Source organism: Hymenobacter ruricola, assembly GCF_015694525.1.
GTDB classification, from domain to species: Bacteria; Bacteroidota; Bacteroidia; order Cytophagales; family Hymenobacteraceae; genus Hymenobacter; species Hymenobacter ruricola.
Map to the genome: position 1 here is coordinate 401,948 of NZ_JADQDM010000003.1, position 106,952 is coordinate 508,899.

At 61.3% G+C, this 106,952-nt stretch carries 90 protein-coding genes and 2 tRNA genes (1 of these 92 cut by a window edge); 59 read left to right on the forward strand and 33 right to left on the reverse strand.

What is annotated here, in order from left to right:
• The 11 genes from I2H31_RS25130 to I2H31_RS09650 form a co-directional block, all read left to right on the forward strand.
• On the forward strand, positions 1-320 hold the 3' end of the coding sequence (locus I2H31_RS25130) for an oxidoreductase (RefSeq protein WP_230687620.1). It extends 379 nt beyond the left edge of the window; the window shows 320 of its 699 coding nt (coding positions 380-699); its start codon lies beyond the left edge, outside the window; the stop codon is at positions 318-320.
• A 48-nt stretch (positions 321-368) separates the two neighbouring features.
• Positions 369-767, forward strand: a complete 399-nt coding sequence (locus tag I2H31_RS25135; protein ID WP_230687622.1) for a beta/alpha barrel domain-containing protein — start codon at positions 369-371, stop codon at positions 765-767.
• 125 nt (positions 768-892) lie between these two features.
• Positions 893-2,047: an aldo/keto reductase gene (locus tag I2H31_RS09610; RefSeq protein ID WP_317192207.1), complete on the forward strand. Its 1,155-nt coding sequence runs from the start codon at positions 893-895 to the stop codon at positions 2,045-2,047.
• 111 nt (positions 2,048-2,158) lie between these two features.
• Positions 2,159-3,049, forward strand: coding sequence for a helix-turn-helix domain-containing protein (locus I2H31_RS09615; protein WP_196292806.1), 891 nt, complete (start codon positions 2,159-2,161; stop codon positions 3,047-3,049).
• Positions 3,050-3,553: 504 nt separating this feature from the next.
• The gene (locus I2H31_RS09620) at positions 3,554-4,864 is read left to right on the forward strand and encodes a site-specific integrase (protein WP_196292807.1); all 1,311 of its coding nucleotides are present in this window, start codon (positions 3,554-3,556) and stop codon (positions 4,862-4,864) included.
• Positions 4,865-4,980: 116 nt separating this feature from the next.
• Positions 4,981-5,379: a helix-turn-helix domain-containing protein gene (locus I2H31_RS09625; protein ID WP_196292808.1), complete on the forward strand. Its 399-nt coding sequence runs from the start codon at positions 4,981-4,983 to the stop codon at positions 5,377-5,379.
• Between the two features lie 357 nt (positions 5,380-5,736).
• Complete coding sequence (locus I2H31_RS09630) at positions 5,737-6,102, forward strand: SLOG family protein (protein ID WP_196292809.1); 366 nt, start codon at positions 5,737-5,739, stop codon at positions 6,100-6,102.
• Between the two features lie 1,636 nt (positions 6,103-7,738).
• The gene (locus I2H31_RS09635; RefSeq protein ID WP_196292810.1) at positions 7,739-8,323 is read left to right on the forward strand and encodes a hypothetical protein; all 585 of its coding nucleotides are present in this window, start codon (positions 7,739-7,741) and stop codon (positions 8,321-8,323) included.
• A 325-nt stretch (positions 8,324-8,648) separates the two neighbouring features.
• Positions 8,649-9,428: a hypothetical protein gene (locus I2H31_RS09640; RefSeq protein WP_196292811.1), complete on the forward strand. Its 780-nt coding sequence runs from the start codon at positions 8,649-8,651 to the stop codon at positions 9,426-9,428.
• Positions 9,429-9,713: 285 nt separating this feature from the next.
• Positions 9,714-10,055 carry a hypothetical protein gene (locus I2H31_RS09645; protein WP_196292812.1) on the forward strand — a complete coding sequence of 114 codons (342 nt, stop codon included), beginning with the start codon at positions 9,714-9,716 and terminating at the stop codon, positions 10,053-10,055.
• A 31-nt stretch (positions 10,056-10,086) separates the two neighbouring features.
• Positions 10,087-11,928 (forward strand): hypothetical protein, encoded by a 1,842-nt coding sequence (locus tag I2H31_RS09650; protein ID WP_196292813.1) that lies wholly within the window; start codon positions 10,087-10,089, stop codon positions 11,926-11,928.
• A gap of 998 nt (positions 11,929-12,926) precedes the next feature.
• On the opposite strand, the gene I2H31_RS09655 is transcribed toward I2H31_RS09650, so the two are convergent.
• The 3 genes from I2H31_RS09655 to I2H31_RS09665 all read right to left on the reverse strand — a co-directional run bounded on the left by I2H31_RS09655 (position 12,927) and on the right by I2H31_RS09665 (position 14,730).
• Positions 12,927-13,067: a hypothetical protein gene (locus tag I2H31_RS09655; protein WP_196292814.1), complete on the reverse strand. Its 141-nt coding sequence runs from the start codon at positions 13,065-13,067 to the stop codon at positions 12,927-12,929.
• Positions 13,068-13,152: 85 nt separating this feature from the next.
• Positions 13,153-14,079, reverse strand: a complete 927-nt coding sequence (locus I2H31_RS09660; protein WP_196292815.1) for a hypothetical protein — start codon at positions 14,077-14,079, stop codon at positions 13,153-13,155.
• A 120-nt stretch (positions 14,080-14,199) separates the two neighbouring features.
• Positions 14,200-14,730: a hypothetical protein gene (locus tag I2H31_RS09665; protein ID WP_196292816.1), complete on the reverse strand. Its 531-nt coding sequence runs from the start codon at positions 14,728-14,730 to the stop codon at positions 14,200-14,202.
• A 587-nt stretch (positions 14,731-15,317) separates the two neighbouring features.
• On the opposite strand from I2H31_RS09665, the gene I2H31_RS09670 reads away from it, so the two are divergent.
• On the forward strand, positions 15,318-15,911 hold the full coding sequence (locus tag I2H31_RS09670) for a hypothetical protein (protein WP_196292817.1): 594 nt from the start codon (positions 15,318-15,320) through the stop codon (positions 15,909-15,911).
• A gap of 708 nt (positions 15,912-16,619) precedes the next feature.
• Here the strand turns inward: I2H31_RS09670 and I2H31_RS09675 are convergent.
• The gene (locus I2H31_RS09675; protein WP_196292818.1) at positions 16,620-17,594 is read right to left on the reverse strand and encodes a WG repeat-containing protein; all 975 of its coding nucleotides are present in this window, start codon (positions 17,592-17,594) and stop codon (positions 16,620-16,622) included.
• A gap of 111 nt (positions 17,595-17,705) precedes the next feature.
• Here I2H31_RS09675 and I2H31_RS09680 point away from each other — a divergent pair, with 111 nt between their 5' ends.
• The 4 genes from I2H31_RS09680 (at position 17,706) to I2H31_RS09695 (ending at position 23,780) form a co-directional block, all read left to right on the forward strand.
• Positions 17,706-17,936, forward strand: coding sequence for a helix-turn-helix domain-containing protein (locus I2H31_RS09680; RefSeq protein ID WP_196292819.1), 231 nt, complete (start codon positions 17,706-17,708; stop codon positions 17,934-17,936).
• Positions 17,937-18,781: 845 nt separating this feature from the next.
• Complete coding sequence (locus I2H31_RS09685; protein WP_196292820.1) at positions 18,782-20,326, forward strand: tellurite resistance TerB C-terminal domain-containing protein; 1,545 nt, start codon at positions 18,782-18,784, stop codon at positions 20,324-20,326.
• The gene (locus I2H31_RS09690) at positions 20,320-21,645 is read left to right on the forward strand and encodes an ATP-binding protein (protein WP_196292821.1); all 1,326 of its coding nucleotides are present in this window, start codon (positions 20,320-20,322) and stop codon (positions 21,643-21,645) included. The genes I2H31_RS09685 and I2H31_RS09690 overlap by 7 nt, the downstream gene beginning before the upstream one ends.
• Complete coding sequence (locus tag I2H31_RS09695) at positions 21,645-23,780, forward strand: DEAD/DEAH box helicase (RefSeq protein ID WP_196292822.1); 2,136 nt, start codon at positions 21,645-21,647, stop codon at positions 23,778-23,780. The genes I2H31_RS09690 and I2H31_RS09695 overlap by 1 nt, the downstream gene beginning before the upstream one ends.
• Positions 23,781-23,966: 186 nt before the next feature.
• Here the strand turns inward: I2H31_RS09695 and I2H31_RS09700 are convergent, their stop codons facing one another.
• The 5 genes from I2H31_RS09700 to I2H31_RS09720 all read right to left on the reverse strand — a co-directional run bounded on the left by I2H31_RS09700 (position 23,967) and on the right by I2H31_RS09720 (position 33,855).
• Positions 23,967-24,221, reverse strand: a complete 255-nt coding sequence (locus I2H31_RS09700; protein WP_196292823.1) for a hypothetical protein — start codon at positions 24,219-24,221, stop codon at positions 23,967-23,969.
• 265 nt (positions 24,222-24,486) lie between these two features.
• Positions 24,487-29,658, reverse strand: coding sequence for a serine protease (locus I2H31_RS09705; RefSeq protein ID WP_196292824.1), 5,172 nt, complete (start codon positions 29,656-29,658; stop codon positions 24,487-24,489).
• A complete protein-coding gene (locus tag I2H31_RS09710) occupies positions 29,659-30,888 on the reverse strand; it encodes an MBL fold metallo-hydrolase (protein ID WP_196292825.1) in 1,230 nt (409 codons plus the stop codon).
• Between the two features lie 365 nt (positions 30,889-31,253).
• Positions 31,254-33,206 (reverse strand): DUF4365 domain-containing protein, encoded by a 1,953-nt coding sequence (locus I2H31_RS09715; RefSeq protein WP_196292826.1) that lies wholly within the window; start codon positions 33,204-33,206, stop codon positions 31,254-31,256.
• Positions 33,207-33,450: 244 nt separating this feature from the next.
• On the reverse strand, positions 33,451-33,855 hold the full coding sequence (locus I2H31_RS09720; RefSeq protein ID WP_196292827.1) for a hypothetical protein: 405 nt from the start codon (positions 33,853-33,855) through the stop codon (positions 33,451-33,453).
• 811 nt (positions 33,856-34,666) lie between these two features.
• On the opposite strand from I2H31_RS09720, the gene I2H31_RS09725 reads away from it, so the two are divergent.
• Both I2H31_RS09725 and I2H31_RS09730 read left to right on the forward strand, forming a co-directional pair.
• Positions 34,667-36,247: a hypothetical protein gene (locus tag I2H31_RS09725; protein ID WP_196292828.1), complete on the forward strand. Its 1,581-nt coding sequence runs from the start codon at positions 34,667-34,669 to the stop codon at positions 36,245-36,247.
• 258 nt (positions 36,248-36,505) lie between these two features.
• On the forward strand, positions 36,506-37,399 hold the full coding sequence (locus I2H31_RS09730; protein ID WP_196292829.1) for a DUF4238 domain-containing protein: 894 nt from the start codon (positions 36,506-36,508) through the stop codon (positions 37,397-37,399).
• 155 nt (positions 37,400-37,554) lie between these two features.
• Here the strand turns inward: I2H31_RS09730 and I2H31_RS09735 are convergent.
• Both I2H31_RS09735 and I2H31_RS09740 read right to left on the reverse strand, forming a co-directional pair.
• Positions 37,555-37,625 (reverse strand) — tRNA-Ser (locus I2H31_RS09735).
• A gap of 492 nt (positions 37,626-38,117) precedes the next feature.
• A tRNA-Glu gene (locus tag I2H31_RS09740) sits at positions 38,118-38,189 on the reverse strand.
• A gap of 300 nt (positions 38,190-38,489) precedes the next feature.
• On the opposite strand from I2H31_RS09740, the gene gap reads away from it, so the two are divergent.
• The 4 genes from gap (at position 38,490) to I2H31_RS09760 (ending at position 41,425) form a co-directional block, all read left to right on the forward strand.
• The gene (gene gap / locus I2H31_RS09745) at positions 38,490-39,497 is read left to right on the forward strand and encodes a type I glyceraldehyde-3-phosphate dehydrogenase (protein ID WP_196292830.1); all 1,008 of its coding nucleotides are present in this window, start codon (positions 38,490-38,492) and stop codon (positions 39,495-39,497) included.
• Between the two features lie 220 nt (positions 39,498-39,717).
• Positions 39,718-40,587: a diacylglycerol/lipid kinase family protein gene (locus I2H31_RS09750; protein ID WP_230687626.1), complete on the forward strand. Its 870-nt coding sequence runs from the start codon at positions 39,718-39,720 to the stop codon at positions 40,585-40,587.
• 11 nt (positions 40,588-40,598) lie between these two features.
• Positions 40,599-40,937 (forward strand): translation initiation factor, encoded by a 339-nt coding sequence (locus I2H31_RS09755; RefSeq protein WP_196292831.1) that lies wholly within the window; start codon positions 40,599-40,601, stop codon positions 40,935-40,937.
• A gap of 53 nt (positions 40,938-40,990) precedes the next feature.
• Complete coding sequence (locus tag I2H31_RS09760; protein ID WP_196292832.1) at positions 40,991-41,425, forward strand: DUF1622 domain-containing protein; 435 nt, start codon at positions 40,991-40,993, stop codon at positions 41,423-41,425.
• On the opposite strand, the gene kdsB is transcribed toward I2H31_RS09760, so the two are convergent.
• Positions 41,422-42,171, reverse strand: a complete 750-nt coding sequence (gene kdsB, locus I2H31_RS09765) for a 3-deoxy-manno-octulosonate cytidylyltransferase (RefSeq protein WP_196292833.1) — start codon at positions 42,169-42,171, stop codon at positions 41,422-41,424. The two genes, I2H31_RS09760 and kdsB, sit on opposite strands and share 4 nt — an antisense overlap.
• 180 nt (positions 42,172-42,351) lie before the next feature.
• Between kdsB and I2H31_RS09770 the strand changes: the two genes are divergently transcribed.
• From I2H31_RS09770 to I2H31_RS09785, 4 genes are all read left to right on the forward strand, one after another.
• Positions 42,352-43,314 carry a DPBB and LysM peptidoglycan-binding domain-containing protein gene (locus tag I2H31_RS09770; protein WP_196292834.1) on the forward strand — a complete coding sequence of 321 codons (963 nt, stop codon included), beginning with the start codon at positions 42,352-42,354 and terminating at the stop codon, positions 43,312-43,314.
• 171 nt (positions 43,315-43,485) lie between these two features.
• Entirely contained in the window at positions 43,486-44,238 is a 753-nt protein-coding gene (locus tag I2H31_RS09775) for a TIGR02757 family protein (protein WP_196292835.1), read from the forward strand.
• 261 nt (positions 44,239-44,499) lie between these two features.
• Positions 44,500-45,072, forward strand: coding sequence for a hypothetical protein (locus I2H31_RS09780; RefSeq protein ID WP_196292836.1), 573 nt, complete (start codon positions 44,500-44,502; stop codon positions 45,070-45,072).
• 311 nt (positions 45,073-45,383) lie between these two features.
• Positions 45,384-46,058, forward strand: a complete 675-nt coding sequence (locus I2H31_RS09785) for a hypothetical protein (RefSeq protein WP_196292837.1) — start codon at positions 45,384-45,386, stop codon at positions 46,056-46,058.
• 5 nt (positions 46,059-46,063) lie between these two features.
• Here the strand turns inward: I2H31_RS09785 and I2H31_RS09790 are convergent, their stop codons facing one another.
• Positions 46,064-46,471 carry a hypothetical protein gene (locus I2H31_RS09790; RefSeq protein WP_196292838.1) on the reverse strand — a complete coding sequence of 136 codons (408 nt, stop codon included), beginning with the start codon at positions 46,469-46,471 and terminating at the stop codon, positions 46,064-46,066.
• Positions 46,472-46,927: 456 nt separating this feature from the next.
• On the opposite strand from I2H31_RS09790, the gene I2H31_RS09795 reads away from it, so the two are divergent.
• The 6 genes from I2H31_RS09795 (at position 46,928) to I2H31_RS09820 (ending at position 55,339) form a co-directional block, all read left to right on the forward strand.
• The gene (locus I2H31_RS09795; protein WP_196292839.1) at positions 46,928-49,372 is read left to right on the forward strand and encodes an endonuclease MutS2; all 2,445 of its coding nucleotides are present in this window, start codon (positions 46,928-46,930) and stop codon (positions 49,370-49,372) included.
• Between the two features lie 139 nt (positions 49,373-49,511).
• Entirely contained in the window at positions 49,512-50,120 is a 609-nt protein-coding gene (locus I2H31_RS09800; RefSeq protein WP_196292840.1) for a hypothetical protein, read from the forward strand.
• Between the two features lie 252 nt (positions 50,121-50,372).
• Positions 50,373-50,813 carry an inner membrane protein YiaA gene (gene yiaA, locus I2H31_RS09805; RefSeq protein WP_196292841.1) on the forward strand — a complete coding sequence of 147 codons (441 nt, stop codon included), beginning with the start codon at positions 50,373-50,375 and terminating at the stop codon, positions 50,811-50,813.
• 36 nt (positions 50,814-50,849) lie between these two features.
• Positions 50,850-51,452, forward strand: coding sequence for a CDP-alcohol phosphatidyltransferase family protein (locus tag I2H31_RS09810; RefSeq protein ID WP_196292842.1), 603 nt, complete (start codon positions 50,850-50,852; stop codon positions 51,450-51,452).
• 205 nt (positions 51,453-51,657) lie between these two features.
• Positions 51,658-54,543, forward strand: a complete 2,886-nt coding sequence (locus I2H31_RS09815) for an MSEP-CTERM sorting domain-containing protein (RefSeq protein ID WP_196292843.1) — start codon at positions 51,658-51,660, stop codon at positions 54,541-54,543.
• 145 nt (positions 54,544-54,688) lie between these two features.
• Complete coding sequence (locus tag I2H31_RS09820) at positions 54,689-55,339, forward strand: nuclear transport factor 2 family protein (RefSeq protein WP_196292844.1); 651 nt, start codon at positions 54,689-54,691, stop codon at positions 55,337-55,339.
• A 72-nt stretch (positions 55,340-55,411) separates the two neighbouring features.
• On the opposite strand, the gene I2H31_RS09825 is transcribed toward I2H31_RS09820, so the two are convergent.
• The 3 genes from I2H31_RS09825 to murB form a co-directional block, all read right to left on the reverse strand.
• On the reverse strand, positions 55,412-57,784 hold the full coding sequence (locus I2H31_RS09825; RefSeq protein ID WP_196292845.1) for a phospholipase D-like domain-containing protein: 2,373 nt from the start codon (positions 57,782-57,784) through the stop codon (positions 55,412-55,414).
• 119 nt (positions 57,785-57,903) lie between these two features.
• Positions 57,904-58,920 carry a fibronectin type III domain-containing protein gene (locus tag I2H31_RS09830; RefSeq protein ID WP_196292846.1) on the reverse strand — a complete coding sequence of 339 codons (1,017 nt, stop codon included), beginning with the start codon at positions 58,918-58,920 and terminating at the stop codon, positions 57,904-57,906.
• A gap of 121 nt (positions 58,921-59,041) precedes the next feature.
• Positions 59,042-60,076 carry a UDP-N-acetylmuramate dehydrogenase gene (murB, locus tag I2H31_RS09835; RefSeq protein WP_196292847.1) on the reverse strand — a complete coding sequence of 345 codons (1,035 nt, stop codon included), beginning with the start codon at positions 60,074-60,076 and terminating at the stop codon, positions 59,042-59,044.
• 312 nt (positions 60,077-60,388) lie between these two features.
• Here murB and I2H31_RS09840 point away from each other — a divergent pair, with 312 nt between their 5' ends.
• On the forward strand, positions 60,389-60,934 hold the full coding sequence (locus tag I2H31_RS09840) for an RNA 2'-phosphotransferase (protein WP_196292848.1): 546 nt from the start codon (positions 60,389-60,391) through the stop codon (positions 60,932-60,934).
• 94 nt (positions 60,935-61,028) lie between these two features.
• On the opposite strand, the gene I2H31_RS09845 is transcribed toward I2H31_RS09840, so the two are convergent.
• The 3 genes from I2H31_RS09845 to I2H31_RS09855 form a co-directional block, all read right to left on the reverse strand.
• Complete coding sequence (locus I2H31_RS09845; RefSeq protein WP_196292849.1) at positions 61,029-61,628, reverse strand: hypothetical protein; 600 nt, start codon at positions 61,626-61,628, stop codon at positions 61,029-61,031.
• Positions 61,629-61,677: 49 nt separating this feature from the next.
• Positions 61,678-63,081 (reverse strand): sugar MFS transporter, encoded by a 1,404-nt coding sequence (locus tag I2H31_RS09850; protein ID WP_196292850.1) that lies wholly within the window; start codon positions 63,079-63,081, stop codon positions 61,678-61,680.
• 676 nt (positions 63,082-63,757) lie between these two features.
• Entirely contained in the window at positions 63,758-64,654 is an 897-nt protein-coding gene (locus I2H31_RS09855; RefSeq protein WP_196292851.1) for a retropepsin-like aspartic protease, read from the reverse strand.
• A gap of 127 nt (positions 64,655-64,781) precedes the next feature.
• Here I2H31_RS09855 and I2H31_RS09860 point away from each other — a divergent pair, with 127 nt between their 5' ends.
• The 5 genes from I2H31_RS09860 to I2H31_RS09880 are packed head-to-tail and all read left to right on the forward strand — an operon-like array spanning position 64,782 to position 69,589.
• The gene (locus I2H31_RS09860; RefSeq protein WP_196292852.1) at positions 64,782-65,960 is read left to right on the forward strand and encodes a THUMP domain-containing class I SAM-dependent RNA methyltransferase; all 1,179 of its coding nucleotides are present in this window, start codon (positions 64,782-64,784) and stop codon (positions 65,958-65,960) included.
• A gap of 57 nt (positions 65,961-66,017) precedes the next feature.
• Entirely contained in the window at positions 66,018-68,264 is a 2,247-nt protein-coding gene (recQ, locus tag I2H31_RS09865; RefSeq protein ID WP_196292853.1) for a DNA helicase RecQ, read from the forward strand.
• 32 nt (positions 68,265-68,296) lie between these two features.
• Positions 68,297-68,530 (forward strand): DUF433 domain-containing protein, encoded by a 234-nt coding sequence (locus I2H31_RS09870; RefSeq protein WP_196292854.1) that lies wholly within the window; start codon positions 68,297-68,299, stop codon positions 68,528-68,530.
• Entirely contained in the window at positions 68,527-68,874 is a 348-nt protein-coding gene (locus I2H31_RS09875; protein WP_196292855.1) for a DUF5615 family PIN-like protein, read from the forward strand. Before I2H31_RS09870 ends, I2H31_RS09875 begins: the two co-directional genes overlap by 4 nt.
• A gap of 4 nt (positions 68,875-68,878) precedes the next feature.
• Entirely contained in the window at positions 68,879-69,589 is a 711-nt protein-coding gene (locus I2H31_RS09880; protein ID WP_196292856.1) for a DUF2306 domain-containing protein, read from the forward strand.
• An 81-nt stretch (positions 69,590-69,670) separates the two neighbouring features.
• Here I2H31_RS09880 and I2H31_RS09885 read toward each other — a convergent pair whose 3' ends face one another.
• The 3 genes from I2H31_RS09885 to I2H31_RS09895 all read right to left on the reverse strand — a co-directional run bounded on the left by I2H31_RS09885 (position 69,671) and on the right by I2H31_RS09895 (position 74,945).
• The gene (locus I2H31_RS09885) at positions 69,671-71,698 is read right to left on the reverse strand and encodes a T9SS type B sorting domain-containing protein (protein ID WP_196292857.1); all 2,028 of its coding nucleotides are present in this window, start codon (positions 71,696-71,698) and stop codon (positions 69,671-69,673) included.
• 323 nt (positions 71,699-72,021) lie between these two features.
• A complete protein-coding gene (locus I2H31_RS09890; protein WP_196292858.1) occupies positions 72,022-72,465 on the reverse strand; it encodes a hypothetical protein in 444 nt (147 codons plus the stop codon).
• 164 nt (positions 72,466-72,629) lie between these two features.
• Positions 72,630-74,945 (reverse strand): M4 family metallopeptidase, encoded by a 2,316-nt coding sequence (locus tag I2H31_RS09895; protein ID WP_196292859.1) that lies wholly within the window; start codon positions 74,943-74,945, stop codon positions 72,630-72,632.
• Positions 74,946-75,603: 658 nt separating this feature from the next.
• On the opposite strand from I2H31_RS09895, the gene I2H31_RS09900 reads away from it, so the two are divergent.
• From I2H31_RS09900 to I2H31_RS09935, 8 genes are all read left to right on the forward strand, one after another.
• Positions 75,604-75,900, forward strand: a complete 297-nt coding sequence (locus I2H31_RS09900; protein ID WP_230687630.1) for a DUF2306 domain-containing protein — start codon at positions 75,604-75,606, stop codon at positions 75,898-75,900.
• A complete protein-coding gene (locus I2H31_RS09905) occupies positions 75,897-76,727 on the forward strand; it encodes a hypothetical protein (protein WP_196292860.1) in 831 nt (276 codons plus the stop codon). The genes I2H31_RS09900 and I2H31_RS09905 overlap by 4 nt, the downstream gene beginning before the upstream one ends.
• A gap of 19 nt (positions 76,728-76,746) precedes the next feature.
• Complete coding sequence (locus I2H31_RS09910; protein ID WP_196292861.1) at positions 76,747-77,673, forward strand: hypothetical protein; 927 nt, start codon at positions 76,747-76,749, stop codon at positions 77,671-77,673.
• 126 nt (positions 77,674-77,799) lie between these two features.
• A complete protein-coding gene (locus tag I2H31_RS09915; protein ID WP_196292862.1) occupies positions 77,800-78,597 on the forward strand; it encodes a hypothetical protein in 798 nt (265 codons plus the stop codon).
• A gap of 147 nt (positions 78,598-78,744) precedes the next feature.
• Positions 78,745-79,512 (forward strand): hypothetical protein, encoded by a 768-nt coding sequence (locus tag I2H31_RS09920; protein ID WP_196292863.1) that lies wholly within the window; start codon positions 78,745-78,747, stop codon positions 79,510-79,512.
• Positions 79,513-79,599: 87 nt separating this feature from the next.
• Positions 79,600-80,412 carry a hypothetical protein gene (locus I2H31_RS09925; RefSeq protein ID WP_196292864.1) on the forward strand — a complete coding sequence of 271 codons (813 nt, stop codon included), beginning with the start codon at positions 79,600-79,602 and terminating at the stop codon, positions 80,410-80,412.
• 114 nt (positions 80,413-80,526) lie between these two features.
• Positions 80,527-81,348 (forward strand): helix-turn-helix domain-containing protein, encoded by an 822-nt coding sequence (locus tag I2H31_RS09930; protein WP_196292865.1) that lies wholly within the window; start codon positions 80,527-80,529, stop codon positions 81,346-81,348.
• 131 nt (positions 81,349-81,479) lie between these two features.
• The gene (locus tag I2H31_RS09935) at positions 81,480-82,202 is read left to right on the forward strand and encodes a pirin family protein (protein ID WP_196292866.1); all 723 of its coding nucleotides are present in this window, start codon (positions 81,480-81,482) and stop codon (positions 82,200-82,202) included.
• Positions 82,203-82,277: 75 nt separating this feature from the next.
• Here the strand turns inward: I2H31_RS09935 and I2H31_RS09940 are convergent, their stop codons facing one another.
• Positions 82,278-83,183: a hypothetical protein gene (locus tag I2H31_RS09940; protein ID WP_196292867.1), complete on the reverse strand. Its 906-nt coding sequence runs from the start codon at positions 83,181-83,183 to the stop codon at positions 82,278-82,280.
• 200 nt (positions 83,184-83,383) lie between these two features.
• On the opposite strand from I2H31_RS09940, the gene I2H31_RS09945 reads away from it, so the two are divergent.
• A complete protein-coding gene (locus tag I2H31_RS09945) occupies positions 83,384-84,373 on the forward strand; it encodes a fasciclin domain-containing protein (protein WP_196292868.1) in 990 nt (329 codons plus the stop codon).
• Positions 84,374-84,416: 43 nt separating this feature from the next.
• On the forward strand, positions 84,417-86,006 hold the full coding sequence (locus tag I2H31_RS09950; RefSeq protein ID WP_196292869.1) for an alpha/beta hydrolase: 1,590 nt from the start codon (positions 84,417-84,419) through the stop codon (positions 86,004-86,006).
• 171 nt (positions 86,007-86,177) lie between these two features.
• On the opposite strand, the gene I2H31_RS09955 is transcribed toward I2H31_RS09950, so the two are convergent.
• The 4 genes from I2H31_RS09955 to I2H31_RS25140 all read right to left on the reverse strand — a co-directional run bounded on the left by I2H31_RS09955 (position 86,178) and on the right by I2H31_RS25140 (position 90,672).
• Entirely contained in the window at positions 86,178-88,028 is a 1,851-nt protein-coding gene (locus I2H31_RS09955) for a M2 family metallopeptidase (protein ID WP_196292870.1), read from the reverse strand.
• A gap of 136 nt (positions 88,029-88,164) precedes the next feature.
• Positions 88,165-89,106, reverse strand: a complete 942-nt coding sequence (locus tag I2H31_RS09960) for a M90 family metallopeptidase (RefSeq protein ID WP_196292871.1) — start codon at positions 89,104-89,106, stop codon at positions 88,165-88,167.
• Between the two features lie 69 nt (positions 89,107-89,175).
• Complete coding sequence (locus I2H31_RS09965) at positions 89,176-90,360, reverse strand: hypothetical protein (protein WP_196292872.1); 1,185 nt, start codon at positions 90,358-90,360, stop codon at positions 89,176-89,178.
• 102 nt (positions 90,361-90,462) lie between these two features.
• Positions 90,463-90,672, reverse strand: a complete 210-nt coding sequence (locus tag I2H31_RS25140; protein ID WP_230687632.1) for a hypothetical protein — start codon at positions 90,670-90,672, stop codon at positions 90,463-90,465.
• A 183-nt stretch (positions 90,673-90,855) separates the two neighbouring features.
• Here I2H31_RS25140 and I2H31_RS09975 point away from each other — a divergent pair, with 183 nt between their 5' ends.
• Positions 90,856-91,341, forward strand: coding sequence for a GNAT family N-acetyltransferase (locus I2H31_RS09975; protein ID WP_196292873.1), 486 nt, complete (start codon positions 90,856-90,858; stop codon positions 91,339-91,341).
• A gap of 55 nt (positions 91,342-91,396) precedes the next feature.
• On the opposite strand, the gene I2H31_RS09980 is transcribed toward I2H31_RS09975, so the two are convergent.
• On the reverse strand, positions 91,397-92,845 hold the full coding sequence (locus tag I2H31_RS09980; RefSeq protein ID WP_196292874.1) for a DEAD/DEAH box helicase: 1,449 nt from the start codon (positions 92,843-92,845) through the stop codon (positions 91,397-91,399).
• A gap of 234 nt (positions 92,846-93,079) precedes the next feature.
• Positions 93,080-94,021 carry a YihY/virulence factor BrkB family protein gene (locus I2H31_RS09985; RefSeq protein ID WP_196292875.1) on the reverse strand — a complete coding sequence of 314 codons (942 nt, stop codon included), beginning with the start codon at positions 94,019-94,021 and terminating at the stop codon, positions 93,080-93,082.
• 106 nt (positions 94,022-94,127) lie between these two features.
• Here I2H31_RS09985 and I2H31_RS09990 point away from each other — a divergent pair, with 106 nt between their 5' ends.
• The gene (locus I2H31_RS09990) at positions 94,128-94,664 is read left to right on the forward strand and encodes a DUF2062 domain-containing protein (RefSeq protein WP_196292876.1); all 537 of its coding nucleotides are present in this window, start codon (positions 94,128-94,130) and stop codon (positions 94,662-94,664) included.
• A gap of 192 nt (positions 94,665-94,856) precedes the next feature.
• Here I2H31_RS09990 and I2H31_RS09995 read toward each other — a convergent pair whose 3' ends face one another.
• Positions 94,857-95,384, reverse strand: a complete 528-nt coding sequence (locus tag I2H31_RS09995) for an NADPH-dependent FMN reductase (protein ID WP_196292877.1) — start codon at positions 95,382-95,384, stop codon at positions 94,857-94,859.
• Positions 95,385-95,975: 591 nt separating this feature from the next.
• On the opposite strand from I2H31_RS09995, the gene I2H31_RS10000 reads away from it, so the two are divergent.
• The 4 genes from I2H31_RS10000 (at position 95,976) to I2H31_RS10015 (ending at position 98,515) form a co-directional block, all read left to right on the forward strand.
• Positions 95,976-96,674 carry a carboxypeptidase-like regulatory domain-containing protein gene (locus I2H31_RS10000; RefSeq protein ID WP_196292878.1) on the forward strand — a complete coding sequence of 233 codons (699 nt, stop codon included), beginning with the start codon at positions 95,976-95,978 and terminating at the stop codon, positions 96,672-96,674.
• A gap of 338 nt (positions 96,675-97,012) precedes the next feature.
• Positions 97,013-97,435 carry a roadblock/LC7 domain-containing protein gene (locus I2H31_RS10005; protein ID WP_196292879.1) on the forward strand — a complete coding sequence of 141 codons (423 nt, stop codon included), beginning with the start codon at positions 97,013-97,015 and terminating at the stop codon, positions 97,433-97,435.
• Between the two features lie 52 nt (positions 97,436-97,487).
• On the forward strand, positions 97,488-97,862 hold the full coding sequence (locus I2H31_RS10010) for a hypothetical protein (RefSeq protein WP_230687634.1): 375 nt from the start codon (positions 97,488-97,490) through the stop codon (positions 97,860-97,862).
• Between the two features lie 149 nt (positions 97,863-98,011).
• Positions 98,012-98,515, forward strand: a complete 504-nt coding sequence (locus tag I2H31_RS10015) for a hypothetical protein (RefSeq protein ID WP_196292880.1) — start codon at positions 98,012-98,014, stop codon at positions 98,513-98,515.
• Positions 98,516-98,710: 195 nt separating this feature from the next.
• On the opposite strand, the gene I2H31_RS10020 is transcribed toward I2H31_RS10015, so the two are convergent.
• Together I2H31_RS10020 and I2H31_RS10025 are read right to left on the reverse strand one after the other, a co-directional pair.
• Positions 98,711-99,193: a carboxypeptidase-like regulatory domain-containing protein gene (locus I2H31_RS10020; protein WP_196292881.1), complete on the reverse strand. Its 483-nt coding sequence runs from the start codon at positions 99,191-99,193 to the stop codon at positions 98,711-98,713.
• Between the two features lie 407 nt (positions 99,194-99,600).
• Positions 99,601-100,860: an MFS transporter gene (locus I2H31_RS10025; RefSeq protein WP_317192209.1), complete on the reverse strand. Its 1,260-nt coding sequence runs from the start codon at positions 100,858-100,860 to the stop codon at positions 99,601-99,603.
• A gap of 353 nt (positions 100,861-101,213) precedes the next feature.
• On the opposite strand from I2H31_RS10025, the gene I2H31_RS10030 reads away from it, so the two are divergent.
• The 5 genes from I2H31_RS10030 (at position 101,214) to I2H31_RS10050 (ending at position 105,983) form a co-directional block, all read left to right on the forward strand.
• Complete coding sequence (locus I2H31_RS10030; RefSeq protein WP_196292883.1) at positions 101,214-102,773, forward strand: hypothetical protein; 1,560 nt, start codon at positions 101,214-101,216, stop codon at positions 102,771-102,773.
• 221 nt (positions 102,774-102,994) lie between these two features.
• Positions 102,995-103,456: a hypothetical protein gene (locus I2H31_RS10035; RefSeq protein ID WP_196292884.1), complete on the forward strand. Its 462-nt coding sequence runs from the start codon at positions 102,995-102,997 to the stop codon at positions 103,454-103,456.
• Between the two features lie 116 nt (positions 103,457-103,572).
• Complete coding sequence (locus tag I2H31_RS10040) at positions 103,573-104,013, forward strand: SRPBCC family protein (protein WP_196292885.1); 441 nt, start codon at positions 103,573-103,575, stop codon at positions 104,011-104,013.
• Between the two features lie 99 nt (positions 104,014-104,112).
• Positions 104,113-104,667, forward strand: coding sequence for a hypothetical protein (locus tag I2H31_RS10045; RefSeq protein WP_196292886.1), 555 nt, complete (start codon positions 104,113-104,115; stop codon positions 104,665-104,667).
• 134 nt (positions 104,668-104,801) lie between these two features.
• Positions 104,802-105,983, forward strand: coding sequence for an MFS transporter (locus I2H31_RS10050; protein WP_196292887.1), 1,182 nt, complete (start codon positions 104,802-104,804; stop codon positions 105,981-105,983).
• A 342-nt stretch (positions 105,984-106,325) separates the two neighbouring features.
• On the opposite strand, the gene I2H31_RS10055 is transcribed toward I2H31_RS10050, so the two are convergent.
• Positions 106,326-106,838: a hypothetical protein gene (locus I2H31_RS10055; protein ID WP_196292888.1), complete on the reverse strand. Its 513-nt coding sequence runs from the start codon at positions 106,836-106,838 to the stop codon at positions 106,326-106,328.
• Positions 106,839-106,952: the final 114 nt, after the last annotated feature.

The window sequence follows — 106,952 nt, forward strand, 5'->3', positions numbered from 1 at the left end:
GCGCCAGCACGATGGACATCGAAGCCACCGCTTTCACGCCTCCCGCCGCTTCGCGTGCCCTCACCGAAGAAGAAATACAGGGTATCATTCAGGACTTTGGCCAGGCCACCCGCCGGGCCATCGAGGCCGGCTTTGACGGCGTGGAACTGCACGGCGCGCATGGCTTTTTGCTCCAGAATTTCCTCTCGCCCTTTTTCAACCAGCGCACCGACCAGTGGGGTGGTTCGCTCGAAAACCGCCTGCGCTTCCCACTGGCCGTGGTAGCCGAAGTCCGGCGCATTATCCAAGAGCACGCCACCGGGCCTTTTCTGCTGGGCTAACGCATCTCGCCCGACGAGCCCCAGGTAGGCGGCCTGCGCATCGCCGACGTGTACGAGCTGCTCGACCGCCTCATTGCGCTCGACGTCGACTACGCCCACATCTCGCTGCCGAGCGTGCTGACCGCTAAAGCCGTCGATAGCCACGACGACCAGTTGGTAATTGAGGGCATCCTGGCGCGGGCCAATGGCCGTCTGCCCATCATTTCCGCCGGCAACATCCGCACACCCGCCGAGGCGCGCCAGGCCCTGGACCTCGGACTATCGGTGGTAGCCGTGGGCCAGGCCCTGGTGGTGAACCCCAACTGGCTGGAGCTGGCCGCCAGCGGCCGCGAAGACGAAATCACGGGGACCTTGCAGCCCTCCACCGTGGCGGAGAAACACATTCCCGGCAAGCTGTGGGGCATCATTCAGGTGGCCACCGGCTGGTTCACCGTGGCGGCCGCGTAGCCCCGTTCGGTTTAGCTGAAGCGTTTTCTCCCTTTCGATACCACCCGCCCGGCCAACGCCGAGGCCACCGGCGCGGGCCACGCCATCTACCTCCGGTTGCCTACCACCACTCAACCTCCCCGCTTATGGAAAAGAACCTGCCGCCCACCGCCGGACCCGCCGGCACAAGTCGTGTCCTGAGTCGCCGCGACTTCGTGACCAAGTCCGTCCTGCTAGGGGCCAGCTTAGCTGTCGCCCCCGCCTTGCTGGCCGCCCGCTCCACCGGGCACGGCCAAACATCTCCCACCACAAAAGCTCCGATGAAAACCCGGAAATTGGGCACGCTCACCGTTTCAGAAATTGGCGCCGGCTGCATGAGCATCAGCGCCAACTACGGCCCGCCCGCCGACAAAGCCCAGGGCATCCAGCTTATTCGCACCGCTTACGAGCAAGGCATCCGCTTCTTCGACACGGCCGAAGTGTACGGCCCCTACACCAGCGAAACGCTGGTGGGCGAAGCCCTGGCCCCGTTCCGCGACCAGGTCGTCATCGCCAGCAAGTTTGGCTTTAAGATTGACGGCACCACCGCCCTCGACAGCCGCCCGGCGCACATCCGCAAAGTGGTGGAGGAGTCATTGAAACGCCTGCGCACGGACCGCCTGGACCTCTACTACCAGCACCGCGTCGACCCCACCGTGCCCATCGAAGACGTGGCCGGGACCATCAAAGACCTGATTCAGGAAGGCAAGGTGTTGCATTTCGGCCTCTCGGAGGCTGGTGCCCGCACCATTCGCCGGGCGCACGCCGTGCAGCCGGTGAGCGCCGTGCAAAGCGAATACTCGTTCATGGAACGCAGCCCCGAGCACAACGGCGTGCTGGCCACCTGCGAAGAACTCGGCATCGGCTTCGTGCCGTGGGGCCCGGTGGGCATGGGCTACCTCACCGGCACCCTCGACGCCCGCACGCAGCTCGACCCCAAAACGGACCTGCGCGCCGGCTTCGACCGTTTCACCCCGGCCGCCCTGGCGGCAAATCGGCCCATTGTAGACTTCCTGACCGGGTTTGCGAAAACAAGGAACGCCACGCCCGCCCAGGTTTCGCTGGCCTGGCTGCTGGCCCAGAAGCCCTTTATCGTGCCCATCCCCGGCACCCGCAACCAGGCCCACCTGCACGAAAACCTCGGCGCTATCCAGCTGACGCTAACCCCGGCCGACCTGCAGGAACTAGCCACCGGTTTCGCTCACCTGCGGGTACAGGGCAGCCGCATGAACGCCGCGCAAATGCAACAGGTGGAAGCGTAAGCGCGCCGCCACCGCCCTTGTGCGGCCTACGTGCCCACGTCTCCGTATCATTCTCCAAACCCCCGCCTTTCGTTCGGGGTAGTATCCACTGCTTTTTTACCGACCGCCACCATGTCCCAACCCCTGCCCGAACCGCGGACCATTTATCCGCGCACGTCGCCCACCGGGGGCGAAGTCACCGTGCTCACCATGGCGGAGGCGAACTGCGGCTTGGGTAAGTACGACCGGCGCGACGTGTTCAAGTGCATGCTGGTGTTGCAGGGCGTCAATGAGCTGCACTACGCCACCCGCAGCTATGCCATCGACCGGCCCGCGCTGGTGTTCACCAACCGCCTGGTGCCCTTTTCGTGGGAACCGGTCGAAGGGTCCCCCGAGCAAGTGGGCTACGTCATTGCCTTCACCGAGCCGTTTCTGCACGCGGCCATGCGGGGCGTCAGCCTCAAAGAGTCGGTGCTCTACCGCGTCGACGGCAACCCAGTCTATTACCTCGACGACGCGCAGCAGCGCTACTTGGGCGAAGTGTTTGGCCGGATGCGGAAGGATTTTGACACCGACTACGAGCACAAGGACGAGCTGCTGCGCAGCCAGCTCTCGCTCATCGTCCACGAGGCCGCCCGCCTGGAGCCGGCCAGTCCGTTTCTGGCCGTGGCCACCAACGCCGCCGAGCGCGTCACCAACTTGTTTATGACCCTGCTGGAAATTCAATTTCTAGTGACCAAGGAGTACCACGAGCCCATCCCGAAAAATGCCCAGGACTACGCTGACCGCCTGGCCCTGCACGTCAACAGCCTGAACCGGTACGTGAAGGAAGTGACCGGCAAGCCCACCTCGGCCCACATTGCCGAGCGCTTCACCAGCGAAGCCAAGGTCCTCCTGCATCACACCGACTGGAGCGTGGGCGACATCGCCGACTGCCTCGGCTTCGAGTACGCCACTTACTTCCACCGCTTTTTCAAGCAACACACCGGTACCACCCCGCTAGCCTTCCGGCAAGCAGCCTAACAAGCGACACTGTCCTAGTGCCAAACCAAAACGAGCGGACCATCTGGCCCGCTCGTTTCGTTTCCACCCTACACCTCAACATACGGCCGGTCCTTAAAGTCCCCCGGAAAGTCGCCGCCCTAATGCACTCGGGCATCAGCCGCCTTCATCAGCCGCGCAAACTTGCCCAAGCGGCACTAAAGCAAAGGGTTGCGATACTTGTCCGTGGAACACGCAGTAATAATTTATGTGAAGTCACATGACTACACATTTATGTGAAGTCACATGACTACACAATAGAAGCCGACATTATTTTTCATTCGAAAAATCGAGCGGCAACCCCGGGTCTTAAGGTTCAACGCACGGCCATCGGCTATGCTCCTCCGGCCCCCTTAATGCGTTGCAGCGGGCAACAATAAGAGTCAAACAGACAGCGGGTTAGATACTTGTCCGTGGAACGCGCAATAATTTATTTTGTGATTTAAGTCACTGATAATCAGTGATAAATTATTGCATAAATTGTTCATGGCCAGCATTACGTTCTTCCTGAAAGAGCCCAATCAGGCGCAGCCCACGCCCATCATCGCCCGGGTATCGGTGGCCGGCACCAAGATTAAGGTATACACGGGCCAGCGGGTAGCACCTGGGAAGTGGCTACAGGCTGCTCAACTGGTGCAGACCCGCGGCAACGCCCAGGGCGGGGTACTCAACGCGGCCCTCGCAGCCCAGCGCACCCGCCTGGAAACCTATTTGATTGAAGCCTTGGCCGCCGGGCGGGTGCCCACGCCCGAGCAACTCCGCCAGGTGCTCGAGCCAGTGCCCATCGCGGGCCCGCACGAGCCCAACCCCACCGAACCCGAGCCGGTATCCGCTGATTTGGAGCCCGCTGCGTCGGAGTCCGGCGAAGACCCCGACGCGGAGCCGGCCGCCCCGAACCTGTTCACCGCCTATGAGGCCTGGGACCGGGCCCAGGCCGATCGACTGAGCCCGCGCACGCGCCAAAGCAACGCCACCACCTTAGGGCACCTGCGGGCGTACGGGCGGGCCACCGGCGAGCAAGTCGACTTCGGGACATTGACGCCGGCCTTCGCCGCGCGCTTCACCGCCTACCTGCTGGCCACAGCCAAATTGACCGATAACTCCGTGGCCAAGGTGCTCACCCGCCTGAAGGCCTTTCTGCGCGACGCCCAGGTGCAGGGCCTGGTGCCGCCCCAGGAGTTGAAGTATCTCAACTGGCGCCGCAGAGAGCCGGGCATCATGACCCTGACCACCGAAGAAGTCGGGCGGCTGGAGGCCGTGCCGCTGGTCGAGGAGCCCGGGCAGCGCAACGCCCGCGACCTGTTCCTGCTGGCCTGCTACACCGGCCTGCGCTACTCCGACCTGGTGGCCCTGCGCCCCGAGCACTGGCAGGGCAACCTGCTGCGCCTGCGCACGCAGAAAACGCGCGAGACGGTGACCGTGCCGCTGCGGCCCGGGGCGCAAGCCCTGCTCGAGCGCCTGTTCGCCGGCGAACTCGAATTCATCAGCAACCAGAAGCTGAACGAGCACCTCAAACGCATTGGCCGCAAGGCCGGCTTGTACGGGTGGGTGGAGCGCGTGCGCTACGCCGGCGGGCAGCGGCGGGCCGAGCGTCTGAGGAAGTACGAACTGCTGACCTGTCACACGGCCCGCCGCACCTTCGTCACGCTGGCCCTGGAGGCCGGACTGCGGCCCGAAACGGTCATGAAGTGCACCGGCCACAAGAGCTGGGAGACATTTAAACGCTACGTGCACATCGCCGACCGCACGGTGGAGCGGGAGTTCGCCGCCGTCTACGGCAGCGGGCCGGGGCGTTAGTAGGGGAGGGCCGCAGCAGGGAAGCAGGGAATGACTGGTAAAAACTACCGGCATCAACGGAAACCGACGAGCGTGGAGCATAATACTGGGGGCATCACCCTTGCTCATTTCGCCTCATGCCTCCTAGCTCCCCCCTCGCGGCCGCGGCGCCGTTTTTGCTGCTGTTTTCCCAGGACGAGTACCGCACCGACCTGCGGGCCATCCTTCGCGAGGAACTGCGCCAGGTTCTGCGCGAAGAACTGGCGGCCCAGGCAGTCACCCCCACCGCGGCCGCCCGCCCGGAGAGCCCAGCAGTTCAAGCGCTGCTCAGCGTCAAGGAAGCGGCGGCCTTTCTGGACGTGTGCGTGGCCAGCATTCACGCGTGGAAGCGCCGCGGCCTGCTCCCGTACCGAAAACTCGGCAGTCGGACACTCTTTTCGCCAGAAGACCTACAGGCAGCCCTGCAACAGCCCCCGCGCCTGGACGGCAGGCGCACAACACCCCGGCGGGGCCGGGGGATTGAGAAATCGGAGTAGCGCCAGGGTAGCGGGTGTTGCAAACCCTCGAAACCTGCAGGCCCCCGGGGACACGCTGGGTTCTGAGCTGAACGCGACAAAGTTGGCGACCACCCCCTGTTCGAGCCGGTGGTCTCATGTGTCCCCAGGGTTGGACACTAGTTTTCGAAGGTGCTGTCTCTGAAGCGGCGAAAATCACCAGCTAGTTTATTGAATTAATGTGTTGTAATAGAAGTGGTTATAATAATAGGCTTGGAACTGGAAATAATTTGTCAAATGTTGATTTGCTGCCTAATGGTTTAGCTTATTCCAACGCCTTATTGCGGGCGCCGGCTTTCCATTTAGGGGACCTTTTCACTCATCTTTTAAGCCCAACCCGTGAAGCTTGCAGTAATCGGCAGCCGCCATGCCACCACCGAGGCCCACTATGAACAACTCAGCCGCGAACTAGACGCCCTGGCCGCGGCCCAGCCCATCAAGCTGATTATTTCCGGGGGCGCCTTAACAGGCGCCGACGCCCACGTTGAGCGCTACGCTCAGTCCAGAGGAATTGCCATCCAAATACACCGCCCGGATTACAAGGCACACGGCCGGGCTGCTCCGTTAGTGCGCAACCAACTGATTATAGATGCAGCCGAGGCCTGTTTCGCGCTGTGGGACGGGGTCAGCAAAGGTACCGGCCATGCTCTGCGCCACGCGCGCAAGCGCGGCCTGAAGCTAATCATTGTGGCACCGCTGCCCTAAGCCGCCTCAGTTCTGGTCGTTACCGTCGGCCGGCTTCTTCGCCTATGCCTGCGGATGTAGATAAGGAACCGGGGCGAGGTGGCGATAAAGCCCTTTCCTGCGTTGACAGAGTCACCTTTTTCGCCGGGACGGTAACAACGCGGCGCAACCGGCTGGGCGTGGGTTTCAGCTTGAAAGCCAGGGGGTGGGTCACCCCTGACAGAGGGATGGGCTGACACGGAGTGGGAGCGGGCGTATGCACCGCGTAAGGGCGTTTTGTGAGGCTTCCCGGGCTCCTATAATGGTGCGAACGACCCGTTACTGGCGGACGCTACGAGCAGCTGGGCCTGTTAAGGCGCGGTTATCGATTTGTTAAAGCCTAAGGACCAAATGATTACCTGACAAGGGGCTTCGCCTTTAAAAGAACTAGGTGTAGACTTCGCGTAAGGCGGGGCCTATGCCCGAAGGCCCCAGCGCTTTTACCAGCAGAACGCGCGGTTGTCTCGACAACCCACGAGTGCCGAAGGCGGGCCCGTGCCGGAATGGCGACGGGGCGACAGGGAAAAAAACAGGGCGGAGGCGGGAAAGGCCCGGTTGACGATGTCGAAGGGGCCCTAAGCACAACCACAAAACGGATTAAAAACCTGAGCGCAAGCGCTGTCACTTTTGGGCCTGAGGGGGGCTATACACTAGTAGACACCGGCTCCCTGCTTTTTGCTCAACCCATGACCGTCCCGCTAATCTACGCCTTGTTGCTGGAATTGCAACAAACAAGTCGCGAAGAAACCGTCCGGGACGTTCGCCAAGCCTTGGTTCAACACCGCGGCTCACTGCCCGTGAAGATGCTCGCTGGAGCGACCACGCGCGAGGCGGCGGGGCTGCCGCTCGTGAGCGTCTCGACGGTCCTTATTGGGGAGAAACGGCCCCGGCCGGCTTATCGCAACGCCGGGCCGTCGTGCCTGGCCGCGGCGCGCTGCCGGGCTCGATGCGACCCCGCCGCCGCATGCCGTCGACGACCACTCTGCCCCGCGTCGGAAACGGGCGGCCCCTGTCCCGCGCGGCCACAGCAACCCGCGGGGGCGAATGCTGCCTCCCGCGGCCCGCCGCCAGCGCCCTTGGAGCGGGTCGCGGGTCACGCAAGTGCGCCAGCGTCTTCACCAGCTCCAACGCCTTTACCACCTCACCACGGTCCGGATTACCGGCCATCAACTTTCACCCCGTTATGAACAATCCCTCCAACCCACACGGCTCGCCCGGCCAGACGGACGCAAAGCCACTCCCATCCGTTTCGCAACCCCTCACGTCGTCCTACCCGCCGCTGTCCACCTCGGCGCCTGGCGGCTGCCGGCATAACCGGTGCGAGCGAGCTCGGGGAGCCACGTTGCGGAGTCAGTACCCCGAGGTGCGCCGGCATTTGCTGGCTGTTCAGGAAGGTGCCCGGATTTGCGGCTGGGGCTCGCCCTGGGCGGACCGCGAGCTGGCTAGCATGGACCGGCTGTTCGCCGACACGCCCGCTGCGCAACGCCCGGAATCGCCTTCCGCGGAAGGCGACGTACCCACCGCCCGGTGCTCGCCCGGCCAGTCCGACGCGTGCCGCTACTCCACGCCGAGCTTAGCGAACCATCCGGCGATGCCCGTGCTCCCACCACCGGCGCGAATGACCTTTGACCGCTACGAGGACCGGCAGTACTACCCCAACCTGGACGACTGCCCGCCGCCCGCCGCCATCACCTTCCGGGAGCTGGACGTGTGGCTCACCGACCCCTACAGCTCGCTGCTTGCCGAGACCAAAGCCATCGCCCGGGAACTGCCCACCCTGATGCAGGGCGGTTACGAACCCTTCATGCTGCCAAGTTCGTGCTTCGTCAACTTTAGCGCCCGCGGCACGGCCGAAAGCGGCGCAGCAGTGGCCACCGGCCTCGGCGTTCTCCACTTCGAGGTGGACCCCGCGCGGTTTACCGGTCAGGTCCGTCGCGCCTTCCTCGGCGAGGCCTTCGGCGGCATCCACCCGCCGCTGCTGCTGAACCGGTGGCCTTCCCAGCTCGGCCTGACGGCGGTCGTCGCCTTGCCTTCGGGGCCGGAAAGCTATGCTCAAAAGATTGAGGACCTCGTGGTGCATTTCACCCTCCAAGACCGGTACCGGGTCCTGCGCTGCCACCCGTGGCAGAACCAGGACCCAAACCGCCCGACAACCTTGTACTACGACCCAAAAACCGCTTTTCGTTCGGACCTACTGGGCTAGCACCAAGCCCGTGAGCCGCCCCGGCGCGACAAGGCGCCGGGGTACTTCGCTGGCGGCAAGTACCATCCCCCTCGATACGAAGGAGCGGCCCGGGCCGCGTGGGAAACTCGGCACTGAAACCGCCCCGAGGTTCACGCCTATATCCGGTGCAAATCCTTTACCGGCCACCAGTAGGGGCGGCGTCACGCCAGGGCCCCGGTGGCCCGATACCGTGCCCTCCGCCGCCGATAGCCAGCCGGGGAGGATGCACGACCTCATTTTTTACTAACGGGCTTCGAAGCCCATTTGCTCTCCCATGAATTCTCACCAATCACGCCCTTCCGGCATGCAATTTCACGCGGACTCTTCCGTGCTCGAAACCCTAACGGCCTTCAACCAGGAGGAAGCCTTTCGAAAGCCGCTGCAGTTCCTCGCTGGCGCTCCTGCCCCCCAACCCAACGGTGAGTTAAAGCTGCCGGCAATTGCTTACGACAGCCTTACCTCGCCGTTTCCGCACGACCGAAAATTCGACCGCAATTTCAGTGTGTGGTTCTTGGAGGACGACCAGCGGGAGCTGTTTTTCCGGGCCGTGTTCATGCTCAAAGCCACGGACATCACCGTTTTCGTACAAAACGGGGTGCCGCAGGGGCTGCGCATCACCGCGTGCCGTGGCACGGAAACCGCTCAGGTCGTTCTCTACCACAACAAGTCCGGGGCGTTTCGCAAAGCCGTGGCGGAAAGCCCACAGACAGCCCTTGGCCAGGAAGTCATGCGCCTGCTTAATCGGCCCCTGCCGCTGTTTGCCAACGAAGTAGACGGCCTTTTCGCCGACGGGCTGCCGCTGCAACTCGTGTCGGCTTACTATCAACTCCACGACGGGGCCCACAAGCGCCAGTGGACGCTGCCGTGGATGGAGCTTGGTCCCAACGCGTTAGAGTTGTGGTTTCAAGCCCCACAACACGGCCTGGCGCAAGTGCTGCTGCATTACGGGCCCGGCGATGCACCGATTCAGGCCCGGGTGGCCCAGGTGCAATCCAACACCGTCCTCGCGCCCTTGCAAAAACTGTTGCTCAGCCTCAGCAGCGCGGCGAGCGGAGCCGAAGGCGTAGCAACCCAATCCGCTTAGAGGCCCATAATTGGTCGAAGCGGCCGTCGATTGAATTATCGACGTCCGCTTCGACCGCGGCCTTGGCCACGGCCGCCGGTCGGGCGCTGGCCGAGGCGCGCAGCCCGGCTCGTTCGAGCCAGTGCCAAGGCGAAGCCGCTCTTGGAGGCCTGCAAGGCGGGCGGCGCGGCGCCGTGGCCCCAGTGGCCGGTACCGTACCCTCCTTCGGTTCTCCAACGCTGAAGGAGGGTGCACTACCTCTTTTTCACCGACGGGCCTAGCAGGCCCTGTTCACTACTTCCCCTCATGAAAAACCTTACTCAAACCTCCCAGCCAAACCCGGCACCCTCTGCTTTTCACTTCGACCCCGTGTTGGGCCGGCAACGCGAGGTGCAGGCATTGCCCGAAGGCCTGCGACAGGTATTGGCCGAAGTCATTGCTCGGCTCGAACCCGCCAACATCACCGTGCGCTGCATCGAACGGATGCCTCTCGCGCTCCGTGTGGCCATCAGCCGCCCAGATATCTTCGAGGACGAAGTCGGCATCGTCCTGCAGTACTTCAACAAGGCGCTGGTGAGGGGACGGGCTGTGCGGCAAGGCGGCGACTCGCAGCTGATACAGGACGCCCTGCGGTCCCTCAATGCTTAGACCCTCTGGCCAAATTCAGCACCCGCTTCCCATGCCCATCCTCCGCCTCGAACCTGCCTTTCTCGAAGCCCACCTGGCCGCCCATCCGCCGACTTTCGCCGGCTTTCGCCGCGACTGCTTAGTTGAGCTGCTGCACCAGTTGGCCCTGGTGCCGACCAAAAACCGCCGCCTGGCCGCCTACCTGGCCGAGGAGCCGCTCGGGTTCGTTCCCCTTAACTCGGCGGCGCTCCAGCAATGGCTGCGCGATTACCGATTTTACTTGGATTACGCCCTGGCCTCGGGCCTGCTGGAGTGCGACAACCACTACATCCCCGCCGCCCCGGGCCAGGCGCCCAAATCTCGCGGCTACAGGTATGGGGCCGCCAACAGACCTGGCGGGGCCGCGGCGGTACCGGGCTTCCGCGAGGTGCGCCTGAGCGATCCGGCCCTGTGCCGCCACTTGGAACGGCGGCGCCGGGCCCACGTGCCGGCTGACCTGCCGGCGGACGAGCGCCGGGCCTATGCGTCGCTGCTCGAAAGCCTCGACCCGCGCACCTGTGCCTTGCGCATCCACGGGGCACCTGCCCGGGCCTTCATCGCGCAGGAGCTGGAGCGAGCCCTGCGTGACCCGGCCGCGCGCGAGGCCAAGAAAAAGCGGCCCCGCCGCGGCTCGCCCGCCGGCCTGGGGGAGCCTCCTTGCCCCCCAGGGGAAGAAGCGACCCCGCCGGGCGACCACGAGACGAAGGACCCCTATGAGCAGTATAGGCAGCGCCACGCCAGCATCGCCCAAATCGAGGAGCGCGACTTTCGGGCCGTCATCGACGACTACGGCCGCGTTCACACCGTGCTCACGCGGCTTGGAAAACAACTTCGCAGGTTCTGCTACGCTGAGGGATGGGCACCGTTGTCTGGAATCGACCTGAAAAACTCACAGCCCTACCTTATCAACGCCCTTTTGACCCTGTCCTGGTACTCCAAACCCTACAAGAAGGGGAGGCGCGGGGCCCATCCGCCCATCACCCTGCAAGGGGAAGGAGCGGGGCGGGCAGAGAGGGCCGAGCAGGCGGCCGGGCCAGAAACCCAGCGGCCGGCGCGCGCGGGTCTGCGCCCCGCACGCCGGCCCACCCCGCCAACGCAACCCACGACCACCACACCGCCGAGCCAGGCCAGCTGGCAACACGCCCGAAGCGCCCACCGGGCTTACATTATCCTAACGCAAGCCTATGGAGCTCCTGATGACAACGGCGTTGTGTCGTTCCCCGAAGACGTGGTCCGGTTTCGCGAGCTGACCGCGTCGGGGCAGTTCTACCCCTACCTGCGGCGGGAACTGGGCCTCGCGCTGGGCCAGGAAGAAGCGAGCGAGGGAGCGGTAAAATGCATGTTGTTCGCAGCACTTTTTTCTCACAACGCCTCCACCTCCGTGGCGAAGGAGACCTTCACCCGGCTCTTTCCCACGGTGGACGCCGTACTGCGGGCCTACAAGTCGTATGATTACAAATATTTGGCGTGCCTGCTTCAGACCCTCGAATCGAACTTGTTTCTTCAGAAGCTCGTGCCGCTCATCCGCAAACGGTTCGACTGTCCGGTGTACTCGATCCACGACAGCCTCATTGTGCCCAGCGACGTCACCGACCAAGTCGAGGAGCTGATGCGAAAGTACCTCACCCGCTGGGTGGGCCTTACGCCCCAGTTCAGCCGCAGCACCTGGGGCAGCGAGGCGCAACCAGGCGAAGCACCGGCCCAGCTTTTGGCCCCGACGGCCGCGGCAGCGCGGTCGACGGCACCGGTTAAGCGGCAGGGGCCGGTCCGGCGAGGCCGGAGGCGCCAGTTGGTAATACCGCCGCGCCCGCTGAGCGCCGAAAACTGGTACGAGGAATTGTTCGCCGCCGCGTGAGGTGGCGAACAACGGCTAACTACCCAAGCGCGGTTAGAGACCGGGGCTGACGCTGGTCCTGCGCGGTTGAGCGCGCAGGACCAGCGTTTGGCAAGGCGGGCCTCTTTTCCGGGTCAGGAAGTGCTTAGACCCCGACTGCGGCTGCTCCGCGCGGGCGGTAAAGCAAAGGGACCGGCGGCGGTCGTGGGCGGCGTAGCCAGGGCAGAACAGCGCCACCGGCGGGCCCGTTTGGCCGGCGTAGCGCCAGGGCACGTCAAACCCCGCTGAACAAGGCCAAATCCAGCGGGCCCGCGGCAAGTGCAGAATTCGGGACCGCGACGACATGCTTCCGTTGGCAATGGGAAGCAAATCTTGGCGAACACCAGAGCACGAGCGGACAATCAGCCGCAGCATGGACCGACAGCAAAGCCTCGACAGGCAACACCCACCAATTCGCAAATCACACCCAAAATCGCGCGCCAAACCGCCAACCGGGCGGCAACCCAGAGACAGGCAGACAAGCAAGAGCGGACAACCGTTTTATGTTATCCTAGCAGAGAATAGCGAAGGCCTTAGACGCTAGACTCTTCGCGGGTTCCGGGCCTGACGATGCTCGCCGTCGTGGCCCCAGGCGGGCGCGCTTCGGCGCACCTAATGAACAAGCCCGAACTCGGCCATCGTAAGCCCAGTCGACCTAGTCGCCCAATCCGGCTCACCGCCCGTCACCCGCACGCCGGAGCGTAAAGGGGACCGGACTTCGGTGCCACTCCGCCCGGCTCACCGGATGTTCCCGCCTCGCGGGCGGGTGCAACCCCGTCGAGGCCGCTCACACCGGAAAGGCCCGCCAAAGCAGGGAACCACCCGCTCGGAAGGCCGCGACCGACCAGGCCACGAAAGCCTACCCGGCGACCAGGATTTTATGTTATCCTAATTACCGGGTGTCAAAGTCCTTGGTCCTAGGGTTTTCAGGGGTTCCGGATGGTCTTGCATCCGGGTCGGTAGGTCGAAGTGCCTTCTTGCTACCAGATGGCCGCCGCCAAAAACGTTTCGCCCGAAGCCCGGGGCTGGCGCTTCGCCACGGGCTTCGGGTGCCAAAAAGGCTTGGGCCACTCGGAAAAGTGCACCGGCTGGTGGCCACCACCGCCTGCGTCGTGGTCCACGCGGCGTCGGCTTCGAAGCCGGCGTTACCAGGGACGGCCAGCCCGCTCAGACTGGTCGTCCCTGGCAACGCCGGCTTGCCGTTGGCTACGCCAGGCACCGCAGCAGGTCGGGGAGCCAGTCGCTGTCCGGGTCGTGCCACACCTTCACGCGCTGCACGGGCTGGCCGTCCACCTGCGGCAGGTAGCAGGTCAGGCCCGCGGCCCGGTAGCGCCGGTGGAAATAACCGAGCCACTCGGCCAGGGCCTCGCCGGTGGTTTTCCACAGGGGCGCCAACTCGACGAACAGCGTCAACTGCCCGTCTTGCGGTTCACCGAAGATGCCCAGCATTCCGTCGCGCAAGTACTCGTCCTGGCGCAGCAGGGCCTGCACGTCGTGCCGCATTTGCGCGACCGGGTCGAAATCCAGGTGCAACAGGCCCAGGCCGGCCGCGGTGGGCCGGCCTTCGGCGGGTGTTTCGAGCCCGCGCACGCCGATGGTGTATTGCAGCCGGGTGATGGCGGCTTCGAAGGGCGTGTTGCGCACGCTCGCCACGGCCGCGGTCAGGGCCTGCACGGTGGTCCCGCCCCGCTTGATTCGGTCGATTAGTACCGGCAGGGTGACGGTGCCGCAGGGCTCCTCCTCGTCCCCGCAGTAGTAGTCGAGGAGCGCGGCGGCCTGGGGATGCGGCGGCGGACTATCCTCCCAAGCCGGCGGGACGACGGCGTTGTTGCGGCGCGCGGCCGCGTGCTTCGCTTTTTCGGCCCGCTCGAATTCGCGCCGCTGGTAGCGCGTCGGGCGGGCGGCGCGGCGGCAGAAGTATTCGTAGAACAGGGGTGCCGGGCAGCTTTCGGGCGTGTTCAAGAGCAAGACCAGCGTGGATTCTTCGGCATCTTGGCGTTCCAGCGGGGGATGCACCCGGCGCAGCAGCTTGTGCTGGATGGCGGCCTGAATGAGGTCGCGCGGGTCCTGCACGCCGACCTTTCGAAGGAGGCCGCGCAGGGCGCTTTCGGGAATGCCCTCGGTGGGGCACACGGCGCAGAGGAGCGCAAAATAAACGTCGGATCGGATAGTCGGCTGAAAAGGCATGGGTCCAAGGAATCGGAGTGAAAAAATGAGCTTGCGGTCGCTGATAAGGGCTGCGCGCCAAGTGCCCTACCGGGCAATGGAGCAGAGGTCCAGGAGCATGGCCTGCGCCCGCGCGGCCGCCTCCGCGTCGTGAGCACGGGTGACTTCGGCGTAGAGCGGGGCGCCGGCCGAGTGGTGCAGCGTGAGGTCGACGAGGCCCGTGCCAGCGGCCAGGGTGAGCTCCAGGGCCTGCGGGCGGGCGAACGCGGCGGGAATTGACCAGCCGGCCTGCGCGACGGCGGCCGTGAGTTGCACGAGGGTTTCGAGCAGGTCGAGGCGGGTGGTGCGGGGGAAGGCGAATCGTTCCGGCAAGTCGACCGGCCGCTTCGCCTGCTTCGACTTTCTGCGCGGCTTCGGCGGGGCTGTCACAATCCACTGCATCCGGGTGGTGGCGGCCGCGGGCGCGGGCGCGGGCGCGGCGGGCGGCAGCACGGGCAGGTGCACGCTGGCCGGGAGAAGGTAGGGGGCGCGGCTCCCGACCTGGGTTAGGGGAAAGCGCAGGTGGTCGCGAAACGTGGCCAGGTGGGCCAGCGCTTCGTTGGAGATGAATTCGAGCATAAGAGGGAAGTGCCTAATGCGGCGTGAATGATGTGGATGAACCGGGCTTTTCGCCCGTAAGCGGATTGTGGGATGGCCGTGAGAAGGGCACGCCGGCGCTCTTAGGGCCGGGCTGCTGTGGCCAAGGCCGCGGGGAACCGGCGCCTTTCCAAGGCCGCCGGGGAAGGCCGACTTGCCACGGCGAAGGACCCGGTCAGCAAACCTCAGCGACCAGGTTCCTGGGGTCGAGGGGCCCAACTCGTCTGCGTGGCCTCGCCTGCCGGTTGCGGTGCCGCGGTGGGGGACGGATGAACCGGCCGCGTGGAGCCCCAGGGCTCCGGGTCAGCGGGTACAGGCTGACCCGGAGCGGCGGGAATCGACGGGGAAAGTGATAACTTTGGACGCGGCGCACGGGGCTAGGAGAGGGCGTGTTGGCCTTTTGGCCCCCTCTCACTTATACATAGGCCTACCACCGAGCCTTTGGTACGGCTCTGTCACGAACTGCCTCTGCTACTGTTGGTAAATACTTTATGAAGAGGTGTCTGATTTTCCCCCTTTTCGTGAATGTGTATAATGATTTATATAAAGTGCATTACTTTTGAGGAGCCATGGAGTCTGACGTAACGGCCCGTATTCGAGCAAAAGCTTCGGCCAAACGGAAGGCCTCCCGTCGGCGTGCCGAGCAGCGGTTGATTGACCAGGGACGTCAGGCCGGCCGGGACCTCACCCTCTACGCGGGCCGCGCCCGCCGCTGGTTGGGGCTGACCGCCGCCGAGTTTCGGGCCCTCGGCGACGAATTTGCCCGCATCGTGGGCGCGCCGGGGGTCAGCAGCGGTCGCGCGCCGCGCGCCGCGCCGGCCCGTGAACCGGCGGCAACCCCGCGGGCCGTCGCCCCCACGCTGGAAGGAGAACCGAAAATAAAGTGGTCGAAAAATGCGGTTTTCCCTACCCCGGACCACCTGCTCTTGTTCGGGTTGCTGCAGGCGCAGTCCTACCGAAAGCGGACGCAGGCGGAGCTCGTCGCCGTCTGCATACTGTTTGGGGCGTGCAGGAGCAACTTTCGGCAGCCCCACGCCAGCCGGTGGTTAAACCGGTGCGAGCCGTGGATGCGGCAGGCCGCGCAACAGTGCTACCCGGAAGACCCGGCCAAGCAGGCCGCGTTGTTCAAAAAGTTGGCGGCGTTTACGTGGCCGTTGGCTTAGCGCTGGCCAAGCAGATGGGCTTGAACCAGTGGCGTCGGAAGAGGCCAGGTTTGGCGGCACGGGCGGCCTCGCAGCGCGGAGGAAACCAAAACCAGGAGAAGTAGCTTTCTACCGCTCGCTTACCTTTTCCGCGCACGGCCCGCCGTTCGACTCCTGGCAACCCGTACCTACGCCGGCTTCGGAGCCGCCCGGGGAAGCCCGTCGCCACCCTCACGAGCAGGGCAGGGAAAGTTCGCCAGTAGAAGGCTGGCCACACCCCGAAAAAGAGTGGGAAAAGCGCAGAACCGGGGCTTGCAGGCCCGTTCCGCACGGTATTGCACCGGTGCAGGATCCGAAGCCTCTTGTTGAGCTGGGGAACGTGTCGGTCGTGATGGCCCCGACGAGCCGGCGGTGCTGATACCTGCCCTAGCGTTCCTGGTTGCACTTGCGGAAGGAAGGGGCTAAAACGCTGAGCCTCCAGGCCGGCCGGGCAAAGCCGCTGGCGGTCTGAGCCCTGCGTGTTGCGCCGACAACGGCCAATACCGAATCGCCGTCCGGAAAGCGCATGAGCAAGCTTGCGATGGCCTTTCCTCGTCGCAGTAGCGAAAGAGGTTAACCGCGGACGCAGGTCATTGAGCGGCAATAAATCGCTGCCATTGTTTTAAAAACGACGGCTAGCGGAAGTTCATCCGCTAGCCGTTGTGTATTAGAGTACCGGTATGTCTTGTTCTAGTATTCGGGGCACTTTACCCGGTCGTATTCCTCGCACCGGTATTCGCGGTTGACGTAGAAAAAGTCCCGTTCCGACGTGAAGGCTTTCGCCAACGATTTGCCGTCCTTGCCATACACGAAGTCGGTGATCTGCCAGAAGTTGGGCGCCAACACGACCTTGCCGGTGTAGTCCACCACCCCGTGCGGGAAGCCTTTCTGTACTTGGAGATACTTGGCCGTCCAGGAATCGAAGTTGTACCCCGCCGAGAAAGGAATCACGACGCGGCCGGTTTTGTCCAACAGGGCCGAAGCGTAATCCGTGTACTGCGTACGCTGCGCCTCAGGCAATTTAACGCAGGCGATGGCGAAGCCGTTGCCGATGTTTTTCGAATCGTGACCGTAGCAATTAAGCTTTGAGATTTCGCGGCCGTTAGCGTCGATAAAGCCCCAGAAGTTGCTATGCTCTACCCCATCGGGGCTGTCGTTTCGGAGGCAGACGCGGGCAATGCCGCCCTGCATGGGTTCGATGCCCTGATATTTGTAGGGCGTAAGTAGGGTTCCTTTCTTATTGATGAGCGCGCACTTGCGGCCTAAGATGGCGGTAGCCCGGCCTTCGCTGAATCCTCCAACGCCGTCAAAAGAGAAGGGTATTACGACGGTGCCGGCTGTATTGACAAACCCAAACTTCTTGCCATCCATACTGGCCCCGGCCAAGCCTTCGGCGAAGTAGTCCAGGTCGCGGTACTTCAAGGGCAGAATTTCGCGGCCGGTCGAGTCAATTATGCCCCAGCGGCCGCCGATGCTCACAGTGGCGTAGCCGTTGAGGAATACGTTGGCCTCCTCAAACCGGGGCTTGATGACGACTTGGCCGGCGGGGTTTTTGTAGCCGATTTTTTCCCCGCCCATCGTCTGGATGAGGGCGGGTTCCAGTTTTTGGGCGCTTGCGTTGGCCGACAGGGCGAACGCAAGCGAGAGGAGTAGCAATGATTTCATTGGGGTTGGGAAAAATTGAGGTGAATTCTTGAACCCACAAAGAAAATCATTCGGATACTTCTGTACCAAATACGTTACAAACGGCAATTTTTCCTGGCTCAGCTTGCCGCCGTGAAAAACGAGGCTGGCATCCGGGCGTTTGGGGCCCACTTGCAGCGGCTCAGAGAAGCTCGCGGTTGGAGCCGGGAGGTGCTGGCGCAGTCGGCTGACGTGTCCCGTATGACTGTCTACCGCATCGAAAAGGCCCAGCTCGCCGCCTCGCTCGACGTGTTTCTGTCCTTAGCCCACGCGCTGGAAATTTCTCCCCGGGAATTAATGGACTTCACGCAGCCGCTTAAATAGCATGGTCTAACAGACGGCTGCTTTCAACCGGATTAAGTATTCTCCAACAGTACCCATCGCTGATTACGCGAGCTAGATTCACCAGTCGGGCCCAGTTGATGAAAAATTCCGGGGCAAGCGACATGACGGCCGCGGCCTAATACCCCGAAGTCTACTTGAAAGCCCAAAACGTGGGGCAGCGGCTTCAGGCAGCAGCGAACCTAGTCACGCTGCAACAGACCGCCTAGTTTCTCAAGATACAGATTTGACTCATGCAGGAAATTGCCCAAGTGCAGAAGTAACCACCTCTCACTAAATGCGTTCAGACTTCCTGACTGGCTGCCGAATAGCATTGCGCTGTTCGGCAGCCTTTTGTCTTTATAACGGGCTATGTTCATCCGGGTTCGGCCCTTATAGCGCGACCTTAACTGCCGCCAGCAGCTTGTGGGCCAATAGTGAAGAGCGACATGGAAAGCGATTCTCGAAATAACCGCCGGGAAATGGCGGGAATAATTTTGCCAATCATCAGCTATTTATGCTAATGAATACTGCTGTCAGGCGTAGCTTGGGACTCCTTTTGCACTACCCTTCCGCTGATGTCTTCCGATGCGCTTGTCGTTGCCTTTTTCGGCACCATAATTATTTGTCTTGTGCGAGCCCACCAGCGCGGGCGCTCGATGCTGGGGTGGGGGCTTTTTGCCCTCTTTCTGTGGCCGGTGGCCCTTCTCACGACGTGGTTTGTCGGCCCGAAAAAGCGCGCAGGAGGTATTGCGCCCGCTCCCGCGCCGCCGGCTACCGCCGTCCGACCAGCCGTAACCGCTACTAAAACGCCGACCGCTCCTTCTAGACCTTCCCCTCCAGCGGCTATGTCCACTTCTGCACGGGCTGCCCACACGTCCGATTCAACCATTATTGACGTTACGGGCCAGGAAGTGCCCTTGCGCTTTCAGGTGTCGGTTTCCGTGACGAAGCCGGTGCGCTCAACCACGCCCGCGACCAGCTACATACCACCCGACTACGGCTACGACATGCCGAAGCTGGGCAAGCAGTACCGCAAAAAACTGGGGTTGACCACGCAGCAGGTGGAGTGGCTGGATAAGTTCTGGCCGCCGCATAACGTCTTCATTGCCCTGAAGGGCTGCTGCGTTGCGACCATTCAACTCTATCTCCAAGCGATGCCAGCCCTGGAAGCAGAGTTGAAGCGCAACGGGGCATCGCTCGCGCAACTTGTGGCGCAGAGCCAGCAAGAAAGCAGCCAGCTGCGCCGAGCGGCACCTAACCCCTACGGCTGGAGCGAGTACGACGACCGGTGCCTGCGCGAACAAACCGAAGCCACGATTTACTCTATGATTTTCCGGCGCTGCGAAAACGTGGTGCGCGAGGTCTACGGGAACAAGCGCAAACTCGCGGCCGAGTTCTCGGGCCTCGACGAAACCGTGGCGTTGACGTTAGAACAGCAGGTTGGTGCGCCCTTGGCGGCCATCCTGTCCGGCCTGGTCGCAACCATTGCCGCACCCGATGAGGCCACTGACCGAGAGTTGAACTTGCAGAACATCGCCCGGTGGAAGCAGCAACTCGACCACTTGGCGGTACAGCTCACTGCGACTACCACGCGGGAATTTGTGGAGGGAGTGAACCGGCTGGGGGAGCGGAACGCCCGCAACCCGGCCATCGAGCACATCTTCTTCGAGGCTTCCAAATTCATGGCTAAGTACGACCGGGAAGAAGCTTTACGCTTCTACCTCCAGTACGTGTACCACGACCTGCGCTCGGTCACCGTCAACAACAAGGCCCTGGCCAAGACCATCCAGAAAAGCCTGTTCCCGCAGCCCGAGCACCTGCAGCGCTTTGAAGCATTGGTGAGCCAACTGGTCAGCGACAAAGACCTGCCGCAGGCCCTGAGCCAAGTGCCGACGGTGTATGCCCGTCAGCGACGAAAAATTGAGCTCGACCTGGGGGCTATTCAGGCTGTGCAGCACCAGCACGCCGGTACCGTGGAGTTGCTCAACGAATACTTGCAAGACGAACCGGAGCTACCCGAAATGCCGGTTCCGTCTGCCTCCCAAACCCAAACGCTTGCGGCCAGCGAGCCGGAAGAAGAAATTCAACTGGCAGTGGCGACAGCGGCGCCCGCCGTCTCCGTGTTCACTTCGACCAGCAGCGCGTTGGCGGCCTGGGGCCTGACTGCCACGCAGGAAGCACTCCTGGCCCGCTTTGCAGAGCAGGCATTAACGCTACCGCAGGCGGAAGTGGAAGCCTTCGCCCGGCAGCATGGGGCCTTGCGTAACCAGCTAATCGACAGCATTAACGAGCAATGCTACGAGCGCCTGGATGACGTGCTGATTGAAGAAGACGGCGACACTTACACCATTTACGAATCCTACTACCAGCAACTGGCTACCCCATGTTAGAGAACATCAAGCCCAAAGAAGCCACGGCCATCGTCAATTCCCTGCTCGGCGGGGTCGTGCCCAAGGTGGGCGTGCAGCACATCACGGTGGGCCGTTCGCCCGAGATTGAAGCTTTCGTCAAGGCCCTCGACGACGTGAAGAACGGCCACAGCATGGTCAAGTTCTGGATTGGCGACTTCGGCTCGGGCAAGTCCTTCATGCTGCACCTGCTCAACACCGTGGCCCTGAAGCAGAAGTTCGTGGTGGCCAACGCCGACTTTACCCCCGACAATCGCCTCTACGCCAACGACGGCAAGGGCGTGGCCCTGTATTCGTCCATTATGGACAACATCGCCATCCAGACCAAGCCCGAGGGCGGGGCCTTGGCCACGCTGCTGGAGAAATGGATTGAGCAGGTCATCACCAAGACGGCCCAGGAGCAGGGCATTGCGTTGGGTGACATCCGCGAGCCGCAGCACCTGCCCCGGATTCAGGCCAGCATCATGCAGACCATTCAGGAGTTGACCGACGTGGGCGGTTTCGACTTTGGCATGGTGGTGCTCAAGTACTACGAGGGCTACGTGACGGACAACGACTTGCTGCGGCGCAACGCCCTGAAGTGGCTGAAAGGGGAGTACCGCACCAAGACCGAGGCCCGCCAGGACCTGGGCGTGCGGGAAATCATCAACGACCTGAACTACTACGACATGCTCAAGAACTTCTGCCGGTTGTTCGTGAGCATGGGCTACAGCGGGTTCATGATTAACCTCGACGAGGCCATCAACCTTTACAAAATCTCCACCGCCGTGATGCGGGAGAAGAACTACGAGAAGATACTAACCATTTACAACGACTGTTTCCAGGGCAAGGTCAGCAACTTCTTCCTCAACTTCGCCGGTACCCGCGAGGTGCTCGAAAACGAGCGCCGGGGCCTGTTCAGCTACCAAGCGCTGAAGTCCCGCCTTGAAACCAACAAGTTCGAAACGGCCGGCCGGCGCGACTTCGCCCAACCGGTCATCCGCCTGCTGCCGCTGACCCACAACGAAGTGTTCGTGCTGCTGCAGAAGCTGAAGGAAATCTTCGACTTCAACTACAAGACCCTGCTCGACGTGACTGCAGCCGACATCCAGGCTTTCATGGAGGAGATGTTCAACAAGCCTGGCGCGAGCGAATTTCTCACGCCTCGCGAAGTCATCCGCGACTTTCTCAATATCTTGAGCCTGCTTCGCCAGAACCCGAGCCTGGACAAGCAAAAGCTCTTCGGCGACATCGAAATCCGCGACGAGCGCCCCAACGAGTCGGCGGTCGATAGCTTGGTGGACAGCATCGAAGTGCTCTAATGTCCTTCGACCTGCTCGCCGAGCCCATCCGCCGGTACGTGCGTGACCAGCGCTGGGACGCGCTACGCCCCATCCAAGCGGCAGCCATTCAGCACATCCTGGCCTCGGATGATCACTTCATCCTGGCCTCGCGCACCGCGTCCGGTAAAACCGAGGCGGCCTTCCTGCCCATTCTCTCAAAGGTCGACTTCCGGCAGCCTGGCGTGCGGGTACTCTACGTCTCCCCACTCATCGCCCTCATCAACGACCAATTCCAGCGGATCGAGCAGCTCTGCCAGTACTTGGACGTGCAGGTGACCAAGTGGCACGGGGAGGCCAGTCGCGCCGAAAAGAAAAAGTTGGTGCAGGTGCCCCAGGGCATCGTGCTCATCACGCCCGAGTCGCTGGAGGCCATGTTCACGAATGCTCCTTACAGCATAAAGGCCCTGTTCGATAACCTGCAGTACGTCGTCATCGACGAAATCCACTCCTTCCTGGGCACCGACCGCGGCATCCACCTGAAGTCCTTGCTCTCGCGCCTGGCCGACGTGAACCCGCCCGGTTTTAGCGTGGTGGGGCTCTCGGCCACCATCGGCGACTACGCCGAGGCCAAGCGCTTCACCGGCGACGAGGCCCGCACCAAGGTGCTGCTCGACCGCACGGGCAAGGAAATGCACACCGCGTTTCACTACTTCTCGGACGAAGACGAAACGGGCTTGCCACTGGCCCTGCTCAAGGACCTGTACAAGCAAACGAGCACGAGCAAGGTCCTCGTCTTCCCTAACAGCCGGGGGCGGGCCGAGGAAATCGCCGTCAAGCTCCGCAAAATCTCCGACCGGGTCGGGGGGCACGCCTACTACTTCTCCCACCATTCCTCGGTCGACAAGGAAGTGCGCGAGTACGTGGAAGCGTTTGCCAAGGGCACGGACCGGCACCCGTTCTGCATCGCTTGCACTTCCACCCTGGAGCTGGGCATCGACATCGGCTCGGTGGACAAGGTGGTGCAGGTCGACGCCGCCCATTCCATCGCCTCGCTCATCCAGCGGGTGGGGCGCAGCGGCCGGCGCGGAGGTGAGGCTAGCCAACTGCTACTCTACGCCACCTCGCCCTGGAGCCTGCTGCAGTCGCTGGCATGCTGGCTCTTGTACCAGGAAGGGTTCATCGAGCCCGTACGCACCGCCCGCCGTCCCTACGACCTCGTGCTGCACCAGGCCTTGTCCATCACCAAAGAGCTTTCCGGGTGCACCTCCGAACAGCTGGTGGAACGCCTGCACCGCAACACGGCCTTCGCGGCGGTCGAGCCCGCCGAAATCCGCGCCATCCTGGCCGAGCTGGTCCGGGTCGATTGGCTGGAGGAAGTGCAGCGGGAATTGATTATCGGGGTGGAGGGCGAGTATGTGGTAAACTCCCACAATTTCTACAGCGTGTTCAAAACCGAGCCGGCCTTCAAGGTCGCGCATGCTGGCAAGACCATCGGCGAAATTCCGCTGACACCACAGGTGCGCGAGGACGAGAATCTGTTGCTCGCCGCCCGCATTTGGAAAATCAAGTACGTAGACTTAGCTGCGAAAAAAATAGAGGTAATACCCGCCCAGGACGGCAAGCCGCCGTTGTTCTTCGGGGGTGGGGGAGTGGTCGACCCGGCCATTCGGGCGAAGATGCTGCAGCTGCTCTTTGAGGACAGCCATTTCCCCGAATTGGATGCGGCTAGTGAAGAGGCGCTTCGGGAGCTGCGCAGGGAATTCGCAATCTATCCCCTAACGGAGGTGGGGCGTCAACGTCCCGTGCTTCAAAAAGAGCAGAAATTGGTGCTGTACACCTTTACTGGTACCAGGGTCAGCCGGAGCTTGGAATTTTTGTTGGGTGCCCTAGAAGTGCCGTTTGAGCACAATGAAGGGCAAAGCAGCTTCACCCTTTCTACTTCTCCTGATTTGCTGCCCGCTTTGTTTGAGCAATTACGCCTCTACCTGGATGATGTGGAGCTACTGCTCACCCAGGCGTTGGACACGGACGATAGCCTGCTCGACTTCACCAAATGGGGTAGGCACCTGCCGAGGCCCTTTCAATGCGCCATTTTGCAGGAGCGCTATTACGACTTTGACGGAGCGAAGCAATTCTTAGAAACGATGCAAGTGGTCCTCGCCTGTGCCGAATAACTATTTAGCAAGAATTAGGCATTCGAAAAACTTTGTTGAATAGTACCCCGACAACATATGTTTCCGGGGCCTTTTTATGGATAGCTGAGCCGTTCATAAAACGGTTGTTTTTGCTTGCCTTGTGAAAGGACGGCTGTGTAGTTGGTATTCTTGTTTTAAAGCTGATAGATGACAACATGCTCATTATTACAGCTGCATCTCATCTGCCCCATCGGCTCCCGAGTGGAAGGTGGCCTCCATATTGGCCATTAAGCGCAACGAGTCATTGACCGTCTCCACGTTCAGACGTCGGTTGGGTAAATGCCTTAACTTTTGAAGATGAGGATAAACTAGTGCAAGCGCGTATTCTGTCTTTCGCTCTATGTGGCCATAAGCATGCTCTAGCATATAGCCCACGTGGCGTTCCATTTCCTGGCGGTTCTTAGGGGTTAGCAAGCTCATAAAGTGGACGGTTCAGTCGAATCCTCTTCACCGCGCTCCGCGAAGGCCATCATCGCTAGAGACAGGGCGCGCGTACTACTGCCAACAGTGTTTAAGTTAATACGTCGGTTTGGCACCAATCTAATGGCTCGAATACTGTTCAGCATGGAATGTTGACTGAATTTTAGACGCCCCTGCTGCAATTGCTCTGCTATTAGGTGAAGCTCTCGCTCAAAATTTGCGCGAGTGATACGGCCCTGCGGGAGTTTAGACTGCATAAACGCGGTTAGAAGTGATAAGCTATGATTTCCTGCAACTCGCTCCATCCCTCCTGGTCGGCCCGGCTCATGATAGCTTGATTCAGGGCGTATCTCACTTTTGCGGCAAAGGGTGGCAGGTATGTCGATGTATTTTCGAAACTACGCGTTACGTAGCTATCAGCACGTATCTGCTCGGCGGTTGACAAGGGCTGGCTGTAAATAGCAACCAAACGGGCTAACTCCTGACAAAAGGCACCATTTAGTCGACTCACGTAATTGAGTTCTTCTAATTCTACTTGAATGCCCTCGAGGTGGGCCTCTTCTACCAGCGCGATTTCACTCAACTTTCCGACAGTAAGAGGTATCGTTGCCCAGATGGCACGATGCAACTCACTTGCCGCCGGCACATCGGCTTCAACCTGTTGCAGGGCTTCGAGCATGTAATGCTGAATCATAAAATGCCGGAGCTGCTGCACCTGCTCAAGCAAATCCGGGTACACCATCACTATTTCGCCAAACCGTTGCGGATACGTCTGGGCGATGACGGGCAGCAAGGCCGCCGCGGCCTCATGCCAGGCTCCAGTACAAACCGGGCGAAGCGCGACTCCCAGCAAACCAGGAATGACTATTTCCGGTAAGTAAGCTGCCAGGTCGACCAGCGCGGCCCCGGCCTGTTGCCGCCAATTATCGTCTGGGTGCTGTAAGTGCCACGCCAGCAATTCAACTGCTTGCGCGTCTGCGCTAGCAGTAACGGGTTCTTCGAGGAGAAAATCGTACTTGTGCAGAGCCTGTGGGGCCGGCTGGGTGAGATAGCGGAAATGCTCCTTTACTAGGCCGGCCAGTGCCTCCTGTTCTGCTGCGGTCACTTTCTTAGCAGTCCACTCAATGAGTTGATCGGCTACTTCCCACTCGGTGCTGCCTGCGATGGGTTGCCGAAGCTCTTGTACCAGGGTAGCTGCTGTGTCGGAATAGGCCACTAATTGGTGCATGACCTGCCCGAGAAGCAGGCTGAACCGCTCGGCCATCCAGATGGTCCCTCCCTGCGTCTGCCAGACCCCGGTTGCGTAAGTGCCCAAGAGACTTGCTGCCCGACGCTCGTTCCCCATTTCGGCTTCATTAGCGGCTTTCTGCAGCACCTCCTCATGGGGAATATCGGAGCCCGAACGCACAGCGGCATTAGCCAGCTGCGGCTGTATCCGGTTCAGCAATTCTGGTTGGTCACTCAACAAAGGTTGTAGAAGCGCGTGTGCTTCAGCCGTAAGCGCCTTGCCAAATTGAGATACATAATCCCGGAGTTCGTCCTGCTTAATCTGCCGGGTAATGTTGCTATGCCAAGCAGGAAGGAGTAGGGGGATACTGGCGGGCTGCTCTTTAACTAGCCGGTTGAAGGTGTGGCCCAGCAGCGCACCGTAGTCATAAGCATTACGCTCGATGTCTTGGTTGCGGCTAAACACTTGCCCAGCTATCCAACTCAGGCGCGGGTCCAGCAGGGGGCTGGCCAGTATTTCTACTAAGGCGGCCGGCTCCGACAGCCCACGAGCTCCTGATGCATAACCATCTCCCGGTCTTATCTGGTCCAGTGGCAGGGCGTTGGCATTGGCAAGCACTACCTCCGATGTGGGAACTGTTTCGAACTGGTAATAGTGGATAGCTAGGTCGATTCGGTTTGCTTGTACCAGCGAGCCCACCAGCGCTGCCTTTTCACTGCGCACATACCGCTGAAACGTCATTTCAGCCGATGCCAAGTCAATCATCGCGGCCAACTCCGGTATATGGGCTGTGCCTGCTGGTAGGTGGCGCACCACGGTGTTGGCCAGCGCGAACTGAGCTTCCTTGTACCAGGAAGGGCCCATGGAAGTGGCCAGCATCTCGCAGTAAATGGCCTGGCTACGCTCTTCGTTGTGGTTGGTGGCATAAGCCGCCATCAACCGTAGCAGTGCTCCAGTACGCTCCCAGCGGTTTTGCACACCGGCCAGTACGTGGGTGCGCAGGCATTCTAGCACTCGAAACGTAGGCATGCGCAAGGATTCGTAGCGGCGCCAAGCGTGGGCTATTTTGAAGCCGGCTTCCCGGAATCCTTCCGAATACAGTCCCAATTGCTCCGACGTCCGCTGCTGCAGGGTAACCACCCAAGCATCTATTTCAGCAGGAAAGAAATCCGCATAGATGATGGCTAATGTCTCCCAAGCAAATGGCCACACTGCCTCGGGCAGGGCATAGCTACGCTGCCATTGGCTGCGCATTAGCAAGGTAAAGCGTAAGGACTTGTCCAGGCTACGCAGGCGGGGCAATAGCATGGAATACTCGGCAGCTCGGTTGTCGGTCCGCAAGCGCAGCAACTGGCCATGGAAGTAGCCCAGGTATGCTAATACAGAATCCAGGTACACGTTCCACTCGCTGGTCCAGGGAGATTGAATGACAGGGTATGCCTCATCAATGGGACCAACGTATCCCTGACACCGGCTCCGCAACAGCGAAACCTGAACATAATCAGGTTCCACATCAACTCTGTTCTTTGCGCGCAAGGACGTCGCGGGAAGCTGGATGACGCATTTGTTGGCCAGTGGCTCCACGAGAGTCGAGTCAGGAGAATACAGAAGCAATAGAGACGTTAGTAGAACTAGGTCTTCATCCAGATAGCCATACTTTTCTACCAGCACCAGTATTTCCTGGACTAAACCGATAAAAGCAGGTGGGACGGGCCCCGTTGGTTTTACTTCCCGGAATTGCAGCGCTGTGCGCGCCAGAGCAGCCCAGTTGCCTGCAGCAGTGGGCGACAGTCGACCAGCCTCCGATTGGTTTTCCATTTCTTGCACCCGTGGCATGGGCTTGTCGAGATGCCAGAGGCGGAAAGCAAGCTGATACCTACTTATTTCTTGCTGCAGGAACTGGGCGACCTCTTTTTCTGGGTCGTCGTCCTCCCGCTGTTGTTGCAACTTGGCAAGAAAGCTTGTGCATTGACGAATTACGCGGTGGGCAGCGTCTGCATCCTCGTACCCAGAAAGGGTGTTGCTGTGCCCTATAAGCGGAAAGCCCTGCTCCACGTCCCCTTCTCTTACAAGGCGGTTACCCAGGCGCTCCAGATAATCCCGCAGTTGCCGGCCTTCCTCTACTGCTCCGCGTTCGTAGAATTGCTGGACAAAGAACAACGCTTCTTCCACGTCCACCTGTAGAATGTCACCGCGTAGGATGTAGCGCAAGGCGGCCTCGAACTGTCCGAGGGCCAAGACAGCAGTCGCTAGCGCAGCTGCGTGTGAGCCTATTAATTCGTTGTAACGATACGCAATGCGCATGTGCAACAGATGCAGCCGAACGACTTCTCCAATTCCGCCGGTGTCGACGGCTAATTTCTTAGCCAACTCAATGTCTCCTAGTACGGTATCTGCTGCGGCATGCAACTGGGCACACGCGTCGGCCCAGTGCTGGGTACAGGCATGAACGGCGCGCTCGGGCGTGGAAGACGCTGCCCAGTGGTAAACCCGGTGCACAATGGAAAACGGCTGAGTGAGCTGTTGTGGTAACGACAAGCGAGCACTGATAAGGTCTTGTACACTACATAGCTGCTCAGCCGCGCGCTCCCGCAGGAACTGCCCGAAGGAGGCATGGTACAGTTCTACCCGTATGGGACTCTTGAACAGATGGGCTACCCGGGGAAAAGCCGAAGCAAACTCCACTTGTGCCTGAGTGGATACCAGTTCGTAAAATTCGCCCCGTGGGATAGCTGCGCGCAGGGCCGCAGCCGTCAATACTAAATGCAGCCGTGCTGGGTGCGCGGCCAGTTCAGGCCACAGCCGTTCATAATAACGCTGAATTTTGCCGCCGATACGGGGAATGGCTGACAACCATTCGGTTGTTTCCTCTGTCGGTGTTCCTTGTGTTTCAACTTCCCCGATAAGGTACTGTAGGTACAGCGGGTGGCCTTCGGAACGGTCCGCCAGCAGGTGCAGTTGCGCAGCAGACAAGGCGGGCAGTCGGCGTTGCAGGTAGGCCTCGCACTGCCCCAGGTCCAACGGAGGAACGTTGATTGTCCGGGCTTGGTCAATCTGCTCCCGAATGGTTGCTGGCAGTACTTCTAGGCTGGTGGCCGCTAGCAGAAATGCCAGACCGGGCATTGGCTCGGTGGGCAGCACCGCCAGGAATTCTTGCCTGAGTGGTTCTGGTATGGTTTCGTCCAAACCGTCCAGCACCAACACCCCAGTTTGGCGCAGCTGCTGAAAGTGCCCGGCTAATGCCTGCAGGCGCGCCCAACATTGCTGGAGCCGAACCTCGAATGATACCGTTGCGTCGGGAGCAGGGGCTGGCTCGCCTTGTAAACGGATACTGGCTTGGTCGTTCAGCCATGCCAGCAGCGGTTCCCGCGAAGCAGCCATGCCCTGCACACCTGCCCCCGTGGACCTGCTTAGGTAGTAGCGGCCACACACGTCGAATGATTCTCCCTGGGCCGGCTTCAGGGCCGCTACCAGCGTGGATTTGCCCGAGCCGGGGGAGCCCACCAGTGCATACCACCCCGCCCCGCCAGCTTCAAATGTTTCAGCCAGGGCCTGTAAAGCCATCTCGTTGGGCACGACTTCTACGGTTGCGACTTCGGACTGTTCAGCTACTGCGGGTTGCAGTATTAGTCCAAGACCGGTTAAATCGCCGACCAGCGAAGCCAAGAGCATGGCCCCCACATCTTCCCCTTGCTGAAGCCGCAGAATACCGCAAACTTGCCCCTCTACTACTAAAGGGCTGCCCGAAAGGCCCATCAGGGCGTCTTGGGGAGTCGCCCCATCAACCTTCAATGTCAGTGGCCACGCTATTATATCGTTTCGCTGCAACACGATTCCCTGGTAGGGACGGCCAGTGAGGACATGGGTCTGGGGAAAGCCTTGGGTTTCCCACTGGGCCCGGATTCGAGGCACCGCTGTGCTCAGCGGGAGGGGTTCTAAGCCCGTGGGTGGGTCCAGCAGGTGTAATACTGCAATGTCGTCGGTGGGGCTTCCCAGCTTTTGCACGGTGGCCCGAGTTTCGTGGGGGCCCGATGGTCGCAAAAAAGTAACGAGTACCTCTGCAGCATTCTGCACGACGTGCTGGGCCGTCAGCAGTAGGGTAGGAGCAACCAAAAAGCCTGTACCCTGCTCCATGCTGCCGTCATCGGTGGTAGCCACGACTTGTGCAATGGCTTGTTGCAATTGGCCGGGAAAGAGAATAGCGTTCATTTATAGGGAAACTACTAGCGGCTGCCCATCAGGAGCAATCGATAAGGTGTAATGATAGTGCGTCTGCCAGTCGACACGGTCAAACAGTTGAACGGTGGGCGTTGGATAGTTGCAGCAAATTTTCCGCAGCTGACCAGGCCGGGTCAAGGGCCGGGTCACTATCCAGGCGAGGGTGGCGGGGTTAGGGTGATGGTGCTTCCCGCCGTTGGTAGAAAACAAGTAACAGTCGGAGTCAGTAGCTTGCAGTAGCTCCGGGCTGTTATTGGCAAAGCTGCCGTGGTGGGACAGCTTGATACAATCAAACCACCAAGGAGAAGCTTCAGCAGCTAACAGGCGCCGAAGCTCCTGCAGGATGACGGAGGGGTGCGCATCCCCAAGCAGGAGTATTCGCCGGCCGTCCGCTTCCAGCAGCATAGCAATGGAGCTGCCGTTCGTTGGCGAGGTGTCCTCTTTGAAAGGCGTTTGCCGATATAGAATCGGCGAGGCATGAGTAGAAGCGGCAATGGGCTGAGTTATGGTAGCTGAATTGGTTTTCTCAGCAAGCTGCCAAAATTCATAGGCATCATCAAATAGCGACCCACTGCGGAGCTGGCTGGTAAATCCCAGTTTAGTGAGCTCCCTTTCCCAACTGCCGGCTAGGCGGCGCAGGCCAGCCGCCACCGGCGATAATACCTGACACCGCACCTCGGGGGCTAATTGGACCGTCAACGGAGCCACAATAGCCCCCCGGTCTGCGTCCGTGTTCCAAGCGTAGTGGTACTTTAGCAATAGCCCTCCCAGCACCGACCCCTGGCTACCACTGATGGGTCTAAGGGACCGTGGTTGCCCGCTAGCCAGAACCGCAGCTCCCCGACTTACCAAGCTTCGCAGGATGGCCCGGTCCGCAGGCGGCAGATTTTCCGCCACCGGCCCGGTTTGCAATGCCAGATGCCGGTAGCTGTTGTGCCAAACCTGGTTGATGGGAATGACTTGGGGCTGGTCTGCATCTTGATTGTCCGGGAACAGGCCTTCCACGGCACCGGCAATGTGGTCCTCGTCAATATGCGTGATGATACAGTGACTCAATTGCTGGCCGTCCGCCGCCAAGGACTGCAGTAGTGGTTTCAGGAATTCTGTATAAGTGGATTTGAAACCGGTATCCAAGAGGAGGTGTAGGGCCGGCCCAGCGCTTATTAGCAAGCAGTCGCCATTTCGCGCGGGTAGCAAATGCACTTGAATAGGTAGAGCCATAGCCTAAAAGTAGAATGGTTAGTTTGAGCAGCACCATCTTCCGCTCATTTCCCTCATTGTGGCTACAGCCGTTATGCGCATAAACCAGCAGGTCTGCTTGCCGAGCCCAGTGCTGTTCGACGAAGCACCGACCCTGTTCACTCCCAAGTTCGCCCAGTTGCCAGCCACGCTCATAGAATCCTTGTCACTGACAAAATCTACCGACCGGAAAATAGATAGGGATAAACTTTCCTCCCGTCCTTAAGAGCTAAGCTCGTAACTAGCACCAAAAAGTCAACTTATTCTACAACTGTTTTTAGTTGTAGAATAAGTTGACTTTTTGGTGCTAGTTACGAGGCGTAAATCACCCCCAACTAGCTGTTCAACTACAGAATATCAGGTATTGAGTCCTTAGATAACCAAAAGCCGCCATTTTCCTCTGGCTGTTGCAAATCAGGAATGCGGAAGAAGGTTGCACTAGGCTCGGGATAAAGTGCCTCACACTTACGGGCCAATTCCACCAATGCTTTAGCACCTTCCTTGGCTTTAGAAGAAGATATACCGGAGTTGGTAGCGGACTTCATGAGTTCCGTTCCTAGAGCTGGCCCGTGCACAACATAGGCTCGCGCAAAAACGGCTGTCTCCAAACTTAACACACTTTCCTCTTCATCTTGACCAATAAAAAGCGTACAGGAGTTGAGCCACGCTGCAATGTCGTTCGGGTTTAGAAAAGCGGCGAGCAGGAAGTGCCACGCCGCCTCTCGCTTCTCACCACGTTGCGCCGCCTGCACGCCGAGGGTGAAATAAGCGGGTTCAAAAAGAGGGTCGAGTTGTAACGCTTGCTCGGCCCGCTCCGGTGGCAAATCAGCGACGGAGGTGGCTGGTCCCCACGGAGCAAAATAGAGCTGTCTAGCTCCATTGGCGTCGCGCGGTTGCTCGCCAAACCGGGCAGCTAAGGCGGTACTGACGTGATAAAGGATAACCGCAAAAGCCGTAGGAGGGTGCTGGTTCATATAATCCTCCAGTTGCTGAGCAGCTTGTCGGAAGCACCCTTGGTGGAAGAGCGTATCAGCTAGCAGTACCTGGTTGAAGACGTTCTCTTGCCCGGGAAGCGTGAGCGCTTTTCGATAAAAACGTTCAGCAAGCCGGTATTTCCCTAACTTAAACAGGCAGCCAGCCCCCTCGGCCCACCAATAGTTTTTGCTGTGGTACCCTTCAGACGCCCGCCCCGCTTGAAAATAGTAGCTGAGCGCTTCCCGAAACTCACCCCGGCTACGGCAGTTGTTAGCCAGCGAGTATAGCATTGTCGCGCGTTGGCTGTCTTCAGGAGTTAAGGCAAGCGCATGTTTTAGGAGCCGGCTAGCTTTAAGCACGTGCTGAGGAGTGTGCCGGTCATCGAATACGTAGGACGAACCAAGTATGAGGCCGAAGTCTATGTTACCCATTTCCAGGAGCGTTTCGGCCAGCAGCTGGGCCTCGCTGGTACGATGGCCACTGCCGTAAGCAATCGACAGCAAGGGAGTGCTACTCAAAACATACTCAATTGATTCGGGCAAGGTCGCGTGGGTAGCAACCAGTTGTTGTAAACAGTCAAGACTCAGCCGTGCCCGACTCACCCAAGCTAATCCTATCGCTAGTAGGGCCAAAGCCGCCGATGTCCATTCGTTTTCCTCTGGTGATGGAAACTCAATTTTAGAGTCTTCATGTAACAGGGCCAGGCCTGCTTTAGAAAAAATTAGGGTTAGGTTTGCTTGCGAGCGGGTAACGCTACGCAGGGAATAGCCTATTGCTCCCAAACTGGCTATGAATTGCTGGTAAGCGGCTTCACTATCCGTATCGTACTCAAAAGCAATTGGAACCGGAAGGGCTTGCCCGTCGCTGCGTAACTGAGCGTAAAAACTGCTTACTTCCGCCACGACAGCAGGAATGGCTTGGACGTCGAGCGGAGCATCTAATGGAATCGCAATGCTGTCTTGAACAAGCCAGGCTGCGGCCGTGCGACGATTGAGGCGTTGTCGCAGATGATGTGCCCAGGTATAGTAAAAGCAGTCCTTCGCCGCGTCGTATACCGCAATCATCACGGGGAAGCTCAGCGCAGCGTAGTCACGTAGACGCTCCGTAGAAAACTTAAACGTCTTTTTCTTAATCGTTTTCTCGGTGGCCTTCAGTTGAACGGCAAACAGCAGTGGGGTGACCAGCTCGTCCTCCACAATCTGCACTTGCTCATCCAAACCATAGTCAGGCGTTTGAGTACGCAGTATCCATGCGTCGGGCAGGATGTCTTTAAATCTTCCTCTCGACTTGTCCTCCAATTGATGAGAAATGGGCCGCTTCGCCATGGCACTGGTTGTATAGGTGGGGCCAGAAAGGTACACCATCCCGTCCGTGGAGCGACCGTCGGGGCGTTCATTTCCAGACCCTAAACCTGGGCATCAATTCGCGTGCGTCGGCGGCCGACGTGGCACTTTTGCGGAAAGATGTTAGCCTCGGGGTTGGAGCACGTCTTCCAAGACCAGATTGGCCCTGCTCAGAACCTCGCGCTCCTCGTTGAGTGAGCCGACGCGCTTGATGCCGTGGAAGAGATTATTGCGTAACCGGAATACAATAAGCAACACGGCAATCGTGCGGTACGGCAATCGTGCGGTCTGCGTCCGTGGGTGTGGGCTCGGTTAGCAGTTGCTCCAAGCGAGCCCTGTCCTTGGCGCTCTGCTGGGAAATAGTGAGCTGGTCGAACTGGGCACTGAATATGCGCGGGCTGCTCAGGTACCGCTGCTGGAAATAGTCCCAGTGAGAGTTCAGGTCATGCAGGCTCAATTCTCCTCGCTCCACCAGTTCCTTCATCTTCTCACTCTCATAGTGAGTTCCGAATACACTCCCCTCGTAGAACATCCAGAGCAGCGTAAAGTCGCGGACTACCTGAAGTGACTCGGTACTTAGAGAGTCCCCCGTCCGCTGGCTGATTAAGCTTATGATGCTTGTTGATTCCATTCAGTAAGAGTAAAGGTGCAGGAAAGATAGGCCCACTGGGAGTAGCTTAGCATCATTCTATTTCAATACTACTTTAGGGGTTTCACAAAACAATGCTTCCCCTCAGAGCACGTAGAGGTAGCGCTTGGGTACCATTTATTACGTTGTCGTACTACCTGAAAGCTGGCACCACGGCCCTGAAAACATGCGTTTTTACCGGAAATGTTAGCATAATCAAACCATGCAAAAACCGGTAGATTTGTAAACAACCATTTGCGATACTATGGACGCATCATTCGATACTTTTCAAGGAAGGCATCCTGATGCCTATGAATCATTTCTCGCGTCAGGTTGGACCAATATCCGTTTTGCAGATGATAGCAAAAGCCCGTCTGTTCTTAAAGCTGTAAATCCAGATGGACAAGAGATCGAAACACACAGCCCGGCCCACATTTGTCACGCTGAACCTGGGCAAAGGCATGTGTGCCGAGGTTATGCTGCTGCTCACCGGCCATACCTCTTTCAAGTCGTTTCAGTGCTAAGTCAACCTGACGCTCCAGTGCGTGGCCGAGGAATTTGCGCGGTTTCACGAGATGCCCGAACGGGCCAAGTCGTTGACGTTAACTTTTACAGAGAATAAGTGATGGAATCAGAGCCCTCACCTAACCCCGGGGAAGCAGAAATATATTCGCACTGTACCAGAAAAGGAGACGCGCTAACACTGCGGGACCTTTGTGATAAGTGCCTAATACCGTCTCGTATAAGGGACGGATTACCTCGAATAAAAGCAGAAATTGAAGTACATCGGCAAGGAAATACGCGGGCCGGATTCATGCGCTATTGTGAAAAAGCACTCGCGAACCATGTAGAAAAGGCAGCGCGGTTCGCCAACGATTTAGCGAATCCTGCCAAGGCGGCAGGTCTCCCTATTGGCAATTTGCTTGAAATCAAATTTTGGAATTTGGCTCTGTGTGAGCTGTACAAAGTAGAGTTAGAACCTCTGCAGCCAGTTACTCATCTCACTACTATAGCTTCTGTCGACGATAAGGCCGAAGAGTATCATCTTTACCCGCCTCATATCAAGAAACTTATGGATTTGATGCACGAGCAGCGTTTGCACAGTGCACAACTATCCGCCTTAGCCGCTCAGACAGATGCTGCTAATGCCCATAAGGCAATGGTAGAACGAACCGGCCAGCCGATTGGAGAAGCAGAACCAGACGTCTCCCTATTACCTTCCAAGATTGCTGAAAGCCACAATTACTTTACTGCACTGTTGAAGACTTGTGCGCAGCTTCCTCGGTACGATGTGGCCCAGACGCTACGGGCTGCGTTCGAGCAGCACCGCGCAAAAGGTTTTTACGCCTGGAGTGACTTTGTTCAGCGGTTGCCCACCTACATCGCTCAGTACCTGACTACTGATGTACAGCAGATGCTAAATGCCCACGGTGGGTTGCTGACGTCGTTTCGGGCAACGCTGCGTGTAGCGGAGCTTCGGCCTGAAAACTGGCCTTTTTGGGGCGTTAATGAGCGCCCTCGCCTCCTCATGAGGCAGAAAGACCTAATTGAGCGGCTAGAGATGGCCCAACAGCAAGAACGGCCTGCAAACGTAGCGGAGCATACAGAAACCCTGGCCCGTATTGCTTCCATCTTGGCGGCGCTCGATGCTACCGAGGCCGCCAGCAATTTTGTGGTAAATGCAAGCGAAATCAATGCTCCATCGGTTGCCACGTTAGTGAGGTCGCACGCACCTTCCCGAACAAGCCCCTTGCTGCCCCTTACTGATTTGCGGGATTTCTATTTGAAACTGTTGCAACACCCTTCCTTTGCAGACGAGCTTTCAGCTTACCAAAAGTCAGAGTTGAAGGCCTATGCGGAACAGGAAAAAATGGATGGCGTTCGATTGGCTGTCGAATTGATGGACAGCAACCCAAGCTATGCATACCCCAGCGAACACAAAAACGGGCGGGAAGCGGAGTATTGGATGGAGAAAAGCGCAAACTATCGGGACAGCGTACGAGCGTTGCAGTTGCTGGACCCATCGACTACGCCGGCTTCGTTCAGCAATCTTGCTGCCGTTGCACCGGTGCTATCTCATTCATTCACGCCGCTACTGCTGAACTATACATTGCCCCAACTGCGCGAGCTGCTGCAGGAACTGGGCTTGGTGGCCAACGATGGTCGCGCCGTGCCGGCGGCCAGCCCCGGTGCCTGGGTAGGAGTCATTCACGCGCTGCTCGAGGCCCAACCGCCCCGTGTGCGTGGCAGTAAAGCAGCCATCCGGCGGGCGTTCTGCGAGGTGTGGGGTGCCAATGTCAGCGAGCGGGCGGTGCAGGCCGGTTTGGGCACCAACGGTAGCGAAGCTGAGCAATTCCGGGACCGGGCGCTGGCATCCCTGGACAGGGCACCGTAGTGCGGAGTTTTGCGGACTGCTGCGGCCGCAAGGTCCCGCAAGGTCTGAGCCCGCCCTTTGTGTCGTCGACCGGCGCATTTCCCCGGCGGCCCTTGCCTTATGCACGCTGTAACAACTGCGCAACAACTTCTGTCTTCGTTAACCATCGAGCAGGCGACAGCCCTACTCAGCGCAGTATGCGCTGTGGGCAACCTGATACTGCAGGTGGTAACCACGTGGCGAGAAAAGCCGGAGCGCTAGCTAAAAAACGTTCAGATTATGAATAGCAAGAAGAATGAGCAGCATACCATACCACGGACCTATCTGAAGCACTGGCGCATTGCTGAAGGCCAAAACCTTGTTTGCATAGTTGACTTTCACAACAAATACAGAACCGAGGTACAGACCGTTGGGCTGAACGACAAAGTATTCAAATCAAGAAAGTACTATAATGACAACTCGCTTAAGAATCCCTATTTGATTGAAGAAATGTTGGGTGAGGACTTTGAACCCAACTACGAGATTATAATGAATGAAGTAAAGAAGGAGCAATCCCTTTCCGAATCCGTTCGCGTGAAGTTGATGGGTTGGCTTTATGTCTCTAAAATGCGCAGTCCCGTTATGCGCGCCAACCCTGAGAGAATAGCGAATTTTATGTACAAAGCCCAAGAATGCTGGAACGGCAGCGTACTCACGGAAGAGAGAGAAAGAGAGCTAAAGGAGAAGGCTAAGAAACTGGCTAAAAAGGTGCAATTGAGTGCGTTATCGGATGAGGTACAAGTGCAAAATCTATTAAAGCTGTTTGTGGATACTCTGGTTAGCAAGCATTGGCGAATTTTAAAATCCACTCCAGCCTATGAGTTTTGGACAAATGACAACCCTGGCTTTTCCCCAAATATGATTGAGCGTTTAGCAAGAGACAGGCCTTACCACCACGTTATGGAGATGAACGGTGGGTCATATATCTACTACCCTCTATCCCCGAAATACTGCTTAGAAATTACACCTTTTGAGGAAGGGACGCCATTGCATATTTCCGCAATGACCATGGATATAAAATTTGAACAAGCGCCCTTAGATTATATTGATTTCATTAATAGAGGTGTTTTTCATACTTGCTACAAGCTCCTGATTTCTAATAATAAGAAATTGTTGGAACGCTGCATCAAATAGAATCCTATCCGTTGGCCAAGCAAGCTAGCGCTCATGCCCGGCAAAATGAAGCGACACGAACTGATGCACCATGGCCCGCGTGGTTAGATGCAAAAAGGCCACCCGTTAGGGTGGCCTTTTCTATATGTATGGGCCCACAGTGGGGCGATGTATCAGGCCGAGCCGGAATTGAACCGACGACCTTTCCCTTAGCAGGGGAACGCTCTATCCGCTGAGCTATCGATGCATCCCTTGTACTCCCGAGTCGAGGCGATTGTTACGTGGTTTGTTCCAAAAAATCCAGCGCAGCAAAGTAGAATTACATACCAATGCTAACGAGACGGCCAGCAAGGGAGTCATTTTACATATTGTAAACGAGAGCTTAATTAGATGTTATCATGTGTTAACTCCCACCAGAAGAAAGCCTGATGCGAAAAGCTTCTCGGTCCTGAAATGAACGAGGGCTGTAGGGGAGGAGGGGAGATTTAGCAATAAGAAATACCGTTTGAACCCGGAGGACCGAGCCGTTCTCGCCAAACCCTGTCCGTCGCCAGTTAAACCCCGCGGGTTCCATCCCGGGTCCCCCGGAAAAGCAAAAGGCCCTTCCTGATATCAGGTAGAGCCTCTTCTGTGGTCGTGTAAGAACCTGCTTTACGAGCTAAATCAAACCTTAGGGTCCCCTCCAGGGTCCCCCGGAAAACGAAAATGCCCTTCCTGGTATCAGGAAGGGCATCGTTTGTAGTCCGTAGGGGAATCGAACCCCTGTTGGTAGAATGAAAATCTACTGTCCTAACCCCTAGACGAACGGACCGTTTTTGTTTTGGTGGTGCAAAGATACAGGGCGCGGCATTCAATGCAAGCCACAGAATGAAAAAAAGTGTACCAGCAACGAAAATGCGCTGTTTTTCAACCCGAAAAGATTTGCACGGCTAACCAGGGCCCGACAAATGGCAATCAACCTGCATCCGCTGGGCGAAGGAGTCCGTAGGGGAATCGAACTTTTCCAAACCGACGCCAGGACTGGCGAACCCGAACCCGCCTGCTATCTTCGCCCCGCGTTTCAACCGACCGCTACAGTAGCGGCCACCCACCCACATTTCTTGTTTGCACAATGGCAAAAATCAAAGTCGCCATCAACGGCTTCGGCCGCATCGGCCGCCTCACCTTCAAGTCGCTGCTGGGCCGCGACAACGTGGAAATCGTTGCCATCAACGACCTGACCGACAACAAAACGTTGGCTCACCTGCTGAAGTACGACTCCGTGCACGGCCGCTTCGACGGCACCGTGAGCTACGACGAGGAAAGCCTCACCGTGAACGGGGTAAAAATTGCCGCCCTCGCCGAGCGCGACCCCAAGCTGCTGCCCTGGGGCACGATGGGCGTCGACGTGGTATTGGAATCCACCGGCCGCTTCGTGGACGAAGCCGGCGCCGGCCAGCACCTCACCGCCGGAGCCAAGAAAGTCGTGATTTCGGCCCCCGCCACCGGCAACATCCCCACGGTGGTGCTCGGCGTGAACGAAGACATCCTCACCGGCTCCGAAACCATCCTGAGCAACGCCAGCTGCACCACCAACTGCCTGGCCCCCATGGCCAAGGTGCTGGACGACGCGTTCGGCATTGAGAAAGGCTACATCACCACGGTGCACGCCTACACTTCGGACCAAAACCTGCAGGACGCCCCCCACAAGGACCTACGCCGCGCCCGTGCCGCCGCCTATAGCATCATCCCCACCAGCACCGGCGCCGCCAAAGCCGTGGGCCTGGTGCTGCCCAAGCTGAAGGGCAAGCTCGACGGCCTGGCCATGCGCGTGCCCGTGCCGGACGGCTCGATGACCGACCTGACCGTGATTCTGAAGCGCGAGGTGACCAAGGAAGAAATCAACCAGGCCCTGAAAGCCGCCGCCGAAGGCCCCCTGAAAGGCATCATCGAGTACGCCACCGACCCGCTGGTGAGCATCGACATCGTGGGCAACCCCCACAGCTGCATCTTCGACTCGGAGCTGACCTCGGCCAATGGCACGCTGGCCAAGGTCATTGGCTGGTACGACAACGAGTTCGGCTACTCCACCCGCACCGCCGACCTCATTCAGAAGCTCGGCGAGCAGATGAACGGGTAATTTGCTGAGTATTTGATGCGCTGATGTGCTGATTTCGGCAAGGAAGCAACTGAAAAGGCCTGCCCTGTGGCGGGCCTTTTCTATACGTAGCCACGATGGCATTTTTTGCCCCGGCGCATTTGCCCGGCAACGACTGCCGGCCCGTTCCGTTACCACATCCATCAGCCGGATTACCAGCTAATCAGCAGTTCCGCCTATTAACTAACCAGCACCTCCCGTTTTGCCCAAAACCTGCTTCATCCTGAACCCCATGGCCGGCCCCAGCCGCCGCCTCGACATGCCCGCTCTCATCGAACGGTATTTTGGGGCGCGGGAAAAGGACTACCAGATTCGGCTGACCGAGTACGCCGGCCACGCGGTGGAAATAGCCCGGGCCGCTGCTGGCGAAGGCTACGAAGTGGTGGTGGCCGTGGGCGGCGACGGCACCGTGAACGAAGTGGGCCGTGGGCTGCTGGGCACCGCTGCCGCCATGGGCATCGTGCCCCAGGGCTCCGGCAACGGGCTGGCCCGCCACCTCAAAGTGCCGCTGGGCCTGCCCGCCGCCCTGCGCCGGCTGGCCGCGCCCACCTTCAGCCGCATGGACGTGGGGGTGATGAACGGGCACCCGTTCTTCTGCACGGCCGGACTGGGGTTTGACGCGCACGTGAGCCAGGTGTTTGCCCAGGCCGGCTCGCGCGGGCTGGCCACTTACCTGCGCGTGACCCTGAGCGAGTACCGCCGCTACAGGCCCACGTCGGTGCACTTGGTGCTCAACGGTGAGGAAAGAGCCACCGACTGCTACGTGCTGGCCTTTGCCAACGCTTCCCAATACGGCAACAACGCCTACATCGCCCCGCGCGCCGACCTGCGCGATGGCCTGCTCGACGTGTGCCTGATTGACGCCCTGCCCGTGGGCCGCGCCTTTCGGGTGAGCCTGGCCATGGCCCTCGGCAACCTGCCCCAAAGCAAGGCCGCCGAGTATTTTCGGGTCGCGGAAGGCCGCGTGACGGCCGACGCGCCGATTGGCTTCCACGTGGACGGCGACTACCTCGGCCACGCCACCGAATTCACGGTAGAAATGATGCCACTGGCTTTGGCGGTGGCCGTTTGATTAATAAGAAGATGAAAAAGCCCAGCCGCACCGGTGTGGTGTATTCCACCAATCCTGATTTTACTTACCAGTCCGACGAGCCGGCCGCTGCCACCACGCTGCCGCCCCAGCAGCAACAGCTGCGCGTGCAGCTCGACAAAAAGCAGCGCGGCGGCAAGCAAGTCACGCTGGTGACTGGCTTTGTGGGTACGGATGCGGACCTGCAAGCCTTGGGCAAGCTGCTCAAAACCAAGTGCGGCGTGGGCGGCAGCGCCAAAGACGGGGAAGTGGTGGTGCAGGGCGACTTCCGCGACAAAGTGCTGGAAGTGCTGCTGAAGGAAGGCTACAAAGCCAAGAAGGCCGGCGGCTAATCAGTCCCGACTGCATTTTCGGCTTCGCCCACCATTGCCATTTTTTATAACCTATGCTGCTCCAATTCTCCGCCCTGCCCGAAGCGGCCCGCGACGTAACTTCCATTCACGGGCAGGCCGAAAGCGGCGTTATCAGCGCCGTGCTCTGGCTGAAGCTGGGCGTGGAAACCGTGGGCGCGGCCATCATTGCGCTGGGCATCCTGAGTGCGGGCTGGCTGCTGGTGAAAGCCTTGCTGAAGCGCGAAACGGCCGACTTTACGGCCATTCGGCTGACGTTGGCGCGCTACCTGGCGTTGGCGCTGGAATTTCAGCTGGGCGCCGATATCCTCTCCACCGCCATTGCGCCGAGCTGGGAACAGATTGGCAAGCTGGGCGCCATTGCCGTGATTCGGACGGCGCTGAACTACTTCCTTTCCCGCGAAATGCGCGAGGAGCGCCACGAAGCCACGCCCGAAGACCACGTGGTGCAGCGCGCCGACGCCGACTAGCGCCCCAGGCGCACCCGGGCCCGCTCGGCGTCCTCGGGCGTGTCGATGCCGAAGGCTTCCAGCTCCGTTTCGGCGCACTGAATGCGGAAACCGGCTTCGAGCCAGCGCAGCTGCTCCAGGCTCTCGGCCGCTTCGAGCGGCGACACGGGCAGGCGGGTGAGCTGTTCGAGCACGGCGGGCTTGTAGGCGTAGAGGCCCAGGTGGCGCAGGTAGTGGTGGTGGGCCAGCCATTCGGCGCGCTCGCGGCCGCGCTGGTAGGGCAGGGGGTGGCGGCTGAAATACAGGGCGTGGCCGCGCTGATTCAGCACCACTTTGGGCAGGTGCGGACTGAACAGCTCTTCTTCCGTGAGCACGGGTTTCACCAGCGTGGCGATGTCGGGCGCGGTGGCCGCGTCGGCAAATAAATCGGCCAGGGCGTTGATTTGGGCGGGGTTGATGAACGGCTCGTCGCCCTGGATGTTGACGATGCAGTGCACGTCCGGCGGGCTGCCCAGCAGCTGGAAGGCTTCCCAGAGGCGGTCGGTGCCGCTGGGGTGGTGGGGGTGGGTGAGCACGGCCTCGCCCCCGAACTCCCGCACGTGTTGGAGGATGCGCTCGTCGTCGGTGGCCACCACCACGCGGGCCAGGTTGGCCTGTTGGGCCTGGGCCACCACCCGCTGAATCATGCTGATGCCGCCGAGGTCGACCAGCGGCTTGCCAGGGAGGCGGGTAGAGGCAAAACGGGCGGGAATCAGGCCAAGAACCATGCGGAAAGGAGTAAGAAATTCAAGAGAAAGCACCAAAAATAGCTGGCAAATACCGGGCTTTGGGCGGCCGGCGGCCGGGGCGCGGCCAATTCCCCGCGCGTTTTTGCGTTATTTTGCCTCCGCTGCCTGCCCGGTTGGTTTTTGGGGCAGAAGTGGTGTTGATTTTGCCAGGTTGATTTTATGACGATACTTCTTTCCTTGTTTACGGTGCTGGCCCTCGGCGGGCCCGGTCCGGGCAAAGGTGCGGCGGCCAAAGGCACGCCCTCGGACTCCATTGGCGTGGAAATGCGCGGCGGCCAGCGCTTTGTGAAGCACCGCGTGGCCGCCGGCGAAACCCTCACGGCCCTCACGCGCCGCTACCACGTCACCCTCGAACAGCTCACGGCCGCCAATCCGCAGATAAAAAACGGCCTGGGCATCGGCCAGATTGTGTTTGTGCCCCGCCCGCCGGCCGGGAAAACGGCGGCCGCTGCTCCCGCTAAAACCTCCGCCGCCGCGGGCGCCCTGCCCGGCAAGCACACCGTGGCCAAGGGCGAAACGCTGTTTGCCATTGCCCGCAAGTACCAGGTGTCGCCCGATGAACTCATTCGGCTCAACAAGCTGCCGGCCAATGGCTCGGTGCGCGTGGGCCAGCAGCTCATCGTGGCCGGCGCCGCGGCCGAAGCCAGCGCGCCGGCCCCGGCGGCAACGCCCGCGGCCCCCGCGCCGGTGCGCCCGGTGGAGGTAGAAGCCGTGCCCACCACCACGGTGGCCAAAACGCCACCGCCCGCCCCCGACAAGCCCGCGCAAATTGCGACCGTGACGCCCGCGCCGGCCGAAAAGGAGAAAGAAAAGGAAGAGGAGCGCACCCCCACCCGCGCCGGTGAGCTGCTCTCCCGCGTGGTGGAGTCGGGCCTGGGTGCCCCCATCGAAAAGAGCGTGACGGACAAGTACCTCGCCCTGCACAAAACCGCCCCCGTGGGCACCATCATGCAGGTGCGCAACAGCATGAACGGCCTGTCGGTGTACGTGCGCGTCATCGGCAAGCTGCCCGACACGGGCGAAAACAACAACATCCTGGTGCGCCTCTCGCCCCGCGCGGTACAGAAACTGGGCACCGCCGATTCGCGCTTCCGGGTCGAGACGAACTACATTCCGCAGTAGGGCTGGAGTTGAGCAGGCAATAATTATTTAGCATTCAAAACGCCTGTCATCCTGAGCGCAGCGAAGGACCTTCTCACGCCTGAACAGCTTGCAGTGCTTATCTACTGCTGCTGGCGTGAGAAGGTCCTTCGCTGCGCTCAGGATGACAGGCGTTTTTCTTCCCACCTCCCCTTGAACATCGCCCAGCTCCGCCGCCAGCTCGACGCCCAGTACGAGCGCTACAACCGGCCCGAATTCATCAAAAACGACCCCATCCAAATCCCGCACCGCTTCACCCAGCAGCAGGATATTGAGATTTCGGCGCTGTTTGCGGCGCTGCTGGCCTGGGGGCAGCGGCCCACCATCGTCAACAAGTGCAACGAGCTGCTGCGCCGCATGGACGACGCGCCCCACCAGTTCATCACCCAGCACCACGACGAGGACCTCAAGCGCCTGCTGGGCTTCTGCCACCGCACCTTCTGCGACACCGACTTGCTGTACTTCGTGTACTTCCTGCGCGACTGGTACCGGCAGCACGACACCCTGGAAACCGCGTTTCTGGTGGGCCACTCGCAGCGCGAGCGGCTCATCAATTTCCACCACCGCTTTTTCAGCCTGCCCGATGCGCCCCAGCGTACCCGCAAGCACGTGGCCACGCCGGCCCGCAAATCGGCCTGCAAACGCGTGAACATGTACCTGCGCTGGCTGGTGCGCCGCGACGACCGCGGCGTGGACTTCGGCCTCTGGACTCGCCTTTCCATGGCCGACCTCATCATGCCCATCGACCTGCACGTGGAGCGCCAAGCCCGCCCCCTGGGCCTGCTCACCCGCAAGCTCGTGGACTGGCAAGCCGCCGAAGAACTCACCGCCAACCTGCGCCTGCTCGACCCCACGGACCCGGTGAAGTACGACTTTGCGCTGTTCGGGGCGGGCGTGGATAAATAGAGCGCCGGCGCGCGTCTGCGACGCGCTGCCCATTGGCCTCGAGTCTCCGACTCGCTCCGTGAACGATATGCCGTAGGCCGTGCGCCTCCGAGCCACAGGCTCGAACCCAGTGGGCAGCGCGTCAGAGACGCGCGCCAGCGGGGAGTGGATAAATAGCCCCGAACCTTGTCGGGAGGAGGGCTGTGGCCGTGTACTGGTGTGTAAGAACACCAGGCGACGCATCAGCAGGTAACTTCCATCAGCATTCTCACCCTCCCCTGTATGGTCCGATTCTATTTTCCTGTGTTCGCGTTGCTGGTTGCCTTGCTGCTCGTGGCCGGGCGCGGGAGGGCGCAAGCCGTGCCCGAAGCCTTGGCCCAGCTGCTGCACCAGTATCAGCCGCCGCGGCTGGTGCCGGCCGGAACCAGCGTAGCCTTGGGCACCCGGGGCACGGTGCAGCTGCCGCCGCAGGCCACCCACCGGCGCACGGGAACCAAGGATTCTGACCGGGGCGAAATATGCCTGCCCGGGCTGCTCATTACCTACGACCTTGGCCACTCGGCCGGCACGCACGTGAGCGCCTTTAACCGGGGCGGCGACCCGTTCCCGTGGGGCAACCCAACGCCCTTTGGCACCTACGAAGAGCGCGCCGGGGACGCCTGGCGGGCCACGCTCGGCCTCCGGCCCCGGCCCGATGGCACCGAAGTCGTGGTCACCCTGCTGGCCCCGGCTGCTCCGGCAGCTCTTCCCGACGTTTCGTTTCCCGCTAATTTTTGGGCCGACGTGCGCACGGAAGCAGAATTGCGGCAGTTCCTGGCCGTGGTGTCCAGCTACCGCCCCGCCACCAAGCCCTGAACTGCCGCCGCACTGGTTTAGCAAAAGGGCCGGAAGGCCGTGCCAGCAGTCCTTCCCCCAGCCCCGCCACCCCCGCCGCCGGGCCGCCTGGGCTACTCGCGAGCGGCGGGGGAGGAGCACCGCCAACCAGCGCCTGCTGTAACTTAGCAACACAGGGAAGTACAACTTTGCGCTGTATGAGACGGGGGATAATAATGAGACGGGGGATAATAAGTAGTTGCGAGACGGTGCGCCAGCGGGGATGCGTAATGCAACTAAGTCATTATCGATAAATAGCAAGTAGTTGTGCCTGCCTGTAATCCTGCGTCACCATGAATAGACAATTTGAATTGCTACAAGTAAGCCGGACAAAAACATGGGCACTCGTGCTAGGTGGTATGGTTCTCGGCGTAGGTATTGGCGTTGCCGGGCTTGCTTACATAAGGGGTGGAGCGGGGTTAGTATGGTTCGGCATTGCAGTAATAGCGGGGCTGTTTGCCGGCATCCTCTCGATACAAAAAATAGCTGCAGAACCCATTTTCCTTAACATTTCTGATAGCGAATTATCGGTGATAAATCGAAAATCGGGCGAAAAGCGGAAGGTGCTGTTTCAAGCCGTCACTTCATACCGTGTTTTCGCTCACAATGGGGCTGAGGAGCTCCGGTTGAGAATCCACAATGAACCAAAGCTGATAATAGATGCTAATACTTGGCTTCGTAAAAGCGACAATGCTGAGGGCATTGTGAGCACGTTTGAAACGGCCTTGAGGGCATACCAAACGCAGCACAACTTGCCCATTCTGCCACGAGAAAATAGCTTCTTTGATAAACCGGCTGCAACAATACTGTTGGTGATTGCCACGGGTTGGATTGTCTATTCAGTCTGGATAGTATCGCAAAGCCGTAACCCCAACTTCGCCGCCCTGACGAACGGTTTGTTGGGCTACCTCACATATTTGGGGTTCTGGCTTTCCGCTGCTAAACGACGCAAGCAGCAGCCGGAGTAGCGCCATCACGCCGTCCCCGCCACCACGGGCAGCAGCGCATCCTCCCCAGCCCGCGTGAGGCGGTGGAAGCGTGTACGGCTGCGGTAAAACCACTCCGTCAGCCCCAGCGCCTCCAGGCGGCGGGTGGCGCGGGCCGCCATGCGCGGGCCCAGGCCGCTGGCCGCTTGCAGGGCCGCCGTGGCCGCCTCGGGTTGCTGCACCAGCACCAGCAGCATCGCGCTCAGGCTGGCCCGGCCCCGGCGGTTGCCCACGTCGTGGTGCGCCCCCAGCCACGCCGCCACCCGGGCCGCAATGGCTTCCGGCGCCTGGCTGGGCGGCGGGGGCGGCCCCGGGTTGTCGCGCAAGGCCAGGCGGGCCGCAAACTGGTCGGCCAGGCCCGGCGCCTCTTCCGGCAACATCGTAGTATCAGACATAAAAAAAGAAAGGAATAGCCGGCCGGCCCCATCAGCCCCAGCCCCCGCAATATAGCTATTACAAGTCTTTTACACACCCGCCCCAGTCACAAACACCAGCTCCTCAGTCCTAAACACCCTCGCACTAGTCTGAAATACCCCCAAACAAGTACCTTATAGCCTAAACTAAGTCAATAATATCATACTTCACGCACTAAATACCACAATAGTAGTCACAATAGCTAATTAACCAGTCCATAATATGACCTAATAAGTCTACAACACGGCAATCGAAGTCACAATACGGCACTTCGCAGCCATACTATACCCCACGCCGAAGATTCACCGCCCGCGTCCGGCGCGCCATCCCCAGCCCCCGCCAGCCCGCCCCATTTCTTCCTGAATTCCCGCGAATCTTCCCGCCCCGCCCGCTGTTTACCTTCGTACCCTATTCCCGAATACCAAAAGACTACTTTCTTGCTCTTACCCCAACACTTCGAACAAAAAATCGGCTTCAGCACCCTGCGCGAGCAGCTCGAAGCCAACTGCCTCTCCGCCCTGGGCCGGCAGTACGTGGCCCGCATGGAGTTCCAGCCCAAGCACGAGCCCCTGCTCAAACTCCTCCAGCAAACCGCCGAATTCGCCTACCTGCTCCGCTCCGGCGCCGATTTCCCCGCCTCGCACTACTACGACGCCAAGGTCCACTTCCAGCGCGCCGCCCTCCCCGGCGCCTACCTCGACGTCACCGCCTTTTTTGAAGTCAAGATGAGCCTGCGCACCATCCGGCAGGCCCTCACCTTCTTCTCGCAGGCCGACGAAGACCAGTACCCCACCCTGCGCCTGCTGGGCATCGGCGTGCAGGTCGACCGCAACCTGCTCGCCGCTCTGGACAAAGTAGTGGACGACGACGGCGCCGTGCGCGACGACGCCAGCCCCCTGCTCCGCCAGATTCGCCAGGAGCTGATAGCGCGCCAAGGGCAATTGCGCCGGCAGATTGCCGGCATCCTGCGCCACGCCAAAACCGAAGGCTGGATTCCCTCCGACGCCGAGCCCACCATTCGCGGCGGCCGCCTCGTGCTGCCCGTCATCGCCGAGCACAAGCGCAAAGTCAAGGGCCTGATTCACGACGAATCCGCCTCCGGCCAAACCGTCTACATCGAGCCCGAAGCCGTTTTCGAGCTCAACAACGACATCAAGGACCTCGACAACGCCTACCACCGCGAGCTCATTCGCATCCTCACCGCCCTCACCGACCAGCTGCGCCCCCACATCCCCGACCTGCGCAAAGCCTACGGCTACCTCGGCCTCATCGACTTCATCCGCGCCAAAGCCCGCCTCGCCGTCACCCTCGATTGCCAGTTGCCGCAGCTGCACAACAAGCCCCTGCTGAAGTGGCACGGCGTGCGCCACCCGCTGCTCCAGCTCGCCTTCGCCCAGCACAAGCGCGACTCCGGCGACCCCCGCGAAGTGGTGCCCCTCGACCTGGAGCTGAACCACGAGCAGCGCATCCTCGTCATCTCCGGCCCCAACGCCGGCGGCAAATCCGTCAGCCTCAAAACCGTGGGCCTCGTGCAGTTCATGCTGCAAATGGGCCTGCTCATCCCCTGCGCCGACAACTCCGAAGCCGGCGTCTTCGAAGACATTTTCCTCGACATCGGCGACGAACAAAGCCTCGAAAACGACCTCTCGACCTACTCCTCGCACCTGCTGGCCATGAAGCAGTTCCTGCTGCTGGCCGGCAAGAAAAGCCTGGTCCTGATTGACGAATTTGGCACCGGCACCGAGCCCAGCCTGGGCGGCGCCATCGCCGAAGCCGTGCTCGACCAGCTCAATAAAGCGCGGGTGTTCGGCGTCATCACCACCCACTACACCAACCTCAAGAACTTCGCCGAGCGCACCCCGCACCTCGTCAACGGCGCCATGCGCTACGACCCCGAGAAGCTCCAGCCGCTCTACCGCCTCGAAGTAGGCAAGCCCGGCTCCTCGTTCGCCATCGAAATCGCCCGCAAAATCGGCCTGCCCAAAGAGGTAGTAGAACGCGCCACCCAGCTCGTGGGCAAAGACAAAATCCGCTACGACCGCCTGCTCGAAGGCCTCGAAAAGGAGAAAACCGAGCTCGAACAGCGCACCGCCGAAGCCGCCAAAGCCGAGCGCCGCCTCAAAAGCGCCGCCAAAGAATACCAGGACCTCAAGCAGCACCTCGAAGACACCAAGCTCGAAACCCTGCGCACCGCCAAGCAGCAGGCCAAGGCCCTTCTGGTGAACACCAACCAGCAAATCGAAGCCACCATCGGCGAAATCCGCCGCGGCAACGCCGAGAAGGAAGTCAACAAAGCGGCCCGCGAAAAGCTGGAAACCTTCGTGAAAAAGGAGCTGCAAATCGAGCCGCCCAAGCCCAAAGCCACCCGCGAGCGCGCCGTGGCCGGCGCCGTGCAGCCCGGCGACAAAGTGGCCCTCTTCGGCCAGGACGGCTACGGCGAAGTGGTAAGCGTGAAAGGCCAAACCGCCGAAGTCATGTTCGGCGGCCTGAAAACCCTCACCAAGCTCAACCAGCTCGAAAAGCTGGGCCGGGCCGAAATCCGCGAGCGCGAACAGGCCGCCAAGGCCAAAGCCGGCAAGCTCGGCGGCGGGGGCAGCACCGGCGGCAACAGCGTGAACATCACCGACCGCATGGCCGGCTTCAGCCCCACGCTCGACCTGCGCGGCGAGCGCGCCGAAGACGCCCTCACCAAAACCATGAGCTTCGTCGACGACGCCGTGATGCTGGGCATGCCCGAAATCAAGTTCGTGCACGGCCGCGGCAACGGCGTGCTCCGCCAGGTAGTGCGCGACTACCTGCGCTCCCAGCGCGCCGTAGCCAGCGTAGCCGACGAGCACCCCGATAGGGGCGGCGACGGCGTGACCATTGCCGTGCTGAAGTAGCGGGAGTGAAGCACATGGCCCGGTCCGTTTCCCGTGGTTTCTTCGGCTCCCTGAGCAACGGCATCTCCTATTCCAGCGACGGCAAAGCATGACCAGTTTCAACACGCACATTTCGCATTCCGCCACCGGGTTTTGGTCTTTGGTGTTGCTGCTGGGTGCTTTGCTTGCCTCGCGGGCGGCCAACGGCCAGGACTGGCGGGCTGCTTACCAGCGCCTGCCCGCCATCCGAAACATTCCTTGCTGCCTGGTGGAGGCCGACACCACAACGAGCCTGGCTCAGGCGCTGAAGCAACGGGTGTACCCCGGGGTAAAGCGCATCATCACGGCGCGCCGGGGCTGGTTTGCCGACGAGGATTCTGTGAGCCTGCGTCACTACCGGCTCTACCGGGTCGATTGGCCGCCTTGTGGGCACGAACTCTTGGTGCTTGAGGGCATCATGGACGGCTTTCTGTTGACCGTAACCCCCGATTTTCAGGTGGTGGATGCGTGGCAGGTGCACAATTGGGAGCCGGTGGGCTGGGTTGTCAGTCGGCAGCAGTACCAGCAAGGGCCGAAAGCATTTGCGAAGGTCAAAGGCCACGCCAGCGCGCTAACGGGGTACATTATGGGCTGCGCCAGCTTCTATACCACGTTGACGTCCAGAGAATTTTACTACAACAACCGAAACCCCACGGTTCTCAGCCAGCAGCGCACGCAATACAGCATCAGCCCCGCAGGGCGGATAAAGGCAATAGCAGCAAAAAAGTAAGCATATTCGGCAGAACCAATTCTTTCTGAAATATCCGCTGATAACAACAAAGCTCAGGCCTAGATATGGCCTGGGCTTTTCTTTTAAGGGCCTTTCGGGTTCTGGTGAGCAAGCTGCGCGTTGGGTTGAAAAGTCCCTTGAAAGCACATTTTACCTGGCGGTCGGCGCCGGCCATCCGTACGTTTGCTCAGCATTCCCCAAAGCTGCTGAGTAGCTTTCGGCCCGCAGTCATCACTTTCACCCGCCACCGCCATGCAACCCCAAACCACCGCCCAGCCCGCTTCACAAACTTCCTCGGCCTTCATTGGCGCTTCCTGGGCCGCTTTGCTCGTGGGCTTCGTCGCCTTCAACATCGGCCTCTGGAACGCCCAGATGGCCCTCAACGAGAAGGGCTACTACTTCACCGTGCTCATGTACGGCCTCTTCGCCGCCATTTCCGTCCAGAAAAGCGTGCGCGACCGCCTCGAAGGCATCCCGGTCACCAACCTGTACTACGGCATCAGCTGGGTGTCGGTGCTCCTGACCGTCGTGCTGCTGGCCGTGGGCCTCTGGAACGCCACGCTCACGCTGAGCGAAAAAGGCTTCTACGCCATGTCGTTTGTGCTGAGCTTGTTCGCGGCCATTGCGGTGCAGAAAAACACCCGCGACAGCCTGCGCAACGCCCAGCCCGAACGCCCCGACCTCGGCCAGTAGCCGAACCCGCGCCCGCCACTTCGCCGGAAATCCGCCGTGAAGCTCCTGCCGATTGCGCTCATTTATTCCCGGCTGCTCATCGGCGGGGCGCTGCTGGCGCTTAGTTGCCTGGGCGTGGCCCACTTTGCGGCCTGGGCCGTGGACCTGCTCGCCCTGGGCGTGCTCACCGACGTGTTCGACGGCATTATTGCCCGCCACCTGGGCATTTCCACCGAAAAGCTGCGCCGCCTGGACTCGGCCGTGGACCAGGCGTTCTGGGCCCTCGTGCTGGTGGCCACCTACGTGGCCCGCCCCACTTTCTTTGCGCAGCACGCCGCGCAACTTTGGACGCTGCTGGGGCTGGAGGGCCTCACGTATGCGGCGTCTTTCCTTAAGTTTCGCAAGGAAGTGGCCACGCACTCGTGGGGCGCCAAGGTCTGGGTGCTGGTTTCGTTTGCTGCCCTGGTGCAGGTGCTGAGCACTGGCGAATCGGGGCTGCTGTTCGACGCCTGCTTCGGGCTGGGCGTGCTGAGCCGGCTGGAAATCGTGGCCATCGTCCTGCTCCTGCGCCGCTGGACCAACGACGTGCCCACCTGCTACCACGCGCTGCAGCTGCGGCAGCACAAGCCCATCAGGCGCCACCGCCTCTTCAACGGCTAAATCAAAAAGCCCGCTTCCGGCCTGGAGGCGGGCTTTTTATTAAATTATTAAAGCCTCGGCACAATAAACTTTGAAATACAAAGTTCTTCGAAATAATTTGTCCCGTTGACCCTAGCCGGTTCGGCAGGGGTGGAGGGCCGGGCGCGCGGCAGCGCGCCGCCACTCGATTTTCTCACTTGCTGCCGGGGTTGGCCCGGTTCTGTTCATGCCCAGCTTACGCAGCCCCCAATGGATTTTTCTGGTAAACACCGCGCCCGTGGCGGCGGCGCTGCTGCTCTGCTACGGCGAGTATTCGGTGGTGCACACGCTGCTGCCGCCCGTCAGCGTGGCCCTGTGGCAGAAGTTTGGGCTGGCGGCGCTGCTGCTGGGCGTGGGCATGGCGGGCTACGCCGGCCGGCAGTGGGTGCGCCAGCGGCCGGTGGGCGGTTGGTTTTGCGCGGTGGCGGCGCTGGCCACCAGCGTGCTGCTCTGCCTGCTCACCTGGCACGGCGATGGGCTGCTGCCCTTCGGCGTGGTGCCCCGCTGGATGGTGCCCACCGAGCCCCTGCTCATCGGCTGGACTTTCCTGATGCCCACGCTGGTGCATGCGCTGCTGGCCCTCGTGGCCAAATTTACTCCCGATGACCGGCCCCAGAGCGCCCTCCCCAACATCGCGTTTGCGGTGCTGACCCCGTTGGGCTGGATTGTTGCTTATCAGATACTGAGCGAGATAGGTCACCTGGCGGGTAGCAGCGGCGCCTACGACGGCCCTTCCCGGTGGGAAACCCTGACGACGGTGCTCTTCGTGGGAACGGCGGTGCTCAGCACGCTCAGCTTTTTCTTTTTCCTGGTGCGGGCGCTGTTCATCATGACCGGGCGCCGCGAAGGCTTTTGGGTCGACACCAGCCTGGTCTGGAAACTCGTCATCACCGTGGGGCTGCCGCTGCTGGGCCTGGCCGTGAACAACGGCCTGCTGTTCGGGCACAATTCGCTGCTGGGAGAGGGCCTTTTTGGGGATTTCAGCAGCCCGTGGTTTTACGCGCTGGCGATGCTGAATGGGGCGTTGCTGTGCCTGCCCGACAGCTCCCGCCCGCCACTGCGGCTGGCGCAACTGCTGGGGCGTAGCGCCTTGTTTGGCTACACGTTCTACTTTTTCATCGTTTTCCTGCCGTTTCTGCCGCTGTCCATCCCGGCCATTATTCTGATTGGAACCGGATTTTTGCTGCTGGCGCCCACGCTCCTGTTTGTGGTGCACGTGCGCCAGCTGGGCGCCGACCTGGCCGCGCTGCGCGGGATTTACTCGCAAAAAGTAGTCGTGGGCACGCTGGCCGCGGGGCTGGCAGCGCTGCCCGTGGCCGTCACCGCCGATTATTGGCACGACCGGCGGGTGCTGCACGCGGCCCTGGCGCAGGTGTACACCCCGGATTATGCCCGGCCGATGCGCATCGACGCGGCGGGGCTGGCCGGCACCCTGGCCGTGATTCGGCAAAACCAGAACCAGTACCGCCACTCGCTGCTCGGCACCCACCTGCCGTATTTGTCCTCGTATTTCAACTGGCTGGTGCTGGATAATCTGATGCTGTCGGAAGACAAGCTCAGCAACCTGGAGCGCATTTTCGTGGGCTCGCGTCGGCCCATCCGCGAAACCTGGGCCGAAACGCCCGGCCGGCCGGCCGAGCTGCGCGACGTGCACGCCGAAAGCCGCTACGACGCCCGCCAGCAAGCCTGGGTGAGCTGGGTGAAACTCGACGTGGGCAACAGCGAGCTGGCGGGCTGGAACGCGGAATACCGCACCACCATCCAGCTGCCGCCGGGCTGCTGGGTGAGCGACTATTACCTGACCATCGGCCAGCGGCAGGAGCGGGGCATTCTGGCCGAAAAGCGCGCCGCCGACTGGGTGTTTGCCCAAATCGTGAGCGAAAACCGCGACCCCGGTCTGCTCACCTACAGCGGCCCGAATGCCATCGACCTGCGCGTGTTCCCCGTCACCACCACCGAGCTGCGCCACACCGGCATCCAACTGCTGCACAAGGAGCCCTGCACCCTCATCATCGACGGCCGCACCGTGGCGCTGGGCGACAGTACCGACGTCGGCCCGCTCGTAGCGCCCGTGGCCACCGCCGGCAACGGTGTGGTGTACCTCAGCGCGCTGGCCAAGCAGGCCCTGCCGCTGGTGCAGCGCCGGCCCTACTACCATTTCCTGCTCGATGCCTCGGCGCAGTCGGCCGGGCAGCAGCAAGCCCTGCAGCAGCGGGTGCAGGCCCAGCTGGCCCAGCCGCTGCCCCACGGCGGCCCGGCCCGCTTCAGCCTGGTGAATGCTTACACCACGCCCGTGCCCGCCGGCACCGACTGGGCCGCGCAGCTCAACCAAGCGCGCTGGGAAGGCGGTTTTTACCTCGGCGGCGCCATCCGGCAGGTGTTGTTTGAGGCGCAGGAGCACCCCGCGCCCACCTACCCGGTGCTGGTGGCGGTGACCGACCAAATCGAAAACGCCGTGCTGGACGCCGATTTCGCCGATTTCAGCAGCGCGTATCCCGAAAGCGACGCCTTCTACGTCCTGGGCCCCGACGGGCAGCTCGTGCCGCACTCCTTGCGCCGGCAGTCGCGGCAGGTGATGGGGGCGGCCCCGGCGGCGGGCGTGCCGGTGGCCGTGCGGGCCTGGCCCTCGGCCGCGCGGCCCCGGGCCTACCTGCCCGACACCAACGCGGCCGAGGTGGTGCTGGGCCAGCCTCAGGCCGTGCCCACGCCCACTGCCGCGCCGAACAACCCCTGGCTGACGGGCCTGCTGCTGCGCGGCTACAGCCAATGGCAAACCTTCCACCCCGAAACCACCGAGCGCGAGCGGGTGCCCTTCATCCAGGCCAGTTTCCGGGCGGGCATTCTCACGCCCTTCACCTCCTTCCTGGCCCTGGAAAACGAGGCTCAGAAAGCGGCCCTGCGCCGCAAGCAGAATGAAACCATGAACGCCAACGCCGCGCTCGACACCCAGGAAAAAGGCGACCTGCGCCCCACCGAAACACCGCTTGATGGCGGCGCGGCGCTGCTGCTGGGGGCTGGCGTGCTGCTGGCGGTCTGGCAATTAAGACGACTCAAAACAGCGAATGCGCTGTAATCTTATTGCTCGGTATAGTCATTTCTGGTCTTGCTATTTAACTAATAGTATTTGTGATATATATTTGCTGGAAGATTGCTGAGTAGAAAAGCGTAGCCGAATGCCACTGCTCATCAATTGGCATTCATTTAACCCGCTTACGCTTATGAAAACGCTATTTACCCTCTTCCTGCTGGCTTTGCTGGCCACTACGGCGCCGGCCTGGGCGCAGCACCGCTCGGCGAAGTCACGCGCGGCCAAACTGGCGGCAACCCGCGCGGCCCAGGAAAAAGCCGAACGCGCCCGCCGCGCCGAGGCGGCCGCCAAGCTGGCGGCGGCCATGCCCGTGAGCAGCGGCCCCGATGCCGACGAACTGCTGCGCATCGAAGAAAGCTGGGCGCAGGCCACCATCCGCAACGACGCTGAAACCATTACCCACCTGCTGGCCGACGAATACGTGTCGGTGAATTCGCTGGGGCTCGTGACCGGCAAATCGGATGTGCTGGCCGCCATCGCCAACGACGAAGCCAAGTGCGACATCAACAAGCCCTTTGAATACATCGTGCGCGTGTATGGCAACGCGGGCCTGGTGGTGCACAACACCAGTTTCCGGGGCCGCATGAACGGCAACATTACCAGCGGCGAATACCGCACCACGCACATGTTCATCAAGCGCAACGGCAAATGGCTGGTGGTGGCCAACCAAACCACTTTCGTGGTGCCGGAGCGCATGACGCTGGTGTCCAAAAACGCCCCCAAAGGCGATTCGCACGAGCGGAAGCGCAAGCGGAACAAAGACGACGTAGCCGGGCAATAAGCAGCTTTGCTGAAAACGAAAAAAGCGGCCCCCATACGGGAGCCGCTTTTTTGTTGGCCAAGGGGCACGGGGTTATTCCACCACCACGCGGCTCACTTGCGTGGCCTCGGGCGTGGTCACCTGCACCAGGTACAGGCCCGATTTCAGCGACGTGGCGTCGATGGTCAGGTCGTTGCCGGTGAGAGGCTGGGTCTGGGTGAGCACCACGCGGCCGGTGGCGTCGCGCAGCACGATGGTGGCCGTGCGGGCCGTGGTGCTGGCCAGGTGCAGGTTGAAACTGCCCGCAGTGGGGTTCGGGTAGGCCTGCAAGGTGCTGGCTTGCACGGTGCCGTTTTTGGTGGCCAGGGCCAGGCGGCACACGGCCACGCCGGTGGCGTTTTGCTCCGAGATGCGGGTGGCGAATTCCTGGTAGTACTGGTTCACGATGCGGGCGTCGTGGATAACGAGCGTGTTTTCGTCGTTTTCGTTATCGGCCGAGTTGGTCCAGTTGTGCGAGCCCAGGAAAATGGTGGGGTCCGACTGGGCGTTGCCGGCGTCCACAATCAGGTATTTGTGGTGCATGATGCCCGAAGGGCGCTTCAGCAGCATGCGGTTGCCGATGGCCGAGCGAATCACGCGGAAGTTGTTGCCCGAGCCGTCGGTGTTGGCCGTGTCGTTGGTCAGGCCCTCGGTGCAGGCGGCGATGCCGCGCAGCTGCACCCGGTCGCGGATGGCGCGGCCGATGTCGGCGCGGGTGATGAGCATCGAAGCGAAGTGCATGTCGTTATCGGCCGTTTGCACCGTCTCGATGAGGTGGCCGTTCACGTTGTCGGTGGGCGAGAACCACGACTCCACCTGGCGGCCGCCAATGTTGAAGTAGTGCGGGGTGTTGTCGGTTTTGCGGTTGCCGAAGAGCAAGGTGCCGGGCGTGAGCGTGCTGCTGCCCCACATCTCGTTGAATTCCATGGTGTAGACGCGGGCCAGGCTTTGGTCCTGCACGGCGATGGCCGAGTTGCGGTCGGTGGCCAGCTGCGCGGAGGTCCAGTTGGTCGAGCCCGTCCACACCCAGGGGCAGTTGGCCACGCTGGTGTCGGCGTCAATCACCACGAATTTGTTGTGCATGATGGCGCTGCCGCTGCTGCCGGTCTGGGCCGGGCGGCCCCGGCGCGGAATGGCGGTGGCGAGGCTGTTGATGCTCACGTTGGCGTTGTCGTCTTCGTAAATCACGCGCACTTTCACGCCGCGGGCGCGGGCCGCGTTCACCGCGGTCAGGATGACGGGGCTGTTCCAGTTATAGATGGCCAGGTCCAGGGTTTTGCGGGCCTTGTTGATGTAGCTGGCCAGCGTGTCGGCGATGTGGCCGTTGGGCAGGTACACGGCGTTGTTGCCGGGCATGGCCAGGGTGTTGTCCACGGCGTTGTTGAAGTACACGCGCATCTTGCCGGTCGAGAGCGAAGCCGTAATCATGGGCACCACGCGCGACTGCGACTGGCCCACGCTGTTCACCGAAATGGCTTGCACGTAGTACACCGTGGCGGGCTGCAGGCCGGTCAGGGCCAGGCTGTGGCTGGTCACGCTGGCGGCGTTGCTCACCGTCTGAAAACCCGTGGTGGGCGAGGTGCTGTAGCTCAGCTGCGTGTTGCCGGCGTTTTGGGTGAGGAAGTTCACCGTGAAGCCGGTCGTCGTGATGTTGGTGGTGGTGGGCGAGCCGATGAGGTTCGGCGTCAGGCCCTGAATGAAGTCGGCGTAGAGGCGGGGCAGCAGCTGGTAGCCGGCGGTGGTGTTCACGGTGCCGGTGTTGCTGGTCATGTGCTGGCTAATTAGGCCAATGGCGTCGTACAAACCGGTCGGGGCGGGCTTGCCGATGAGGCCGTAGGGCCCGTTGCTGGCCGCGTTCACGTACAGCGGGGTAGCCGGGTCGTTGTTGATGCGGTAGCCGGCCGAGATGGACGCAAACGAGGTCACGGCCGTGCCGTTGGTGTTGTTGATGGACGTGATGCCGTTGATGCGCACCAGCTGGCCTTCGTACTGCTCGGCGAAAGCGGGCGTGATGCTGCCGGCCGGAAACGACCGGGGCACCACCGGCCGGTTGCCGGCCACAATGGTCACGCTCGTGAGCGGGTCAATTTCCAGAAAGCCGTAAAACTGCTTCAGCTGGCCCGTTACTACGATGCTGTCGCCGGGCTGCACCGAGTTCAGCACCGCCGCTACTGCGGCCGGGGTGCCGTTGGTACCCGTGGTGCCGCCGTAGGCCGCAATGCCGGCCGTGCCGTCCTGGAAGTAGCGGATGGCGCCGAGCTCGGGGCCGTTGGTGGCAATGCCGGTGACGGTGACGGTGGCACCCGCCACGGCGTTGGTGGTGGGCTGCTGGGCCCGCGCCGCCGAGATGGTAATGGGGGTCTGGGCCGTAGCGGCGTGCCACGACGTGACACAAGCCAGCAGCGCCAGCAGGGTAAATTTCTTCATAAAGAAGGGAATGTGATGAAACGGTGAAGACTAAAAATCAAGAAAAGCCGGACTACAAAGATGCTGAATTTCAACCAAAGCAGCAGCCGGTAGCACGTTGGCCGGCCCAACATTCGTCTTTAATTTTTAGTGCCCGGCCGGCTGCGCTTTCCGTTGCTGGTGATGAAGGGCACGGGGGCGGCCGTCTCGGTGCCGGCGGCGTTGCGCGAGCTCACTTCCACGTAGTAGGTGGTGCCGGGTATCAGGTCGCTGAGCGTGAGGCTGTGGTGGGTGGTGAGGGCGGCATCGGTGCGCACTTCTTTCAGGGTCTGGGCGTTGAGGCCGTAGCGCACGCGGGTGTCGCCGGGGTTCAGCGTCGAATACACCACCGTGAAGCCGGTGGTGCTCACGTCCACCGGCACGGGCTCCTCGGTGAGGCGCGGCCGGCCGCCGCCGAGCACCAAGTCGGTGGCCAGGCGGGGCAGTAGCTGGTAGCCGCCGGTGCCGCTGGGCGAGTACTGGCTGAGCACGCCGCGCAGGTCAAACGTTTCGGTGGGCGGCACGGCGTCCACCAGCCCGCCGGGGCCGGTGCTGGCGGCGCCCACCCGCACCAGCGTGCCGGGCTGCCCGTTGATGAGGTAGTTGGCGTTGCCGGCCAGGGCCGTGACGGCCGTGCCCGCGGGCGTGAGCAGGCGCGGCACCCCCGTGATTTCGAGCAGGCGGCCTTCGTTGGCTTCCACAAAAGCAGTGCTGGCCTGGGCCACGGGCACCTGCAGCGCGCGCAGGGCTACCCCGCCGGCCAGCTTGTGCACCGAGGCCACGGGGTCCATTTCGAGCAGCCCGTTGTAGAGCTTCAGCTGGCCGGTTACCTGCACGCTGTCGCCGGCGTGCAGCTCGCCGTAGCCGGGCAGCTTGGCGGGCTGGGCGTAGAGGGCGAGGCCGGCTTCGGCGTCCTGCACGAAGCGGATGTTGCCCATTTCGGGCCCGTTGAGCACCACGGCGCGCACCGTAACGGTGCTGCCGGGGCCCAGCGCGCGGGCCGCCTTCACGGTGAGCACCGGCGGCACGGCGGGCGCGTCGGGAGTGGCAGCGGGAGTGATAGCAAAGGCCGGTGAGCCGGTAAGCAAAAAGCCGAGGAGCAGCAGATTGTTCATCATCGTTAAAATAGGAAAATAAGCAGACCGATGGTGGAAGTGCCGTTGGCAAAGTTCAGCATAAATCCCCCATAGTTGGCCTATTAAACCCGTAAAAATCGAATGCTGCTTCGATGCTATTTCATCACAAAATATTAACTTCCGGGTGAAGCTCGACGGCAAACTGCTGGCGCACCGAGGCAATAATTTCCTCGGCCAGCTGGCGCACTTCGCTGCCCGTGGCGCCGCCGTGGTTCACCAGCACCAGGGCCTGGCGGGCGTGCACGCCGTGGGTGCCGGCGCCCGCGCCGCGCCGCAGGCCTTTCCAGCCGGCCCGCTCGATGAGCCAGCCGGCGGGCACCTTCACGCCGCCGGGCACGGGGTAGCCCGGCAGGTCGGGGTACTGGCTTTTGAGCTGGTCGAACTTGGCTTGCGACACCTCGGGGTTTTTGAAAAAAGAGCCCGCGTTGCCGATTTCGGCCGGGTCGGGCAGCTTGGAGCGGCGGATGTGCACCACGGCCCGGCTCACGTCCTGCGGCGTGGGCTCGCCCTCGATGCCCAACTCGGCCAGCGTCTCCGCAATGGCGCCGTAGCGCACGTTGGGCCGGGTTTGGCGGTGCAGGCGTAGCACCACGGCCGTCACCACAAACTGGTTTTTGAGGGTGTTCTTGAACACGCTTTCGCGGTAGCCAAAGCCGCACTCGCCGGCCGTGAAGACGCGCAAATGGCCGGTGCTGATTTCGAGGGCTTCGAGGTGGTCGAAGGTGTCGCGCAGCTCGGCCCCGTAGGCCCCGATGTTCTGGAGCGGGGCCGCGCCCACCGTGCCGGGAATGAGCGAAAGGTTTTCGATGCCGCTCAGTTGCTGGTCCAGGGCGTACTCGACTAGCCCGTGCCAGCTTTCGCCGGCCCCGGCTCGGACGAGAGCCGTTTGGCTTTCGCCGTCTTCGCCGGCGATTTCCAGGCCGCGAATCTCGTTTTTGAGCACCACGCCGGGGAAATCCTGGGTGAAAAGCAGGTTGGAGCCGCCGCCGAGGATGAGCTTGTCGGCTGCCTGCACTTCGGGCCGTTTCAGCAGTTCGCGCAACTCGTCAGCCGAGGCGAAGCGGGCAAAATAGCGGGCCCGCACGTCGAGGCCAAAAGTATTGTAGGGGCGGAGGGAGACATTTTCTTCGAGTACCATGCCGCAAAGGTATCGGCGGCGGTGTGAGGCTTGCCCGGCAAGTCGTGCAGGCAGTCAAGTCACTCTTTTGATTTGTGCCGCACGAATAGCGGTTGTGCCGCACGAGGATGCGTTGTGCTATTTCAGCGGGTTTTTGTGCTAGCGTGAATGCTTTTGTGCGCTGAGCGCAGGCTTTGTGCTACGCAGAGCAGCTTGGCGAGTGGCTTTATGGTTGCGATTCTTCTTGGTCTCGGTTTGACTGTGGAAAGGATGACTAATGACTATCTGGTTCTTTGCAGCAAAGGATTAAAAACCAGTGCCAACTTTGCGGCCATGGATACCAAGCAAGCCACCCGCCTCAGCAAGTTTCTCAGCCTGCACCTGCGCCACAAACCCGACGCCATTGGCCTGCAATTGCAGGAAGGCGGCTGGGTGAGCGTGGCAGATTTGCTGGCCGCCTGCGCTACCCACGGCACGCCCATCAGCCGGGAGGAGCTGGCCGAAATTGTGGCCGGCAGCGACAAGCAGCGCTTTGCCTTCGATGAAACCGGCACCCGCATCCGGGCGCAGCAGGGGCACAGCGTGGCGGTTGATTTGCAGCTTAAGCCCGCCACGCCGCCCGCCGTGCTCTACCACGGGACGGCACCGGCCGCGCTGCCCGCCATCCGGCGCGAGGGCTTGCAGAAGATGAGCCGCCACCACGTGCACCTTTCGCCCGATGAGGAAACGGCCCGGCGTGTGGGCGCCCGGCGGGGCCAGCCCCTTATTCTGACGGTTGACGCGGCCGGGCTGCACGCCGCCGGTGGCGTTTTCTACGAATCGGGCAACGGCGTGTGGCTGGTAGAGGCCGTGCCGCCGGAGTACTTGGGTGGGCTGTAGCGCGGACTCTGTAGTCCGCGTCCCCGCGGCGGTCGGGTGTCGTTCGTCCATCGCATGGGGGCACGGACTCACAGAGTCCGCGCTACAGTCCGCCTTACCGCAGGTAGTGCGCGGCCATGATGATGCTGTAAATCCAGCAGGTGTAAAGCGAGGCGTACCAGAAGCCTTCCCAGACGCTGGCGCCCAGGCGGCCCCGGCAGCGGTTGGAGTTTTTGAACACCAGCCGCAGCGCCCGGAAAAACACCCAGTAGAGCATGGCCGCGAAAATGAGGATGCCCGACCACAGCAGTGCGCCCACCAGCCAGATAACGAATACGGCCAGAATGGCCACCACCGCCGCCAGCACAATGGCCGCCAGAATGCCGAGGATGCCGTGGCCGTCGGAAAAATCGAAATCGGGCAAAGATTCGAGGCCGCCGGTGCCGGGAAAGTTCTTGCGGCTGATGCGGTCGGTGAGGCGGCCCACGTCGTCGCGCAGCTTCACGCCGTGGTAGAGGCCCACGGTGGTGAAGATGAAAAAGGCCGCAAATAAAATGGTGGTTGAAATCAGCGAATTGGCAAACAGCGTGCGGTGCTGCCCCAGCCCAAACAACCAGACCGCCACCGTAGTGAGCACCACCACCACGCCCGATACCAGGGCCAGGTTGCCCGCGCTGAGCAAGCGGTAAGGACGCGAAGCAGAGGGCGTTTCCATGCCAATTACTACGGGCCCGCCCCGCGCAAGTTCAACCGTAGGGCTGGCCTTACCGCACGCGGTAGCCGCTCATGGCGTAAAACAGCAGGTACAAATAGCACAGCGCCGGCACCACAAACGCCACCCGCAGCCCGCCGCCTTCCGTGGCAAGGAAGCCCATGAGCGGCGGAATGAGCGCCCCGCCCACAATGGCCATAATCAGATAGGAAGAACCCTGCTTGGTGAAGGGCCCGAGCCCGGTGATGGCCAGCGGGAAAATGACGGGCCACATGATGGAGTTCATCAGCCCGCAGAGCACGATGAGCCACAGCGCCGTTTCGCCGGTGCTCAGGATGCTGGCGCCCACCAGGGCCACGCCGGCCGCGCACACCGCAATCAACAGGGCGCGGTTGTGGAACTTGAGCAGCAGCGGAATGCCCACCACCCGGCCCACCAGCGAGCCAAACCAGTACGACGACACCAGCACCGCGCCCACGGCCTTGGTGAAGCCAGCGGCAGTATCAATCGGAGCGGGGGCCTGACCAAACAGCACGCCCACGTAGTTGGTAGCCACGTTCAGGCCGCGCACCAGGCTTTGGGTGAAGGCCGAAAGCTGCGCGATGCCCTGCGACTCGCCGTAGCGAATGAGGAAAGAGCCCAGGCCAACTTCGACGCCCACGTAAACGAAAATGGCTCCAACGCCCAGCACCAGGTGCGGAAACGCCAGCGCCGATGTGCGGCCGGCCGCCATGGGCCGGGCTTCCTCGGCGGCTTCTTCGGGAATGCCTTCGATGTCGGGCAGCTTCACCAGGAAGAAAAACAGCGCCGCCAGCAGCACCAGAAACACCGCCAGGCCGATGTAGGGGCCTTTCACCAGTTGCGATTCCTGCGCCAAACGCTCATTCAGGGGCAGGGCTGCCAGCCGCGCCTTCAGCGCCACCGAGCCCCCGAACAACACGAGGCCACCCACCAGCGGCGAGAGGCTACCGCCGAAGTTGTTGGCCACGCCCACCACGCTCACCCGCGCCGCCGCGCCGCGCGCCGGCCCCAGGATGCTCACGTAAGGATTGGCAGCCACTTGCAGCAGCGTGACGCCCGCGCCCAGCGTGGCCAGCGCCGTGAGAAAGAGCGCGAAAGCCCGCGAATCAGCGGCCGGAATGAAAAGCAGCGCGCCCGCAGCCATCACCAGCAGGCCTACCACGATGCCGCGCTGGTAGCCCAGCTTTTTCAAGACCCAGCCCGCGGGCAGCGACATGAGAAAATAGGCCCCGAAAAAAGCCGACTGCACCGCCGAAGACTGCAAATCGGTGAGCTGGCACACGTCCTTGAGGTAGGGCATGAGCACGTCGTTGAAGTTGGTGACGGCGCCGAACAGGAAGAACAGCGTGGTCATCAGCACCATGGGGCCGGCGTAGGAGCGAGCGGGTGCGGCAGCAGTGGAGGCCGCTGCAGCAGCAGAAACAGGAGTAGCCATATAAGGGCGGAAGGTACAAAAAAAGCCGGCCACTGCGGGGCCGGCTTTGGAGAACATACGATTTAATAACTATTTGTTCGCTTCCATTCTATCGTATCAATTTCTATTATTTCATAATCTGGGAACGTCTTATAATAAGTCTCAACTTTAATGTTTTGCAAAAGAGTGAGTTGTTTATAAAGAATTAAATCTCCCGTAGTACCATAACACGAAAAATCGCGTCCAATAATTTTAACGCGACTGTTTGTTTTGCTTACGTACTCCTCCTTTGCAGGGCCGTTGCCACACATGATAAACCGCAACAAGAGAACCAAACTTGCGAGTAGGTAAAGGGAGCCTAATACTATTTTTCAGTGAAACGGCAAGCCACTTTTTTAGCCTATAAAAGAAAGAAAGGGCTAAGAATGGCAAATAAATCCAAAGCAATGGATATGTAAAACTACTAAGCCGAATAGGCCCGATAACGAGCACAGAAAGTATGAGAAGTGACCCAAGGAGAGTAAATCGTAGGGTTGGCTTATTCAAGATTATTCTGAGCACCAGTAAGGGAAAGGGAACGTTAAGCTTTTATCAGCGAAATACCACAAATCAACGAATTGCCCACAAAGTAGCTCCTGCCTTTTAAAGGAGGTTAACTGGTTTAAGCTTCCGCGCTACCAGACTGAGCAACCCCTTCCTACAACTCGGTATATAGGTTCTTATTCGGCTTGAGATAGAGGTAGTTTCGGTCGAAGTCCCACACGGCATTGAAGCGCTTCAGAAAGCCGTTGCCCCAGAAGCCGGCCTTGTCCTCGGTCGCGTCGGCGCCGCTGGTTGATTGCGACAGGGTGGCCGGCACGCGGTAAAAGCACTTTCGGCCGAAGCGGATTTCGGGGGCCAGGGCCACGGCGCTTTCATAGGTAGAGCCGTCGGAGCCCTGCGATACGGCCGTGCCAATCCGGGGCAGGCGGGCCGGCAGGCCGTGCTTGCGGCCAAAGGGCGCGGCCACGGTGAGCACGTCTTCCGCGCCCGTGTCGAGGCCAAACCGGCCCGTGTAGCGGCGGCCGTTGGCCACGATGGTGCTCGTGACGGTGGGGTAATCAGCTACAAAGCGCAGCTTGCAGCGGGCGTAGGCCCCCAGGTCGTTGTGGTAGCCCGCGGGCTCGTAAAACCGCAGCTCTTTTTTATGATAATCCACTTCGATGACGTAGCCTTTCATCAGGTCGGTGCCGAACACGCCGTCGAATTTGAAGCCTTCGTACGGGATGAGGGTCAGCAGTGCGTTGCTTTTGGTAAGGCTGCCGAAGCGAATGACGTTGCCGGCGCTCTGGCTCACCGTGTTGGTGCCGTTCGAGCCGACGTTGTGCGTGGTGCCGGTGCGCGGCAGTTTGAGGCGATTGGCGGCGGTTTCGCTCAGCACTGAGCCGTTGGCACCCGTGTCGAAAATAAATTTCAGGCTGTCGGTGGTGTTCACCTGACAATAGATGTACACGCAGTTGTCTTCGAGTACGAATGGAATCGTAGTATTCGGTTTGGTTTGAGCAGCCAGCAGCAGCGGCCAAATCATTATAATGCAGAAAATCAGGTGTTTCATTTTGAGAATAGAAAGGTGTTTTAGTCAGGGTGCCGTAAATGTATGCTGGAAACAGCCAGTTGATGTTGCTTAGTACGAAATATGTCGTAGTTTATGCTTCCGCATTCCTGTCGACCTTTGCCGGACCATGCACCTCACCGCCACCACCCAGTTCGGCCTGGAAGAACTGCTCGCCGACGAGCTCTACGCCCTCGGGGCCGACATCACCCACGTGGGCTCCCGCGCCGTCGAGTTCATCGGCGACCAGCGCCTGCTCTACGAGGTGGCCCTGTGGAGCCGGCTGTCCATGCGCCTGCTGCGGCCCTTCGCCGCTTTTTACGCCGCCGATGAGAAGGCCCTGTACCGCGAAGTGAGCCGCATCGACTGGCAGGATTTCCTCGGGCCGGGCCAGACGTTCGCCATCACGCCCGTGGTGAATCGCTCCACCTTCGAGCACTCGCTGTTCGTGGCCCAACTCACCAAAGACGCCATCGTGGACCAGTTTCGGGCCCGCACCGGCGAGCGGCCCAGCGTGGACACCCGCCAGCCCGACATCCGCCTGCACCTGCGCATGACGGAAAACGAAGTCATCCTCAGCCTCGACGCGGCCGGCGACTCGCTGCACCGCCGCGGCTACCGCCAGCACACCAACGAGGCCCCCCTGAACGAGGTGCTGGCCGCCGGCCTGGTTCTGCTGTCCGGCTGGGATGGCAAAAAGCCTCTCATCGACCCCCTGTGCGGCTCGGCCACCATCCTCACCGAAGCGGGCCTCATCAGCCAGCGCATCGCGCCCGGCCTGTTTCACCAAGGCAAGTTCGGCTTTGAAAACTGGTACGATTTCGAACCCGAGCTCTGGAACCAGGTGCGCGAAGAAGCCAAAGCCGCGCGCATCGAAGAGCCCCAGGCCTACCTGGCCGGCTCCGACCTCGACCCCAAAGTCATCGACATGGCCGCCGCCAACATCACCGCCGCCGGCCTGGAAGACTGCGTGCGCCTCTCGGTGCGCGACGTGAAGGACGCCACCGCGCCCGCTAAAGAGGAGCCCGGCATCGTGCTCACCAACCCGCCCTACGGCGAGCGAATAGGGGAGGAGGCCCAGATGGCGGCTTTGTATAAAACAATAGGGGACACGCTGAAAACGAATTTTCAGGGCTACAACGCCTTTGTTTTCACCGGAAATCTGGAAGCGGCGAAGAGCGTGGGGCTGAAGCCGGCGCGGCGCATCCCGCTGTTCAACGGGCCCATAGACTGCCGACTGTTGAAGTACGAGCTGTACCGGGGCTCGCGGCGGGAGCCGAAACCAGCCGAGGGGCCGGCCAAAAACTAATCTGCTTGGAACTTCCCGCCCCGCGCCGTTATTTTAACTAGTTATTCCTTCCGCGTCATGTCCGATACCTTAACTACCGCTGCTCCCGACTTGCTGCCCGCCGCCCGTCAGGCCCTGAAACGGTATTACGGCTACGACAATTTCCGCCCCATGCAGGGCGACATCATCCAGCACATTCTCAGCGGGAAAGACACCGTGGTGCTCATGCCCACCGGCGGCGGCAAGTCGGTCTGCTTTCAGATTCCGGCCGTGGTGTCGGAGGGCACCTGCGTGGTCGTTTCGCCCCTCATCGCCCTGATGAAGGACCAGGTGGAAGCGCTGAAAGCCAACGGCATCGCGGCGGCTTACATCAACAGCAGCGTGGGCCAGAGCGAGTCCAACGACATTGCCCGCGCCGCCGTGAGCGGGCACCTGAAGCTGCTCTACGTGTCGCCGGAAAAGCTGCTTTCGGAAGGTTTTCTGCAGTTTTTGCAGCGGGTCAATATCAGCCTGTTTGCCATTGACGAAGCGCACTGCATTTCGAGCTGGGGCCACGATTTTCGGCCCGAATACACCCAACTGGGGCAGCTGCGGAATCACTTTCCCAACACGCCCATCATCGCGCTCACGGCCACGGCCGACCGCCTGACCAAGCGCGACATCATCACCCAGCTCAACCTGCACCAGCCCAAGGTGTTCCTGTCGAGCTTCGACCGGCCGAACATCAACTTGCTGGTGCGCCCCGGACAGGACCGCATGGGCTCGGTGCTCGACTACATCGGCCGCCACCCGCAGGACCCGGGCATTATCTACTGTCTTTCGCGCAAAACCTGCGAAACCGTGGCCCAGAAGCTCATCGCCAAGGGCGTGAAGGCGGGGCACTACCACGCCGGCATGACGCCCCTGCAGCGCGGCAAGGTGCAGGAGGCCTTTTTGCAGGACGACTTGCAGGTCATCGTGGCCACCATCGCCTTCGGCATGGGCATCGACAAGAGCAACGTGCGCTGGGTGATGCACTACAACCTGCCCAAAAACATCGAGGGCTACTACCAGGAAATCGGCCGGGCCGGGCGGGATGGCGCGCCCAGCACCGCCATCCTGTTCTACAGCTTCGCCGACGTGATGCAGATGCGCGAGATGGTGACCAAGGACGTGCCCGCGCGTCAGGCCCAACTCAACACCGCTAAGCTGGAGCGCATGCAGCAGTTCGCGGAAGCCGCTTCTTGCCGCCGCAAAATCCTGCTCAACTACTTTTCCGAAACCCTGGGCGAAGACTGCGGCAACTGCGACATCTGCCGCAACCCGCCCACGACCTTCGACGGCACCCTCATTGCCCAAAAAGCCCTCTCGGCCGTGTTCCGCAGCCGCGAGAAAGTGGCTATTAATCTGCTGATTGACATCCTGCGCGGCATGCGCAACCAAGCCGTGCTGCAAGGCGGCTACGACCAAATCAAGACCTACGGCGCCGGCTCCGACCTCCCGTATTTGGACTGGTACAGCTACATCCACCAGATGCTGAACGACGGCCTGTTCTACATCGCCTACGAGGAAGGCTACGCCCTGAAAATCACCGAGCGCGGCCATCAGGTGCTGAAAGGCCAGCTTACGCTCAATCTCAAGAAGTTCCAGCCCGCCGAGAAGGCCGAAAAGCCCACCCGCGCCAGCAAAAAAGCTGCGGCTACCACCGCGACCATCGGCACGCCCGAGGCGCAACTGTTCGAGAAGCTGCGCCGCCTGCGCAAGGCCATTGCCGACGAGCAGGGCGTGCCGCCCTACGTGGTGTTCTCCGACGCCACGCTGCAGGAAATGGCGGCCGAGCGGCCCGTCAGCCGCGTGGGCATGCTGGGCATTTCGGGCGTGGGCATGAAGAAGTTCGAGACCTACGGCGAGGCCTTCATCAAGCTCATTCTGGAGCACGGCGGCGGGCAGTACGTGCCCTCCGATTCGGACAGCATGTTCAACGAGCCGCGCCCGCGCCTGGCCGCGGCCGAGAAAACCGCGACGGCCGACAAGCCCGTGAGCGACTCCGAAGATGCCACCGTGCAGTTCCACCAGATGGGCCTTTCGCCGGAGGATATTTCCGAGCGCCGCGGCCTGGCCCTGAGCACCGTGAAAACGCACCTCTACACCGCCTACGCCAAGGGCCGCGAGCTGCGCATCCAGGACTTTGTGAGCGACTCGGAGCTGGCCGAAATCCTCACTGCCCGCGCCCAACTCGGCAACGACGCCACCCTGCGCGACCTGTTCGACCACCTGCGCGAGAAGTACGACTATTTCCAGCTGCGCATGGCCGCGCTGTACCACAAGCGCCTGCGCGGGCAGTAGCTTAGTTGCCACACCGTTTTCTTCTGATAACTATGGCTAATGCTCACCCAAGAATCACTGCCAGTCACGAAGTTATGCTGGGTAAACCCGTCATTCGGGGCACTCGGCTTACCGTCGAGCTGCTGCTGCGCAAGCTCGCCGAAGGCGCAAGCACCGCTGATGTGCTGGCCATGTATCCGCAACTGGAAGCCGCCGACGTGCAGGCGGCTTTGGAATACGCGGCCGCCATGCTGGCTAAAGAAGAGGTTATCGGTTTCGCCGCGTGATTCTCGCCGATGAAAACATCGACCACAGCATAATAGCTGCCTTGCGGGCAGCCGGCTATCTGGTCGATTCGCTTTATGAGTCGCACCGCAGCCTCAGCGACGCGGCGATTATTGAGCTTGCGCGGCATCCGCCCCGCATCATCCTGACCGAAGACAAAGATTTTGGCGAATGGGTATTTGCACACGGCATCCGCGACGTCAGCGTGATTTTTCTACGCTACCATTTCCGGGATACTGCCGCGTTGCTGGCGACGTTGCTGGAATTACTACGCACGCGACTGCCCAATTTGCATGGCGCTTTCACTACCGTGGCGGTGCAGAAAATCCGCATTCGCCCCCTCTGAGGCTATGTTGCAACCATCCGTCCCTTCTACTTGGCGTGCTTGGCCGCGCCGCATCCTCCTCGCCCTCGCGGCCCTCGTCATCGCCGCCTTCGCGGGCCTGATGCTCACCAAAACGCTGCCCTACTACACCTTCGAGAAGGGCATCCACTTCCTCACCACCAAGAGCGACGAAACCAACGACAACCCGGTTTTCCGGCTGGGGTTCTACGTGCACATCACCACCAGCCTAGTGGTGCTGGTGCTGGGGCTGCTGCAGTTTCTGCCGGTGCTGGCGCGGCGCGGGCCGGGGCTGCACCGGCGGCTGGGCAAGGGCTACGTCGTCGGCATATTGGCCCTGGCGGCGCCGTCGGGCCTCATTCTGGCGCGCTTTGCCAACGGCGGACTGGCCGCGCAGGTCGGCTTCACGCTGCAGTGCCTGGTGTGGTGGCTTTGCACCTGGAAAGCTTACCGGGCCGCCCGCCAGCGCCAGTGGAGCCTGCACGTGGAGTGGATGCTGCGCTCCTTCGCCGTGACGCTGGCGGCGCTGGCCCTGCGCGGCGAGAGCTACCTGATGTATTACGTATTTGAAACCAAGCCCATTGAAACGTATTTGACGGTGACGTGGCTCTCGTGGGTGGGCAATTTGATACTGGTGGAGCTACTGCTTGAGGCCGGAGTGGGGCGGTATTTCCTGCGGACATTTATGCCGGAACTGCGCAGTAAATTGGCGGCATGAAGCTGCTATTTTGCTCCATTTCAAGCTGCTTGCCCGTGGCTAGGGCAAGTACTATAGGTTAATCGGAGGTAGTTGTTTTGGTTACCTCACTACCTCAATCCAGCCTTTTAACTGACGCTGGGTTTGGGTTTGTCGCAAGAAGTAATAATACATTCCGCTGCTTAGTCCGGCCGCGTCCCAATCTTGCCGGTAAGGCAGGGCCGAGTAAACCAGCGCGCCCCAACGATTGTATATGGACAATTGCCAGGGAAGGTCCTCCAATCCGATAATTCGTAATCGGTCGTTTTGGCCATCTCCATTCGGCGTGATGATGTTGGGGATAAACACGTGGTCCCGACAGTCTAGCAGGCGGACCTGCACAGAATCGGTGGCGCTGCATACGGGCGTTGAGACGGTGACCCAGTACAGGCCCGGCTTCGTTGGCGTGAACGTGGGGAGGGTAGAACCGTCTTGCCAGCGGTACGCGACGCCGCCGGGAAGGGTGGCGTCGAGGACAAAGGGCGCTGATGCATTTTGACACACGGTTGTATCCGGGCCTAGGTGGATGGCGGGGGGAGTCAAATAAACCACACGCTTGGCGGCTCGCTGGCTGCAACCAGCTGCATTGATGGCTTCTACCCAATAGGTTGCCGGCCCGCTAACCCTTAAGGAGGGCCCCGTTGACCCGTCGGACCAATGGTACCGGGTTCCGGGCTCATCCGGCTGTGGCCGCAGGGTAATCGTTTGGCCGACGCAAAGAACCGTGTCCGGCCCCAACGTGACCCGCGGCACGGGCGCCGCGGCCACGTGCAGCGAATCGCGGGCGGTGCATCCGGCTGCGTTGGTCACGTCCACCCAATACCAGCCGGGGCCACGCGTGGCGTGGGTGGGGGCAACGGAGCCGTCTTGCCAGCGGTACGTGGCCCCGGAAGCAGAGGCGTTCAACACAAGGGAAGCGCCCGGGCACAGCGCCGTGTCCCGGCCCAACCGAACCACTGGTTGCGGCTGCACCGCCACCGTGCGGCGCAACACCGGGCGAAAGGCATTGGGAAAATACAACGTGAGCGAAACATCATACGAGCCCGGGGCCGAATACACGTGACGGGGCGCAAAAAGCCGGGACGAATTTTGCGCCCCGGTTGGTGGGTCTCCGAAATTCCATCGGACCGAGTCCGGGCCGTACGTTGCGGGAAACCCAAAGCCCACTGCCGCGCCCTGACACAAGCCGTCCACGGTAAAATTCCACAAGTCCTGTTGCCGAAAGGACGGCAGCCCCAGTTCGCTGAGGCGCCCGCCCAAAGGCGCTCCGTTATCCACCAACCCACAGGCCGCCCCGAGCCGATTGGGTGCGGTGATGACCCCCAAAGATTGATTAAACGGATTGCCCGAACGGGCCACGTAGATGCGGCCATCCGGGCCCAGCTGCAACGCATTTTTTGAACCGTTTCCGAAGCCCGGTTGGGCCACCGAAGGCAACTGGACCACTGAGGCGGCAAGATTGGCGGCCGTCAAGTCGTATTGGTACACGGCCGGGTACCCGGGGTCCGTGACGTAGAGTTTGGTGCCATCGGGGGAAAATTCCACGCCGTAGCTGAGCAGATGCGGAGGAGGCAAAACCACCGGGTTGGTAACCGCGCCCGTTGCGGCGTCAAAATCGAGCAATTCCAGGCTGGCTTCTGCTTGAGGCCGCTGCGAATTGACCGTGCCCGTGGCAAGGGCCAGCCGGCGGCCATTGGGCGAGGCCTTAAGCTGGCCAATGGCCTTAACCCCACTGTGCACAAAGGCATCGCGACTCAACACCGGAACCGGATTCACTCCGGTGGCCGTGAGGAGAAACACCGTGAAAAGGTCCGAATTCTGCTCATGCGCAATAATCCACTCGTCGCGGCAATTCGCGTGGGGCACCGCCGTCACGCGTTCGGTCGAGGAAGCGCGCAGCACCACGTTCTGCTGCGTAACCTCGCCCAGGCCGCCCTGCAAGGAGAGGTCAACTATTGAATAGCGCAGCCCGGTATTGGCTGAGTACTCCGAAGGGCTAAAAATGTAAAAGAGCTGGTCGTTGCCGGGTTGGGGCACAATCAAATGCTGGGTGGTGGAAGTATTGCCCTGCAGCAAGGCCCCGTTGGCCATTACTTGGTGGAGCCGGTTCCAGACCGTTCTGCCGTTGGTATAAAAAAGCAATCGGCCCAAACTATCGGCGCGGCTGCTACAGCCCTCCTCCGACGACAACGCCCCCGTCGTCAAGGCGACGGGGGGGCCGCTGGCCCGAAAATCCAGGCCTGCCTGCTGACCAAAATACCACTGAGACGCCTGCAGTTGCGCATGGGCCGTCAGTGATGCCACCACGCATAAGCAGACGGCCCAAAACCACCCCCTCGGGTGGTGTGTGCGGCGGCAGGCGTTGCCGCGAGGCCGTCGCTTTGCCCCAACCGCGTGAAGCCGACGCATAGGGGTCAGCGGCGCGTAATGCGCAATCTGACCGACTTGTTTTTCGTCGCGGTCTGGTCATACCCCGTCGTTGGCTCAATGCTGAGCAGGCGAATGTCATACCGAACGCCCGGCGCGGCTACGGCGGCTGAGTCGGTGCCCGTCGTGCACGTGCCCCAGCAGAGCGAAATGGATTGGTCGGGGCCCCCTGGCAGGGTAACGTGCAACTTGGCCGTTACATAACTTTTGGGGACGTACGTCGGACTCCCTTTCTGAATGCGTTGGTCGTCCAGGTCGGCCAGGCGAACCTGAAGTTCCGGGGAACTTTGCTGCGGCAACGCAGCCGTTTGGTGGTAAGCCAGGGCAAATGCTTGTTGAAAAGGCGCCGCAATGTCCGCGGGGCTTTCCTCCGACTTTTGACAGGCTACGAACGCCAAGCCGAACAAGGGAAACAAAAGAGCGTTTTTCATGGCACGAGCGGAAAGAAGAACAAAGACACGCAACCATTCAGTTGCTTCAGGCCCAATGCCCGAAGAGAATAGTTGCGTGTCTTGACGTTCAGGGGGGTTACAATGTGCAGGGAGGAAAGCGGATGGCATAAACGGCTTGCAAGCCTCCTAACAATACAAAAGAATTACTTGATAACCTGGAAACGGCGAGTTGTGTGCCATTCCCCGTTTGAAATATGCAGTTGGTATACCCCGGCTGGCATCCCCGATACGTTCAGGTTCAAGGTCCTCACGCCAGCGGTAACCGTTTGCGTTAGCCATTCCCGTCCCAGCGCGTCCGTTGCCACCAGCTTTAGGTCACTGCCCGATACCGGCAGCCCCAGGGTGATGGCTTGAGTGGCCGGGTTGGGGAAGACAACAAAATCAGCGGATGCGGCCTTTTTCGTTTCCTCGCTTGCGTCGGCAACGCCCCGTTGCACTGGGCACTTGCAAAGCGAGCACTGTCTGGTCGACACCTTTTTGGTCTTGGTGGTGCTCGTGCCGTTAATAGCAATAACAACGGTTACCGTAGCCGATGATACGTAATCCGGAACATACGTTAATTCAAAATCCTCGCCCACTTGGCTGAATCCCCAATCGGGGTTGTTGCAGGACCAGGTTTTGACGGCGCCCGCCGAGGCTTGCACGGTGTAGAGCTGATACACGCTCGGCCCGTTTTCCAGGCAATAAGAAATAGGCCCTTGGATTGCCGAGGCGCAAACTGTTGGGAAGGGGTCACCCACCCCAACTCCGTACCATGCTTTGGTAACTGCTTCCACTTCCAAGGAGCAGGCCCCGTAGATGTTGGTGGCGGCCTGAATGGTCGCGGCTCTTGAATCCGGGTAGTTAGCGTACTGGAACAAGTAGCCCGTCAGGGCCGCATATGCTATCCGAGCGGCCTTATCGGGCCCAATTGCCGGCACCAGGGGGCCCCGGGAACCGGCTCCCCCAACCGACAGCAGATAAAACCACCGGTTTTGCACGCCGCAATTGATGTGCACGCCCCCGTTATCGTAGGGGTTGTACACGTCCTGCCAGCCGCTGCCAGTGCCTTGGTAGTACTGGGCCTGCGTGGACAGCGAAGGCCCGGTATTGGCAAAGGAACGGGGGGCACCCGCCCGGCTGCCAAGCACCCAATCGATGTTTCCGTACACTGTCCGCTCGGTCATCAGGCCGAAAATGTCAGAAAACGATTCGTTCAAAGCGCCGGATTCCTGCGCATTACCCAACACTCCGGTAATGCGGGTCACGCTATGCGCAAATTCGTGCGCCACAATGTCTAATTCAGCCAGGCTGTTCTGGCCATACCGGCCGATATGAAAATAATCCTTGTTGTCCGAGTCCGAATGGGTGTAGAACGTGTCGTAGCCGTTGTCGGGATGGTCAACTTGCACCCGCCTTTCGATGTTGTTATTGCTTCTGCCCAACGACGCAAAATAGTCGTGTGCTTTTTCCATCGACCAATGGGCTGATGCCGTAAGCATGGACTCGGTGGTGTTATTCCAGGAATTATTGCTGCCCCAATAGATGTAATTTAAGCAGCTCCAGCACGGGTCGTTGGTGTTGGCATATTTTGAGGCGATTACGGCACCCCGGCACCAATCTTCGAGCAAATAGTTGTAGGGGGCGTAGGGGCGTTGGTCTGTCTGTATTGTTTGAACACCGTTGTAAACGGTGGTCACCGTTCCATCGTAGCAATTATCGCGCAGCGAAACCTTTTTAATGGTTTGCCCATTGGTTGCGTCCACGTACACGGCCCATTGCCCGGAAGGCGTAACGGCATTGATTTCATACCGGTAAGCAAGGCGGTATTGGCGAGCCTTTTTTTGTAAAGATTCCGTGGTGGGGGTGTATATTAACTGGGCTTTTGGATAATAGCTGGCGGTGGCGCTGGCCATTTCTGCGCGCAAAGCGCCTTCACGTTCAGGGTCTTGCCAATAATAGCGGGTTGCGTTCACTGCTTTCAGCGCAACCTGAAGGCCTGCCTGCTCGCTCAAACCAGCACTGGCGCTTGTTCCAAGGCCATGAGCCAGCGCACCCGCCGCGTGATGGGCCTTCTTGTCGCGGGCATACACACTGAAATCGGCTCCTTCAACCGGCACGCCCAAGTGGAATTGCCGATAATGATACCGCTGGATGCCACCATCAAGTTTCTGCACTTCCAGTAGCTGCATCTCGTCGGATGGTTCCAGGCCAAAAGCCGCTTTGCGTTCCGTAAGGACGCGGCCCGGGCTGTCTTCAAAATCATCGTTGAAGTACACGTACCCATCGGAGCGAACTTCTTTGGCGATTTTAGTTATTTCAGCGGCGGGATATGGAATCGGCGCAGCCGCTTTGGGAAGAGACTGCGCCGCAACGGTTGCCATCGAGCTGCATGCGCTGAGCCCAAACCAAGCGAGGCGCAGTTTACGGAGCAACCCGCGTGACTGGTCTTTACAAGCCGGAGTAAGTGTTTTCATCATGAAAAGGGGGTTAAGTGAAAAAATGAGCAATTATAATCAAGTGTAAAATGCCAGAAATAGTCACTCCGCATGCTGGTTTAAGGTGCAAGAGCGCATCGTAAATGCTGTTGCGAAGCATGTTGCTGCATCTATGCTTTTGGCCCCATCTTATCAGGAATACACCCAGAGCCTGCGTGCAGAGCCTGCGTGCTTGAGCAAGCGCAATAGGGCCTGCCCCGCAAACGAGGATGCGCTAAATTCCGAGTGGGCTATGCTATGATGGACCCAAAAAAAAACAAGTTGAAAAATGCCTGACAGGCACTCTTCTCCACAACTACAGCAGTTGTGTACCGAGGACGCAAAGGGTAGAATTAGTCAAGGCCGGATGCCGACATGACTAACGATGCGAACAGCGGCGGCCCCATAAGGCGGGGCACCTGAGGTTCACGAATGGAAGACTTCAGGAAGATTAGCTTCGCCCGGGTGGAGGCTCGGGCAGCACTGTGTTTGTAGAAGTTTGTAGAATCCAAAAGGAGACTGTGCAAATATACCGGGAATTCTGACTTTTCAAATTTGAGGGCGTTTAGAAACCACTTTTTATAAAAAAAGAATTGTATGACCCCTTCTGCACAAAATTTCCTGCATAAAAAGGAAAAAAAACGAATCAATTTGGGTGCGCTTGCACGCAGAAAATCCGTGCTGCTTTTCCTGGGCCGCCCGCCAGCGCCAGTGGAGCCTGCACGTGGAGTGGATGCTGCGCTCCTTCGCCGTGACGCTGGCGGCGCTGGCCCTGCGCGGCGAGAGCTACCTGATGTATTACGTATTTGAAACCAAGCCCATTGAAACGTATTTGACGGTGACGTGGCTCTCGTGGGTGGGCAATTTGATACTGGTGGAGCTACTGCTTGAGGCCGGAGTGGGGCGGTATTTCCTCCGGGAGTTTATGCCGGAACTGCGCAGTAAATTGGTGGCATGAAAACCATTATTTGGCTACCTCTGCTGGCATTTGCAGGTGTGGCCTGCCAGCCCCAAACCGATGCTGCCGTCGGAAAAACTGCTCCCGCCGCGCCTACTGCCGTAGCGGCGCAGCAGCACGTTCCGGCGCAACCGGCGGCTTCGGCCGCGCCGACGCCTTTGCAGCAAGTTGATTTGGCGTATGCCTGGAGTAATGCCACCGCCGAAGCCAAGAGCAATGCCACGATGGAAGGATTTTACGGCCCCAACCATTACCGCATTTCCTTCTACTTTTCGAAGGTGCGCCGCGACTCGCTTCATCCCGAGCAATACCACATTTGGGGCCTCAACCGCTACAAAAAGGCGATTACGCCCTTTAAGGGCACGTGTACGGTCACGCGCTTTGCGGCCCTGCCCGACACCGCCGAGATGGCGAACAGCAGCAAGGTGCGCGCCTACACGGCCTTTGCCGAGTACACCCTCCGCGAAGACCCCCAAACCAAAGGGGCCGGGGTGTATTCGGGCAAGGCGATGCTCGATTTTTGCGTCGATGCCCGCAACCGGGCCCGTCAGGTCACTTTCAACGGTCCCGACCTTGGCCTCGGTAATCCGACCAAAGGCAGTGGCCTGCTATTTCAAGGCGTGTGGCGGGACAACCGAACCGGCCAGCAAATGCCGGCTTCCTGGTGCAGCAACTTTCTCGTGGTAGTGCCCGAAGCGTTAGAGAAAATCGGCTTGGGTTCGCGCGGCGACACCATCTACCCTGAGCTGGCCAAATACGGTTGGAATGATTGGTACGAAAATGACGAATGGTGGGCCAAATCGCCCAAGCCCCAATTCAACCTATGACGCTGTTGCAGTGAAACCTATGGCCGTAACTTTTACCTCACGCTTGGTTAACAAGATGGTGGCTGTTGGGCTGGCTGCCACCGCCACTGCCTGCCAGCATACTGCGCCGCCTGTCGCCAAAGCGGTAACTCAAGCCCCGGCTGCAACGGTTGCCTCGCCTGAAATTCCGGCCACTCAGCCAGAGATGAGCCTTGCTGCCGATTCGCTGACGCCGGAAATGCGCGCCACCCTCCAGCAAGTGAACCTCAGCAAGCTGTTTCTGGCCCCAGAGTCGCAATCGGCAGGCTTTAAAATGGCGCTCGATGGCTTCTTCGGCACCAACCCGCAGCGCCTGTCGCTGGCCATCCTGCAAGCCTCCCGCGACAGCTTGCAGCCCGAAGTAATCCATGTAACTGGCAAAGCGCGCAATCAGAAGCAAGTCACGAATTTTACCGGTGAAATTCGTTTGACTGGCTTGGTGGATTACTACGACCAAAGCTTGCTGCTTTCCCAGGGAGGAGCTGGATTCATTCAGGATACAACAAGTGAGGCGGGCAACATCACGAATGCCCGCGCCTATGCGGCCTCGGCTACGTTTCATTTCGTGGGCCAAGCCCCCGCAACTTATGCGTTGAACGGGCATGCATTCCTCGATTTCTGGCTGATGGATAACGGAACGGTTGGCCAAGTAACTACTCCCGGCGAGGGCATCGTGTTGGAGAAGGCCGCAACCAAAGGCAGTGGCCTTCTATTCAAAGGCAACTGGCAAGATGCAAAAACCAGTACCAGCCCGTCTTTTGTAGTCTGCCGCGACGTCTTTCTGCTTTCGCCCGGCTTTATTAAAGACTTTGGCATTGGCGACCGGGGAGCGCAGGTCAACCCCAAATATGCCAAGCTAGGCTGGAGCAGTTATTGGGAAACCGACGAATGGTGGGCCGAGTCTCCCAAGCCCAAACTAAGCCTCTAGCATGACTTGCCCTGCATGAAAAACGCAGCCTTTTTATTCCTGTTGGCGCTGGCCGCCTGTCAGCCGCAAGCAAGGCCGGCCAGCCAGGCTAGTGCAGCAGTCCCGGCACCTGCCAAAATCACCGCTGTGTCCTCGACGCTGCCGGCCGTGTTCGCCCCTCACGATACCCTTACGGCCGCCGCCCGCGCCGTTCTGCGCCGCTACGACTTGTCGTCGCTGTGGCAGGGCACCACGAGCGGGCCGCAGTCTACCGCCGTGCTGGAAGGCTTTTTCGGCCCCGACCACTACCGGTTTGCGCTGGCCCTGACCGAAGTGCACCGCGATGCCGACAACCCCGCCCTCTACCACGTGCGCGGCAAGTGCCACTACCGCAAAAATGTGCGGCCTTTTACCGGCACACTCCTCATCCGGCAGGTAGAAGACCTGGAGCCGCCCTATGAATTCGACTACACCGATGCCACCGCACCCAACCAAAGCGAAGCCGCTGGCTCCGATTCGGCCGAAACAGTATATGAGCGAAAAGTGGAACTGGCGCATCCCCGCGAAGTGCGGGCGGAGTTGCGCATCAAAGAAGTAGAGCAAGCCAATGCGGGCGAGATGCTGGCCGCCGCTTCGCTGCTATTCTACGTGAAGTCCAACGGCCACCTGGGCTACATCCGAGCGCCGTTTCGGGGCACCGATGGGCTGTACAACGCGGGCTACCTGCTCATCAACGGCAGCCGCCTCAACATCAGCACGAAGCAGGTGAAACAGTTCGTGGTGGCCGACAACGTGTTTTCCGCCGCGCCGGACGTATATAAGGACTTTGAAATCGGCGACCGTGGGGGCGAGATGAACCCGAAGTATGCCCACTTGGGCTGGAATGAAAAGTGGGAAAACGAAGAATGGTGGGCCGACTCACCCAAGCCCAAACTCAACCTTTAACTTACAAGAAGCCACGCAATGCCTATGAAACCCTTCTTTCTCCTTATCGCCGGTATTGGCGCCAGTTGGCTGGCCGTTGCGTGCCAGCCTCAAACCAAGCCGGCGGCGGTTCAGGTTCCGCAGTCAGTTGCGACCGCAGGGCCTACGATGGTCAAGTCCCAGGCCCCGCCCGCTACGCCCGAAGCCCCAACTGCTGACGTCCCGGCCACGCCGCCGGTGGCCGATGTGCCGGCCTTTCTGGCGGCCCACAACCTGGCGCCACTGTGGCAGGCCGATTTCGACCAAAAGGAGAATGGCAACACCCGGCCCACCATTCTCGACGGCTTTTACGGCCCCGAACACCGTCACATTTCGGTCATCCTCGAACGAGTAGTGCAAGATGCCGCCCGGCCCGGCGTGTTCCGGGTGCAGGGCCGCACGCGCTACCGCAAAAACATCACCCCCTTCAGCGGTACCATCACGGTAGAAGGCCTCAAGCCGCTGAATGCCTTCCCCGACCTCGATTCGGCGGAACGGGCGCAGGCCCGCGTGTACACCGCCTCGGCCCGCTTCGTGCTGCGCGAGGACTCCACCGCTGCGGGCGCGGGCACCTACCGCGGCACCGCCCTGCTCGATTTTTACCAATTGCCAGCGGGTACGCTGGGCCTGGTGCAGGAAATGCCCGGCAGCGACCTGCCCGCCGGTGGTGGCGGCCTGCTGTTTCGGGGGCAGTGGCAAAGCTTCCGCACGGGGAAACGCCAGGAAGTGGCCTTCGCTACCTATGCCGAGGCTGTGCTGCCCGATGCCATGGCCGATTTGTACCTCGGCGACCGCGGCGAAACGCTCAACCCGAAGTACGCCCGCCTGGACTGGAGCGAAGCCTGGGAAAACAACGAATGGTGGGCCAAATCTCCCAAACCCGGGCTCAGCCTCTAATACTAAAACATAGCCATGCCTCGTTGGAACCGTCGAAGCGCCCGCTGGCAATAGCGGCGGCTTGGGCCCACTGTTTTTCGCGGTTCTATGCGTTACCATTTGTTGCTGGCGGCCCCTGCGTTGCTGCTCGGCGCGGCGCGGCCCTTGGGCCGGCCCGCCACCATCCGTCACCCCCAAGCGGCGCCGGCGCCGGCGGCCCTGGCCGCGCCCGGCACCATTCTCCCCAACGCCACGCGCAACGCCCTGCTGGCCCGCGCCAACCTCGGCAAGCTCTGGCAGCACCAGCCCCAGAGCGGCACCGAAGACGTGCTCAACGGCTGCTTCGGCTACGACGGGCGGCGGCTCGAATTCGTCTTCACCACCGTGCAGGCCGATGCCAAAAGCCCCGGCCGCTACCTCGTGGCCGGCAAGTTCCGCTGCTACGGCGACGTGACGCCCTTCCGCGGCAGCATTGAGCTGCAGCAGGTGCAGCGCCTGCCCACCGAGCAGGCCACCTACGCCGACAACGGCGAAACCCGCGTGCCCACTTACTGCGCCACCGGCAGCTTTGCCCTGCAGGCCACCGGCCGGCACGGCCTGGGCGGGCAGTTCGATGGCCGCGTGGCCCTGGATTTCACCCTCACGCCCAGCCAGCGGGCCCAACTGGCCACCTACACCCGCAACCCCGCCACCCGCAACGGCGGCCTGCTCTTCGACGGGCAGTGGCGCGAAGACGCCACCGCCGAAACCACCGTGCCGGCCTTATGGAAACACGGCATCGCCGTGACGCGGCAGGTGCTTTCGCGCTTCGAAGTGGGCGAGCGCGACGTGGCCATCAACCCCCAATACGCCCGCGTGGGCTGGAATAACTTCTGGAAAAACGACGAATGGTGGGTGGAAAAACAAGTAGCTCGACGCTAAAGTGGTGGGCAGAAAATTATTAGCTAAGTGAATTAGTATCTTCGCGCTTGCGTTGCTAACTTCACCAGCCGAATTCGCGTTGAAATCAACGCCATTCCCGGCCGCCGCCCTCCGATGATTAACACTAACCTCAAATTTTGCCGGCGCGAGCTCGCCCTCACGCAGGCCCAGATGGCCGACAAACTCGGCATCAAACGCTCCCTGGTGGGCGCCTACGAAGAAGGCCGCGCCGAGCCCCGCCTCGCCACCCTCGTCAACATGGCCCGCCTGTTCGGCATCACGCTCGACCAACTGGTAACCACCGACTTCAGTAAGAAGAAGAACGCCAAGATTATTGGCTCCGTGCCCGCTGCGGATGCCAGCGGCGCCGAAGACGACACCGACCCGCCCACCTCGCCGGCCGGCGGCAAGCTCCGCATCCTGGCCCTGACCGTGGACAAGGACCAGAACGAAAACATTGAGTGGGTGCCCCAGAAAGCCGCCGCCGGCTACCTGAACGGCTACGCCGACCCGGAATACCTGGAGGTGCTGCCCAAGTTTCGCCTGCCCATGCTCTCGAACACGGGCACGTACCGGGCCTTCGAAATTGCGGGCGACTCGATGCTGCCCATTGCCAGCGGCACGGTCATCGTGGGCCGCTACGTAGAAGACTGGAGCACCATCAAGGACGGCACGCCGTGCATCGTGGTAAGCAAGCGCGAGGGCATTGTGTTCAAGCGCCTGTTCAACAAGTTGCGTTCGGGCGCCATGTTCGTGCTGCACTCCGACAACCCCAACTTCTCGCCCTACGACCTGAACGTGGACGACGTGCTCGAAATCTGGGAAGCCAAGAGCTACATCAGTAGCACGTTCCCCATCGCCGAACTATCGTTGGAGCGCGTGGCCAGCCTCGTGCTCGACCTGCAGCAGCAAGTGGCCCTGCTGAAAAAGGCGTAGTCTGGAGACAGGACGTTCTTTTAGTACCAAGCCCTTCCGTAGCCGCGGAAGGGCTTTGCGGCTTACGGGAGCTAACTTCTGAGGCCGCCGGCCCGTATGCGGTGCACGCCTAACCTCATGCGCCACCACCCATGCTCAAGTACATTTCCGCCGCCGACCGCCACCACGCCGCCCCCGCCGCCTGGCTCAGCAGCTATTTCCTGTTTTCGTTCGCCGATTATTTCGACCGCGACAACATGCATTTCGGCCCGCTTCGGGTGTTCAACGACGACAGCGTGGCGCCGCAGTCGGGTTTCCCGCAGCACCCGCACTCCGAAATGGAAATTGTGACGCTGGTGCTCGAAGGCGAAATCCAGCACCAAGACACGATGGGCAACAAAACCACCATCAAGGCCGGCGAAGTGCAGCGCATGACCGCCGGCACCGGCCTGGCCCACTCCGAGTTCAACCGCCAGGACAAACCCCTGCACTTGTACCAGCTGTGGTTCATTCCGGGCCAGAAAGGCTTGGCGCCCAGCTACGAGCAGAAGGACATCGGTTTTACCAGCGGCAACAAAAATGAGCTGGTGCCCCTCGTGACCGGCCAGAAAGTGCTGGAAGACGTGGTGTACATGAACTCCAACAGCACCGTGTACTGGGCCAACTTAGACTGCGGCAAAGAAATCGAATTCAAGACTTTCCCCATTCGCCTCACCTTCATTTACGTGAAAGAAGGCGTGATTTTCGTGAACGGCACCGAACTGGGCCCCAACGACCAGGCCCGCATGACGGGCGACGACGTGGTGCAAATCCGGGCCAGCAAAGACGCGCAGTTCATCCTCATCGACCTGCCTTCTTCCGAATCCAACTACTAGTTTATCAGAACTTTCAATCCACAAAAAAGCCGGCCCCCGAGCCGGCTTTTTTGTGGGCTGAAAACCGTAGGACGCCTAGAAATTATAGGTCACGCCGGCCGAGAAGCCCGTCGACTTGCCCAGGTTGCGGCCCGCCACGTAGGTGCTGGCGCCCAGCGTCAGGCCGAAGCCGTTGGCAATGGGGCGGTAGCCGCTCACGCCGAGGCGCAGGAAGTTGACGCGCGTGGAGGGAAAAAAGCCGTTGAAGCCGGCTTCCGAAATGTCGGTTCCCCCGTGCGATTCCTGAAAAGAAGCCGAGCCTTCGAGATAGGTTTTGGGGCCGGCGTAGCCGATTTTGGCCTCGCCAATCAGGGCGTGGGGCACCAGCTCGGTGCGCAGACTGTAGCCCACCTGGGCCGTGGCAAACACGCCCGAAGCGGTTTTGAGGTGGGCCAGGCCCGTGGCGGTGTACTTGGTGGCGCGGTTGCCGATGGCGATGATGTAGCCGTAGCCCGTGTTCGACTGGTAGTTGCTCAGGGGCGTGCTGAAGCTCACGGTGCCTAGCAGGTCGAGGATGCTGCTGCCCAGCTCGCGGCTGTAGGCCTTGAACTTGAACAGGGCCGTAATATCCTGGAATCCCTGGCGGACATTGGTATAGCCCTGCGTCGAATACAGCGCGTCGAGGTCGTTAATCACGGTGCCCGGCGCCTTGCCTTTGGACTGGATGTAGGGCACGCTCAGCACAAAGTCCACCTTGTCGGTGAGGCCGTAGGTGCCGTACAGGTTGACGGAATTGACCCGCACTTCCTGGAAAATGGGCACTCCCTGAATCTTTTCCGGGGCGAGGTAAGCGCTTGTATAGCTTTCGGTGGTGCCCGATACCACTACCGAGCCATGGTGCCTGCCCGCCATGAAACCACTCACCAAGCCCTGGGCCCGTGCTGCCGGCGCCTCAAAGGCCAGTCCCAAAATACCGAGCAGTAGAGTAGCATGTTTTTGCATAATAAAAAGATTGAGTAAAAACTAAAGGAGAGGTAGCAGGTACTGGTTGAACCGCTACAAAGGGCGAATGGCGCAATCTACGCGCGAATTCATGGCCTTGGATTTACCTTAGCGCAATCCGTGGGCACTTTAAATTCGTTTGTACTCAACTCATTGCGTCTAAATCCGGCATTTGCTCGATAAACACAACTATTCCCCCGATGAAAAAATATTTATCCCTTAGAGGCAGTGCCCTGCTGGGCCTGCTGCTGCTGGGCGGCTGCGCCAAAAACAAAGACGTGGAACCGTCCATCACCAACATTGCCGTCACCAACCCTGACTTCCAGACCTTGGAAGACGCCGCCATTCGCGGCGACGTGGCCGTGCTGCTGGGCAACCCCAACCCCGGCGACCCCTCGGGCAACTTCACGGTGTTTGCCCCCACCAATGCGGCCTTTGCCCGCCTGGGCCTGCGCCAGGCCGCCGACCTAACGGTTCTGCAGCAGCCTTTTTTGCGCAACACGCTGTTCTATCACGTGTTCAGTGGCACGCTGCCGGGCACGGCGCTGGTGCCGGGGGCGGCGTCGCCCTCGGCTTTGTCGGCGGCACCGGGCTTCACGCGGCGCATCATTCAGCGGCCCGACGGCACCAAATACGTGAATGGCTCCAAAATCCTGGGCACCGACGTGCCCGCCTCTAATGGCCTCATTCACCCCATTGATAAGGTGCTGCTGGCTACTGGTGGCAATGTGGTAGAGTCGGCGGTGGCGCTGAGCAAAGGGGAGGTGTTTGTGAAGCCGGAGCTGACGTTTCTGGTGGCGGCAGTGGTGCGCTGCAACCTGCAAGGGCTGCTTTCGGCCCCGGGGCCCTACACGGTGTTTGCCCCGACGGACCAGGCCTTTATCGATGCCGGCATTCCGAACATTGACGCCATCAACAAAATGGACGTGACCGCGCTCAGCGGCATCCTGGCCAACCACGTGCTCAGCAACACCGCCGCGGCGCAGCTCGGCAACAAGTTCACGCCCGAGCTGCCGGCCGGCAGCACCGTCACGGCTTTCGGCGGCCGCCCGCTGGTGCTGGGCGCGTTCACCGACGGCGTGCTGACCGTGAAGGGCGCCACCAATACCGCACCGGCCAACATGGTGATTCCGGACGTGCAATGCACCAACGGGGTGGTGCACGTCATCGACCGGGTGCTGTTGCCATAGGCGCGAGGCTGGGCGGGCGCCAGGAAGTATTTTGTCATTCACTATGTTAACAAAAATTTTCTGTCTCGGCGGAATGTGGGTGCTGCTGGCGGGGCTGCTGCCGGGCGTGGCACAAGGCCAGGAAGTGCCCGCGCCGGCCAGCACCGCAACCCCGCTGCCCCAGCCGGCCGGCCCGGTACTGGCCGGTGTGTGGAAGGGGCCGCTATCTATTCCCGGCGGCAGCTTGCCCATCCAGCTCAACATCCTGCAGCCGGAGCCCAACGCCAAGCCCACGGCCACCCTGGACCTGCCGGCCAAGCGCCTCAACCGCCTCCCGATGACGCTCACCGCGCGGGGCGATACCCTGGTGTTTTACGCGGCGGTGGCCGATTGCCGGTTCGTGTGCGTGCCGGCCGCCGCCGGGCAGGAGCTACGCGGCACTTGGACGCAGCCCGGCCTGCGCGTGCCCCTTACCCTGAGCCGCAGCCGTGCCACCGAAACAGCGGCTACTGCCGCGCCCAAAGCCGCGGCGGCACCCGCGGCCTCTTACCACACCGAGCCGGTGAAGCTGCTGAGCCAGCCCGGCGACGTGCCGCTGGCCGGCACCCTCAGCATTCCGGACGGGCCGGGGCCGTTTCCGGCGGCCGTGCTGCTCTCGGACATGGGCAGCCAGGACCGCGACGCGCGCCAGGGCAACTACCGGCTGTTTGCGGGCATGGCCGCCGCGCTGGCGCGCCAGGGCATTGCCGTGCTGCGGCTCGACGACCGCGGCGTGGGCGAGTCGGGCGGCAACGGCGCCCAGGCCACCACCGCCGACCTGGTGCGCGATGCCCAAACCGCCCTGACCTACCTGCGCCTGCGCCCCAGCCTCGACGCCTCCCGCACCGGCCTCATCGGGCACGGCGAGGGCGCCAACGTGGCCCTGCTGGCCGCCGCGCAGCCCGTACCGCCGGCGTTTGTGGTGGCCCTGGCGGCCTCGGGGCTGGTCGGGCTCGACTTGCTGGCCAACCAGCCCGAGCCTGTTGGCAACCCCGCCGACACGGCCCGGGCGGGCCTGGCCCGCCGCCAGGCCTGGGCCGATGCCCTGAGCAAAGCCGCCCAGCTGCGCGCCAGTGGCTCCAACGCAGCCCAGGTGGAAACCTACCTCAGCCAGCAGCGGCTCAAACTGAAGAATGAAGAACGCCGGCAGGCCGAGGCCACGCTCAAATTTCGGCGCACCATGTTTGAAATTGTGCGGCAAACGGCCAACGACGACCAGGCGCAGGCCATTGTGGTGAACATGCTGCGCCAGCGCTACCCGGACCAGGACGCGGCCCTGGCCCGCGCCCGCGCCGCCCAACTCACCACGCCCTGGTACCGCCACTACCTACGCTTCGACCCCCAACCCACGCTGGCCGACGTGCAGTGCCCCGTGCTGCTGCTGCAAGGCACCGACGACGCCGAAGTGAATGCCACCACCAACCTGGCCGCCCTCGAAAAAGGCCTGCGCGGCAACAGGCGTGTAACCACCCGCCGCCTCCCGGGGGTGAACCACTGGTTTCAGATGCCCCGGGCCGAGCAACTGGCCGCCGAAGCCGCCGCCCTCGACCCCGTGATTTCGCCCCTGCTGCTGGATGCCGTGCGCGACTGGGTGCTACAGCAAACGGGGCAGTAGGGGTAAACATGAAAGCAGCAGAAGGAGGAAGAAACCGAAAAACAAGAACGTCATGCTGAGCTGGTCGAAGCATCTCGCGTGCAAGAGTAAATGAATTACTGCTGCACGCGAGATGCTTCGACCAGCTCAGCATGACGTTTTAGTAAGCGTATGGATGCCAAGTACGAACGCCTACATGGTGTATTTCCGGCCCTTGTTCTGCGCTTTCAGATACGCCATCAGCGGCTGGAAATAGTCGACCATGGCGCGGGCTGAAAGGTCTTCGCCGGTTTTTTCCTTCAGCACCGTGCGCCAGTCGCGGCTGGAGCCGGGGCGCATGATGTCGCGCAGGAACCGGCCCACTTCCTCGCTGCCGTAGTAGTTGGTGGCGTGCGGGTCTTGGTGCAGAATGTTCTTGGCGATGTGGTCGTGCAGCTGGAACAGGATGACGTAGCTCAGCGCGTAGTCGTAGTACTGCGCGGGGTCGTCGTTGATGTGGGTTTTGGTGGCGGGGTCGAGGTAATTTTCGCCGCGGGTGGTGGGCGGCACCATGCCCTGGTACTGCTTGCACAGCGCCCACCACCGGGCGTTGAGCTGGTCGGCGGGCAGCTTGTCGGCATAAAAGCTGTTTTCCCACTCGCTCATCACGCCCGAGGCGAAGGGGATGAAGGTGACGTAGCTCAGGGCCTCTTGCAAAAGCTGCTGGGTCTGGTCGGTTTTGGTGCTGGCCGGAATCAGGCCCAGGCCCACCAGAAACGGCTTTTGCTTGGCCGCCAGGCCCATCATCGAGCCGATGGCCTCGTGGTAGGCGCGGTTGGCGCCCTGGCGGAGCAGCGGCGGCACATCGGGGTTGGAGTAGGTTTGGTAGTAGAAAATGTGGCCCAGCTCGTGGTGGGCGGTTTCGTACCATTCCGTGTTGGCTTCCACGCTCATCAGGCTGCGCAGGTCCTGGTTCAGGTCCATGTGCCAGGCCGAGGCGTGGTTGTTTTTCTTGTAATCCGCGTTTTTGGGCAGCGGGTAGAGGCTGCTGGTTTCGTAGAACGACGCCGGCAGTGCCGGAAACCCCAGGCTCTGGTAAAACCGCTCGCTCTGCTTTACCTGCCACTCTGGCCCCTTTTTGGCCAGCACGGCGTCCAGGTTCAGGCCTTTCACGTCCACCATCGCGCCCCAGTCCTGGCCCCAGCGGTTGGGCAGCCAGTGGGCGGGCAGGTAGTCGGGCACCTGCTGCACGTGGTATTTCTTGGCCAGCTCGTAGCGGGCGTAGGTGTGCAGCTCGCGGTAGAGGGGGCGCAACTCATCGTTGATTTTGCGCACCAGGGCCATCATTTCGTCGCGCGTCAGGCCGTAGTCGCTGGCCTGGTACGTGAAATAATCGGGGTAGCCCAGGGCCTGCACGGTCTGGTTGCGCAGGTCGCGCAGGTTCAGCAAACCCGTTTTCAGCGTGGGGCCAATGGCTTTGCTGGCTTCCCACACCTGCTGGCGCTTCTGCGGGTTGGTTTCCTTGCGCAGCAGCTCGTCGAGGTCGTTGGTGGTCACGGACTTGCCGGCGTATCGGTAGTCGAAGCCGTAGAGCTTTTCGGTCTGGGCGGCTTCGGCCTGGATGCGGCGCTTCACCACGTCGGCCACCGTCTGGGGGTTGTTGGCGGCGTTGTAGAGGGCCGTCTCCAACTGCTTGGTTTGCAGCCCGGTCAGGTCAGCTTTGTGGCTCAGCAGCTCGCGCAGCTGCCGGATGTTGTCGGCGCTGCCGGTGAAGGCGGCCATGCGCTGGTTGGCGCGGGTGGTGGCGCCGGCGTTACTAGTGTCGCCGGCCACGATGTGCGTGTTCGAGCGCCATTCAGCTTCGCTGGACGCCGTGTAGAGGCGCACGTACTCGGCGTTGTAGCCATCGAGAAACTGCTGGGCCCGCGCGCGGTAGTAGTCGGGCGCGGTTAGTTTGGCGGACGGCGGGGGATGGACCGGGGAGGTAGCCACGGGCGTTTTCGCGGTGGGCGCGCAGGCGGCCAGCCAGGCGGCGGCCATGAGGGGAAGCAGGTACTTTTTCATGGGGCAAAGAAATGTGTTTTGCTCCCGTCTGTCATCCTGAGCGCAGCGAAGGACCTTCTCACGTCCGAACGATTGGTTGTTCTGGCGTAATGAGGTCCTTCGCTGCGCTCAGGATGACAGACAACTTGTGCCTGCCTCAAGCTGCTTGCGCCTGCCCCAAATGGCAGTCCTTGTACTTCTTGCCGCTGCCGCAGGGGCAGGGGTCGTTGCGGCCAAACTTGCGGCGGCTGCGCAGGGTCTTCAGCCACTCGCGCGGGTCCACGGCGAAGCGTAGGAAGCGCTTTTTGGGGTTTTGGCGGAAGGCCCGGCTCAGCAGCTCGTACAGCTCGGGGTGGTGTTCCTGAAGCTTTTCGGGCTTCTCAAAAAAGTACTCCGCAACGACGGCAAAGAACTCGGCCTCGTTGGTGGCAGCGTAGGGGTTGATTTCCGACTTGCCGGCTTCGATGGCGGCCATTTCGCGCTGCATCACGGCGGCCCAGGGCTGCAGCAGTTCGGGCGGCAGGGCAGCTTTGGGCAGGCCGTCAATCACGCCGTCGGCCTCATCCAGCAGGTGCGCAAACTCGTGGATGCCCACGTTCTGGCGGTCCAGCCCGTCGCGGAAACCCTGCTCCAATGAGGCCTTCGACAGGCGCATGTAGTGCTGGTTCTGGAAGTTCTGTACCGAACCCAGCAGCGTGCCCTGCAGCGGCTTCACTTCTTTGGTGGGGTCGTTTTCCAGCTTCCAGGCGTCGGGCACGATGAGGACTTCGCCGAGGTTGCCATACTCCCACTCCGGAAAGCCAAACACTGGAATCAGGGCCGACGCGGCCACCAGCAGGCGGGTGGTGTCGTCCACCTCGGTTTGCACGCCGGTGATGCGCGTATTGGCCAGGAAAACCTGCACCTGCTTCTCAAACCGGGCCTTTTCGCGCTTCGTGAGCGAGAGGTAGAAAGCCACCCGTCCGGCCAGAATCTGGCGCCAGGCGGCGGGGAACTCCGCGGCCAGCGCGGCCGTGCGGCGGCGCGAGTCGGCCGTGGCATAACGATAAAACGCGTATAGAACAGCCGCCAGCACGGCCAGGGAAACGAGGTAGGGCATGGGCCGCTTAAACGGCTGCCGCAACAGGAGGTTAGCGTCGCACGGGCTTAATGCCGGGGCTTGGCCAAGTCAGTGTTGCGGTTCAGCTGATAGCTCAGCGTTGGGCGCAGTAGCACAAATCCGCCGAAAAACCACGCATCGGCGCTGGCCGTGAACCGCCGCCTGCGCCAGCCCGTGCTCACGTAGTAAACCGGAATAACGCGCGAGAATAACGCGCGAGGTCGTCACGTCGGCTTCCCCAGCGTCGATGGACGGGCCGTCTGTTACTTTAAAACCGTGAATTCCCATTACGTAGCCTGCTTCAAGGCCACCGCCCAGCAGCCATTGCTGCTCGCGCGGCAGCGGATAGAAGTAGCGGAAACCCAACCGAAAGGAGGGCAAAAGCGCCTGATAATCGAAAGCCGTGACGACTGGTGTATTGGTGACCACGGGCTGGCCGTTGACGATGCCCGACGTTTGGACGTAGCTGCCCACCTTGCAGAAACCGCCGTGAAAGCCGCTTAGGTTGACTTCGCTGTACAGCGCCAGCGAACGGTTGGGCAGAAGAACTTCGCCGTACAGCCCGCCGCATGGAGACAACTGTGGCGGAATGTCGGCGTTGTCGGTGCGCAGGTAGCGGGCGCCGGCCACCACGCCCACTCGCCAAGAAGCCGTGCCGGTCGTAGCGGCCTGGGTTAGCCAACTGCGCGCTGGCTGCCGCGCAGCCGAACATGCCTCGTTATACGCTTGCACCACGGCCGCTAATCCTTCCGGCGTAAAAACGGCCCCGCGCGCGGCTAAGCTGGCCGCCGCACAATCCCCGAAATACAGTTCCAGCTGCGCTCGGTAGTTGTTGCCGTTCGTGACGGTGAGTTTGCCGCCGGAACCAGGGCTCAAGTATTCGCGCTCGCTCAGGTCCAGCACTGGCTGGCCGGCGCGGCGCACCAAGTAGTGCGTTGCACTGAACCGAACCACGCGCAGCAACTCAGCCGGTCCTTCCAATAGCACTTCGGCCAGCAGCGAGTCCTGGCGCACATCGGGGTGGTAGCCCTGTGGCAGGCGGTCGAGGCGGGTTTCGGCGGCGTGGTCAATGGGAAGCCTTTCGAACCGAAAATACCGGCCCCCGGCAAAGACCACGGCGCGCAACTGGCGTGGCCGCAGCAACTCGGCCGCAGCGGAGGAGGACTGCCGAAAATGAATGAATTTTGGCGGGTCGACCCAAAAGTTGTTTTCAATCTCTCCGCGTAGCGTGTCGCCATTGCTGCGCACCACCATGCCGGGTTAGTAGGATTGAGCCTGCACCTGAAACGCGCAGAACAGCGAAGCTAGTAAGAGGAACAGTAACCGTTGTGGCATAAAGAACAGCATAAACCACCGCTAAAGTAGCGGCAAATGTGCCGCCAGCTTCTGCCGCAGCAGCGCTACTAGCGCCGGGTCCTGAAAGGGATATTTGTCGGGAATGCGCAGCACGACGAGGGTTTTGCCCCGCAACTCCTCCGCAAATTTCTCGCGCAGGCGGTCGGCGTGTCGGCGCTCCATCACGAAAATGGTTTCGGCCCAGCCCAGGTGCCCGGCCGTGACGCGCACCCGGGCCCCCGGCTCGGTGCCCGCCGAGCGCGCCTCGTGGTGCGGGTGGTCGTCAAAAAGCCGCTCGGCGGTGAGGCTGCGCCACTTGTTCTGGCTGCAAATGAAGAGAAGACGAATGGGAATGCTGATTTTACGTATGTGGTCGGGATTTCTGGTCTAATGTACTTCCTGCCACCCGCACCCATGCCCCCAACCGCCACGCCCGCTTTGCCCGCGCCGGTCCGGATTCGTCCGGCCGAGCCCGCCGACTTGCCCTTCATCCTGGCCCTGGTGCCGCGCCTCACCGCGTTTGGGCCGCCCGCGTGGCGCGACGCCGAACAAATGACCCAGTTCGACCGCGAGGTGCTGACGCGCGCCGTGCACGAGCCCACGGCCACGCGCCAGGTCTTCGTGGCCGAAACCACCCAGCTGGCCGGACTGCTGCACCTCACCACCAGCACCGACTATTACGAGCAAACCCGCGCCCACATCGCCGATTTAATCGTGGATGCCGTCGCCGAAGGCCAGGGCGTGGGCCGCGCCCTGCTGGCCCACGCCGAAACCTGGGCCCGGGCGCAGGGCCTGGCCACGCTGGCCCTGAGCGTATTTGCCCAAAACACCCACGCCCGCGAGGTCTACCAGAAAGCCGGTTTTGGCGAGGACATGATTACGTGCATCAAGCAGTTGTAAGCTGCGCATTGGCTGAACTGTTAAATTAGCCTAAAGCCGACCCGTAACCAACCACTTAGCGAATCAGCGCCACTTTCACCTTTTTGCCTTTCACTTTGGCGCCCTGCATGCGGGCCAGCACCTCTTCGGCCTGCGCCTCGGGCACGGCCACGAAGCTGTGGTGGTCGAACACCTCGATGCGGCCCACGGCGTCGCGCTCCAGCCCGCCCACGCTCACAAAGGCCCCGGCCAGGTCGCCGCGGCTGATTTTCTCGCTCTTGCCGGCCGATACGTGGAGCGTGACCGTGCTGGGGCGCGGGGCTTTGGGCGCGGCGGCGGGCAGGGCCGGCGGGCGCAGGCCGGCCCATTGCACGTTCCTGGCGGTGGGCCAGCTCTTGATTTTTTCCTGCTCGAAGGGCGTCACGATGAGGTGCGCGGTGCCCACGGCGCCGGCGCGGGCCGTGCGCCCGGCCCGGTGCTGAAAGGTGTCGGTTTCGTGCGGCGGGTCGAACTGTACCACCGTGTCCAGGTCGTTCACGTCGAGGCCGCGGGCGGCCACGTCGGTGGCCACCAGCACGGTGGCCGAGCCGTTGCGTAGCTTCATCATGCTCTTGTCGCGCTCGGGCTGCAGCATTTTGCCGTGCAGGGCCTCGGCGGCCAAGCCCCGGCCGCGCAGGAAGCGGGTGAGCTCTTCCACCCGGTCGCGGGTGTTGGCAAACACCAGGGAGCGGCCCGCATCGGCCTGCGAAATGAGGTGGTAGAGGGCGGCCGGCTTCTGGTCGGCGGCGCTCACCACGTGGCCGCGCAGCACCAGGCTTTCGGGCAGGGTGGTGGCATTGGCGCCGCCCACGTTCATCACGCGGGGCCGCGTCAGGTATTCGCGCACCAGGCTCAGCACCTTATCGGGCATGGTGGCCGAGAACAGCAGCGTCTGCCGGCGCTGGGGCAGGCGGCTGATGATGGTGGCCATTTCTTCCTGAAAACCCAGCTCCAGCAGCTTGTCGGCCTCGTCGAGCACCAGCACTTTCAGGCGGTTCGGCACAATGGTGCGGCGCTCCAGGTGGTCGAGCATGCGGCCCGGGGTGGCCACCACCACGTGGGGCATTTGCTGCAGGCCCTTCACCTCGTCGCGCATGGCGTGGCCGCCGTAGTAGCCGGCCACGCGCAGGTTCGGAATGTGCTTGCCCAGGCGCTGCAGGGCGTCGCGCACCTGCAGCACCAGCTCGCGGGCGGGCACCAGCACCAGGGCCTGCATGGAGGCCGAAGTGGGGTCGACCTGCTGCAGCACGGCCAGGCCGTAAGCGGCGGTTTTGCCCGAGCCGGTGGGGGCCTGCCCGGCCACGTCCTGCCCCTGCAGGGCGGGGGCCAGCACCAGCTGCTGCACGGGGGTGGGCTGGATGAAATTCAGCTCGGCCACGCCCGCCAGCAGGGCGGGGGAGAGGGCGAAATCGGCGAATTGCAGGTCGGCTTTGGGGGCGGAGGCGCCGGAAGGGGCGCCGGCCGCGGAAGTATCGGGAGTTTGCACGGGGCAAAGGTACGGCCGGGGGGCGCCCGTGCCGGCGCGTAGCGGGCGAGCTGCCCAGGGGCACTGCCACCGGAACAAGCCGCCCAAGGCAGTGCCCCGTGGGCACTGCCATTGGAACGGGCCGCCCACGCCACTGCCCACGGGGCACTGCCACCGGAACATTTAGTACAAGGCAGTGCCCTCTGGGCACTGCCTTTGGAACGGCTAGCCTACCGCAGTGCCCAGGGGGCGGGCCTATTTCTCGTCCTCCACGTTCACCAGCCGGTAGCGCACGGCCGTTTTCTTGGGCCGGATGTCCAGCCCGATGCGGTGGGCGTAGGCTTTGGTAAACGCCGCGCCGAAGTAAAATATCATGGCGCAGTAGAACACGAACAGCAGCACCAGCACCAGGCTCGACGCCGGCCCGTACACCGGCCCCAGGTCCCGGGCCACCAGCAGCTGGCCCAGCACCGCCTCGCCCAGGCTGATGAGCACGGCCGTGAGCGCCGCCCCGCGCGTGACGGCCCGCCAGGGCACTTTGGCCAGGCTCAGCGTGCGGAGCACGACGCCGAACCAGGCCGCCAGTATCAGCCAGGCCACCAGCGCGTTCAGCCCCCGCACCACGTAGTAGGCAAAGGTGGCGTCGAAGTCCCGGATGCTGTCGGCAAACAGGTTCAGGGCCGCGTCGGAGCCGAAGGCCAGCAGCGAGAGCACCGCCGTGGCCAGCAAAATGCCCGCCGAGCGCACCCGCTCGCGCAGGGCCTGCGACACCTTGCCCGTGCCGCGCCGGGGCCGGATTTGCCAGAGCTGGTTGAGGGAGTGCTGGATGATGGTGAACAGCGTGGTGGCCACGAACACCAGAAACGCGAAGCCCGCCCACGTCACCAGCCGGCTGCGCTGCGGGTCGGCCACGTTCATCACAATCTGGGCCACCAGCCCGGCCGCCGAGGCCCCCACCAGGTGGCTGAGCTTGCCCAGCAGCAGCACCCGCACCATGGACGTGGAGTAGAGCGAGCTGAGCAGCTCAATCAGGATAATGAGGATGGGCGGCAGCGCAAACGACGTGAAAAACGCCGTGGCCGCGCCCAGCCGCAGCGGGTCGTTGGCGCCCAGCTCGCGGCCGGCGCGGTGCAGCAAAATCGGGAGCTCGCGCCACCACGGGCCCGGCAGCTCCGCCGAAGAACCTAACTTTGTCATAAAGCCCGACAGGCAACATTCCGGGGCGTGGCCGGTTGAGGTACGCCTCCCGGCGAAGGTACGGGCTGCCGGTTGGCCCGCCGCCCGCGCCCGTCCTTTTCCCGCTATGCCGCTTCCCGAACCCCTCCCCGGGCCCCAGGCCGAACCGCCAGTTGCCCCGCCCCGCTCGTGGCTGCGGCGCCGCGTGGCCGACCCCCTGCTCGACCTGCTCAAGGCCGGCCTCTCGCCCGAAAAGCTGGCCCTCACCGTGGGCCTGGGCGTGGGCGTGGGCCTGATTCCGCTGCTGGGCGTCACCACGGTGCTCAGCGCCGCCGTGGCCCTGCGCCTGCGCCTCAACGTGGCCGCCATGCAGCTGGCCACGCACCTGATGACGTTCTTCCAGCTGGCCCTGCTCATTCCGTGCCTGCGGGCCGGCGCCCGGCTGCTGGGCCAGGGCCAGCAGGTGGCCCACCTCACCCTGCCCGGCCTGCGCCAGCTCATCGAGCGCGAAGGGTGGCAGGCCATCGGCAAGCTCTTGTGGCGGGCCGAACTCGGCGCCCTGCTGATTTGGGCCGTGGCCTGCGTGCCGCTGGTGGCGTTGCTGTATTTCGTGCTCCGCGCCGTGTTCAGAAAAGTGCTGGCGAAGCAGGCCGTGAGCAACTAGCCGGTTGTCATTGCGAGCGCAGCGCGGCAATCCGTCCTGTTCTCCGCGACCAGCCTATTAATGTGAGCAAGCCCCGGCCCTGCGCAGGGCCGGGGCTTGCTGGTGAAAGGGCGCGTGTGGTGTTTACAGGAAGGATTAGCTTCGCTGTCCTTCGGTTGCCGCGCTGCCCTCGCAATGACACCCGGCCCCGCGTTAAAACGCCAGCAGGGCGGCGGCCTGTTCCCGCAGCAGCTGCCGCGACAGGTCGTGGTTCAGCCCGCCTTCGGCGTTCAAATCCTGGTTGATGAAGGGCAGGCGCACGCGCTGGGGCAGCACGGCCGTGCCCAGGTACATCAGCACATCGGTGAGGTGGGCCATGGCCAGCAGGCCGCCCTGGCCGCCGCTGCTCAGGCCCACCAGCGCGGCCTTCTTGCCGGCAATGCCGCCGGGGTAGGCCAGCCCGTCGATAAACGCCTTGAGCGCGCCCGGAAACGAGGCGTTGTATTCGGGCGTGATGATGACCAGCTTATCGCCGGCATCCAGCATGGCCGCCAGGCGGTTGAACGCCGGATTGGTGCCCACGTGGGCATACAGGGCCGTGCCGAGAAAATCGGCGGGCAGCTCGGCCAAGTCCAGAATCTGGCTTTCCGCGCCCAGCTCGCTCAGCACGGTGCGGTAGAAGTTGGCGATGCGGCGGGCGCGCGACTGGGGCCGGTTGGTTCCGGCGAGGATTGTTATCAAAGCGAAGCGAAATAGCGGGGCAAGCGGGAGACTGTGGTGGTCTAACCCGTTCGCCCCGCCAGAGGTTGCGAGTTGCGGGCAAATGCCGCGTCCTCCGTCATCGGCACGGGGCGCAGCGTTTCCGAAGCCGCTGCAGGGCTTAAAAACTGGACCCGGGCAACGCCAATGGGTAGGCAGCACAATACTTTGTTATATCTTTGGCCAAAGCAACCCCCAATTTGGTTGTTTTTTTGTACGAAACAGATAAAATATTTAATCGTTAACTTTTTTTGAACTTAATCCCCATGAGGTGTTAACTTTGACTATTTAATGAATTTGTTTCCCTTGTTGCATAGTAGTTGCAAACAAAAATTAGCTTAATGCGCATATTTTTAAGGTATTAATAAAAGAAAAAGTTAACCTCAGCCATAGCGACCTGATTGCACTTTGATATTTTTCATCGGGCTTCCAACAAGGTTGATGCGCGATATGGCCGGGTTCATCGAAAAGAAACGGATTGGATTATTTCCCTGCCGTAATGTTGTCCTACGGTACAAGTTTTTCATCTGTGCTGCCCGCCATTTCTGTTTCTTTTCTCTTATTTCTAATCTCATGGCATTAACTGCACACCCTTTTCATCCCGTCACCCAGGAGTTGCTTCCCGGGTACCGGGACGCCTATCTCCGGGGCGATTTATCGGTTAAAAACACCGAACTGGTGGACGCTTACCTCAAAGCCAACCCAGCCAAAGGCGGCGAAGCGTTTCAGCGCTTCCACGCCTTGCAAGCCAAAGGCCACAACGTGCGCCCGGTGGGCTGGCTTCAGCACCAGTTCCACCTCATCCGCACCGAGCCGGTGCGTTTCCGCCAGCGGGCGGGCGCCATCGTGATGGTGGCCGCGCTGCTGAGCGGGGCCGCGTTTGCCGGCACCAACCTCCACACTTCGCCGGCCACTACGGTGGGTAGCCTGGCGGTGCCCGCGGCGGGCGTCGACGAGCTGCCGGCCGCCACGGCTGCGGTGACTCGGATGACGACCGTTTCCGGTCGGATTCTGAACGAGGACGGCCACCCGCTGATTGGGGCCACCGTGCTCGACAAAACCACGGGCCGCGGCGTGAGCACCGACGCGCAAGGCAACTACTCGCTGCTGGTGCCCGCCAACCGTACCTCCAACCTGCAGGTGGGCTACGGCGGCTACAGCGAAGAAGAGATGCAAGTAGCAGTGAAAGGCTTCAGCGTGCGCAACGTGACGCTGCTGCCCCGCACCGATGCTCCGGCGAAAGCCAAAAAACGCCACTGGTGGCAATTTTAAGTACCTAAATACCCTTCGGGACACTCTGTTTTGGCGGCAGTATGCTCTGATTGATGATGGGGCAGGATGGAGCGGTTAATAAACTCCCTCCGGCCACGTCAGCTAAGTAAGTTTGGTGAGGCAGCGTTGCAAGGGTCCGGTTCCGGGCCGGCGGAATGGGGCATCAACCAAGGTCTTGTATCGCCGGGTGCTTTCCGAATAAACTGTTTTCTCTGGCCGGGCCCTCGCCCGAGTGGCCCGGCCGGAGGAAGCGGTGAAGCCGGGGGCCCGCCCCGGGCCGGCACCAATCGGGGCATGGCAGCTAGCAACGGCCGTCTTTCCCCTTGCTCCTTACCCCTATGAATTTACCGTTTTTCAATCGACTGCCATTAAGAAAAATTACCGTAGCATCCGACGACGAAATGGCGAAACGCTCCAAACAAGTAATCGAAGGCCTGCTGCAAGATTTGCCCGACCTGCTCATGGCCTGCGTGGTGAACACGCAATCCGGACGAGTGGTGGCTTCGTATACGGTTAGTAACGACTACAATCCCAACCAAATAAGCCTGCGCAATGCTAAGCTTCTGCGCGTGATGGACGAAGCCCTGGTGTCGAAAGCCTGGGTGGGCGGTCCGCTCACCGACATCACGGTGATTCTGGAAGACCAGCTCCACCACCTGCGCCCCATGAACGATGGCAAGTGGTACTGCTTTCTGGCCGTGCACACCGCCGATGCCAATCTGGGCATTGCCAAGGAAATCATGCGCCGGCACACGTCTTAGTCTTTTTACCTTTTCTCAATTTTCACCCCCCAACAACCCCAATCCCCATTTTATGTCAGCTGTTACTGTATCCCCCAAGCAAACCATTAAAGACATCATGGCCGAGCTGCCCACGCTGCTCGCCGTGGCCGTGGTCGAAACCGAAACCGGCATGCCGCTGGCTTCGCACACCAACGTGGCCGATTTCGACATCGAAACCGCCGCCGCTTACAACACCGAAGTGGTGAAAGCCAAGCTGAAGGCCATCAAGGCCCTGAACCTGAACCAGACCGTGCAGGACATCCTCCTCACCCTGACCGACCAGCTGCACCTGCTGAAGCTCTCGCCCACCGGCGACAAGTTCATCTACCTGGCCGTGAACTCGCGCGACACCAACCTCGCCCAGGCCCGTCAGATTATGAAAATGTACTCGGCCAGCCTGAACTAATTGCCGGCTTCCCGATGCCGAAGCAGCCCGCTGGCGTTTTGTCGGCGGGCTGTTTCTGCGTTGGTGGGTTTTGCCGAAGGGCGTGCCGAAAACGGCCCGCTGCCCCGGCCCAACGCCTTTTCTATTGTTATCTATCCAATCTCCCTACCATGCATCTACAGCTACTACAGGAAACCCCCACCGTGTCGGTGTACCACGACGTCACCAACGACTGGCTTTTTGCCGACTGGCGCGGTCACCTCACCTTGCCGATGGTGCAGGCCAACTGCCTCACCATCGCCCAGTGTTTTCTGGCGCGCCCGTACCCGCGCATCCTCAACAGCAACTGCGAGGTGCAGAGCATGAGCGCCGACGTGGCGCCGTGGCTGGCCGGGCAGTACCTGCCCCACCTGGGCCTGGCCGGCATCGAATACCTGGCCTGGGTGTGCGCCCCTGACCTGCTACTCAAGCACCTGGCCGGCGAGGCCGTGCGCCAACTGCGCACGCCTATGGTGGTGATGTTCGACGACCTGGAAAACGCCTGCGCCTGGCTGCAGCACACGCGTATCCCGGCGGACGAAGCCACGGGGCCGGACGCCGCCCGCCGGCAAGCCGAGCTGAATTTCCGGGTGGAAGCGCTGTTGGAAGAAGTGAGCCACCTGGAAGGCCGGTAGCCTCTTAGCGGGCCGGCAGGCCGGCAGCCATTGCCGCCATTGGGTGCGGTGCCGCGCGGTTCAGAGGCCTATGCGTGGCGTTGGTGGTGGGGAATATTCATTCGGTGGTGAATACGGCCCTGCTGCTATCAGACTAGCTGCGGTGATTGTTAGGGAAGCAACCGCTTATTGTATCAGAATTACTTTATGCCGCGGCTAGTGAATCTTGCCGCTGGCGCTGGTTTTTTTGATGCGGCCGTCGTTTTTGAAGCGGGTGCCGGGCAGCGGCTCCAGGCTGGCGTCGACGGGCTGGCAGTTGGCCAGCGGCTGCGCGAACGTGGTGTAGCCCCCAGCCGAGATTTCCAGCACGGCGTTGCGCGGAATGGGCTGCTTGGCGCTGAGCATGTATTGGCCTTCGGAATTAGTGATGCTGGGCTCGATGTTGAACCCCCGGGTCGTGCGGGTACGCACGAGGACGGTGGCGCCCGTCAGCGGATGGTTGAGCTGGTCGGTGACGCGGCCCGTGAGCACGCGGCAGCCCAGCTCCTCGGCGTCGGGTGGGGTGGGAGCAGGCAGCTCGGCCGACGCCGTGGGGGTGGCAGCGGGCGGCGCCGGGGCCGGCTGGGCCGGTGGCGGCGTGGCCCCGCGCGGTGGCCGCTGCTGCGCCTGAACCGAACCAGCAGCAAGGGACAGAGCCAAAGCAAGGAGGAGCAAATGCTTCATAACAACAACAAAATGGCAAACAGAATAAACGGAAGCAAAACGAAGCCGCTATACGGGTGGCCGCTTTGCAAACCACGAACCATTTAATAGGTTTGGAAAATAATTTCGACAAAAATAGGAAAATACCTTGTGGGCTGCGTGCGGTAAGCGACTGAATCAAAATCCTGGCAGCGTAATATAAAATTATAAACCAGGTTTTAATTCCATTTTAATGAGGATTTGTCAACTTGGCTGGTGAAACCTGCTCGCTGGCTCAAAGCTCGATTGGTTAATAATAATTTGTATTATATAAATGATGAGCTAGCTACTGGGCCAATGTCCTCGTGGGGCTAGCCAGGCGAGGCTGCAATGTTCCCGGTAGCGGGGCGCCGCTTGGCGGGGAGCTAAGCCGCCGGGCCCGCCGGCTCCGGGCGTGGGGCATCAGCAGCGGGGCCCTGCCGGGCCGCCAGCCAGGCCACTGCCGCCAGGCACACCGCAAACCAGGCCCACGGCAGCCGCAAATCCAGCACCGACAGCCCCCCAAACACCAGCGTGGTGCCAAAGCTGGCCAGGCCCTGAAACGCTTGGTTGAGCCCAAAAATCTCGCCGCGGTCGGCCTCGGTGGTGCGGCGGGCCAACAGCCCTTCGAGCAGGCCCTGAATGAGGGAAAGCGTGAGGCAGTCGAGGGTGACGAGAACGTAGAGGGCCGGCCGCGAGGCGCCCACCAGTCCGTAGCCGGCCAGCACCGGCGCGCCCAGCGCGGCCAGCCACACAATGGCCCGGCGCTGGTTGATGCGGTCGGCAAAGTAAGTGTAGAACACGTAGTTCAGCCCCACGCTTAGAGCACCGAAAAACATGAAAAAGTAAGAGATGGCGCGGGCATCCATGCGCAGCGCGCTGAGGCTGGCAAAGGGCACGAAATAGAAATAATAGCCCGTGCTGAGCGTGAGGGCCACTTGCGTGAGCACGATGCGCCGGATGCCGGGGTTGCTGGCGTTTTTGGCGCGCAGGCGGGCCCAGAGCGTGAACGGGTTGACGCTGCGGGCCAGCTCGGCGCGCAGCTCGGCGCCGCGCACGCCGTTGCGCTGGCGGTGGGTTTCGGGCAGCCACAGGGCCAGCAGCACGTTGAGGGCGGCCAGGGCCAGGGCCAGGCGCACCACGTAGGTGGCCTGCCGGGCCGGCGGCACCTGCAGGGCGGTGAGCAGCAGCCCGGCCGCCATGGGCCCCAGCACAAAGCCCAGCGAGATGATGGCCCCCTCGATGCCCAGGTTGCGAAACAGTTGCTCGGGCCGCGACACGTCGGTGATGGCCGAGCGCGCCGTGGCGTACATGCCGTTGGTGAGGCCGTCGGAAACGCGGTTGACGAAGTACAGGCCCGCGCGCACGGGCAGCAGCAGGGCGTTGGCCAGCAGCGTGCCCACGGCAGACAAGATGAAGATGGGCCGGCGCCCGTAGCCGTCGCCCAGCCGTCCCAGCAGCGGGGCCGAAAACAGCTGCACCCCCAGGAAAATCCCCGTGCCCACGCTCAGCCACAGCTGCGGCTGGCGCAGGCCGCGCACAAACTCCGGCAGCACCGGCCCCACGGCCGCGCCCACCACCACATCGACCAGGATGATGGCGTAGAGCAGCGGCAAGCGGCGGTGGGAGGGAAGCGGCGGGGGCACGGCCGCAAAAGTAGGCGCCCGGTTCGCCCCCGGGCCGGCCAGCTCTAAGCCGGCGAGTAGGCGCAGCATTCAGAGACTTGTCGATGGCCTTGCGCACGGCTCTGCCAGGTCGGTCGGGCTGCCCCAGCGGTCGGCAGCTCAACTGAGCGCTGCACTGGCCTAGCGGTTGCGCTACAGCAGTAGTGGTGTGCTAAAACAGGGGTTTATACGGGGGTATAAAACGGGTGTTTTCACGGGTATAGGCGGGCTAGCGGTGCCGATACCTTTGCTCGCATCCCCCAAAGGCTTCATTTAAGTCCGCGAAGCAAAGTCCGGCCCGCGGCCAGCAGTGGCACCACTTTTCCCGCCTACCCATGAAATTTCCCTACGCGTTATTAGCCGGCCTGACCGCTGGCGGCCTGTTGCTCGGCAGCTGCCAGCATAGCAGCACCAGCGAAACTGCCCGCGAGGCCACGGGCCCGGCCCCGGCTTTCAACATCACCATCGCGCCGACGCCGCCCCAGGACCTGGACCCCGGTTCCGACTCGGTGAAGCTGGCAGAATTTGCCTGGGCGGAGTTTTTTGCCGTCAACTGGCAGTCGTCTTACTCCAAAGACAGCTTGCGCGACCACCCCGATGCCGCCTGGAGCTACCAGGCGCCCGACGCCACCCTGGCCGTGTGGGAAACCTTCGGGCACCGCGCCGAGCTGCGGCCCTACTATGGCAAGATATTGTCCTTCGACCGGGCGCCGCACTACAGCTACCGCACCAGCCCCATGCCGGGCAGCCCCAGCGACACTCTGACCCTGTTTGACAACCTCGACGAAAACAGTGAGATAGGTTCCTGCGCCATGTTTGGCCAAGTGCAGGACAGCGTGCCCAACGGCAAGAGCATGGTGCTGTACCAAGCCAAGGTGAACCGGACGGAATACGACTTTATACAGAAGAACTTCGGCTCGCGGAAGCAATTGATGCAAGCGACAGCGAACACGCTCACGAACATCAGAAAGCACAACGCCTACTACAACCCCGACACCCTGAACGGCCGCTACAAGGGCGGCACCTGCGACTGCCCGCCCGGCGTACTATGCCTGCCCTGCGGCGGCGACCCCGCCAAGGGCGGCCAGGGCGTGGGCAGCATTGAAATGAAAACGGCCTGGCGCAAGCTGACGCCCGCCGATGACCCCGCGCGCTTTCTCACGCGCCGGGTAGTGTACTACACCCAGCAAATCAGTCCCGATGGCAAGGACACGCTGAAGTCCGTTTACCACAACGCCGTGTTTGCCCTGATTGGGATGCACATCATTCACAAAACCGTGAACTATCCGGACTTTGTGTTTGCCACTTGGGAGCACGTCGACGTGGAGCAGGAGCACATGGGCTTTCAGCTGCTGGATACGTTGGGCTACCTGATGGGCGGGCTGCACAGCCCCTACCAGCGCCTGCATCCCATCACCACGGTGGCCAACCAGGCCACGGCCGCGGCCCACGCCAAGCTGCGGATGCTCAACCCGAAGTCGGTGCTGCTGAACTACCGCCTGGTGGGCGTGCAGGGCACCCCCACCAGCAACCCGAAAACAACCAATTATTTCCTGGCCAACTACGTGGTGGAGTCGGACAGTACGCTGGCCAATTTTCACGGCAGCAGCATCAAGTACCCTTTCGACGGGGGCATCAATACCTTGTACCTGGGCAAGCGGCTATCGGCGGGCGGCTGCCAGGGCTGCCACGGCGTCGCGCAGCTCAAGCTGGGCACCGACTTCTCGTTTCTGCTCGACAACGTGGGCAAGCCCGTGCGCTTCCCCGACCCCGATATGAGCCAGTACCCACCCCGGCCGGCCCTGGCCAAAAGGGGCGGCCGCACCATTCAGTTTACCAGCAGCTCCAAAGCACTCACCGGCAAGCTGGGCCGCTACATCCGCGCCACGCGCTAGCGCGCCGGGCTGCTAGCTGCCCGCCACCAAACCTTTTTAAACCGGATTCCCAGTCCTGACCATGCCCCTGCATTGGCAGCGGCCCGGAAAGCCGCGTGCCTGACGGCTCGGCCGGGCCGTCGAAATCCTCTTTGCCGGTACTGCGTGCCCCTTCATGGCCAGCGCGTTGTGGTCTGATGACGGGTAATTATTCACCCTGCTACTTGGCTTTACAAGCAAAAATGAATAAACCTGCAATTTCCGACGCTGCCACTCCCTACGCCGTGCTGGCGGGGCAGTGGCGCTACCGCAGCTTCCTCAACGTGCGGCCGCCCGCCGAAAAGCTGGCCGACCTGCTCTTCGGCGAAGGCCTGCTGGACATGAGGCCGGACGCCAACGGGCTGATTACGGCGGGCCAGCTGTCCTTCGGCGACGGCTTCCCTATGCGCTTTACTGGGCAGGCCCTCGCGCCGTTTCCCGGCTGCGCCAACGTGCCCCCGCTCAGCTTGGATGCCACCGCCTTTGGCGTAGCCGGCACCCAAACCGAGTGCTGGGTGTATGCCTACCGGGGCTGGCTGCTGCCCACCTGGCCCTTTGGCACCAACGCCATGCCCGTGCTGGCCGGCACCGTGGTGCGGGTGGTGGCCCACGGCCCCCAGAGCCCGGCCGGGGTGGTGGCCTCGTTTGTGGCGGTCAAGTTTTAGCCCAGGCCTCAACTTGCTCTGCTCAAAGTGCTGTAGCAAACCCCATTCCCGTCCTCAGACTGCCCAAGAAAGGCGTGGAGAGCTTCGCCATTGAAATCCTTTTCGCAGCATATCCAATGTCCACATCCTTTGCTTCGCCGCCGGCTGCGGCGGCTTTTACCAAAAGCTGGCTGTTCCCCGCCGCCGATGCGGCCAGGCTACGGGCATTTGCCTGCGATTTTCAGAAGCCTTTCTGGGGCGCACCGTTCGCCGTGCACGGCAATACGCGCACCGTCACGCTGCCGCCGTACGCCGGCTCGGCCGTTATCACCGAAACCTTGCTGACGCACCACGCGGCTGGCTACCGCTACGGCATGCAAGGGGCAAAAAACATCGAGGGCTACCTCGGCTCGTTCACCGTTGAGGAAGCCGACAGGGGGCAAGTGCGGCTGATTTGGCACATTGCCTTCACCTACCGCCGGGGCAGCAAGGCCCTGGTGGAGGTGGCCAAACTGTTTGCCCGCACCACGCCGGCCATGTCCAGGGCCTTGAAGGCGGAGTTTGGCCGCCCGGCCTGATTGCGGTTCTGCGCCTCAAAGCTTGCACTTCAGCTCGTGGTTCAGCGCGGCACAGGCCCGGCAGGCCGGCGGGTAGCGAATGCGTCCTACATTTAGCGCATGGACAGAACCGTGAAAATATTCAAGCCCAGCGGCCACAAGCTGGCCGAAATCACCTTCAGCTACGACCGTGGGCAGCAGGCCCAGGCCCGCATCACCGAGTTTGGCCAGCTCTACGACGATGACGACCCGGACGACGAAAGCAAATCGGTGTACGAACTCCTCAGTCGTGAGTCGTATGTGAAGTATCAGCAATTCGACTCCATCGATAAAATCAAGGCCTTCGACCGGGAGTACGCCAGGCGCGAGCTGCGCACTAGCCTGGACAAGCCCATCGACCAGTACACCTTCGTGTACGATGCCGACCCGGTGCTGCTGCGCTACGTGCTGAGCCGACACCACCAGGGCGAGGTAATTGGCATGGTTAACGTCCGGTTCAGCTTCATCAACAACACCAAGGAACTCGCGTTTCTGTCGGGCCAGCACCCGCGTTTCGACACGGAGTTATCGGCGAACAGCCTGGAAACCAACTACAGCTGCATGGAGCGGATGATGCTGTACGAAGACTCCATCGTTTCGGCCTGCGACGTGACCCGGCTGGACCCCTGGTACTAGCCGCCGCCCGGCCCCGGCCCGACGCGGCCCCGGAAAAAGAGCGCCGGCCACCGAACTGACCCGACCCTGGCCCGTAAAAACGGTTCTTTCTTCTATGGGCGGGCCGCGCAGTGGGGCGGCCTCTTTTTGTGGCTATGAGTGAAGTGTTGGTCGCCTCCGGCGTTTCGGCCGGGCGGGCGCGGGTGGCGGTGGCGCTGTTTTTTTTCGTTTCAGGGTTCGGGTTTGCTACCTGGGCCTCGCGCATTCCCATCATTCAGCACCGGCTGAGGCTGAACGAGGCCGAGCTGGGCGGCGTGCTGCTGGCCCTGCCCGCGGGCCTGATGCTGACGCTGCCCGTGACGGGCCGGCTGCTGCAGCGCTTCAGCAGCCGGCAGGTGATGCTGGCGGGGGCCGTGCTCTACAACCTCGCGCTGGGCCTGCTGGGCTTCGCAGCGCAGCCCTGGCAGCTGGCGGCGCTGCTGTTTTGCTTTGGCTGCTCGCGCAATTTGCTCAACCTGTCTGTCAATGCCCAGTCGGTGGGCGTGCAAACGCTCTACGACCGCTCCATCATCGCCACGTTTCACGGCGTCTGGAGCGTGGCGGGCTTTGCCGCGGCGGGCCTGGGCGCCCTGCTGGTACGAAACGACGTGGGCACCACCGCGCATTTCGCGGGCGTCTCGGTGGTTCTCACCGGGCTGGCGTTCGTCTTTTTCCCCAGAACCCTGGCCCTGCCGCCCGCGCCGGCCGCCAAGGCTTCGTTCTTTTCCTGGCCCGAAAAAACGGTGCTCAAGTACGGCCTCATCACCTTCGCCTCCATGGCCTGCGAGGGCACGCTCTACGACTGGAGCGGCGTGTATTTTGCCCAGGCCGCGCACGCGCCCAAGGCCATTGCCGGCTTCGGCTTCACGCTCTACATGGTGGCCATGACGTCGGGCCGCTTTCTGGGCGACTGGCTGGTGGGCCGCTTCGGCATCCGGCAAATCCTGCAAACCAGCGGCCTGCTCATGACCACGGGCCTGCTGCTGGCCGCCGCGTTTCCCGTGCCGGTGGGGGCGGGGCTGGGCTTCGTGCTGAGCGGGCTGGGCGTGTCGTGCGTGGTGCCGCTGGTGTTCAGCCTCGTGGGCCGGGCCAACCCGCTGAGCGCGGGCGCGGCCATTGCGTCGGTGTCCACGGTCAGCTATTTCGGCTTCTTGATGGTGCCGCCGCTGGTGGGCTTCGTGGCGAAGGCGGCCAGTTTGCGCTGGTCGTTTGCCCTAGTGGCGCTGCTGGGCCTGCTGGTGGTGTGGCTGGTGCCCAAGCTGCGCGTGGAAGGGGAGACACTGCCAACCGGCTCATAGCTCTTGAGTCATCCGGCTGGTATTCGGTTAGGCCGCTGGTCGCATCAGGCTCCGTGCGGGTTTGAAGGCTCAATCCCGAAACAGCTTTTTGTCGGCCCAGAAAGTGCCCCGCGGCACCAGCGAAGCATCTTGGGCCACGACTAGTTGCGCTCAATTCAGCCTCACACTGGGCGAAGCCAAACTCCAACCAACGCACGGGCTACAGTCAGATTTAGGGCCACGCAGGGTAGAAGTATGACAACCTCGCTTAACTTCTGAATCACCATTCGCAACGCAGAAAAGGCAAAACTCCGCTCTATGAGGTGGACGGGTCTTTTGCCTTTTCTGCGTTTCGGATGACTCTTACTCTCCGTTGAGCACAGAGTAGGTTCCGTCTGACTTAAAAACGAAGTGCTTGCTATTCCAGTAATTTCCGAAAGCAGTCCGGTTCACACGGTACTTTCGGCGTTCACCATTGGGGCCGATGCTTTCGATATAACGTTCCTGAGTTGATGGGCGCTGATAAACGCGGTTCTGGATGACGCTTTCTAAACAAGCGTTTATGGGTGCTTTTGATGACAGGCCTCCGACGTTTTGTGCACTGTCGGCCTGATAAACCAAAATAATTTCATCGTCGATTCTGCCATACGTTTTCGGGGGGTTGTCCTTGTATCGGTCGTCTATCATAGCACTGACCCACCAATGCAGTTGTCCCGCTTTGTCGTGAGAGACCGATAGCTGTACAATGCCTTTGTTTTCGATGAAATATCTCCCTTTCCTACATTCTGCAACGTATTCCTTGAGCAATTGCTCTTGTTGAGCAGTTTGCGCAATTGTTACCTTACGGCAAACTTGGCCTTCCGCGGTTTGTTGCACTCCAATGCCCAATAATAGGCAAACTGCTGTCGGTAGCTTTGAGGTGGTCTAGGAATGATGGACAGAAGAAGGACGTATATTTCTTCTGTAATGACAGCAAAAAAGAGCGGGGCG

Coding starts and splice junctions, on each gene's coding strand:
- gap (WP_196292830.1), top strand. CDS start 38,490: ATGGCAAAAATCAAAGTCGCCATCAACGGCTTCGGCCGCATCGGCCGC.
- I2H31_RS09725 (WP_196292828.1), top strand. CDS start 34,667: ATGCGCTATTGTGAAAAAGCACTCGCGAACCATGTAGAAAAGGCAGCG.
- I2H31_RS09615 (WP_196292806.1), top strand. CDS start 2,159: ATGTCCCAACCCCTGCCCGAACCGCGGACCATTTATCCGCGCACGTCG.
- I2H31_RS09945 (WP_196292868.1), top strand. CDS start 83,384: ATGAAAAAATATTTATCCCTTAGAGGCAGTGCCCTGCTGGGCCTGCTG.
- I2H31_RS09885 (WP_196292857.1), bottom strand. CDS start 71,698: ATGGCCAACGGGGCCTTGCTGCAGGGCAATACTTCCACCACCCAGCAT.
- I2H31_RS10040 (WP_196292885.1), top strand. CDS start 103,573: ATGTCCACATCCTTTGCTTCGCCGCCGGCTGCGGCGGCTTTTACCAAA.
- I2H31_RS09760 (WP_196292832.1), top strand. CDS start 40,991: ATGCTGCTCCAATTCTCCGCCCTGCCCGAAGCGGCCCGCGACGTAACT.
- I2H31_RS09635 (WP_196292810.1), top strand. CDS start 7,739: ATGACCTTTGACCGCTACGAGGACCGGCAGTACTACCCCAACCTGGAC.
- I2H31_RS09790 (WP_196292838.1), bottom strand. CDS start 46,471: ATGTCTGATACTACGATGTTGCCGGAAGAGGCGCCGGGCCTGGCCGAC.
- I2H31_RS10045 (WP_196292886.1), top strand. CDS start 104,113: ATGGACAGAACCGTGAAAATATTCAAGCCCAGCGGCCACAAGCTGGCC.
- I2H31_RS09870 (WP_196292854.1), top strand. CDS start 68,297: ATGGCTAATGCTCACCCAAGAATCACTGCCAGTCACGAAGTTATGCTG.
- I2H31_RS10005 (WP_196292879.1), top strand. CDS start 97,013: ATGAATTTACCGTTTTTCAATCGACTGCCATTAAGAAAAATTACCGTA.
- I2H31_RS09975 (WP_196292873.1), top strand. CDS start 90,856: ATGCCCCCAACCGCCACGCCCGCTTTGCCCGCGCCGGTCCGGATTCGT.
- murB (WP_196292847.1), bottom strand. CDS start 60,076: ATGGTACTCGAAGAAAATGTCTCCCTCCGCCCCTACAATACTTTTGGC.
- I2H31_RS09755 (WP_196292831.1), top strand. CDS start 40,599: ATGAAAAAGCCCAGCCGCACCGGTGTGGTGTATTCCACCAATCCTGAT.
- I2H31_RS10015 (WP_196292880.1), top strand. CDS start 98,012: ATGCATCTACAGCTACTACAGGAAACCCCCACCGTGTCGGTGTACCAC.
- I2H31_RS09830 (WP_196292846.1), bottom strand. CDS start 58,920: ATGATGAACAATCTGCTGCTCCTCGGCTTTTTGCTTACCGGCTCACCG.
- I2H31_RS09675 (WP_196292818.1), bottom strand. CDS start 17,594: ATGAAATCATTGCTACTCCTCTCGCTTGCGTTCGCCCTGTCGGCCAAC.
- I2H31_RS09690 (WP_196292821.1), top strand. CDS start 20,320: ATGTTAGAGAACATCAAGCCCAAAGAAGCCACGGCCATCGTCAATTCC.
- I2H31_RS10000 (WP_196292878.1), top strand. CDS start 95,976: ATGGCATTAACTGCACACCCTTTTCATCCCGTCACCCAGGAGTTGCTT.
- I2H31_RS09625 (WP_196292808.1), top strand. CDS start 4,981: ATGCCTCCTAGCTCCCCCCTCGCGGCCGCGGCGCCGTTTTTGCTGCTG.
- I2H31_RS09700 (WP_196292823.1), bottom strand. CDS start 24,221: ATGAGCTTGCTAACCCCTAAGAACCGCCAGGAAATGGAACGCCACGTG.
- I2H31_RS09785 (WP_196292837.1), top strand. CDS start 45,384: ATGAATAGACAATTTGAATTGCTACAAGTAAGCCGGACAAAAACATGG.
- I2H31_RS09730 (WP_196292829.1), top strand. CDS start 36,506: ATGAATAGCAAGAAGAATGAGCAGCATACCATACCACGGACCTATCTG.
- I2H31_RS09645 (WP_196292812.1), top strand. CDS start 9,714: ATGAAAAACCTTACTCAAACCTCCCAGCCAAACCCGGCACCCTCTGCT.
- I2H31_RS09905 (WP_196292860.1), top strand. CDS start 75,897: ATGAAAACCATTATTTGGCTACCTCTGCTGGCATTTGCAGGTGTGGCC.
- kdsB (WP_196292833.1), bottom strand. CDS start 42,171: ATGGTTCTTGGCCTGATTCCCGCCCGTTTTGCCTCTACCCGCCTCCCT.
- I2H31_RS09985 (WP_196292875.1), bottom strand. CDS start 94,021: ATGACAAAGTTAGGTTCTTCGGCGGAGCTGCCGGGCCCGTGGTGGCGC.
- I2H31_RS09890 (WP_196292858.1), bottom strand. CDS start 72,465: ATGAAAAACGCTCTTTTGTTTCCCTTGTTCGGCTTGGCGTTCGTAGCC.
- I2H31_RS09620 (WP_196292807.1), top strand. CDS start 3,554: ATGGCCAGCATTACGTTCTTCCTGAAAGAGCCCAATCAGGCGCAGCCC.
- I2H31_RS09920 (WP_196292863.1), top strand. CDS start 78,745: ATGGTCAAGTCCCAGGCCCCGCCCGCTACGCCCGAAGCCCCAACTGCT.
- I2H31_RS09925 (WP_196292864.1), top strand. CDS start 79,600: ATGCGTTACCATTTGTTGCTGGCGGCCCCTGCGTTGCTGCTCGGCGCG.
- I2H31_RS09935 (WP_196292866.1), top strand. CDS start 81,480: ATGCTCAAGTACATTTCCGCCGCCGACCGCCACCACGCCGCCCCCGCC.
- I2H31_RS09640 (WP_196292811.1), top strand. CDS start 8,649: ATGCAATTTCACGCGGACTCTTCCGTGCTCGAAACCCTAACGGCCTTC.
- I2H31_RS09950 (WP_196292869.1), top strand. CDS start 84,417: ATGTTAACAAAAATTTTCTGTCTCGGCGGAATGTGGGTGCTGCTGGCG.
- recQ (WP_196292853.1), top strand. CDS start 66,018: ATGTCCGATACCTTAACTACCGCTGCTCCCGACTTGCTGCCCGCCGCC.
- I2H31_RS09715 (WP_196292826.1), bottom strand. CDS start 33,206: ATGGCGAAGCGGCCCATTTCTCATCAATTGGAGGACAAGTCGAGAGGA.
- I2H31_RS09845 (WP_196292849.1), bottom strand. CDS start 61,628: ATGGAAACGCCCTCTGCTTCGCGTCCTTACCGCTTGCTCAGCGCGGGC.
- I2H31_RS09880 (WP_196292856.1), top strand. CDS start 68,879: ATGTTGCAACCATCCGTCCCTTCTACTTGGCGTGCTTGGCCGCGCCGC.
- I2H31_RS09910 (WP_196292861.1), top strand. CDS start 76,747: ATGGCCGTAACTTTTACCTCACGCTTGGTTAACAAGATGGTGGCTGTT.
- I2H31_RS10035 (WP_196292884.1), top strand. CDS start 102,995: ATGAATAAACCTGCAATTTCCGACGCTGCCACTCCCTACGCCGTGCTG.
- I2H31_RS10050 (WP_196292887.1), top strand. CDS start 104,802: ATGAGTGAAGTGTTGGTCGCCTCCGGCGTTTCGGCCGGGCGGGCGCGG.
- I2H31_RS09930 (WP_196292865.1), top strand. CDS start 80,527: ATGATTAACACTAACCTCAAATTTTGCCGGCGCGAGCTCGCCCTCACG.
- I2H31_RS09695 (WP_196292822.1), top strand. CDS start 21,645: ATGTCCTTCGACCTGCTCGCCGAGCCCATCCGCCGGTACGTGCGTGAC.
- I2H31_RS09770 (WP_196292834.1), top strand. CDS start 42,352: ATGACGATACTTCTTTCCTTGTTTACGGTGCTGGCCCTCGGCGGGCCC.
- I2H31_RS09705 (WP_196292824.1), bottom strand. CDS start 29,658: ATGAACGCTATTCTCTTTCCCGGCCAATTGCAACAAGCCATTGCACAA.
- I2H31_RS09650 (WP_196292813.1), top strand. CDS start 10,087: ATGCCCATCCTCCGCCTCGAACCTGCCTTTCTCGAAGCCCACCTGGCC.
- I2H31_RS10030 (WP_196292883.1), top strand. CDS start 101,214: ATGAAATTTCCCTACGCGTTATTAGCCGGCCTGACCGCTGGCGGCCTG.
- I2H31_RS09895 (WP_196292859.1), bottom strand. CDS start 74,945: ATGATGAAAACACTTACTCCGGCTTGTAAAGACCAGTCACGCGGGTTG.
- I2H31_RS09825 (WP_196292845.1), bottom strand. CDS start 57,784: ATGAAGAAATTTACCCTGCTGGCGCTGCTGGCTTGTGTCACGTCGTGG.
- I2H31_RS09670 (WP_196292817.1), top strand. CDS start 15,318: ATGGAGTCTGACGTAACGGCCCGTATTCGAGCAAAAGCTTCGGCCAAA.
- I2H31_RS09955 (WP_196292870.1), bottom strand. CDS start 88,028: ATGAAAAAGTACCTGCTTCCCCTCATGGCCGCCGCCTGGCTGGCCGCC.
- I2H31_RS09820 (WP_196292844.1), top strand. CDS start 54,689: ATGAAAACGCTATTTACCCTCTTCCTGCTGGCTTTGCTGGCCACTACG.
- I2H31_RS09940 (WP_196292867.1), bottom strand. CDS start 83,183: ATGCAAAAACATGCTACTCTACTGCTCGGTATTTTGGGACTGGCCTTT.
- I2H31_RS09840 (WP_196292848.1), top strand. CDS start 60,389: ATGGATACCAAGCAAGCCACCCGCCTCAGCAAGTTTCTCAGCCTGCAC.
- I2H31_RS09610 (WP_317192207.1), top strand. CDS start 893: ATGGAAAAGAACCTGCCGCCCACCGCCGGACCCGCCGGCACAAGTCGT.
- I2H31_RS09685 (WP_196292820.1), top strand. CDS start 18,782: ATGTCCACTTCTGCACGGGCTGCCCACACGTCCGATTCAACCATTATT.
- I2H31_RS09960 (WP_196292871.1), bottom strand. CDS start 89,106: ATGCCCTACCTCGTTTCCCTGGCCGTGCTGGCGGCTGTTCTATACGCG.
- I2H31_RS09855 (WP_196292851.1), bottom strand. CDS start 64,654: ATGAAACACCTGATTTTCTGCATTATAATGATTTGGCCGCTGCTGCTG.
- I2H31_RS09710 (WP_196292825.1), bottom strand. CDS start 30,888: ATGGCTCTACCTATTCAAGTGCATTTGCTACCCGCGCGAAATGGCGAC.
- I2H31_RS09815 (WP_196292843.1), top strand. CDS start 51,658: ATGCCCAGCTTACGCAGCCCCCAATGGATTTTTCTGGTAAACACCGCG.
- I2H31_RS09860 (WP_196292852.1), top strand. CDS start 64,782: ATGCACCTCACCGCCACCACCCAGTTCGGCCTGGAAGAACTGCTCGCC.
- I2H31_RS09720 (WP_196292827.1), bottom strand. CDS start 33,855: ATGGAATCAACAAGCATCATAAGCTTAATCAGCCAGCGGACGGGGGAC.
- I2H31_RS09850 (WP_196292850.1), bottom strand. CDS start 63,081: ATGGCTACTCCTGTTTCTGCTGCTGCAGCGGCCTCCACTGCTGCCGCA.
- I2H31_RS09990 (WP_196292876.1), top strand. CDS start 94,128: ATGCCGCTTCCCGAACCCCTCCCCGGGCCCCAGGCCGAACCGCCAGTT.
- I2H31_RS09965 (WP_196292872.1), bottom strand. CDS start 90,360: ATGGTGGTGCGCAGCAATGGCGACACGCTACGCGGAGAGATTGAAAAC.
- I2H31_RS09665 (WP_196292816.1), bottom strand. CDS start 14,730: ATGCTCGAATTCATCTCCAACGAAGCGCTGGCCCACCTGGCCACGTTT.
- yiaA (WP_196292841.1), top strand. CDS start 50,373: ATGCAACCCCAAACCACCGCCCAGCCCGCTTCACAAACTTCCTCGGCC.
- I2H31_RS09780 (WP_196292836.1), top strand. CDS start 44,500: ATGGTCCGATTCTATTTTCCTGTGTTCGCGTTGCTGGTTGCCTTGCTG.
- I2H31_RS10010 (WP_230687634.1), top strand. CDS start 97,488: ATGTCAGCTGTTACTGTATCCCCCAAGCAAACCATTAAAGACATCATG.